The sequence below is a fragment of the Cellulomonas sp. URHE0023 genome (assembly GCF_000688475.1).
Classification (GTDB): domain Bacteria; phylum Actinomycetota; class Actinomycetes; order Actinomycetales; family Cellulomonadaceae; genus Cellulomonas.
Genome location: NZ_JIAN01000007.1, coordinates 172146 through 287488 on the forward strand (window position 1 = coordinate 172146; position 115343 = coordinate 287488).

The window sequence follows — 115343 nt, forward strand, 5'->3', positions numbered from 1 at the left end:
CGCGCCGCACGGGTTCCGCCAGTTGTCCAGAGTGAACCCGCGCCACACGAGGTTCGTCTTGCCCGCGCTGTTGAACGAGAACACGACCGTGTACGCCACGGGGACCAGCAGGAACAGGATCCCCAGCGCGGCGAACGTCGGCACGATCGAGTCGCCGATCCGTCGCCGCAGCGGCTTGCGGTGAACGTCCCGGGTGGTCGTCGGAGGCGGTTCGCGCGGCACCAACGACGTGGTCGCCGAGGCGGTCGACGTCGCCGTCACAGCAGCTCCTCGGTCCCTGCGCGCCTGATGTAGACCGTCACGATCAGCATGATCGCCGCCATCAGGACCACCGAGAGCGTCGCCGCCGTCGGGTAGTCGAGCACCTTGAAGAACCGGGCGTCGATGACCTGACCGATCATGGTGGTGTTCGTGTTGTTGCCCAGCAGGGCCGCGTTGACGTAGTCGCCGACGGCCGGGATGAACGTGAGCAACGTGCCCGCGACGACACCGGGCAGCGAGAGGGGCCACGTCACGGTGCGGAACGTCGTGACCGGTGAGGCGTACAGGTCGGCGCCCGCCTCGAGCATGCGGACGTCCAGGCGCTCCAGGCCCGCGAAGATCGGCAGGACCATGAAGGGCAGGAAGTTGTAGGTCAGGCCGCAGACGACCGCGAAGGGGGTCGCGGTCAGCCGGGCGCCCTCCGGGAGCAGGTTGAGCCAGTGCAGGATCGCGACGACGAGCGAGTCGTCGGCGAGGATCTGCTTCCAGGCGATCGTGCGCAGGATGAAGCTCGTGAAGAACGGTGCCACGACCAGGACGAGCAGCATCCCCTGCAACAGCGTGCGCCCGCGGGCACGGATCGCGATCGCGTAGGCCATCGGGTAGCCGATGACCAACGCAGCGACCGTGGCCAGGAGCGCGAACCAGAACGACCGCAGGATCACCGGCCAGAACTGGGCGATCGCCTGGGGATAGTTCTGCCAGTGCAGAGCCGGCTGGTACTGCCCGATGTCGCCACCGGGCACGGGGACGTAGAGCGACGTCGCGAGCAGCGCACCGACCGGGACGACGAACAGGAGGACGAGGTAGATGAGCCCGGGGCCGAGCAGCACCCAGTGCGCTCGCGACCGTTTCAGGGACCGCGGCGCGGCTCCTGTCGCCGCCCCGCCCTCGCCGAGCGCCGCGGTGATGCTCACGGCTCGTCGTCCAGGTCGACCGTGCCCTCGTCGGGTGCGTCGGCGCCGTCCAGCGCGAAGGTGAAGTCGACCGACCAGGCGAGACGGACCTCGGCACCGGTAGCCACCGTCGAGCCGCCCAGGAGGTTCTGGGCGAACACGCCGAACGTGCCGAGACCGCGGACCTCGACCTGGTACTGCGTGCTCACACCCATGAACGAGACGTCCGTGACCGTCCCCGGCCCGAGCACGTTCTCCGCTGGCGTCGGCTCCTGGTCGCCGACCAGGATGCGGAGCTTCTCCGGACGGACGCCGACCAGCACGCCGCCGCTGGACCGGACCGATCGCACCTCGGGCACGAGGATGCGCGTGCCCGAGACGTCGACGGCGAGCAGCCCGGACTTCGTGACCCGGTCGACCACGGTGCCCGGGACCAAGTTCGACTGGCCCAGGAAGTTCGCGACGAACGCGGTCCGCGGAAGCTCGTACAGCTCCGCGGGAGTGCCCATCTGCTCGATCCGCCCGCGGTTCATCACGGCGACGGTGTCGGCCATCGTCATGGCCTCCTCCTGGTCGTGCGTGACGTGGATGAACGTCAGTCCCACCTCGGTCTGGATCCGCTTGAGCTCGAGCTGCATCTGACGACGGAGCTTGAGGTCCAGGGCACCGAGCGGCTCGTCCAGGAGCAGTACGGAGGGGCGGTTGACCAGGGCACGAGCCAGTGCGACGCGTTGCTGCTGCCCACCCGAGAGCTGTCCAGGCTTGCGGTCTGCGAGGTGCCCGAGCTCGACGAGATCGAGCCCGTCGGCGACGCGACGCGCGATCTCGCTCTTGCCCGAACGGCGCAGGCCGAACGCGACGTTGTCCCCGACGCTGAGGTGCGGGAAGAGCGCATAGCTCTGGAAGACCGTGTTCACGGGCCGCTGGTGCGCCCGCGTCCCCGTGACGTCGCTGCCACCGATCGCGATCGTGCCAGAGGTCGGCTGCTCGAGTCCCGCCACCATGCGCAGCGTGGTGGTCTTGCCACAGCCGGACGGGCCGAGCAGAGCGAAGAACGAGCCCGAGGGGACGGTCAGACTGAGGTTGTCGACCGCCACGAAGTCGCCGAACGACTTGGTGACGTCGGTGAGCTCCAAGTCCGCCCCGGAGTCTGCCTGGTCCCCGACCGGCGCCGCCGAGCCGGCAGTGCCTGCCGTGCTCGTCATGCGCCGATCACGGTGAGGAACTCGCCGTTGTAGCGCGACTCCTCGGCCGGGTCGAGTGTGCGAAAGACGCTGACCGTGCTGAGGATCTCCGCAGTCGGGAAGATCATCGGGTTCTCCGCGAGGTCGGGGTCGATCGCGGCCATCGCCTCCTGGGCACCCTGGACCGGGGTGATGTAGTTGACCCACGCGGCGACCTCGGCGGCCACCTCCGGGTCGTAGTAGTAGTCCATGAGCTGCTCGGCGTTGGTGCGGGCGGGCGAGCCGATCGGCACCATCAGGTTGTCGCTCCAGAGCGTGCCGCCCGCGTCGGGGATCGCGAACTCGAAGCGGTCGTCGGCCTCGTAGTTGAGCGACGTGATGTCCCCGGACCAGCCGATGACGGCGATCGCGTCACCCGTGTTGAGGTCCTGCGTGTACGAGTTGCCCAGCACCTTGCGGATGTGACCCGAGTCGATCTTCTGCCGCAGGATCTCCAACGACGAGTAGAAGTCGTCGTCGCTCCAGTCCCCCGCCGGGTCGACGCCCTGGCTGAGCATGATCAGGCCCATGGTGTCGCGCATCTCCGAGAGCACCTCGACCCGGCCGGCGAGCTCCGGCTTCCACAGGTCATCGACCGAGTGCAGGCCGCCCGGAACCTTCGACTTGTCCCAGGCGAGCCCGGCGAAGCCCGACTGCCACGTCAGCGAGTGCTTACGGCCGAGGTCGAAGTCGACGTTGGCCAACGTGGGCAGGATGTTCGCGGAGTTCGGCATCGCCGCCTTGTCGAGCTCCTGGGTGTACCCGAGCCGGATCATCCTCGCGGCCATCCAGTCGGTGAGGGTGACGATGTCGTAGCCGATGTCCTGCCCGTTCTTCAGCTGTCCGTTGACCTTGCCGTAGAACGTGTCGTTGTCCTCGATGTCCTCCGCGTAGTTCACCGAGATGCCGGTCTTGGCCTCGAAGGCCTCGAGCGTGGGGTACTGCGTGGCGTCGTCGTTCTGGTCGAGGTACTGGGTCCAGTTGGCCCAGCGGACCAGCATGTCGCTGGAGGAGTCGTCCTGGGCCGCCTTCGCCGTCGGCGACGCCGCCCCGCCCGTGCCGCAGGCGGCGAGCAGCGCCGCCGCCCCCGCGGCGCCGGCCGTACCCAGCAGGAACGACCGCCGCGAGAGATCGGTCGACCGCTCCCGTCCCCGGTGCGTCGCGTGGGCGAGGAGTGCCCGGACGCGCGGGTCGGTCGGTACGGGTCGACGACGCATGGCGGTCATGGGGCTCCTCGTTACGGCGGTACCACGAACACGGTCGACGGATCCTCGCAAACAGACGGGCGTCCAGCAAGGAATTCGTTGCGAAAGCACCCGGCCGCAACGAAAATGTTGCATGCCGGAAGCATTCACCTGCCGGATCAGTGCCCTTACGCCTCGAAGGCGGACATCACGTGCTTGATCCGCGTGTAGTCCTCGAACCCGTACATCGACAGGTCCTTGCCGTAGCCGGACTGCTTGAAGCCGCCGTGCGGCATCTCCGCGACGAACGGGATGTGCGTGTTGATCCACACCACCCCGAAGTCGAGGGCGCGGGACAGCCGCAGCGCGCGGCCGTGGTTCGCGGTCCACACCGAGCTCGCGAGGCCGTACCGCACGCCGTTGGCCAGTGCGATCGCCTCGTCCTCGTCGGTGAACGTCTGCACCGTGATGACCGGTCCGAAGATCTCGTCCTGGATGGCCTCGTCGTCCTGGCGGAGCCCCGACACGACCGTCGCCTCGACGAAGTAGCCCGCGCCACCCACCCTGTTCCCGCCGGCGACGACCGAGGCGTGGTCGGGCAGCCGGTCGAGGAAGCCGGTGACGCGCTCGAGCTGGACCGCGTTGTTCACCGGGCCGAACGCGACGTCGGCGTCGTCCGGCATCCCGGTCTTCTGACCGCGGGCTGCCTCGGCGAGCGCGGCCACGAAGTCGTCATGGACGGACGCGTGCACCAGGACCCGGGTGGCGGCCGTGCAGTCCTGACCCGCGTTGTAGTACCCCGCGCCGGCGATGCCCTCCGCCGCGGCGGCGATGTCCGCATCGGCGAACACGATGACCGGTGCCTTCCCACCGAGCTCGAGGTGCACGCGCTTGAGCCCGGCCGAGGCAGCCTCCGCGACCTGCGAGCCGGCACGGATCGACCCCGTGATCGCCACCATGTCCGGCCGGGCGTGCGCGACGAGCGCGCGACCGGTCGTGCGGTCCCCGCAGATCACGTTCAGCACACCGGGCGGCAGGACCTCGGCGGCGACCTCGCCCAGCAGCAGGGTCGACGCGGGCGTCGTGTCCGACGGCTTCAGGACGACCGTGTTGCCGGCCGCGAGCGCGGGCGCGATCTTCCAGATCGCCATCATCAGCGGGTAGTTCCACGGCGTGACCTGGCCGACCACCCCGACGGGCTCGCGGCGGACCCAGGAGGTGTGACCCGCCATGTACTCCCCTGCGCTGAGCCCGTCGAGCACGCGGGCAGCGCCGGCGAAGAAGCGCAGCTGGTCGACGCACGGCGGGACCTCGTCCGTCGCGGTGAGGTGCAGGGGCTTGCCCGTGTTCCGCGACTCGACCGCGACGAACTCGGCGGCACGGGACTCGACGGCGTCGGCGAGCCGCAGCAGTGCGAGCTGCCGCTCGGCGGGCGTCGTGCGGCCCCAGGTCGTGAACGCCTGCGACGCCGAGGCGTACGCCGCATCGACGTCGGCCGACCCGCTGAGCGGCGCACGGGCGTACTCGCGACCGGTCGACGGGTCGACCACCGCGGTCGTTCGGCCGTCCGTGGCCGGCTTGCGTTCACCCCCGACGACGTTCAACAGCTCGATGGTCTGGTCGGGGGCCTGGCTCACGGTGACTCCTTCGAGGGCGCGCGTACGTCGGTCGTCGCACCGTACGCCGCCGCCCTCGGTTGCGGCAGGGTGGACGGAGCATCCGGCCGATCGAGGCGCGCAAGTCCTCGGAATCAGAAGTTTTTTCGGCCTGTCACAACGAATTCCTTGCATCGTGGGCCGCGGCCGACCACGATCGGCGCGTGAGGACACGCAGACCGGCACAGGGCAGGCCGATCCTCGACGACGTCTCCAAGGCGATCGTCGAGCAGCTCCAGGAGGACGGCAGGCGGCCGTACGCGACGATCGGCAAGGCCATCGGCCTGTCCGAGGCGGCGGTCCGACAGCGCGTCCAGCGGCTCACCGACTCGGGAGTCATGCAGATCGTCGCCGTGACCGACCCGCTCCAGGTCGGCTTCACGCGGCAGGCGATGATCGGCCTGCGCTGCGAGGGAGACCTCGACGTCGTCGCGGACGCCCTGGCCGACCTGCAGGAGGTCGACTACGTGGTGGTCACGGCCGGCGGCTTCGACCTGCTGTGCGAGGTCGTGTGCGAGGACGACGACCACCTGCTCGAGGTCCTCAACCAGAAGATCCGCTCGCTCCCGGGTGTGCGGACCACCGAGACGTTCGTGTACCTGAAGCTGCGCAAGCAGCTCTACAACTGGGGGACCAGATGAGTACGACCCGGACGGGCACGAACCGGTCGCAGGCAGCCCGCGACCACCTCTGGGGCCACTTCACCCGGCAGAGCGCGTGGGAGGACGGCGTCCCGACGATCGTGCGCGGCGAGGGCCACCACATCTACGACGACGCCGGGCGGCAGTACATCGACGGCCTGTCGGGGCTCTTCGTCGTGCAGGCCGGGCACGGTCGCACCGAGCTCGCCGAGGCCGCACGCGTCCAGGCCGAGAAGCTGGCGTTCTTCCCGCTCTGGTCCTACGCCCACCCCGAGGCGATCGACCTCGCCGAGCGTCTCGCGGCCTACGCCCCGGGCGACCTGAACCACGTGTTCTTCACCACGGGCGGCGGCGAGGCCGTCGAGACCGCCTGGAAGCTGGCCAAGAACTACTTCAAGCTCACGGGCAAGCCCAACAAGTACAAGGTCATCTCGCGCTCGATCGCCTACCACGGCACCACGCACGGGGCGTTATCGATCACTGGCCTGCCGACGCTCAAGGCGCCGTTCGAGCCGTTGGTCCCCGGTGCGCACAAGGTGCCCAACACCAACGAGTACCGCGCACCTGACCACCTGCGCGACGACCCGAAGGCGTTCGGTCGGTGGGCGGCGGACCGCATCGGCGAGGCCATCGAGTTCGAAGGGGCGGACACCGTGGCCGCCGTCTTCCTCGAGCCGGTGCAGAACGCGGGCGGGTGCTTCCCGCCGCCTCCGGGCTACTTCGAGCGCGTGCGCGAGATCTGCGACGAGCACGACGTGCTCCTGGTCTCCGACGAGGTGATCTGCGCGTTCGGCCGGATCGGCTCGATCTTCGCGTGCGACGACTTCGGCTACGTCCCGGACATGATCACGTGCGCCAAGGGCATGACCTCCGGCTACTCCCCGATCGGCGCACTGATCGCCTCGGACAAGCTCTACGAGCCGTTCGCCACCGGCAGCGCCTCGTTCGCGCACGGCTACACGTTCGGTGGCCACCCGGTCTCTGCGGCGGTCGCCAACGCGAACCTCGACCTCTTCGAACGCGAAGGCATCACCACCCATGTCAAGGAGAGCGCCCCGGCGTTCCGGCAGACGCTGGAGAAGCTGCTCGACCTCCCGATCGTCGGCGACGTGCGCGGCGAAGGCTTCTTCTACGGGATCGAGCTCGTCAAGGACAAGACGACGCGGGAGACGTTCGACGACGACGAGAGCGAGCGTCTGCTGCGCGGGTTCCTGTCCGGTGCGCTGTTCGAGGCCGGCCTGTACTGCCGCGCCGACGACCGCGGAGACCCGGTCATCCAGCTCGCTCCCCCGCTCACGTGCGGCCAGCAGCAGTTCGATGAGATCGAGCAGATCCTGCGCGGTGTGCTGACCGAGGCGTGGACGCACCTGTGACGGCTCACGCGACCCCTCCCGCGTCCCTGTGGTTCGACCAGGTGGCGGCCGACGAGCCCGAGGCCTCGGTTCGCCGCGACCCGCTCGACGGTGACGAGACAGCCGACGTCGTGATCGTCGGCGCAGGGCTGACCGGGCTGTGGACGGCCTACTACCTGCTCGAGCAGGACCCAGCGCTGGACGTGCTGATCGTCGAGGCCGAGGTTGCCGGGTTCGGGGCGAGCGGGCGCAACGGCGGCTGGTGCTCCGCACTGTTCCCCGTCTCCGCCGACGAGCTGGCCCGTCGCCACGGGCATGACGCGGCCCTGGACATGCGCGCGGCGATGCGGGACACCGTCGTCGAGGTGGGCGGCGTCGCCGCGGCCGAGCAGATCGACTGCGGGTTCGCGTTCGGGGGCACGGTCACGCTCGCGCGCAACCGTCCGCAGCTCGAGCGCATCGCCTCGGACGTCGGCGCGGATGCCCGCTGGGGTGACGAGTCGCACCTGCTGGGTCCCGACGAGGTCGAGGACCACGTGCGGGCCCAGGGTGTGATCGGCGGCTCGTTCACCCCGGACTGCGCCCGGATCCAGCCGCTGCGGCTGGTCCGTGGACTCGTGGACGTGCTTGTCTCCCGCGGTGCCCGGTTGGTCGAGGGAACCCGCGCGCTGCGCCTGTCTCCGCGCGCCGTCGTCACGGACCACGGAACCGTCCGCGCCCGCTGGGTCATCCGCGCGACCGAGGCCTGGACGTCACAGCTGCCGGGCTCGGGTCGCGACGTCGCTCCCGTGTACTCCCACATGATCGCGACCGAACCGCTGCCGCCCGAGGTCTGGTCGCAGATCGGGTTGGACCGCGCCCAGACGTTCGGCGACGCGCGACACCTGATCGTCTACGGCCAGCGCACGACGGACGACCGGCTGGCCTTCGGCGGCCGCGGCGCGCCGTACCACCTGCGCTCGTCGATCCGGCCCTCCTACGACCAGCTCACGTCGACCGCCGAGCACCTCGAGCGCGAGCTGGTCGAGCTCTTCCCGGTGCTCGACCACGCCGTGATCACCCACCGGTGGGGCGGCCCGCTCGGCGTGACCCGCGACTGGAGCCCGTCGGTCGGGCTCGATGCCGAGACCGGGATCGGCTGGGCCGGCGGATACGTCGGCGACGGCGTCGCGACCACGAACCTTGCTGGCCGGACGCTCGCCGACCTGGTCACGGGCACCGAGTCGCCGATCGTCCGCCTGCCGTGGGTGGGTCACCGCTCTCCCCGGTGGGAGCCCGAACCGCTGCGCTGGGCGGGGATCACGGCAGCCCGCCGCGCCGCGGCCTGGGCGGACCGCACCGAGCTCCGGTCCGGTCACTCGAGCCGGGTCGAAGCCGTTCTCCACAAGGTGCTCGGGGGCTGACCCCGCCTCTCGGCGCTCAGGACCGGGCGAGGAGCTCGTGGGCGCGGCGGCGTGCCCACGTCTCGGCATCGAGCACGGCGTCCAGCGAGAGGTCGTCCGCTCCTGCGTGCTCACCCAGCACCCGCTGCACGGTGCTCACGATGTCGAGGAAGCCGATCCGCCCGGTCAGGAACGCCTCGACGCACTCTTCGTTCGCCGCGTTGTACACGGCCGGGTGCGTCGGGCTCGTGGCCACCGCGGCCCTCGCGAGCGCGACCGCACCGAAGACCTCCTCGTCGAGCGGCTCGAACGTCCACGCCGTCGCCTGCGTCCAGTCGCAGCCGGGTGCCACGTCGGGCACCCGGTCGGGCCAGCTGAGGCCCAGGGCGATCGGCAGACGCATGTCGGGCGGGGACGCCTGGGCGAGCGTGGATCCGTCGACGAACTCGACCATCGAGTGGACGACCGACTGCGGGTGCACGACCACCGTGATGTCCTCGACGGGGACGTCGAAGAGCAGGTGGGCCTCGATCAGCTCGAGGCCCTTGTTCATGAGGGTGGCCGAGTTGATCGTCACGACCGGCCCCATCGACCAGGTCGGGTGCGCGAGCGCCTGCTGCGGCGTGACGGTCTTGACGTCGTCGTGGGCCCAGCCGCGGAACGGTCCCCCGGACGCGGTCAGCACGAGCCTGCGGACCTCCGGGCGGGTGCCGCCGCGCAGGGCCTGGGCGATCGCGGAGTGCTCGGAGTCCACCGGGACGATCTGGTCGGGCCGCTGTCGCGCCGCCTGGACGAGCCGCCCGCCGACGACGAGCGACTCCTTGTTGGCGAGCGCCAGCGTGCTGCCGGCGCCGAGAGCTGCCAGCGTCGGGCCGAGGCCGACGCTCCCGGTGACGCCGTTCAGCACGACGTCCGCTCCGCGGCCTGCGAGCTCGGTCGACGCGCGCGGCCCGACGAGCACCTCGACGCCGGGGAGCGCCTCGCGCAGCGCGGGACCTGCGGCCTCGTCGGCGACAGCGATGGTCGACACGCCCAGCCGCCGGGCCTGGTCGACGAGCAGTCCGACGTCTCGTCCTCCCGCGCTCAGTCCGGTGACCGTGAACCGGTCGGGGTTGCGGGTGATGACGTCGACGGCCTGGGTGCCGATCGACCCGGTGGACCCCAGCAGGATGACGGTTCGCGTGCTCACGGACCCATCATCGCGGGAAGTGGCAGGATCGCCGCATGCCAGGTCCAGCATCTGCCCAGGGGGCAGCCACCCGCCTGCTCGTGCTCGGTTGCGTGCGCATCTTCCAGCCCGTGCACGGCTACTTCCTGCGCCGCGAGCTGGTGAGCTGGGAGGTCGACCGGTGGGCGCACGTGCACCCCGGGTCCATCTACAACGCGCTCAAGTCGCTCAGCCGTTCGGGCCTGCTCGAGGAGGTGGGGGTGGTCACCGACGGGCCTCGACCGCCCCGCACGACCTACCGGCTCACGGAGGCCGGCGAGTCCGAGTTCCTTGGCCTGGTGCGTGCCGGGCTGCTCACGACGGATGACCCGACGCTGCTCCTCACGGCCGTGAACATGGCGTTCGCCCTCACCCGCGACGAGGTGGTCCAGGCGATCGAGACGAGGGTCCGCATGCTCGAGGACTCGCTGACGTCGCTGGCCGCGCAGATGCAAGAGATCCTCGAGGCCAAGGACACGCCGGACACCGCGACCGAGGTGAGCCGCCTGATGAGCGCCCGGGACCGCGGCGAGCTGGAGTGGGCGCGCGGCTACCTGGAGCGGCTGCGGAGCGGCGCTTACGCGTTCCAGGGCGAGCCCCCGCTGTGGAACCCGACGCCCGAGCAGCTCGAGGTCGCCCGCGCGGCAGGCGTCGGCCCGTGGGTCGTCTACGCGATGGCGAACGAGGACACGTAATAGTCAAGCTTGACGAGTAATAGTCCAGGTTGAATACTGGGTTCACCACGCGAAGGAGAACCCGCCATGATCCATGCCCGAGGACTAGCCCGTACCTACACGACCCGTCGAGGGGACGTGGACGCCGTTCGCGGCGTCGACCTCGACGTCGAGGCCGGCGAGATCGTCGGCTTCCTCGGCCCGAACGGGGCCGGAAAGACCACGACCCTGCGCATGCTGACCACGCTGCTGCGCCCCACGCGCGGGGAGGCGACGGTCGCCGGAGCCGACCTGCGCCGGGACCCTGCGACCGTCCGGCGCCGTATCGGCTACGTCGCGCAGTCGGGCTCCACCGCGAGCGAGGCACGAGCCGGCGAGGAGGTCGTGGACCACGCCCTGCTCTACGGCCTCGAGCGATCGGTCGCGGTGACCCGCGGCCAGGAGCTCTTCGGGCAGCTCGAGCTCGACGGGCTCTGGGACCGCAAGGCAGGGTCGCTGTCCGGAGGCCAGCGCCGACGCCTCGACATCGCCCTGGGGCTCATCCACACGCCCCGGCTCGTGTTCCTCGACGAGCCGACCACCGGCCTCGACCCCCAGGCCCGCGCCAACCTGTGGACCCACGTGCGCGGCCTGCGAGACACCCGCGGCAGCACCGTGTTCCTTACCACGCACTATCTCGACGAGGCCGATGCGCTGTGCGACCGGATCCTCGTGATCGACGCGGGGCAGATCGTCGCGCAGGGCAGCCCCGAGGAGCTCAAGCAGCGGGTCAGCGGTGACGCGATCGTCCTCACCGCGACACAGCCGTCCGACGTGGCCCGCATCGCTGCCGTCGCCGCCAGGCTGCCCGGTTCGAGCGAGGCCGTCGTCGACGGCTCGGTCGTCGAGGTGCGTGTCCCGCAGGGCCGCACGCAGCTCGCCGGCCTCTTGCGTGCACTCGACGCCGACGGCCTCGAGGTCGACGGCGTCGAGCTGCGTCGCCCAACCCTCGACGACGTCTTCCTCACCCTCACCGGGCGTTCGCTCCGGGACGGCGAGCAGAGCCGTGACAGCGCCGACACCACCGACGGAGAAGCAGCATGACCACCACCGAAAGCCCCGTGTTCCTCGACGAGCAGGCCGGCCGCTCGACCTTCCTGCGAGACAGCTCGACCGTGTTCCGCCGAGCCATGCGGATCTCCTTGCGGAACCCGGTGTGGTCCGTGATGGGCCTGCTGCAGCCCGTGCTGTACCTGTGCCTGTTCGGTCCGCTGCTCGAACCGATCGCCGGACAGCTCGGAGCCACGAACGCTTACCAGATGTTCGTCCCCGGCCTGCTCGTGCAGCTGGGCATGTTCGGAGCCCTGTTCGTCGGCTTCGGCCTGATCGGCGAATGGCGGGACGGCGTCATCGAGGCCGAACGCGTGAGCCCGGCTCCCCGTGCGGCACTCGTACTCGGCCGCGTCACCCGTGACGTGATCGTCGTCTTCATCCAGGGCGTCGTGCTGTGCTCGGTGGCGTTCCTGTTCGGGCTCGAGGCGCCGTTCTGGGGCGTCGTGCTCGGCATCGTCACCGGAGCCCTCCTGGCTGCCGCCTTCGCGTCCGCGTCCTACGCGATCGCGCTCACGCTAAAGAGCGAGGACGCGCTGGCTCCCCTCATGAACGGCATCGCCCTGCCGCTCTTGCTGTTGTCCGGGATCCTGCTGCCCATCACCGCAGCGACGGCACCGGCCTGGTTGAACACCCTCTCGAACCTCAACCCGGTCAAGCACGTGGTCTCGGGCATCCGCGCCCAGTTCAACGGGGACTTCGGTACGCCGACGGCGATCTGGGGCGTCGTGACGACGATCGCTCTTGCGGCGATAGGCATGTGGTTCGGAGCGAGGACCTTCAAGCGCGAGGACGGCTGAGCGACCGCAAGGCCGCGGACAACCAGCTCGGCGCGAGGACCTTCAAGCGCGAGGACGGCTGAGCGACCACAAGGCCGCGGACAACCAGCTCGGAACGAGAACCTTGACGCGCGAGGACGACTGAGCGACCGCAGACATGCCGAAGGCCACGCCCCTCTCACGGGGCGCGGCCTTCGGTTCGTCACTCGACGCCGAGCAGCACCTCGACGGCACGCGCCAGGAACGCGTCGACCGGCGCCTCGGCGTAGGCGTTGCGGCCCTTGCGGTGCCGGAACGTCGCCGCGCGCACCTCGGCTGCCGCAAGCGGCGCCCCGGTGTCGAAGTAGGCGACCAGCCGGCGGCACAGCTCGTCGACGTCAGCGGGCTCGTAGCCCTGCTGGCGACGCTCCGGCGGGGCGAACCGATCCCCGTCGGGGCGACCGAGCCGACCGTAGAGCGTCCGAGCCTGCTCGCTGAGCTTGGCCATCCACGCCTGCTGCCCCTGCGTCGCCACGAACTCGGCACGCGACCGGGCGACGAAGGCCGCCTCGAGCCGATCCAGCGCCGCGTCGACCGCAGCCGTCACGTAGCCGCCGCGCACCATGTCGAACGCGACGCCGCGCACGTCCTTGCTGGACAGCGCAGACGCCGGCCCCTGCTCGTACACCGCCCTCGCGTGCGCGAAGAAGTCGTCGACCTCGTCGGGGTCGTAGCCCTGCTTCAGACCCGTCACGGTCCGGAACATGCCGTCGCTCACTCGTCCTCCTCTGCTGCGAGCTGGCCGCAGGCACCGTCGATCTCACTGCCGCGCGTGTCCCGGACGGTGGTCGGGATCCCGTGCGCCCGCAAGCGTGCCACGAACTCCTGCTCGACCGCCGGATCGCTCGCCGTCCACTTGGAACCCGGGACGGGGTTGAGCGGGATCGGGTTGCAGTGCACCCAGCCCCGGCCACGCTGGTTGAGCAGCTCGCCGAGGAGGTCCGCGCGCCACGCCTGGTCGTTGATGTCGCGCATCATCGCGTACTCGATCGAGACGCGTCGGCCCGTCGCCACGAAGTACCGGTGCGCCGAGTCGATGGCCTCGGCCACCGACCACCGCGTGTTGACCGGCACGAGCTCGCTCCGGAGCTCGTCGTCGGGTGCGTGCAGGGACAGCGCGAGCGTCACCGGGATCCCCTCGCCGGCCAGCTTGTTCATCGCCGGGACCATGCCCACCGTGGAGACCGTGACGTTGCGCGCGGACATGCCGAGGCCGTCAGGCGTGGGCGCGACGAGCCGCCGCACCGTCTCCATCACCGACTTGTAGTTGGCCAGCGGCTCGCCCATCCCCATGAAGACGACGTTCGTCAGCCGGGTCGGGCCGCCCGGCACCTCGCCGTCGGCGAGCATGCGGCCGGCGGCGCGGACCTGCTCCACGATCTCGGCGGTCGACAGGTTGCGCGTCAGACCCATCTGGCCGGTCGCGCAGAACGCGCACGCGAGGCCGCACCCGGCCTGGCTCGAGATGCACAGCGTGGTGCGGTTCTTGTACCGCATCAGCACGGACTCGACCTTGGCACCATCGAAGAGGTGCCAGAGCGTCTTGACGGTCGTGCCCTGGTCCGCCGTCATGGTCTTGTGGGCCGTCAGCAGGCGCGGAAAGAGACCTTCGACCAGCTTGTCGCGTGTCGCCTTCGGCAGGTCCGTCATCGTCGCGGGGTCGTTCGAGAGGTGCGTGAAGTAATGCGTCGCCAGCTGCTTGGCGCGGAACGGCTTCTCCCCCAGCTCCGTGACGGCCTCTACCCGCTGCTCGGGCGTGAGGTCGACGAAGTGCTTGGGTGGCTTGCCCCTCGGTCCACGGCTGGGCGAGGACAGGTCGAGGCGGACGGGTGTACCGCTCATGGGTACCCCCTCTCGGGTCGGGCCGACGGCTGGGGAGCCGCGCGAACGAGAAGAAGAAGCGTGTCGGGTCAGGCGGGTTGCAGGACCGACAGGACGAGGTAGACCGCGGGGACGGTCAGAAGCATGGAGTCGAGACGGTCGAGCAGGCCACCGTGACCCGGGATGAGCCGGCCCATGTCCTTGAGCTCCAGGTCGCGCTTGAGCAGCGACTCGCTGAGGTCCCCGAGGGTTGCGGTCACGACCGTGGCAAGGCCGACGAACACGCCGACCAGGGGCTTGCCGCCGAACGCGACCTGGACGCCGACCACACCGACCACGCACGCGAGCACGACCGAGCCGAGCAGACCCTCCCAGGTCTTCTTCGGGCTGACCGATGGGGCAAGCGGGTGCTTGCCCAGCAGGACACCGACCGTGTACCCACCGGTGTCGTTCGCCACGCAGAGCAGGATGAAGAGCATGACGCGCGAGGGTCCGTCGGGCTCGGCGAGCATGAGCATGACGAACCCGGCCAGGAAGGGCAGGTACGCGGCCGCGAACGCTCCGGCGGTCACGTCCCGCAGCGCCGACTGGCCGCTGCCGTCGAGCACACGCCAGACGACGACGCCCCCGACGGTGAGCATGAAGGAGACGAACAGCGCCTCGGGACCGGCCGTGTACGCCGAGACGAGGATGCCGACCGCACCGACCAGCAGAGGGAGCAACGGCAGGTGGATGTCGCGACGCGTGAACGCCTGAGCAAGCTCCCACAGCGCAGCGCACACCGCGACGATCGCCAGGACGCCGAACGCTTCCTTGCGGATGAACAGCGACGCCACCACGACGACGAGCAGGCCGACGCCGACGACGATCGCGACCGGCAGGTCACGACCCGAGCGCGGCGTACGGGTGCTGGCGATGGCTGTGTCCGTCATCAGACCTCGAGCAGCTCGTTCTCCTTGGACGAGAGGAGCTGGTCGATGAGGTCGACGTGCTTCTTGGTCAACGCCTCGAGCTCCTTCTCGGCCCGGCCGACCTCGTCCTCGCCGGCCTCGCCGTCCTTGACGATCCGGTCGAGCTCCTCCTTGGCGCGTCGACGGATGTTCCGGATGGAGATGCGGGCGTCCTCGGCCTTCGTCCTGGCCAGCTTCACGAAGTCCTTGCGACGCTCCTGCGTGAGCGCAGGCAGCACGACACGGATGACGTTGCCGTCGTTGGTCGGGTTGACCCCGAGGTCCGAGTCGCGCAGCGCCTTCTCGATCGCCACGCTCGACGACTTGTCGAACGGCGAGACCAGGATCGTGCGCGCCTCGGTCACGTTGAACGACGCGAGCTGCTGCAACGGAGTCGGGCTGCCGTAGTAGTCGACGAAGATCTTGGAGAACATCGCGGCGTTCGCGCGGCCCGTGCGGATCGTCGAGAAGTCTTCCTTGGCGACCTCGACGGCCTTGTCCATCTTCTCTTCAGCCTCGAAGAGGGTCTCGTCGATCACCGGAGCTCCTTCGTGCGTCTCGTGTTGTGCGAACCATCGACCATGCCAGATCAGCTGGCCGTGATCAGCGTGCCGATCTTCTCACCCTGCAGCGCCCGGGTGACGTTTCCGACCTCTTCCAGTCCGAACACGCGCATGCGGACGTCGTTGTCACGGCACAGGCTCAGGGCCGAGCCGTCCATGACTCCCAGGTCGTTGACGAGGGCGTCCGTGTAGGTCAGGTGCTCGAGCTTGACGGCGGTCGGGTCCGTGCGCGGGTCCGCCGAGTAGACGCCGTCCACGCCGTTCTTGCCCATGAGCACCTCGTGGCAGTGCGTCTCGAGGGCGCGCTGCACGCTCACCGTGTCGGTCGAGAAGTACGGCATGCCGGCACCGGCGCCGAAGATCACGACGCGGCCCTTCTCGAGGTGCCTGATGGCCCGCAAGGGGATGTACGGCTCGGCCACCTGACCCATCGTGATCGCCGTCTGCACCCGGGTGCTCACGCCGGCCTGCTCCAGGAAGTCCTGCAGCGCCAGGCAGTTCATCACCGTGCCGAGCATGCCCATGTAGTCGGCCCGCGCACGGTCCAGACCTCTCTGGGACAGCTCCGCGCCACGGAAGAAGTTGCCGCCGCCGACGACGATGGCCACCTGGACCCCGGCGCGCACCGCGATCGCGATCTCTCCTGCGACGCGCTGCACGACGTCCGCCGCGAGGCCGATGTCGCCGCCGCCGAACGTCTCGCCCGACAGCTTGAGCAGGACCCGACGCTCCGGCTCGGCCCCGCGTGCGGTGCTCGGGCTGTGGCTCACGTCGCCTCCTGAAGAGTGTCCTGTACTGGCCGTTCCTGGCTGCGGCGGTGGCCCCGACCCAACCGGATCGGGGCCACCGCCGTGCTCACAGGTGTCAGGCTCCCACGCGGTAGCGCACGAAGCCCGTCAGCGTGCCGCCGGCCTCGGTGAGGACCTGCGCGACCGTCTTCTTGTTGTCCTTGGCGAACGCCTGCTCGAGCAGGACGTTCTCCTTGAAGAACCCGTTGAGGCGTCCCTCGATGATCTTCGGCAGTGCAGCCTCGGGCTTGCCCTCGTTGCGTGCCGTCTCCTCGGCGATGTGGCGCTCGTTCGCGACGACGTCAGCCGACACCTCCTCACGCGTGAGGTAGGTCGGCGAGAACGCCGCGATGTGGGTCGCGATGTCGCGTGCCACACCGGCGCCGGCCGCGTCGGTCGCCACGAGGACGCCGACCTGCGGGGGCAGGTCCTTGCTGACCTTGTGCAGGTAGAGCTCGACGTGCTCGCCGGCCACGCGGGCCAGGCGACGCACGACGACGCGCTCACCGAGGGTGGCCGCCGTCTCGTCGACGATGGTCTGCACGCTGGAACCGTCGACCTCGGTGGCCAGGAGCGCCTCCGCGTCACGGGCCGGGTTGTCGACGGCGGCCGCGAGGACGCGGTCTGCCAGCGCCACGAAGTTCGGGCTCTTGGCGACGAAGTCCGTCTCGGAGTTGATCTCGACGAGCACGCCCGTCTGACCCTCCCCGTCGGCCGTCGGGCCCACGTGAGCGACGACGAGGCCGTCCGAGGCCGCGCGCCCCTCACGCTTGCCGACGCCCTTGAGGCCCTTGACCCGGATGAGCTCGAGCGCCTTGTCGGAGTCGCCCTCAGCCTCCTCGAGCGCCTTCTTGACGTCCATCATTCCGGCACCGGTCTTCTCGCGCAGCGCCTTGATGTCTGCGAGCGAGTAGTTCGCCATCAGTCGTGTCCGTTCTGCTTGTGTCGTGATGATCGTGCGGGCGGATCCGGCCGCGTCGCCGCGGCCGGATCGGACTCACTTGGAGTCGGCGTCACCCTCGGCGGCAGCCTCTTCGGCGATCTCCTCGGCAACGGCCTCGGCGACGACCTCCTCAGCGACCTCAACGGCAACCTCGGCCTCGACGCCCTCGGCGACGAGCTCCTCGGCGATGGCCTCGACGACGACGGCCTCCTCGAGGGCGATCTCCTCGGCGACGGCCTCGGCGATCTCCTCGACGACCTCGGCAGCGGCGGCCTCTTCAGCAGGCGCGGCGGCGGCATCGGCGGCCAGACCTGCCTCGGCGCCGGCGAGCAGCTCACGCTCCCACTCGGCCAGCGGCTCGGCGTCTGCGTCGGCGCCCTCGGCGGCCGCGGTGCGACCCGAGTGGCGCTTGAGCAGACCGTCGGCCGCGGCGTCGGCGATCACGCGGGTCAGCAGCTGCACGGCGCGGATCGCGTCGTCGTTGCCCGGGATCGGGTAGTCGACGACGTCCGGGTCGCAGTTCGTGTCGAGGATCGCGACGACCGGGATGCCGAGCTTGCGCGCCTCGTTGACTGCGAGGTGCTCCTTGTTCGTGTCCACGATCCACACGGCCGAGGGGACCTTGGCCATGTCACGGATGCCGCCGAGCGTCTTCGCGAGCTTGTCCTTCTCGCGGCGCAGGACGAGCAGCTCCTTCTTCGTGAGGTTCGAGCCCGCCACGTCGTCGAAGTCGATCTGCTCCAGCTCCTTGAGGCGCTGGAGGCGCTTGTGCACGGTGCTGAAGTTGGTGAGCATGCCGCCGAGCCAACGCTGGTTGACGTAGGGCATGCCGACCCGCGCGGCCTGGTCGGCGACCGGCTCCTGCGCCTGCTTCTTCGTGCCGACGAACAGGATGGTGCCGCCGTGCGCGACGGTCTCGCTGACGAACTCGTACGCGCGGTCGATGTAGGACAGCGACTGCTGCAGGTCGACGATGTAGATGCCATTGCGCTCGGTGAAGATGAAGCGCTTCATCTTGGGGTTCCAGCGGCGGGTCTGGTGCCCGAAGTGGACACCGCTCTCGAGCAGCTGGCGCATGGTCACGACGGCCATGGCACGTCCTTCCGGCGCGCACCGCGAGGTGCACGCGTCAACGGCGGACCCGCGAGGGATCCGCATCTCGGTTGTCGGCTCCGACCACCTGGTCGTCGCCCCTGGCGTCATGTCGCTCCCGCCCCGGACGACTGCATCGTGGGTGACCACGTGTGCACACGCCGGACCGCTGCGGAGATCGACCCCGTCCTGGTGCTCGCCGGCCCGGAAGCCGAAGGCTTCGAAGGCACGGGCAGGCTCCCGGATCGGGAAGATGACGCGCGTAGTCGACCGGTACGGACCGGTCGCACCACGAGTTTAGCCGATCGGAGCACCAGGTCCGAACCGACGTGCCGAGCGCTCGGCAGCCACCGACGCCGGCGGGCGCCCTCGCGGGGCGCGGCGCGTTCGAGGAGGCCAGCACGCGACGCCGCAGGTGACCAGCCGCGGCGTGGCCGGAGCTGGGAACGGGGGCGTTCGAGTGCCGAGCAGACCCCAGCCCGTCCTTCGCCATGGAGCCGACGACGCACTCTGCGGCCGCTGCTCGACGTCGGACGCTGGGCACATGCCCCCTTCGGTTCCAGCTCGCCATCTCACGCCGAGGACGTTCACCAGTGCCGTCCTGGGCGCGCTGGCCGCCCTCCTCGCGGCCGTGGCGCTGGCCGTCGCCGCACCTTCCGCGTCCGGCGGACCGCTGAGTGTGCCGACCGGCACCAGCTACGGCCTGCCCCTGGAGGGCGCGCCCGATGTCGCGCGAGCGTTCGAGCGGCCGGCGAACGCGTTCTCCGCGGGACATCGGGGAGTCGACCTCCGCTCGGTCGAGGGTGCGACCGTGCTGGCCCCCGCCGACGGGATCGTCACGTTCGCGGGTCAGGTCGCGGGCCGCGGCGTCGTCACGCTGGCCCACCCTGACGGTCGGCGGTCGAGTCTCGAGCCGGTCAGCCCCGCGGTCGCCGTCGGGGCCCGCATCGTGCGTGGGCAGCCGGTCGGAGCCCTCCAGACGGCCGGCTCGCACTGCGCACCGGCGGTCTGCCTGCACTGGGGTGTCCGAGTCGACACGACCTATGAGGACCCGTTGGCGATGCTCCCCGGCGCGGGTCCGGTCGTCCTGCTGTCATCGAGGATGACGCAGTCGCCGGACCACAGCTCGGTCAGGCGCGCTCGGCGTCCAGGAGTCGCGTGCGCAGGCGGACCATCGCCGCCGTGTGCATCTGGGAGATCCGCGACTCGGTGACGCCGAGAACGCGTCCGATCTCTGCGAGGGTCATGCCCTCGTAGTAGTAGAGGACGACGACGATGCGCTCGCGCTCGCCGAGACACTCGATGGCACGCGCCAGCAGGAACTTCGTCTCGGCAGCCTCGAGCGAGCCGGCGGGGTCCTGCGAACGCTCGTCGCCGAGGGTGTCCCCCAACGAGACGCCGCCCGGACGGTCGTCGCCTCCCCCGAGCAGCTCGTCGAGCGCGGCGACGTTGACCGTGGAGAGCTGCGAGTAGATCGCGCGGAGGTCCTCGACCGGCATCTCGAGGTGCACGGCGACCTCGGCCTCGCTCGGGGTGCGGTGCAGCTTGGCCTCGAGCTCGGCATAGGCGCGGTCGACCGAGCGAGCCTTGGTCCGGACCGAGCGCGGGACCCAGTCCATCGCACGGAGCTCGTCGATGATGGCGCCACGGATGCGCGAAGACGCGTAGGACTCGAACTTCACGGCGCGGTCCGTCTGGTACTTCTCGATGGCGTCGATCAGCCCGAACATGCCGTACGACACGAGGTCGGCCTGCTCGACGGTGCTCGGCAGGCGCATGCCCACGCGGCCTGCGACGGCGTTCACCAGCGGCGCGTAGTGCAGGATCAGGCGCTCACGTGCCTGCGGGACGGCCGTCGCCTTGTACTCGTCCCACAACGCCTCGATCTCCTCGGCGGACGTGCTCGGAGCAGACGCGCCACGCTGGGTGGGGACCTCGACGATCGCCTCCACCACGGAGGCGTGGGGCTGCGGGATGACTCCCTCGGGAGCCGTGCTCGTCGGTCGCGTATGGACGTGGTACGCGATGTCCAGCTGGGTGCTCATTGTCGACTCCGTCGTGTTTGTCATGCTCGTGGGTGCGCCTGCTGGAACGCCGATCGCAGACGCTCGGCGGAGACATGGATGTAGCGCTGCGTCGTCGCGAGACTCGAGTGACCGAGGATCTCCTGGACGCTGCGCAGATCGGACCCGCCTTCGAGAAGGTGGGTCGCTGCGGTATGACGCAATCCGTGGGGTGCGACGTCATCGACGCCGGCGAGGGCTGCGGCCTGGTGGACGACCGCGCGCGCTTGGCGCTGGTCGAGACGTCCACCACGACGGCCGAGGAAGACGGCCTTGGGTGAACTGGGCTGGGCGAGCTGCGGGCGACCACGCTCAAGCCAGGCGCGCAGAGCAAGCTCCGCGGGACGTCCAAACGGTACCACACGTTCCTTGTCGCCCTTGCCGACGACGCGGATGGTGCGCTCGGACGGGTCGGCGTCGGCCAGGTCGGCAGCGACGACCTCCCCGACGCGCGCACCCGTGGCGTAGAGCATCTCGAGGAGCGCCCAGTCACGCAGGTGGATCGCGTCGTCGTCCTCGGCGCGCTCGCCGGCGGAGTCGAGAAGCTGCGTGACGGGCTCCACGCGAAGCACGGTCGGGAGCGGAGCAGCAGCGCGCGCGGTGGCCAGGCGGGCAGCCGGATCGGTCGCGATGAGTTCGTTCCGAGCGGCCCAGGCGAAGAAGGTCCGCAAGGCTGCACCGCGGCGCGCGAGCGTGGAACGGCTCCGCTGCGCGGTCGCCATCGAGGCGAGCCAGCCGCGAAGAGCGGCCAGATCAATGTCGGACAGGGAGATTGCGCCGTGCCGCGAGGCATATCCGAGGAACAGGTCCACATCGCCCAGATAAGCGCGCACAGAATGCTCTGAGAGACCTCGCTGAGCGGTCAGGTGGTCGGAGAAGGCAGCAAGGAGCGTCACCCGACTGGGCGTCCCTGCGGTGATCTCGACCACGTCCATGTCCTCTACGGTGACGGCAAAGGGCCCGGGGAACAAGCGTGGCTTTCACACCTACGGCCTAACGCTGGGCGATTCCGGGGTCAATGTCCGTTTCGCCGAGCAACTATTGAAGCCGTGTCCCTTTTTTTCACCCGCCATCGCACTCACCCTGCAAACTGAAAGTGCCCACATCGGCGCGTCGGCTGGACGGAAACCTCTCACGAGTCGGACAACCGGGCCAGAAGCCATGACCCGCCCCGCCGGACGGCCCATCCGTCGAGCTCCAGCATGCCTAGAGCGGCGCCCGCTTCCGTCGTCGAGACGCCCGCGGCGGAGGCTACTCGCTCGAGCTCGATCGCCGTCCTGTGCGGCAGCGCGTCCAGGACACGCCGCGCAAGGGGGTCGAGGTGGTCCGTGGCCCGCTGCGCCCCGGCGTGAGCCGCGAGCTCCGCCGGTGTGAGCATCGAGCCGGCCAGCCCGGCAAGCTCGCTCACGTCGTCGGCGTCCGTGACGCACACCGCGACGCCTTCGCGGAGCAGCCGGTGACAGCCTGCCGAGGCCACCGACGTGACGGGTCCCGGCACAGCACCCACCGGGCGCAGCAACCTCGCGGCATGGTGCGCGGTGCTCATCGCCCCCGACCGCCACGCCGCCTCGACCACCACCGTCGCGCGGGACGCTGCCGCGATCATCCGGTTGCGCTGCAGGAAGCGGCTCTTGGTCGGAAGGCTTCCCGGCGGCACCTCGGACACGAGCGTGCCGCCACCGGAGACCACCGCCTCCAGCAGGCGGGCGTTGCCGGCCGGATACGCGCGGTCCACGCCACCGGCGAGGACGACCAGGGTCGGTCCGCCGCGTGCGACGGCGCCGCGGTGCGCCGCCGCGTCGATCCCGTAGGCGCCGCCCGAGACGGTGCACACGTCACGGCTGGTCAGGCCGTCGGCGATGTCGAACGCGATGCGCTCGCCGTACGTCGTCGACGCCCTCGAACCGACCACCGAGACGGACCGCTCGAGGGTCCGCCGGAGGTCCGGTGCGCCCCGGACCCACAGGCAGAACGGCGCCTCGGACCCGAGACCTGCCAACCCTGTGGGCCACCGCGGGTCGGTCGGCACGAGCAGCACACCCCCGAGCCGGTCGAGCCGGGTCTGGCTGCGTTCCGGGTCGACGTCGGGCAGTCGTGCCGACCACCGCAACACAGCACGGGCGATCCTGGCGCGCACCGCGGGAGCAAGTGGGCCGCACTGCGCCTCGAGCTCGCGCCACCGAGCCTCGGTGCGACCACCGATGGTCGCGCGTACCCATGCCAAGGCAGCCGACGCGCCCAGCTGCTCGACGAGCGTCCCCGCCACGACGTCCCCCGGTTCCACCAGGGCACTCCAGGTCACTCGTGCCAGCAGATCCGCAGCCGCGTGGCTCATGCGCCGTTCCCCCGGGTCCGCAGCAGCAGGGCTTGCCCGACCTCCGAGCGTCCTGGGGCGTCGCGCCCCTCGAGGTCGGCGAGCGTCCACGCGACCCGAAGCACGCGGTCGACGCCACGCAGGCTCAACGTGCCACGATCGAGGGCTCGATCCAGGTCGCCCATCAGCGATCGGTCCGGCCCCAACCGGTCCCGGAGCCAGCCACCGGGCACCTCGCCGTTGGTCCGCCACGGTGTTGCGACAAGCCGGTGCGCCTGGGCCTCGCGTGCCGCCAGGACTCGCGCTGCGACCTGCGCAGTCGATTCCCCGGCGGCAGACCCGGAGCGCGCCGGCCCGAGCTCCACCTGGAGGTCCACCCGATCCAGCAGCGGACCGGACAGCTTCCCGAAGTAGCGGCGGCGCTGCTCGCTGCGACATGTGCAGGCCAGGCCTTTGCCCACGGCCTGGCCGCACGGGCACGGGTTCGCGGCGAGCACGAGCTGAAATCGTGCCGGGTAGCGCGCCGTGCCCGCAGCGCGGTGCAGGACGAGCTCCCCGTGCTCTAGAGGCTGCCGCAGCGTCTGCAGGACCGCCGTGCTGAACTCTGGTGCCTCGTCGAGGAACAGGACGCCGCGGTGCGCCCGTGAGGCTGCCCCAGGGCGCGGAACACCCGACCCGCCACCGATCACGCTCGCGGGCGTCGCGGTGTGGTGCGGGTCCTCGAACGGCGGGCGCCGCAGCAGTCCTTCCCTCGGGTCGAACGCGCCCGCGACGGAGTGCACGGCGGTCACCTCGACGGCGTCAGCCTCGGACAGGTCGGGCAGGAGTCCGGGCAGACGTGCGGCCAGCATCGTCTTTCCCGTGCCGGGCGGTCCGACCAGGAGCAGATGATGGCTGCCCGCCGCAGCGACCTCGAGGCAGGCTCGGGCATCGTCCTGCCCCATCACGTCCGCGAGGTCGAGCGTCGCCGGCCGCATCCGATCTTGCACCGGCTCGGGATCCACCGCGGGCAAGGTGGGCACCGCGACCTCGGCTCCGTAGCTCGCGGCGACCTCGGCCAGGCTGCGCGCGCCGACCACCTCTGCACCCGGGACCAGACGCGCCTCCGCGACGTTCGCCTCGGCGACGACCACCCGGCAGCGCCCCGCGGCCACAGCGGCGGCGACGGCGGGGAGAACGCCCCGAACCGGTCGTACCCGACCGTCGAGCCCGAGCTCACCCAGGTGCACGGTCCCGTGCGGGCCGGCGCCACCGATGGTCTCCGCGCCGGCAAGGGTGGCGACGGCGATGGCCAGGTCGAAGCTGGAGCCTGACTTGGGCAGCGTGGCCGGCGAGAGGTTGACCGTGATCCGCCTGTTCGGCCACGCCATGCCCGACGACGTCACGGCGGCACGCACCCGGTCCCTGGACTCCGTGAGCGACGCGTCCGGAAGGCCCACGAGCGTGAACGCCGGCAGCGACGGCGCCAGGTGCGCCTCGACGTCGACCACGTGCCCCGTGAGGCCGACGAGGGCGACGCCCAGGGTTCGGCCCAGCACCATCTAGACCACCCCGACGAGGTGCTCGACCTGAGCGGCCCTGCCACGGATCAGGAGCACCGCGATGACGTCGACCCGGATCGACCGGGGATGCACGTCGTGGGCCGCCAGCCAGCCCGCCGCGAGCCGACGTACCCGTGCGAGCTTGACGGCGGTCACCGCCTCCGCGGGATGCCCGTAGAGGGTGGACCTGCGCGTCTTGACCTCCACGACCACGAGCTCGTCGCCGTCGAGCGCGACCAGGTCGAGCTCACCGTCCCGGCACCGCCAGTTGCGTTCGAGAACCTGCCATCCGCGGCTGAGCACGTGCGCCTCCGCGACGTCCTCGCCGTACCGCCCCACTGCGTCCTTCGCGCGCACCGGACCACCTCCGGGTACGACGCTGCCAGGCAGGGAACGGGGTGGACGCGCTGGTGCCGACGAGGCGCTACGCGATGGGCTGTGGTCGGGTCAGCGGGCGAAGCCGGCGCTGCCGCCGAGGTCGAGCTCTGCCTTGGCGAGCTCCTCCACGTTGACGTCCTTGAACGTCACGACGCGGACGGACTTCACGAACCGCGCTGAGCGGTAGACGTCCCACACCCAGGCGTCGGCCAGCGACAGCTCGAAGTAGACCTCCCCGGCCGCCGAGCGCACCTGCAGGTCGACCTGGTTGGCCAGGTAGAACCGACGCTCGGTCTCGACGACGTAGGAGAAGAGCCCCACGACGTCGCGGTACTCGCGGTAGAGCGCGAGCTCCATGTCGGTCTCGTAGTTCTCCAGGTCCTCGGCACTCACGCGCCCATCATCCCCCATCGGAACGCACCCGCCCGCCCGGCGGCTCAGGTGTCGTCGACTCCCGGGAGCCGCCAGGACCGTCGGTGCAGCACGCTCGGGCCGAGCTCGCGCAGTGCAGCCATGTGCTCCGGCGAGGCGTATCCCTTGTTCTCGTCCCACCGGTAGTGCGGGTGATCCGCGGACAGAACGACCATCATCGCGTCGCGCTCGCACTTGGCCAGCACGCTCGCGGCGGCCACGCTGGCGCACGAACGATCGGCCTTGATCCGCATGTGGACGCGCGGGGCCGCGGCGAGCGGCTCGTCGTCGAGCGTGAACAGGTCACCCTGTGCCGGACGGCTGAGCCAGTCGTGCGACCCGTCGAGGAGGACCACGTCGACCGGTCCGACCTCCCGCGCCACGCTCTCCAGTGCGCGCGTGCCGGCCAGTCTGAGCGCAGCAATGATCCCGATCGCGTCGATCTCCTCTGCGCTCGCGTGCCCGACGGCCCGCGCCACGCCCCATCGCCGCAGGGCCGGCAGGAGCGCGATGCGAGCCGCGGGCGCGAGAAGCTTGGAGTCCGCGACGCCCTTGGGTGCGGACCGGGTCGCCACGTCCACGACGACTACGCCGACGCTCACGGGTCCGGCCAGCGACCCGCGACCCACCTCGTCCATGCCGGCGAGCAGGCGGGCGCCGTTGCGTAGCAGGAGACGTTCATGGCGCAGGTGCGGAGCCGGGCGCACCGGTGCGGTGCGGGCCGGTTCGGTGGTGGCCGGTGACGTGCGGGCCGGTTGGCTGGCGACCGGTGAGGTGCCTACCGGTTCGGCCGTAACCGGTGCGGTAGCGGCCTGCAAGGTGCCGGACGGCGTCGGGCGCGCCGTCGCCGGGTTCTCGGCCGTCGTCGTCACGACGCGTCGGGCACGTCCGAGAACGTGCTGCTCGGGTTGCGCAGGAGGCCGAACCGCTCCAGCGGCCACACCGTGACGAACGCCGTGCCGACGACGTTCGAGACCGGCACAGCACCCCCGCCGGGGTTGCCCATGTGGGCTCGTGAGTCGGCGGAGTTCTGCCGGTTGTCACCCATGACCCAGATGCTGTTCGCAGGCACTGTGACGTCGAACTGCACCTCGCTGGGTATCGCCCCGACGGCCAGGTACGGCTCGTCCAGCGGAACGCCGTTCACCGTGATCGGCTCGCCCGGTCCAGCGCACGCGACCCGGTCACCGGGAAGCCCGATCAGCCTCTTGACGAGGTGCTCGTTCGCGTCGGCCGGGTACAGCCCGACGAACGTCAGGGCACTGTTGATGCCCGAGCGGAGGGGACCCGGGTCGGGCACGGCCGCGTTGTTGAGCCAGCCACCGGGGTCCTTGAACACCACGATGTCGCCCCGCCGAAGGTCGAACGGACCAGGCGTCAGCTTGCTCACGAGGATCCGGTCGTGCTCGATCAGCGTGTCGTGCATCGACTGGCTCGGGATGAAGAACGCCTGGACCAGGAAGGTCTTGACGAGCAGCGAGAGGACGATCGCGCTGACGAGGATGATGACCGTCTCGCGCAGGAGCGACCCGGCCCCACCGCTGCGACCCGCAGCAGCGTGGCGACGGCTCACGGTCGACGTGGGCGCGACCGGCGCGATGTCGCTGAACGGCGCGACCGGGACGACGGGCGTCGCGGGGCCCAGGATCGGCGTACCGCCGAGGGGTGCTGCCTGGCCCGGCCAGGCGGCTGGTCCAGCCTCCGGGTCGAGCTCGTCGGCGGTTGGGTCGGTCACCGACACACTCTCGCACGTGCCGATGAGTTCCGCGTACAGCGCCCGGTCGGGCAAGACGAACGGGCGGCCACCTGTCGGTGACCGCCCGTCGACATGCTGCGGGAACGCTGTGTCTCAGGCCTTCTTGGCCGGGACGAAGTCGCGCTTCTCCTTGATCTTCGCCTTCTTGCCGCGAAGGTTGCGCAGGTAGTACAGCTTGGCGCGACGGACGTCACCGCGGGTGACGACCTCGATCGACTCCAGGCTCGGAGAGTGCACGGGGAACGTGCGCTCCACGCCGACCTGGAAGCTGACCTTGCGCACAGTGAACGTCTCGCGGACGCCGCTGCCCTGACGTGCGATCACGACGCCCTGGAACGCCTGGATGCGGGAGCGCGTGCCCTCGACGACCTTGACGTTGACCTTCAGGGTGTCACCGGCGCGGAAGTCCGGGATGTCGGAGCGCAGCGACGCTGCGTCGACGGAGTCAAGCGTGTGCATGTGATGTCACTTCCTCGCCCTGCCACAGGTCAGGAGCGTCGTCGGGACGACTCGGGCCGCCCGCAAGGGCAGGCACGGCGTCCGTGGGCTCTGGGTCGTGCGCGCCGAGATCTCCAGAAGAGCTCTCGTGGTTGGCCGTGGATCGTCTCCCCTGTGGCAGAGACGCGACCTGCGCGCACCAACGGGCTAGTCTGCCACACCGGCGGGACGGTCAGGTAATCGGCGCTCGCGCAAGGTGTCCGTCGACCGGCCGCCAGCCGAGCTCCGCGAGCACCCGCAGGTCGTGCACGTCGAGCTGGTCGAGCGGCAGGGCCGAGACGAGGTCGGGCCGGCGGTCCGCGGTGCGCGCGATCGCGGTGTCACGCCGCCAGCGCGCGATCTTGGCGTGGTGCCCGGAGAGCAGGACGTCGGGAACCTCGAGGCCTGCCCACTGCGGGGGCTTGGTGTACACCGGGTACTCGAGCAGGCCGGCCGCACCGTGCGACTCCTCGACGAGCGACTCAGGGTTGCCGACGACCCCCGGGAGCAGCCGCCCGACGGCCTCGACGACGACCAGGGCCGCCACCTCGCCGCCGTTGAGCACGTAGTCGCCGATCGAGAACTCCGTCACCGTGACGTCGTCGCGGGTCGCGTAGTGAGCGGCCACCCGCGCGTCGATGCCCTCGTACCTGCCGCACGCGAGCACCAGGTGCGCCTCGGTCGCCAGCGCCTCGGCGGTCCGCTGCGTGAACGGCTCCCCCGACGGCGTCGGCACCAGGAGGTGGGCACCTGGCGTCAGCACGGAGTCGAGAGCTGTGCCCCAGACGTCCGGCCGCATCACCATCCCTGCGCCGCCACCGAACGGCGTGTCGTCGACGGTCCGGTGCCGGTCCGTGGTCCAGTCGCGCAGATCGTGGACCCGCAGGTCCAGCAGGCCCGACGTCCGTGCCTTGCCCACGAGCGAGAGCTCCAGCGGGCTGAGGTACTCCGGGAAGATCGAGACGACGTCGATGCGCACGTCAGTCGTCGACCGCGTCGTCGGCCGGTCCGACCGTCTCGTCGGAGACGACGAGGTTCGCAGCGTCCGACGCGAGGAGCCCGCCCGGGGGGTCCAGCACCACGCGGCCACCCGCCACGTCCACCACGGGCACGATCACCTTGACGAACGGGACCAGGGTGCGTGTCCCGTCGAGCTCGCGCAGGACGAGCATGTCGTGCGCCGGCAGGTGCTCGAGGCCGATGATCTCGCCGAGCGGCGTGCCGTCGACGTGCTCTGCCCGCAGCCCCGCCAGCTCGTGCGGGTACCAGGCGTCGTCCTCCTCGGACGCGTCCTCCTCGACGACGAGCTCGGTCCCCCGCATCGCCTCGGCCGTCGTGCGGTCGGTGATCTGGGCGAACGTCACGTACCAGCGGTCCTGCTGCGTTCGCGTGCTCACCACGGTCAACGGACCCCGCGCGGCCGGTTCGGTGCGCAGCTCGGCCCCGATGCCGAACCGGTCCTGCGGGTTGTCGGTGCGCAGGTCGAGCGCGACCTCACCGCGCAGGCCGTGGGCGCGGCCGATCCGCGCGACGGTCAACAGCATGGGAAGCCTTTCGGAGGAGGTCGGAAGAACGAGCGAAGGCCCGGTCCCCAGGCTAGGGGACCGGGCCTTGCGCGATGGTGCTGGAGGCTCAGCGCCGATCGACGTCCACGACGTCGACCCGCACGGTTCCGTCCGGGGAGAGCGCACCGACGACGGTGCGCAGCGCGCGAGCGGTGCGACCGCCGCGACCGATGACCCGACCGAGGTCGTCCGGGTGCACACGCACCTCGAGCAGGTCACCCCGACGCAGCGTCGAGGCGTTGACCCGCACGTCGTCCGGGTGGTCGACGATGCCGCGCACCAGGTGCTCGAGCGCCTCCGCGAGCATCAGGCCTGCTCGTCCTCGGCCGGAGCCTCGGCGGCGGCAGCCTTGTCGGCAGCCTTCTTCTCGGACGCCTTGGCCTTGGCCTTCTCGGCGTCGAGACCGACGGCCTCGATGGCGGCCTTCGGGTCGACCTTGTCGGCCTTGGTCCGCAGCGTGCCCTCCTGGCCGGGCAGGTTCTTGAACTTCTGCCAGTCACCCGTGATCTTGAGGAGCACGGCGACCTGCTCGGACGGCTGTGCGCCGACGCCGAGCCAGTACTGCGCGCGCTCCGAGTTGATCTCGATGAGCGACGGCTCCTCGGTGGGGTGGTACTTGCCGATCTCCTCGATCACGCGACCGTCGCGCTTGGTGCGCGAGTCCGCGACGACGACGCGGTAGTACGGCTGACGGATCTTGCCGAAACGCTTGAGACGAATCTTGGTGGCCACGGTGTGGTCTTCTCCTGAGGTCTGCTGAGGTGACGTTCCCGCGCATGGCCCGTGGGGTTGGGCGCGCCGGTTCGGTCGGGGACACGGTGAACGCAGGTAGAGGGGCTGCAGACGCCGGGTACAGCCGACCATTGTGCCAGATGCGAGGGGTCTCCCCCAACCACGTGGGCGATCGCACACGCGGCGTCACGCCTGCGCGACGACGGCCCCCCGGAGCACCACGACGCGTGGGTGCTCCAGCACCCCGATGTGCTCGCGCGGGTCGGCGTCGTAGACGACCACATCGGCACTCTCGCCCTCGGCGATGCCGGGGACACCGAGCCATTCTCGCGTCCGCCAGCTCGCGGCGGCCACGACCTCGCGGGCCGGCAGCCCGGCACGGACCAGCTCCGCCGCCTCGTCGGCGATCCGGCCGTGACTGAGCGTCCCACCCGCGTCGGTACCGACGAGGACAGGGACCTGGGCCTCGTGCAGGTCGCGCACGAGCTGGTAGCGACGCGCGTGGAGCGCGCGCATCCGTGCCGCGAACCGGGGGTAGCGCTCGTCCCCCTGCGCGGCGATCGCCTCGAACTGCGCGATCTGGAGCAGGGTCGCGGTGACCGGGATGCCCAGCGCCGCGATGCGGTCGATCTGGTCCGGCGTGGCACCCGTGGCGTGCTCGAGGCAGTCCACGCCGGCGTCGAGCAGCGCGTCCAGCGACTCGGTCGCGAACGTGTGCGCCGTGACCCGTGCACCGACGGAGTGCGCTCCGGCGACCGCCGCAGCCAGGACGTCGGCCGGCCACAGAGGCGTCAGGTCACCGTCGGGACCGAGGTCACGGTCGATCCAGTCCGCCACGAGCTTGACCCAGCCGTCACCACGGGCGGCCTCCTCCAGCACGGCCCCTGGCAGGTCGTCCGTCGATCCGAGCTCGCGGCCGTAGTGGCGCAGGTACCGCTTGGGCAACGCCAGGTGCCGGCCGGCGCGGATCAGCCGGGGCAGGTCGTCGCGGTCGCGCACCCATGCTGTGTCCGCCGGGGAGCCCGCGTCGCGCACCAGCAGCACGCCCGAGTCGCGGTCGGCGAGCGCCTGCAGCTCAGCCGTCGCGGCATCGACCGCGCCGTCTGCTGCGAGCCCGATGTGGCAGTGCACGTCGACGAGGCCGGGCAGGACCCAGCCGTCCAGGACGGCCGTCGGCTCGACGCTCGGGCGCTCGAAGGTCAGCCGACCGCCGACGACCCAGGCCTCCCCGGCTTCGCGCTCGTCGTCGAGGACGACGGTGCCGCGCAGGTGCAGGACCATCGGCTGCGCTGTCACTCGGCTCGGCGACCACCGAGGAACTTGTCGAAGTCCTTGGGCAGTGCCAGGTCCGCCGGGTCCACATCCACGAGCGACTTCGGCGCGGGCACACCGAACGACGATCCCGGAGCTGCTGCCGGACGGCTGGTGATCCCGCGCTCCTGCTCGGCACGCTTGGCCGGGTTGCCCGACTTGGCCTTGACCCGACGGACCGGCGCAGCGGTGCGTCCCTTGGACTTCTTGCCGCCCATGCCCGGAAGGTTGCCCATGCTGCCCGGCATCCCCGGGGGCATGCCGCCGCCCTTGGCCATCTGCCGCATCATCTTCTGCGCACCGTCGAAGCGCTCGATCAGCTGGTTGACGTCGCTGGGCTGCGTTCCCGAACCGCGGGCGATGCGCGCGCGACGAGAGCCGTTGATGATCTTGGGTGTGCGGCGCTCGGCGGGCGTCATCGAGAAGATGATCGCCTCGATGCGGTCCACCTCGCGCTCGTCGAAGTTGTCCAGCGCCTCTCGCATCTGCCCCATGCCCGGGAGCATGCCCATCATCTTCTTGAGGGGTCCGGCCTTGCGCAGCTGCTGCATCTGGCTCAGGAAGTCCTCGAGCGTGAGGTCCTGGCCCGCGGTGAGCTTGCCGGCGAGCGCCTCGGCCTCCCCCGCGTCGAACGCCTTCTCGGCCTGCTCGATGAGCGTGAGCACGTCGCCCATGTCGAGGATGCGCGACGCCATGCGGTCGGGGTGGAACACCTCGAAGTCGGTGAGCTTCTCACCGGTGGACGCGTACAGGATCGGCCGGCCGGTGACGCTCGCGACGGACAGCGCCGCACCACCGCGGGCGTCACCGTCGAGCTTGGACAGGACCACACCGGTGAACCCGACGCCGTCCTGGAACGCCTGCGCCGTGGTGACGGCGTCCTGACCGATCATCGCGTCGATCACGAACAGGATCTCGTCCGGGTCGAGCGCGTCGCGGATGTCGGAGGCCTGCTTCATCAGGTCGGCATCGACGCCGAGGCGTCCGGCCGTGTCGACGATGAGGACGTCGTGCAGCTTCGACTTCGCCGTCGCCAGGCCCTCACGGGCGACCGCGACCGGGTCGGCGTCGGCGGGTAGCACGTCCTCGTGCCCCTGGTTGCCCTTGTGCGGCGCGAACACCGGGACACCCGCACGCTCACCGACCACCTGAAGCTGGGTCACCGCGTTCGGGCGCTGGAGGTCGGCTGCGACCAGGAGCGGCGTGTGGCCCTGCGACTTCAGGTGCAGCGCGAGCTTTCCGGCAAGGGTCGTCTTGCCCGCACCTTGCAGACCCGCGAGCAGGATCACGGTCGGCGGGTTCTTCGCCAGGTTGAGCGAGCGGGTCTCGCCGCCGAGGATCGCGACGAGCTCCTCGTTGACGATCTTGACGACCTGCTGAGCCGGGTTCAGCGCTCCCGAGACCTCGGCGGACAGTGCGCGCTCGCGCACGGCGCCCGTGAAGGAGCGGACCACGGGGACTGCGACGTCGGCGTCGAGCAGGGCGCGACGGATCTCGCGCACCGTGGCGTCGATGTCCGCCTCGGACAGACGGCCCTTGGTGCGCAGGTTCTTGAAGGTCGACGTCAGTCGGTCGGACAGGGTGGCGAACACCTGGCGATCCTCACACTTCGGGGTTCTTAGGGCCGTCCTAGCGTACCCGCCAGCACGCGGGCAGCCCGCGCGGTGAGGTCGTCGACGAGCGTCGCGCGCCAGGTGCTCCACGCGAGCGGTCCCGCTGCGCCGGCATCCGCCTCCGTGAGCGCACGCAGCAGGACGAGCATGTCGGGGCGGTGGTCGACCGCATCGAGCAGGCGTGCCATCGTCGCCGGGTCGTCAGGGTCCGCCGTCGTCGCCAGCTCGGAGAGGGTCAGGTGCTCCCGCACGAGACGCGTGACGTCGGCGACCGTCCGGTCGTCGAAACCCATGCGCGCCACGATCGGGCCGGCCAGGCGGCCGCCCTCGACCGAGTGGTCCCCCGCGCCGGCCCGTTTGCCGATGTCGTGCAGCAGCGCGGCGACGAGCAACGTGTCGCCGTCCTCGACGACCCGCTTGTCGCGGCTCGCCCGCGCGACGGTCTCGATGAGGTGGCGGTCGACCGTGTGCCGGTGGATCTGCGAGCGCTGCGGCCGGTTGCGCACGCCCGCCCACTCCGGGATCCACGTGGTCACGACCCCTGCCAGGTCGAGCGCCTCCCAGATCGGTACCTGGGCCGGGCCGGAGCCGAGCAGCTGGAGCAGGTGGGTGCGCGCCGCCCTGGGCCACGGCGTCGGCAGCGGCGGCGTGGACGTGAGGCTGGCGACCGTCACGGGCGACAGGCTCAGGCCCGTCCGCGCCGCCGTCGCAGCCGCCCGCAGCGAGAGCAGCGGGTCCTCGGCCGGGCGCGCATCGACCGCCAGCACGATCTCGCCGTCGTGCTCGACCAGGTCCTCCGCGATCGAGCGGAGCCTCGGTGCGGTGCGCCGTCCACGCACCAGCCTCGCGCTCCTGGCCGGGCGCTGCAGCGCCTGCCGGGCGTTGCGCACGGTGGTGTCCAGGGCGTAGGAGATCACCCGTCCGGCCTCGGCGATGCTCGCCAGGAGGTCGTCCCGGTCATCGAACCCGACCAGGGCGGCCACCTCGTCCTGGTCCGCGAGCAGCAGACGGTTGGTGTGCCGCCGCGTGACCACCTGAACGGTGTCGCGCACGTCGAGCAGGTGCGCGTAGGCGGTGTCGACCGCACCGTGCGGTCGGTCGGTGAGCCACGTGGCGGCCAGCGCGCTGAGCACCACCGCGTCGCGGATGCCGCCGCGCGCCTCCTTGAGCTCCGGCTCGATGAGGTAGGCGACCTCACCGTGCCGGTCGGCGCGCTGACGGGTCGAGCTCAGGAGCTCGGGAAGCCTGCGCCGTGCTGCGGAGCGCCAGTCCTCCAGGAGCGCGGACTTGGCGCGAGCGATGACCACCGCGTCGCCGGCGACCGGCTGCAGGTCGAGCAGGCCCACGGCGGCCGGCAGGTCCTTGGACGCCACCTGACGGCACTGCGCGAGAGAGCGGACCGAGTGGTCGAGGTCCAGACCCGCATCCCAGATCGGGTACCAGATGCGCTGCGAGAGCGCGGCCAGCTCGTCGGGCGAGTGCCCCCGCCCCTCGTGCACGAGAAGGAGGTCGAGATCGCTCACCGGGCTGGCGTCGCCGCGCCCGATGCTGCCCACGGCTCCCAGGGCTATACCGGCGACGTCCTCTCCTTCGGTGGCCGCGGCCCACTGCTCGCCGAGCCTGCGCACGACGAGGTCGGCGATCGCCCGGCGGCGTCCGACACCGTCAGAACCTGGTCCCGAGAGTGTCGCGGCGAGGTCGAGCCGTTCTGCGCGGAGGTCCCGCACCCCGTGCGGGGGGTGCGGGACCTCGGGCGACTCGCTCCCGGCCGCGCCCCCCGCGGGCGGCCGTTCGTGTGTCATGTGCTGCAGCTGTTCGTCCTGCTGGGGGCTCGGGTGCTAGAGCGCATCGTCGCCGTGCTCACCGGTGCGAACACGAGCGACGTCCTCGACGGGGACGACCCAGACCTTGCCGTCACCGATCTTGCCGGTCTGGGCGGCGCGGATGATCACCTCGGTGACACCCGCCACGTCCTCGTCGGTGACCAGGACGTCGATCTTCACCTTGGGCACGAGGTCGACCGTGTACTCGGCGCCTCGGTAGACCTCGGTGTGGCCCTTCTGACGGCCGTAGCCGCTCGCCTCGCTCACCGTCAGCCCTCGGACTCCGGCGGCCTCGAGGGCCGACTTCACGTCATCGAGCCGATGCGGCTGGATCACAGCCGTGACGAGCTTGGTCATCAGTTCACCTCCGTTAGGACCCGGGTTCCGCCCAGGGTCTCGTACGCCGTCTCACCGTGCACTGCCAGGTCGATGCCGTTGACCTCGTCCTCTTCGCTCAGCCGCAGACCGGTGATCGCCTTCAGGACCAGGCCGATGACCATGGTCAGGACGAAGGAGAACACGACCGCGAACAGCGCCACGACCGCCTGCGAGGCCAGCTGCGTCCAACCGCCGCCGTAGAACAGGCCGTCCTTCGCTCCGTCCGGGTACCAGGCGCCCTGGTTCGTCGTCGCGAAGAGGCCGATCAGCAGCGTCCCCGTGAGACCGCCCACCAGGTGCACGCCCACCACGTCGAGCGCGTCGTCGTAGCCGAACTTGAACTTCAGTCCCACCGCCAGGGCGCAGACGACACCGGCGATCGCACCGATGGCGATCGCGCCGTACGTGTCCACCGCCGCCGCAGCCGGCGTGATGGCGACCAGACCGGCCACGATGCCCGACGCGGCACCCAGGGACGTCGCGTGGCCGTCGCGGATCTTCTCCACGATGAGCCAGGTGAGCATCGCGAGGCAGGTCGCGACGAACGTGTTGACCCAGGCACGACCGGAGACGCTGTCCGCGCCGCCCTCGGAGCCCGCGTTGAAGCCGAACCAGCCGATCCACAGGAGGCCGGCGCCGAGCATGGTGTACGGAAGGTTGTGCGGCCGGATGGGCTCCCTGGGCCAGCCCTTGCGCTTGCCGAGGAGGAGCACGAGCGCGAGGCCCGCAATACCGGCGTTGATGTGGACGACCGTGCCACCGGCGAAGTCGATGGGCGCCGAGAGCCACCCGGCGACCTTTCCGACGGGGCTGAGGAAGCCGCCGCCCCACACCATGTGCGCGAGCGGGAAGTACACCAGCGTCACCCAGACCACCGTGAAGGCGACCCACGTGCCGAACTTGATGCGGTCGGCGATCGCGCCGGAGATGAGTGCGACCGTGATGACGGCGAACGTGGCCTGGAAGCCGACGGCGACCAGTGCGGGGACGCCCATGAACCCCAGGAGGCTCAGGTCGTCGGTGAGGCCGCCGAGCCCGAAGTAGGTGGTCGGGCTGCTGACGAACTGCCCCAGACCGGTGGTGTTCGGGCCGAACGCCATGGAGTAGCCGTACAGCACCCAGACGAACCCGACGGTCCCGACAGCGATGAAGTTCAGCATCAGCATGTTCAGGACCGACTTGCTGCGAACCATGCCACCGTAGAAGAACGCCAGACCGGGGACCGTCATCATGAGAACGATCGCGGCTGACGTCAACATCCAAGCGGTGTTGCCCTCGTTCAGTTCGAAGGCCTCAGAAACCAAGGTGGAGCCCATTCCGCGTCTCTCCCTCCGCCGACCTGGCGGCCGGACGGGACAACAGTCGGGGAGATCCGTTTCCTTCGTTCACCAGGCGCGTTACGCCCGTGTGACAAGCGCCGATCCCGCGTAAACGTTCGATTTCGTGGTGAGCAGCCGTCCAGGTCGTCGGACGGCCCGCCTGCGCGCTCAGTCGGGCCGCAGCGTGCTCACCCCTCGAGCAGACCGTCCACGAACGACTCCGCATCGAACGGTGCGAGGTCGTCGGCCCCTTCGCCCAGGCCGACCAGCTTGACCGGGACGCCCAGCTCACGCTGGACCGCCACGACGATCCCGCCCTTCGCGGTCCCGTCGAGCTTGGTCAGCACGATCCCCGTGACCCCGGCGACCTCACCGAAGACACGCGCCTGGTTCAGGCCGTTCTGCCCCGTGGTCGCGTCGAGCACGAGAAGCACCTCGGACAAGGGCGCCTCACGGGTGATGACGCGCGTGATCTTGCCCAGCTCGTCCATCAGGCCGGCCTTGTTCTGCAGCCGTCCGGCCGTGTCGACGAGCACGACGTCGACACCCTCGGTACGTCCGGTGCGGACCGCGTCGAACGCGACGGCCGCGGGGTCGGCGCCGTCCCGGTCCGAGCGCACGGTGTGGACCCCCACACGGGAGCCCCAGGTCTGCAGCTGGTCCGCGGCCGCAGCCCGGAAGGTGTCCGCGGCGCCAAGCACGACCGTGCGCCCCTCGGCGACGAGCACGCGCGCGAGCTTGCCGACGGTCGTCGTCTTGCCGGTCCCGTTGACTCCCACCACGAGCACCACCGCGGGCACCGTCGAACCGTCGTCGCCCGTGGTCGGTGCGGTGTTCAGCGATCGGTCCAGCGTCGGGTCCACGAGTGCGATGAGCTGCTCGCGCAGCAGCGCCCTCACCTGCGCCGGGTCCTTGAGCCCGTCGACCCGCACGCGCGTGCGCAGCGCCTCGATCAGGTCACCGCTGGGGCCCGCGCCCACGTCCGCGAGCAGGAGGGTCTCCTCCAGCTCTTCCCAGTCGTCCTCTGTCAGGTGGTCACGCGAGAGGACCGCGAGCAGGCGCGAACCGAGCGGCGACCCGGAGCGGGCCAGGCGCGAACGCAACCGGGCGAGGCGTCCCGCGACCGGCTCAGGCACGTCCAGGACGGGCGCGAGGGCGGCCTCGTCGGGGAAGACCTCGGTGTCGACGTCGGCAGGCTCGGCGACGACCGGGTCGGCCTCAACTGCGGGTTCGGCGGGCGCCGGGGCCCGCTCGACCGGGGCCTTGTCCTCGAGGTCGGGCCGGCGTCGCCGCACCAGGGTCGTCGCGAGGACGACGAGCAGGGCGATCGGGATGCCGGCGGCGAGAAGGGGCGCGAGGCTGTCGGGGTTCACCGGGACAGTCTGTACGGCCTCGGCGTCAGGAAGCGAGTCTGCGCAGGTGTCAGCGGCGGCGACCGGCGAGCACGCCTGTCGCCCGTGCCTTCGCGTCGTGGAGCGAGGCGGTCACGTCGTCGACGTGGAGGTACGGGTCGCCGTCCTCGGCCGTCACGGTGAGGAACTCGGCGAGCGAGACGTCCACCGGCTCGGCCGTCGCCGCAGCGCTGACGTCCGCGTCGGGGTGGTCGCGGCCAGTCAGACCCGCCCGCAGCGCGCTCAGCGGCGACTCCTGCCGGTCGCGCCGGGCGCTGACCACGCTGGCAGCCAGCAGGAGCCCTCCCGCGACGAGCAGGGCGACGAAGATCGCGACGAGGATCGGCATGGCACCCATTCTCCGCGGGTCCCGTCGAGCGGGAAGCCGCGAACGCGCCCTCGCTCGACAACCGCACACAATCTCCACAAGCCCGAGGGCGCCTGCCCGCCGGCTCGCGTGAGTCGCGGGCAACCCCCGCCTACGGGCCTAGACGGCCACGTCCTCGCGCATGCGCTGGCTGATGACGGTGGTCACACCGTCGCCGCGCATGGTGACGCCGTACAGGGCGTCAGCGATCTCCATCGTGCGCTTCTGGTGCGTGACGACGATGAGCTGCGAGTCCTCCTGCAGCTCGCGGAAGATCTCGAGCAGCCGACCCAGGTTGGCGTCGTCGAGCGCCGCCTCGACCTCGTCCATGACGTAGAACGGGCTGGGTCGCGCCTTGAAGATCGCGACGAGGAGCGCCACCGCGGTCAGCGACCGCTCGCCACCCGACAGCAACGACAGCCGCTTGACCTTCTTGCCGGCAGGGCGGGCCTCGACCTCGATGCCGGTGGTCAGCATGTTGTCGGGGTCGGTCAGGACCAGCCGGCCCTCGCCCCCGGGGAAGAGCCGCGGGAAGACCACGTCGAACGCTGCCGCCGTGTCGCGGTACGCGTCCGCGAACACCTGCTCCACGCGCTCGTCGATCTCCTTGACGATCTCGAGCAGGTCGGAGCGCGACTTCTTGAGGTCCGCAAGCTGCTCGACCAGGAACTGGTGGCGCTCCTCGAGCGCAGCGAACTCCTCGAGGGCGAGCGGGTTGACCCGTCCGAGCAGCGACAGCGCTCGCTCGGCTGCGCGCAGCCGCTTCTCCTGCTGCTCGCGGACGTACGGCACCGCTCTGGGCTCGTCGGAGTCCGGGTCCGGCGCGGGCATGACGGGGACGTCCCGGTGCGGGCCGTACTCCTCGATCAGCACCGCCGGATCCAGCCCCAGGTCGTCGACCGCGCGCGCCTGGAGCGCCTCGATCCGCAGTCGCTGCTGCGTGCGGGCCATCTCGTCGCGGTGCGCGACATCCGTGAGCTGTGCGAGCTCGGCGGCCTTGACGTCCACCTCGGCGCGCGTCGCAGACACGGCCCGGTCACGGTCGCCGCGAGCGGTCTCGGCCGCGTCGCGTTCGGAAGACGCACGGCGCAGCGACTCCTCGAGCACCGCGAGAGCACGTTGGGCCCCGTCGCGCACCGCCTCCGCGACCCCGGCCTGCCGGGCGCGCGACCGCTCGCGTTCCGCGGCACGCTCCCGGGCCACCCGCTCGGCCTGCGCGGCGCGCTCGAGCGACTCGGCCCGACCCGACAGCGCGCGTGCGCGTTCCTCGCCGGTCCGCAGGGTCAGACGCGCCTCGGTCTCGCGGGCACGCGCACCGGAGGCCAGCTCGGCCAACCGGTCGCGCTTGGCGCTGCCCTCCATGATCGCGGCCTCGCTCTCGGCGGGCTCCACCTCCGCTGCGGCGAGCCGCTGCGTCAGCTCCGCGAGCTCGGCGGTGTCCGCCTCGAGCGTGTTCGACGCGCTGTCGAGCGAGGTCTGCAGGCGAGCGGCCTCCGCGTTCGCGGCACGAGCGGTCGAGCCCAGGTGCCCGAGCTGCTCGGCGACGGCCGCGAGGGCCGCATCGGACTCGTTGAGCCGGTCGAGCGTGCTCTCGTGCGCCTCGCGTGCGGCGGCCAGCGCCTCGGTCGCGCCGGTCAGCTCGAACCGCAGCCGCTCCCCTGCAGCGGTCGCCTCGGCAGCTCCCGCCCGTGCCTGCTCCAGGGCCGACTGCAGGTGCAGCGCGCTCGGTGCAGTCGCCGAGCCACCGGAGGCGCGGTGCTGAGACAGGACGTCGCCGGCCCGGGTGGCGACGACCAGGTCGGGACGGGTCGCGACGATGGCGCGAGCGGCCGCGAGGTCGTCGACCACCACGACGTCGGCCAGCAGCGTCTCGACGGAAGCGCGCACGTGCGCCGGCGCGCGCACCAGGTCCACCGCGCGCTCGGCTCCGGCCGGGACGTCGGCAACCGGTGACGCGGCGGCCTCCGCAGGACCGCTGACCAGCAACGTCGCGCGTCCCGCGTCCTCCGTACGGAGGTAGCGGATGGCGTCGACGGCCGCGTCCACGGAGTCCACCGCGACGGCGTCGGCGAGCGCGCCCAGGGCCGCCACGATCGCTTCCTCATCCTTCGGTTCGACCGCGAGCAGCGCGGCGACCGAGCCGACAAGACCCGGCTGACCTTCCGCGGCAAGGAGCGCCCCGACGCCGTCCTTGCGCGTCAGGCTGAGCTCGAGCGTCTCCGCGCGCGACTCGAGGGCGACTCGCTCCCGGTCGGCCGCGCTGCGCTGCTCCTGCAGTGCGGCGAGTCGTTCGGTTGCCTTCTCGAGTGCGTCGACCGCCGTCTCGTGCTCGGCGTCCAGCCCTTCCTCGCCCTCCTCGACACCCGCGACCTGGGACTCGAGGACCGCGAACTGGGTCGTCGCCTCCTGCCCGCGCAGCTCTGCCGCAGCGAGCGACTCACGCAGTCGGCCGATCTCGGCCTGGGTGGCCTCGACGCGGCTGCGGCGGGCGGCGACCTGGCCGGCGAGGCGGGCGACGCCCTCGCGGCGGTCGGCGGCTCCCCGGAGCGCGGTCGCGACCTCCTTCTCGGCCGCCGTGGCCTCGGCCTCGGCCTGCTGGCGTGCCGTGACGGCTGCCTCCAGGCCGACGCGGGCGATCTCGACCTCCGAGGCCAGCTCGGCCTCGGCGGAGCGGACGCGCTCGGCCTGGGCTGCGAGGTCGTCCGGGTCAGCGCCCCCGGAGCGTTCCGGGCCCGCACTGCCGAGCAGGCGCACCCGGTCCGCGGCGAGCGACGCGGTGCCGCGCAGACGCTCCCGCAAGGACGACAGCCGGTACCAGACCTCGCTCGCCTCACTGAGCGCGGGAGCGGCCTCGGCAGCCTCGCGCTCGAGCGTCGCGAGGCGTGCACGGACACCGGCGAGAGCCTGCTCGACCTCCTCGCGACGCACGCGCAGCGCGCTCTCGTCGGCGATCTCCTGCTCGAGCGTGGACGTGAGCTGTGCCAGGTCGTCCGCGAGCAGACGGGCACGGGCGTCGCGCAGGTCCGCCTGCACGGTCTGGGCCTTGCGTGCCACCTCGGCCTGCCGGCCGAGCGGACCGAGCTGTCGGCGGATCTCCCCCGTCAGGTCGCCCAGCCGCGTCAGGTTGGCCTGCATGGCCTCGAGCTTGCGGAGCGCCTTCTCCTTGCGCTTGCGGTGCTTGAGCACGCCCGCAGCCTCTTCGATGAAGCCGCGGCGCTCCTCGGGCGTGGCCCGCAGCACCGCGTCGAGCTGTCCCTGGCCGACGATCACGTGCATCTCTCGGCCCAGACCCGAGTCGGACAGCAGGTCCTGGATGTCCAGGAGCCGGCACCCCTGGCCGTTGATCGCGTACTCCGAGCCACCGTTGCGGAAGAGCGTGCGTGAGATCGTCACCTCGGAGTACTCGATGGGCAGGGCCCCGTCGGCGTTGTCGATCGTCAGCGACACCTCGGCGCGCCCGAGCGGCGGGCGACCGGTGGTGCCGGCGAAGATGACGTCCTCCATCTTGCCGCCGCGCAGCGACTTGGCGCCCTGCTCCCCCATGACCCAGGCCAATGCGTCGACGACGTTCGACTTGCCCGAGCCGTTGGGCCCGACCACGCAGGTGACGCCCGGCTCGAAGTTCAGGGTCGTCGCCGAGGCGAACGACTTGAACCCCCGCAGGGTGAGGGTCTTGAGGTGCACGCCCAGAGCCTAGACGGCAAGGGCTACGGGGACCCGTAGGCGCAGCAGTGGCTCAGAGGGTCGGGAACCAGAGTGCGACCTCACGCGCGGCGGACTCGGGCGAGTCGGAGCCGTGCACGAGGTTCTGGATGACCTTCAGGCCCCAGTCGCGCGCCAGGTCGCCGCGGATCGTGCCGGGTGCGGCCACGGTCGGGTCGGTGGCACCGGCCAGGGAGCGGAAGCCCTCGATCGCGCGGTGACCCTCGACGACGACGGCGAGCAGCGGGCCCGAGCGCATGAACTCGACGAGCGGGGTCAGGAACGGCTTGCCCGCGTGCTCCGCATAGTGCTCGGCGAGCAGCTCCTCGGACGCCTCGCGCAGCTCGACGGCGACCAGCGTGTAGCCCTTGGCCTCGATGCGGCGCAGGATCTCGCCGGTCAGCCCGCGCCGGACACCGTCCGGCTTCACGAGGACGAGGGTGCGCTGCGTGGTGGGTGCGTCAGTCATGGCCGTCACCCTAACCGTGCCGGGCACGACGGAGGCGTCAGGGGCCGAGCTCGCCGGGGTGAGCGGCGTCATACTCCGCGCGCTCGCGGTCGATGCGCCCGCCGAGGCTGAGGGCCACCCACCACAGGATCACGAAGACCGCACCGACGACGAACATCATCGGCACCCAGATCCCACCCGCGAGCACGAGCACCTGGCCGACCCAGCCCGCGGCGTAGCCACCCGGCCGCGAGACGAACCCCGACATCAGGATCAGCACCACGGACAGACCGCCCCCGACCAGCCAGACCGTCCCGCTGGGAGCGACCCGAAGGCCGTACGCCACGAGCGTCGCGAAGAACACCACGACGGCCTCGAGGACGAGGATCGTCTGCGTGAACTGTGGCTTCGCGGGGCGCTTGCGTCGTACGGCCTGACCGGCACCGGCGGTGGAGCTCATGGTGCCAGGCTACCGGCGGGCGGGAGCGTCGATCCCCTGCACCGGCTCGCTGTGCGGGTTCGGGACGTCCGGGTGGACGGGGCCCGAGAGCTCGTCGAGCACCACCGCACCGTCGATCGTCTCGAGCACGACGCCCGAGCCGTCGGCGGCGAGCGCCTCGCCGCGGGCGACCATGCCGGCCACCTCGGACAGCTTGACCTCGCGCAGGAAGAGCGCGAGCACGAAGCCGACCAGGACCACCGGCACGAGGTACCAGAACGACGGTGCGAGTGCGTTGGTGAACGCGTCGATGACACCGGTCTTGAACGGCTCGGGCAGCGCCTGGACCGCCTCCGGCGTCAGGCCGGTCGCCTCGCCACCGGCCCCGGCCGGAGCACCCGCGAAGACCTCGGTCAGGTTGTCCGCGAGCCTCGTCGTGAACAGCGTGCTGAACAGCGCCGTGCCGACCGCAGCACCGATCTCGCGGAAGAAGTTGTTGCTGCTGGTCGCGGTGCCGATCTCGTGCGGGTCCACCGAGTTCTGCACGGCGAGCACGATCGTCTGCATCACGAGCCCCATGCCCGCACCGACGACGAAGATCATCGCGCCGAACAGGACCATCGACATGTCACCGGTGATCTGCGTGAGCCACGCGATGCCCGCCGCCGTGATGGCGAGGCCCGCGACCGGGAACTTCTTGTAGCGGCCGGTCTTGGTGATCGCGACACCGGAGCCGATGGCCGTGATCATCACGCCGAGCATCATCGGGAGCATGAGGAAACCGGACTCGGTCACTCCCGCGCCGGTGGACATCTGCAGGAACGTGGGCAGGAAGGCGACCGCCGAGAACATGCCCATGCCGAGGATCAGGCCGATCACCGTGGCGATGGTGAACGTCGGGTTGCGGAAGAGGCGCAACGGCAGCAGCGGCTCCTGCGCGCGCAGCTCGACAAAGATGAAGGCCGCGATGGAGACCAGCGTGCCGGCGACCAGCGCCAGCAGCCCCGGGTCGGACCAGTCGTAGCCGCGGTTGCCGGTCCAGCTGTCCCAGCTGGTCAGCAGGACCAGGCTCGAGGTGCCGACGACGATGAAGAAGATGCCGGCGACGTCGAGCTTCTTGCCGGAGCGGTGCGTGGGCAGCTTGAGCGTGAACCACGCGACGAGGAACGCAGCCACGCCGATCGGGATGTTGATCCAGAAGCACCAGCGCCAGTCGGCGTGCTGCGTGAAGAGGCCGCCGAGCAGCGGGCCGATGACCGCCGAGATGCCGAACAGCGCACCCATCGGACCCATGTACTTGCCGCGCTCCTTGGCGGGCACGATGTCCGCGATGATCGCCTGCGACAGGATCATCAGCCCGCCGCCGCCGAGGCCCTGCACGAACCGCCAGAACACGAGCTGGCCGAACGTGTCGGCGAAGCCTGCGCCCGCGGACGCGAAGGTGAAGAGCCCGATGGCGATGAGGAACGGCCAGCGGCGTCCCCACAGGTCGCCGAACTTGCCGTAGAGCGGCATGACGATGGCGATCGCGAGGATGTACGCGGTCACGACCCAGCCCTGGTGCTCGACGCCGTTCAGCTCGCCGACGATCGTGGGCATCGCCGTGCCGACGATCGACTGGTCGAGCGACGACAGGAACATGCTCGCCATGAGCGCGCCGAAGATCAGCCAGACGGTGCGGGGGGTCAGGACGATCAGCGGCGTGTCGGTAGCCGGTGTGCCGGGAGCGGCGATTGCCATGCGGGGGAACCTCTTCTTTTGGTGCGTTCGGGCAACTGAGTTCGCGGAGGACCGCGGTGGTCGATAGGAGGGGCGGTCAGTCGGAGACGATCGCGCGCAGCTCGGCGACCACCGTGTCGAGGTGGTCTCCGACCGGAACATCGGCAGACGACGCCTCGGTTCGCAGGAAAGTCGCGTGCAGGAGGAACATCAGGGTTGCCGCGACGGTCTCGCCGGAGTAGCCCGCTGATGTCGAGGCCCGGGTCATGCGGCCGTCGACGATCGTCGCGAGCTGGCCCTTGTGCTTCTCGAGCCAGGCCAGGTGGCGCGCGATCAGCCGCGGCTCCTGGGCCGCCAGCTCGAACGCGCGCGCCATCCGACCGTGGTCGAGGTGCGGGTCGCCGAGGAACGACGCCGCCAGCACCTGAAGGTCCTCGAGGAGGTGGCCCGTGGGACCGCCCGCCATGAACTCGTCGACGGCGGCCGACTCGAGCGGCCACGGCGTGTGGCCCAGGACCGCGTCGTCCTTCGTCTCGAAGTAGTTGAAGAACGTGCGGACCGAGACCCCGGCCTCGTCGCAGATCGCCTCGACCGTGATGGCGTCGAGGCCGTGCTCGGCGACGAGGCGATGGGTCGCGTCGATCAGCGCCTCGCGGCGCGCGCGCTTCTGGCGCTCCCGCAGCCCGGGGCCACCGGGGTCGACGCCTGCACTGTTCTGCATGGGGTGCAACATTACATGGTGTGCAACATTTTTCCGCACGCCAGGGCGTGCGCTCCCTCACAGCACGTGAACCCGAAGGGGTCAGACCTCGCCGAAACCGCCCGCGACCGCCTCGACGAACGCCTCGACGGCACTAGCCGCCTGCGGTCCCTCGGCCTCGACCCGGAGCTCGTGGCCCTCGGTCGCCCCGAGCTTCATCAGCGCCAGGACGCTCGCCCCGTTCGCACCGTCGACCAGGACCTTCGCGTCGTACCCGGCGAGCATGCGAGCCAGGACGGCCGCGGGCCGCGCGTGCAGACCCAGCGGGTTCCGGACGGTGACCGTGGCGCGCACGACCCCGTCCTGCGCGACCTCGGCGGCGGCAGCGGGCTCGGGTCCGGCCCCGAACATGTCACCCGCGGCCTCTGCTGACGCGTGCACCGTGGCCAGGTCGGCTCCCCCGTGAGCCGTCACGGCCGCGGCGACCGCACCTTCGACGAAGGGGGCGTCGGCGAGCCGGACACGCGACGCCACGTCGGCGTCGGCAAGCTCCAGGACCGACTCGGCCGTGAGCACCGCCGAGCCGAGGTCGGTGAGGACGACCGCGGAACCACCGTCCGCGGTCGCGGTCGCCACCGCGGACTCGATCGCGTCGAAGCTCGTTCCGAGCCCCCCGTCGTCCCCCCCGCCCGCAGCGAGCAGGCGCACCCCCGGCGCCATCTGACCGGCGAGCTCGGCCGCGCCCTCGGCGAGTGCGCGAGAGTGCGACACGAGGATCAGCGCGACACGTACCTCGCTGCCCTGGCTCACTCGGCCGCCTGGGCGGCCGCCCGCAGGATGAGCTCGGTGGACCGCGCCCCAGGGTCCATGTGGTGCTGCGAGCGCTCCCCCAGGTAGCTCGCGCGGCCCTTCGTGGCGATCAGCTCGACCGTGGCCTCGGCGCCCGCACCCGCGGCCGCTGCCGCCGCCTCGAGCACGGCAGCCGGCGTGGCGCCCGCGTCGGCGGCGGCGACGGCCGCCTCGACCGCGGGCGCCCAGGCGTCGACCATCGTCTTCTCGCCGGTGCGCGCCTTGCCTCGCGCGACGATCCCCTCGAGGGCGGCCTCGAGCAGGGCCACCACGCCGTGACTGTCGAGCTCCGGCAGCCCGGTCGCCTTCGCCGCGCGCAGGTACGCGGTGCCGTAGAGCGGACCGGCCGCGCCGCCGACCGTGGACATGAGCGTGGTCGCCACGAGCTTGAGCACCTCGCCGATGTCGGCAGGCTGCGTCTCGAGCGCGTCGAGCTTGGCGGTGACGGCCGTGAAGCCACGGAAGAGGTTCTCGCCGTGGTCACCGTCCCCGATCTGCCGGTCGAGCTCGATCAGCTCGGACCGGTGCTCGGTGACCGTCTGCGCCGACAGGCGCACCCATCCGATCGCCCACGCGACGTCCAACGTCATGCCCCACGCTCCCATCGACAGTTCCCGAAGCCGAGACGCCCTGAACAGTGTGCGTGGCGGGACGAGCACCTCACCTGCTCACCAGCGCAGTGCGGTGGTGTGCACCGGAGCGTCCCACAGGGCGGTCAGCTCGGCATCCAGCCGGAGCACGGTCACCGACGCGCCCTGCATCTCCAGCGACGTCACGTAGTTGCCGACGAGCGAGCGGGACACCTCGACCCCACGCTCCTCCAGCAACGCGCGAGCCCGACGATAGACGACGTAGAGCTCGGAGGCAGGTGTTCCGCCCATGCCGTTGACGAACAGGAGAACACTCTCTCCGGAGGCCAGCCCGAGGTCCTCGACGACGGGCGTGAGCAGCATCTCCGTGATCTCGTCCGCACCGGCGAGCGGGATGCGGCGCCTGCCCGGCTCGCCGTGGATCCCGATGCCGATCTCGATCTCGTCCTCCGGAAGGTCGAAGCTCGGCTTGCCGGCGTGCGGGACCGTGCACGCGGTCAGCGCGACGCCCATCGATCGGACGTTCGCGATGACCTTCTCCGCCACCGCGGTGACGGCGTCGAGGTCGTCGCCGCGCTCGGCCGCGGCGCCGGCGATCTTCTCGACCGCGACGGTGCCCGCGACCCCGCGGCGACCTGCGGTCCACAACGAGTCCTCGACCGCGACGTCGTCGTTGACGACGACGCTGCGGACCGTGACGCCCTCGGCGTCGGCCAGCTCTGCCGCGGTCTCGAAGTTCAGCACGTCGCCCGTGTAGTTCTTGACGATCGCCAGCACCCCGGCGCCGCCGTCCGCCGCGTGCAGCGCAGGTGCGATCTGGTCGGGCGTCGGAGAGGTGAACACCGCGCCCGGCACGGCCGCGTCCAGCATCCCGACACCCACGAAGCCCCCGTGCAGCGGTTCGTGACCGCTCCCACCGCCGCTGACCAGACCGACCTTGCCGGCCACGGCCCCGCCGGCCCGCGTGACGAACCACGGGTCGCTCTGCACGGAGATCACGTCGGCGTGCGCCGCCGCGAAACCCTCGAGCGACTCCGCCACGACGGTCTGCGGGTCGTTGATGAGCTTCTTCACTGCAGCCATCCCTTCGTTCGGGTGCCCACGGCGAGCAGCCCGCGCACTTGCGTCTCAGGACTCCTTTGTCCGGACATGCTCACCCTGATGTGCGGGTCAAAGGGTCGTCAAGGCGAGAACGTGCGCGGGCACTGCACGTTCGTGCAGTGCACTCGGAGGCGTGCTGCCAGGTCAGAGACGTCCGAGCAGCCGCCGGGCCTCCGCCACGAGCAGGATCGAACCCGTCACCAGGACGCCCGCACCGCGCTCCGCCTCGCTCTCCGCCCGGGTCACGGCCAGGTCCAGGGCATCGCTGAGACGCTCGGCCACATGGACGCGGTCCTCGCCGAAGACGTCGATCGCGACCTCGGCGAGGTCCTCGACCTCGAGCGACCGAACGTTCGACGCACGCGTGACCACGATCTCCGCGAGCATCGGCTCGAGCAGCGACAGCATGCCCTCCGGGTCCTTGTCAGCCATCACCCCGACGACGCCGACCAGGCGCTGGAACTCGAAGGCCTCCTCGATCGCGGGGACGAGCGCCTCGACGCCCGCCGGGTTGTGCGCGCCGTCGACGATGATCGTCGGGCTCGAGCGCACCACCTCGAGCCTGCCCGGGGAGTCGACGTCGGCGAACGCGACCTCGACGATCCCGGGGTCCAGCGCGCGACCACCGGTGAGGAGCGCCTCCGTGGCGGTCAGTGCCAGCAGGGCGTTGTGCGCCTGGAACTCGCCGTGCAGCGGAAGGAAGATCTCCGTGTAGGTGCCGCCGAGGCCCTGCAGCGCGATGAGCTGACCGCCGACCGCGACCTGCCGGTCCACGACCTGGATGTCGACACCCTCACGCACCACCCGGGCACCGCGCTCGGCGGCGGCCGCCAGCACGACGCCCTCGACGTCCTCCTGCTGCTCGGCCAGCACGAGGGTGGCGCCGTCCTTGATGATCCCCGCCTTGACCGACGCGATGTCGAGCAGCGTGTCGCCCAGGTAGCGCTCGTGGTCCATCGCGATCGGAGTGATGATCGCGACCTCGCCGTCCGCCACGTTCGTCGAGTCCCACGAGCCGCCCATGCCGACCTCGATCACCGCGACGTCCACCGGGGCGTCCGCGAACGCCGCGAACGCCATGACCGTGAACACCTCGAAGAACGACAGCCGCGGCTTGCCCTCCTCCGCCGAGCGCTGGTCGACCAGGTGCACGTACGGCGCGACGTCCTGCCACACCTCCACGAAGCGCTCGTCGCTGATGGGCTCGCCGTCGATCACGATCCGCTCGTTGACGCGCGACAGGTGCGGGCTGGTGAAGCGACCGGTGCGCAGACCGTGCTCACGCACCAGGCGCTCGACCATGCGCGCCGTGGACGTCTTGCCGTTGGTGCCCGTCAGGTGCACCACGCGGTAGGCCTTCTGCGGGTCGCCCAGCAGCTCCATGACCGCGAGAGTGCGGTCGAACGACGGGTCGATCTCGTGCTCGGGCGCCCGCGCGAGGATCGCCTGGTAGACCTCCTCGGCGGCCTCGCGGGCCTCCTTCTCGGCCTGGCGGCGCACGTGGTCGGCTCCGGACGCGCTCACGCCTCGTACCCCCCGCCCTCGACGGCCGCCACGGTGACCCGTAGCTCCGGCGACGCGTCGGCGAGCTCGATCGACACCGCGAGAGTCTCCCGGGCGATCGTGTCGCGGTGCGTCTCGACGGCTGCCAGGTGCTCGGACGGGACGTCGATGGTGAGCATGATCCGGTCACCGACCTGCAGCCCGGCCGCCTTGCGGGCGTCCTGGACGGCGCGCACCACGTCGCGGGCGTACCCCTCGGCACGCAGCGCGTCGTCGAGCGCGAGATCGAGCACGACGAACCCGCCACCCGGGAGGACCGCGGCGGCACCGCCGCCCTCACCGACGACGGTGGTGAGCTCGTACTCCGTGGGCTCGAGCGCGACGTCACCGACGACGACCGTGCCGTCCACGACCCGCCAGCTCCCGGCTCGCGCGGCCTGGATCACCGACTGCACGCCGCGGCCGAGCCGAGGACCGGCCGCGCGTGCGTTGACCGCCAGCCTCTGCGTGATGCCGAACCGCTCGGCCGTGCCGGCGTCCGCGGTGACGAGGTCGACGGTCTTGACGTTCAGCTCGGCCGCGAGCAGGTCGACGTACGGCACCAGCGCGTCCGCGTCGTCGACCGCGACGGTCAGCGTTCGCAGCGGCTGCCGCACCCGCACGCCCGCCGCCTTGCGCAGGCCGAGCGCCGTGGACGTCACAGCGCGGACCTGGTCCATGGCCGCGACGAGCGAGTCGTCCGAGGCACCAGCCGTCGGCCAGTCGGCCAGGTGCACGCTGCGGCCGCCGGTCAACCCGCGCCAGACCTCCTCGGTGACCAGCGGAGCAAGCGGCGCCATGACCCTGGTGAGCACCTCGAGCGAGGTCCACAGCGTGTCGAACGCGTCCGCGTCCTCGGCCCAGAACCGGTCGCGCTGCGTGCGGACGTACCAGTTGGTCAGCAGATCCAGGTGCTCACGCACCGACTCGCACGCAGCCGAGATGTCGTAGGCGTCCATCTGCGCCGTGACGGCGGCGACGAGGTCGTCGGTGCGCGACAGGACGTAGCGGTCCATCGGTGCCAGGCCCGCCACGCGCTCCGCGGAGACCGCCGTCGCCGTGTAGCCGGCGCCGCCGTTCGCGGCACCCGAGTACAGCGAGAAGAAGTAGTACGTGCTCCACAGCGGAAGCAGCACCTGGCGCACCCCGTCGCGGATGCCCTCCTCGCCGACGATGAGGTTGCCGCCGCGCAGGATCGAGCTCGACATGAGGAACCAGCGCACCGCGTCCGAGCCGTAGACGTCCCACATCTCCACCGGGTCCGGGAAGTTGCGCAGGCTCTTCGACGCCTTGCGGCCGTCGTCGCCCAGCACGATGCCGTGGCACATGACGTTGCGGAACGCCGGCCGGTCGAAGATCGCCGTGGCCAGCACGTGCAGCGTGTAGAACCAGCCGCGGGTCTGGCCGATGTACTCGACGATGAAGTCGCCCGGGTAGTGGTGCTCGAACCAGTCGGCGTTCTCGAACGGGTAGTGCACCTGCGCGAACGGCATCGAGCCCGAGTCGAACCACACGTCGAGCACGTCCGGGATGCGACGCATCGTCGAGGCACCGGTCGGGTCGTCCGGGTTCGGGCGCGTCAGCTCGTCGATGAACGGGCGGTGCAGGTCGGGCTCGCCCGCCTCGTTCGTCGGAACCCTGCCGAAGTCCGCCTGCAGCTCCTCGAGCGAGCCGTAGACGTCGACACGGGGGTACGCGGGGTCGTCGGAGACCCACACCGGGATAGGCGTGCCCCAGTAGCGGTTGCGGCTGATCGACCAGTCGCGCGCGTTGGACAGCCACTTGCCGAACTGGCCGTCCTGGATGTGGTCCGGAGTCCAGCTGATCTCCTGGTTGAGCTCGACCATCCGGTCGCGGAACTGCGTCACGCGCACGAACCAGCTGGAGACCGCCTTGTAGATCAGGGGGTTCCGGCAGCGCCAGCAGTGCGGGTAGGAGTGCTCGTACGTCTCGTGCCGCACGACGACGGAACGGTCCGACTCAGGCGTGCGCGAGAGCGGGCCCGCACCGGCCTTGAGGTCCGCGGTGATCGTCTTGTTCGCGTCGAAGACCTGCACGCCGACGTAGTCCGGGACCTCGGACGTGAAACGGCCACGCGAGTCGACGGGAACCACGGGGGCGATCCCGGCGGCCTCGCAGACGGCCATGTCGTCCTCGCCGAACGCCGGCGCCAGGTGCACGATGCCCGAGCCGTCCTCGGTGGTGACGAAGTCGCCGACCAGGACCTGGTGCGCGTTCTCGTGACCCGCGAAGTAGTCGAAGGGCGGCGTGTACCGGCGGCCGGCGAGGTCGCGGCCCTTCACGGTGGCGACGACGGTCGCCTCACCGAGCTCCTTGGCGTACGCGCCCACCCGTGCGGCCGCAAGCACGACCCGCTCTCCTGCCAGGGCAGAGTCCGGTCCCGGCTCGACCGTCACGTAGTCGACGTCCGGGCCGACCGCGATCGCCAGGTTGCTGGGCAGCGTCCACGGGGTCGTGGTCCAGATGAGCGCGAGCTCACCGGTCTCGAGCCGCAGACCGACCGTCAGCGCCGGGTCCTGGCGGGACTGGTAGACGTCGTCGTCCATGCGCAGCTCATGGTTCGACAGCGGGGTCTCGTCGCGCCAGCAGTACGGCAGGACCCGGTAGCCCTCGTAGGCCAGCCCCTTGTCGTAGAGGCGCTTGAACGCCCAGATCACCGACTCCATGAACGTCGTGTCGAGCGTCTTGTAGTCGTGGTCGAAGTCGACCCAGCGCGCCTGACGAGTGACGTACTCGCGCCACTCGCCCGTGTACCGCAGGACGGATTCGCGGCACGCCTGGTTGAACGCCGCCAGACCCATCTCCTCGATCTGGGCGGTGTCCGTGATGCCCAGGAGCCGCTGCGCCTCGAGCTCGGCGGGCAGGCCGTGCGTGTCCCAGCCGAACCGGCGCTCCACATGCTTGCCGCGCATCGTCTGGTACCGCGGCACGACGTCCTTGGCGTAGCCGGTCAGCAGGTGGCCGTAGTGCGGCAGGCCGTTGGCGAAGGGCGGTCCGTCGTAGAAGACGTACTCGTTGCTGCCGTTCTCGCCCGCCGGGCGTGCGTCGACGGACGCCTGGAAGGTGCCGTCGGCGTCCCAGTAGGCCAGGACGTCCTTCTCCAGGGACGGCAGGTCCGGGGAGGCAGGTACGGGTGTGGACGGGCGGTGCAGCGGGTAGGCCACCGTGCGGATCTCCTGTGGTGCGTCACTCTCGGCTGCGAGGACGATCGGACCCGGACCGGCCGGGCTCTACCGCGGTACCACCTCGCTTGCCGGCCTCCCGGTGGGGACGTCGACCACTTCATGAGGGCTGTGACGGGCCTACCCGTCCGGTTCTACTGAGGCCTGAAACAGCCTGTTCTTCCGGAGGCTCGCCGGTGATGGCCGGGTCGATGCCTGTGAGTCACAGGGTAGCCCAGCGGCGCGGGCTCGGCTCGCGGCTCAGCGCTGCGCGTCGGACGACGTCCGGTCGCTGCTGAACCTGCGCGGCTTGCCGGTGCCCATACCCGACACCTGCTGGTGGGTGGTCAGTGCGACGGGACGCGTCAGCCAGCGCGCGATCGCGTCCGCGGCACCCTGCGAGTCGCCGCTGAGCGCCACAGTCTCCAGGTGGACGGCGCCGTCGACGTCCTGGTGCAGGTGGAAGACCGCCAAGCCGTAGGCCTGGAGAAGCTGCGTCGCATCGATCGAGCTGTGCTCGGTTCCGTCGGCGGCGACGAACACGACCGGTGCCCGCCCCTCCAGCCCGACGAGCACGGTCCCGCGCGCGTCGCGCACGAGCGACGCGTGGTCCCCCGTGCGGTAGCGCAGCAGCGGCAGGTACGGGTTCTCGTCGACCGTCACGACGATCTCGCCGCGGGTCCCGTCGGGGACGGGCCGGCCCGCGGCGTCCAGGATCTCGACCCACACGCGGCGGCCGACGACGACGTGCCCTGAACCGTCGGCTGAGGCGGCCACGGGCCCGGTCTCCGTGAGTCCGTAGACGTCGAGCACGGGGCAGCCCCACCGCCGCTCGACGGCCGACCGGACGCTCGCCGGCAGGTCCGTCGCGCCGTTCACCACGGCGACCGGGTGCAGGTCCAGGCCCAGCTCGAGCAGCCTGAGCAGCGGGAGCGTCGACGTGCTGACCACCTGCGGGTCCAGCTCCGACAGGAACCGGTCACGGTCCGCCTCGTCGCGCCAGGCCGACGCGTCGAGGTTGATCCGCGCCATCAGCGGCGCGTCCGCCCCGGTCACGCGGCGGAACGCCGTCATCGCCGACGCGTACGTGAACGCGGTGCGCTGGTCGACGACATTCACGAGACCGAGCCGTCCGTCCACCGGCTCCCAGCGGACACCCTCGGTGGCGAGCAGCGCCTGCACGAGCAGCAGGTCCGCCGCCAGCGTCACGGGATGCAACGGGACCACGAGCGCCGCGCCCGTGCTGCCCGAGCTCGAACCCTCCAGGACGCGCGTCAGGTCGACGTCGACCGGCACGAAGGAGGCGACGTCCCGCACCAGGTCCTCCCGGCTGGTCGTCGGGAGGTCGGCGAGCGGCGTGCTGGGGCCGCTCGTGCCGTCTCGCGCAGCCCGTCGGTACCGCGGAACCGTCGCGTGCACGCGCGCGACCAGGGCGGCGACCCAGTCGTGGTCGTCCGCAGGGCCGGAGAAGCGGGCGGCCGCCTCCTCGAGCCCTACCTGGTCGTCGGCCGTGAGCCGGTCACCCGTCGCGTGCACCCACACCGGGGCGCGCGGATGGGCGCGCAGCGCGGCGACCCGGGCGAGGCCCGCGCCGTCGAGCGTCGGCCAGCGGGCCTGGTCGGTGAGCACCGCGGCGCCCATCGGTGCGTACTCGGTGAGCGCAGGATCGGGCAGCGTGGGATCGAGCAGCATCGGGTCGGGCCGGGTGGGCTCGGGCTGCGCCTGCGGGTCAGGAGGGGACATAGTGGGCGGCCGCCTCCTTCGCCCTGGCCTCCGCGAGCGCCTTGGCCAAGGCCTCCGCGCGTGCGGCCTCCTGAGCCATGGCCGTCAGGAGCTCGCGCTGGTACGCCGTGCTGACCGCGAGCCACCGATCGTTCGCGACGCTCGGCGACTCCCCCGCCGGCAGCACCCCGGCAGCACCCAGGAACGCCCGCGCCAGCTCCTCACGCGCGCTGTCGTCCTCGACCCACCTCCCGACCGGCCGCAGCCCGGAGAGCTGACGCGGGATCGTCGCGACGAGCCCGAGCATCCAGGCGCTCAGACCGCCTCGGGCCTGAGCGGCCTCCTGGATCCCGGGATCGGAACGGACGGCCGGGTCCAGGACGAGCCAGCACACGAGCGCGACGAGCGCCCGGCGTTCCGCCACGGAGGCGTCGGACATGCCGGGCCCGTGCTCCAGGTCGCGGTCGAGGTTGGCCAGCGACGCGGCGTCGAGCACCGCCCCGTCGAGCTCGACGGCCAGGTCCGCGACGACCGCCCCGACCGAGACCTGGGGATCGGTCAGGTCCGGCGACGCGTTCGAGATGCGGTGCCGGACGGCGGCGAGCTGTGGGCCCGTCAGGTCATCCGCCATGGGCACGCCCCCAGGTCCGACGCGAGAAGTCACGGGCGAACGGAACCAGGTCGTCGTCGGTCGAGACCACGTAGACGTCGTAGTCACCCGCCAGGTGCTGCACGGTCGGCAGCGACTGGGGCCAGAGCCGCAGGACCAGGCTCCCGCCCGCTGCACTCTCCAGCGACCGTGCGGCGGTGTCGTCGAGCTCGGACCCGTCCTTCGTCGACCGCCGGAACATCGTGTCCACTCCCTCGTCGGAGATCACCGCGATGTGGGTCGGTCCGGGCGCGGTCGGCGCGGCCCCTTCCCAGCCGAGATGCGTGCGTGCCAGCAGGTCGACAGGGAACGCTGTGCTCCCGCCGATGTGGGCGACGACGGCACGCAGGACCTCCTCGGCGTCACCCGTGAACCCGTCCGTGCCGACGAGCTGGCCGGGGCCGCTCCACGTCGTCGCCTGGACGCGGGCGCCGGCACGCAGCGCCGACAGGGCCAGGACGGCGCCGGCGAGCGCGATCGGCGCGGCTGTCCGCTGCGGATCCGGCATGGACCCCGACGAGTCCAGGTACAGGTCGAGGTCAACGGGACGGGGAGCAGGTCGCGACGACTCGTCCTCGAGCATCTCGCGGCGCACCGTCGTGACGCCGGGGACGAGGACGGGCGACGCCGTCACGGTGCCGGCCCAGTCGATGTCCCCGAGGTCGTCGCCGAGCTCCCACGGCGTCAGCCCGCCGAGCAGCTCGTCCGCGACGACCGGCGGCTCGCGGACCGGGAACGGCACGAGATACGGCGAGGCGTGCTCGCGGTACCAGGCCATCGCGACGGACTCCAGGCTGGTCGGGCGTCCGATCGCCACGAGGACGGCATGGAGCTCGGCCGGCGACAGCGCCCGGTCCTGACCCCCGCTGTCGGCCGAGCGGCCATCGGGGGCCTCGTCGGCGGGCGCCCGCTGCTCGATGTCTCCCACGACCCGAGGGTCGAGTGCGGGGTGCACCGCGGGCGCTCCGAGCGAGGTGTCGCTCGCCGCCCCCGGGGGCAGCGTGCCGTCGCCGCTGCGGTCACCGGCGCACCCGACGGTGAGGACGTCACCGTCTCCGGCGGTCGGCGCGCCCGGTTGGTCTGCCTGCTCCAGAGCGGCGGCGTCGAGCAGCGAGCGCACGAGGACCGCGAACCCTGCGGCCCCCGCGACGGGATCCCTCGCGTACGCCCGGATGTGGCGCGCGCACAGCATCGCCTCACCCTCGGGTGCCGGGGCCTCACCCGTCAGGAAGCCCCGGGGCAGCGCCCACAGGATCTCGTAGGTACGCATCACCAGCAGGCCCAGGGGCGAGTCCTTCGGCGGTTCGCCGAGCGCCTTGGTGATCGCCGCCATGTCGACGCCCGCCTGCCGTTGCAGACGGTCGTTGATCAGCATGTCGCTCCAGAGGTTGGACACGAGGCCCACCAGGTTGTCGCGGCTTCCGAGGCCGACCTTGATGCGCGCCGCGATGCGGACGGAGCCCAGGGGGTCGCCGGGTGCGAGCAGGTGGTGCCCGAGCTCGTGAGCCAGCACAGCGACGGGGTGGTCCTCGACGCCGTGCCGGAGGACCTCGGGCAGGTCGATGTGCACCTCGACCTCGTCGACCCGGAACCAGGCGAAGGAGCCCTCATGGCAGGGGCGGTCGTGCAGGACGGGAGCGTGCAGCCGTGTGGTGGGCCCCCAGGCCGCCAGTGCCAGCGGCCACGCGGCGAGCCACCGGGTGCCGAGGTCGGCCAGGACGGCTGGGTCGTCGACCTTCGCTGCGTGTGCGCCGCTCACGACGCCACCCGCACCACGTCGAGCAGGTACGAGTGGCGTCGGCTGACCGCCAGGACGCCCGTGCCGAGCGGTGCGGAACCGGTCACCCGGTCCGTCCACGGCACCGGCAAGACGTCCTGCGTACGCGCCGAAGCGATGTCGATCGGTTCGTCCAGCCGCACCACCGCCGCGCCGTGCACGTCCGCGACGACCGCCCAGCCGCACCCGTCGGCGGTCACCGCGCAGCCCGTCGGACCGCCGGGGACCACGCGCGGTCGGGCCAACCAGGGCCCACCGAACCCGCGGAAACCGCCTATGCGACGCACGACACCGGGCTCGACCGGGCGCTGCGGCCACCACCACGGGTCGGCCGCGTGCCGGCGGAGCACCCCGGCGACGTCTGTGCCGTCCGGCAGCCGCAGCACTGCGCGGGCGGCCACATCGGGCAGCGTCGCCGCGGCAGCGAGGGCCGCCGCTCGGTAGCGGGCGGCGCCCGACCGCCAGGTCGCCACGAGCACGACGGCACGGACCCCGTCCTCGTCGGCTCCGGTCGGCGGCACCGCCGCGAGCAGGTCGGCGAACAGCGCGGGGTCGCCGCTGCGGGCGACCGTCCGCGCGGCCGCGCACACGGCGTCGACCGTCGCGCCCGGCTGGTCGGTGAGCAACCCACCCAATCGGGGGATGACGCTCAGGAGGACGGACCGCTCCGGGTCGTCCGCGTGCCACCGCCCCCGCACCACGACGTCGACCACGCGCTGAAGCAGCGCACGTCCCAGCTCCGGCACGAGCTCCGTGCCGGGTTCCGTCCGTACCGCGGCCGCAACCTCCACGATCGCGGCGCGCAGCACGATCGGGTCACCGTCCTGCGCTGCGGCACTGCGGAGCAACGCGTCCACGAACGGCCGGTCGCGCGCCAGCCAGCGTCCGATCTGGGAGTCCGGGTCGACGACGCCGCTCACGTTCCGCTCCACCGCAGCCAGGTCAGGTACGACGAGTACCGCTGGTGCGCGTACTTCAGTGCGAGCGCGTCCTCGAACAGGCTGCCGTGCAGCTTGGTGGCGTCCTGCCAGCCCGCGAGCACGCCCTCGATCCGCGCGAGGCGTCGACGCACCTCGACCTCGGTCAGACCGTCCAGCCCTCGGGCCAGCTCAGCCAGGACGTCGCCGACGGGGTCGACGGTGTCGAGGCCCTCCGCGTCGTACTGGTGGCACGCCGTGTCGAACAGGTCGCGGATCCAGGACACCCGGTCGCTGCGCAGCGACTCTCGTCCGGGGTCGTCGAACGCCGCGGCCTGCAGGTCCGGCTGCAGCTTGTCGTGCAGGACGAACGGCAGCACGGCGCGCAGGTCGTCGAGCGTCACCTCCGGGTTGCCACGGAAGTAGGCCATGGCCTTGGCGTAGGCGACGAGCGACTGCAGGGCGCGCACCGACAGGCCGTTGAGCGTCTGGGCGCCGATGTCTGCCCGCTGGTCGCGCCCCGTCGCCAGGGCCGCCAACCGGTGCGGGTCCTCGCCGGCAAGGCGTGCGGTGTCCTTGGTGCGGTACTCGAGCTGGCGGGCGGCGTGCTCGAGCAGCTCGAGCTGGGCCGCGAAGTACTCGAGCCGACGCCGGACGGGCACCGGGATCGGCACGGCGATGACCTCGCGGTGCAGCCGCTCGTGCTCGTCGTCGTCGAAGACGATCGACCGCGGGACGTTCTCCTCGGGCCTCAGGCCGCGCTCGGTGCGCTCGACGAGGTCGCCGACGAACCGCGAGTTGAAGGACAGCGCCTTCACGACGACGTCGATCCGGTCCCGGAGCGCGTCGACGACCTGGAACGTCCCGCCTCCCGCGTCGTCGTTCGCCGTGAGGTACCAGGCGGCTGCGCCCGTCTCGAAGACCTGGTCGAACACCTCGACGTACCCGTCGGCCAGGACGGTCAGCAGGGCCGACTGCGTGCGGGTCGGGATGCGGTTGTACTCGTCGACGATCTTCACGCGACGCCCGAGCCAGGAACGCCACGCGACGTCGATGTCCTCGAGCTTCTCGGCGGCGACGAGGTCACGCGGCAACGGCGTACCGAACATGTCCTGCACCGTGAGCTGCGGATGTCCGTGCTGCATGGCCCGGCGGACGTCGCGCACCGGGTACCCGGCGAGGACGCCCATGAGGATCGCGCTCGCCGTCTTGCCACGGCCCGGGCCGCCGACGAGCAGGCACCGGCCACGCACCGCGAACGTGAGCAGGGGCAGCAGCACGAACGACGAGTACGACTGGTCCGTCGGCAGCTCGACCTCGGCCCGCGAGTCGCCCAGCCGGAAGCGCGTCCGGGGCTTGCTGAGGTCGTGGAACTCCACGTCGTAGTGCGGACTGATGATGGCGTGGTTGACCATCCAGAAGTACGCCTGCCGGAGCTTCTCGTCGAGGGGTGCCTGCGTCGACGTCGCGGCGCCGGGCGGCCCGGCGAAGAGCTGGTCCACGTCGAGTGCGAGTGGTTGCGCGGCCGCCCCCGGCGAGTGGGCCCGCGTCGGCGCGGCGGAGACCTGGCTCAGGGGGTTCGGCAGGGCGGTGCTCACGGCTAGGGAGTCTGGCACGGCGCCGCCGTCACGCGCCGGTCCACGACACGTGTGCGTTGCGCTCCACGGCAGGGTCAGCGAGGCGACGCGGCTCGGCGAGCAGCGGCTCGACGAGGGCGACGGCCGCGGCGAACCGTTCGGCTCGGCTCCCGCGCAGCTCGACCCACGGCGACGGCTGCTGGTCGAGGAGTCCCCGGAACCGCTCCTGCATGGCGTGCCGCAGGTGCTCACCGTCACGGGTGTCGTCGTGCTCGTACGGGATCTCGTCGCCCGTGAGCAGGTACAGGTCGGGCACCCGGGAGGCGGCGATCGCCGCGACGGTCGGCGACCAGGTCCCCACGTGGCGCTCGTGGAAGACCGCCGTCACGAGCACGTCGGTGTCGGCGACCAGCAACGGGACCGGTGTCAGCGTGGCCGCCGCGTCCTCGCGCCGTGCCTGCTCGCGAGCGACCAGCTCGAAGTCGGCGGTGTGCCACGGCGCACTGGGGCCTCCGGGCCGCAGGTGGGTCCACTCGCGGCCGAACTCGGGGATCGTCGGGAGCCCGAAGTGCGACGTCAGGTCGTTCGCGAGCGTCGTCGTCCCCGTGGACTCGGCGCCCAGGACGACGACCCGTCGCACGAACCAGCTGCGCACCGCGGCCGGCAGCGCCCACCAGTACCTCGCCGGGTCCGCCCGGACGGCGCGGGCGCTCACGGGGGTCTGGTGCCGGCCGGGGTCCACCTGGACCCACGTCGCGCCGAGGCGCCGCGCGAGCTCGCCGCCGTACTCGTCTGAGGTCAGGACGGCGTCGACCGGAGCGTCCAGGAGGTCCCGGATCACTCCGACGTGCACCTCCCAGGCGTGGTCGCTGGCGTAGTCGACCGGCTCGTCGTCCATCCCGGCGACGACGTGCGCTCCCGGCAGCTCCGCGCGCAGCCACCCCGCCCGCACCTCCGGGGTCAACGACTCCTGCGACGACCCGAGGACCTGCACGGTCACCCGGTCGCACCGGGCGAGCGCGGACCGGACGAGCGCCAGGTGCCCGGCGTGCAGGGGGTAGAACTTCCCGATCACGAGGCCGTGCCGGAAGCGCGTCACGCGACGACCTCCTGGAGAGGAACGACCGGCACCATCAGGCGGGCGCGCCACCGGCGCAGCCCTGAGATGCACAGCCCGATGAACAGCACGTACAGCACCGCCGTGAGGCGCAGCCCCTGGCTCAGGTAGAGACCGACGAGCAGGACGTCGGTGACGATCCAGACCGCCCAGGTGCCCAGCCACTTGCGGTTGAGCATGAACTGCGCGACGAGGCTCAGCGCCGTGGTCAGGGAGTCCCAGAACGGCGCGGCCGACGCGCCCGCGACCGCGCCGAGCAGCAGGGTCAGGCCACCGGTGAGGACGGCCGCGGCGGTCGCGCCGACGAGCCAGGCACGACGCGGTGTGCGCCGGACCTCGAGCACGCCGTGGTCCCGGCCGCCGTGCAGCCACGAGTACCAGCCGTGCACGGCGAGGACGAGGTACACCACCTGGAGCGCCGCGTTCGCGTACAGCCCCGCCGAGGCGAACAGGACGAGGAACAGGCACGTGTTGAGGATGCCGACCGGGAAGTTCGCCCAGTGCTCGCGGGTCGCCAGCCAGACGCACGCGGCTCCCGTGACGAACCCCAGAATCTCGACCCAGCCCACGGCCGACACCCTAAGGCGCTAGCGACCCGACGCGAGGGACGGGCGGCTCGGCCGACCACGGGAACACGATCCACCGGTCGGTGCGACGCCACACGTAGTCGGGCTCGACGATCGAGCGGGGCTTGGAGTACAGCACCGCGGTCCTGGCCTCCTCGCAGTGCGACGCCATGATCCTCTGGACGAGCGCGAGCGTCTCGCCGGTGTCCGCGACGTCGTCGACGACGAGCGCCTTGAGCCCTGCCATCGCGGCGGTGTCCAGGAGCGGCGGCAGGACGACCGGGTCGGGCAGCCGCTCGTCGACACCCGTGTAGAACTCGACGTTCAGCGTCCCGACCGCCTTGGTGCCCAGCGCGTAGGCGATCGCACCTCCGGGTGGCAGACCACCGCGGGCCACGGCGATGACGATGTCGGGTTCGAAGCCGTCATCGACGACAGCCTGCGCGAGCTCGCGTGCCGCCGTGCCGAAGAGCTCCCAGCTGAGCACCTCACGTACCGTCTCCGAAGTCGCCATGCGGGCAGCGTAGGTGCCCGACGTTGCCGCAGGGTTGCGTGCAGACTCGTGCCCGTGACCACACCCCTGTGCCTCCTCGACCTCGACGGCACCTTGATGGACTCCGCTCCGGGGATCACCGCCTCGGCGGCACAGGCCTACCGTGCCCTGGGTCTGGAGACTCCGAGCGACGCCGTGCTGCGCTCGTTCGTCGGGCCGCCCATCACGGGGAGCTTCGTGGCGCACGGCGTGCCCGAGGCACGGGCCACCGAGGCCGTGCGCGCCTACCGCGAGGAGTTCGTCACGCGCATGATCGCGGACAACGCGGTGTTCGACGGCATCTTCGACGTCCTGCACGACCTGCGGGGCGCCGGCGTCCTGCTCGCCGTCGCGACCTCGAAGCCCGTCGTCTACGCGCGCCCGATCTGCGACGCGTTCGACCTCACCGATCGGGTGGACGCGATCTTCGGCGCACCGCTCGACGAGACGCCGTCGAGCAAGGCCGATGTCGTCGCTGCCGCGCTCGCCGAGTTCCCGGACGCCGGTCCGGTGCTGATGGTCGGGGACCGCGAGCACGACGTGCTCGGTGCGCGCGCCTGCGGGGTCGAGACCGTCGGGGTGACGTGGGGCTACGCGGCGCAGGGTGAGCTCGAGGCGGCCGGGGCGGTCGAGCTCGTGGACGACGTCCGTGACCTGGCGGCCGTCGTCATGCGACGCCTCGGTACCCGCTGACTACCCGTACGCATCTCCCCCGGCGCGCTTGACGTTGACGCGGCGTCAACTCGTACCGTGGACGGCATGGAAGCAGCAATCCAGGAGATCGCCCGCCTCACGGGCACCACGAGCCGCACGCTTCGGCACTACGACGCCATCGGCCTGCTCACCCCGAGCCGCACCGCACCCGGTGGGACTCGCTGGTACGACGACGACTCGCTCGTCCGCCTGCAGCGGATCCTGCTACTGCGCGACCTCGGGCTGGGCCTGCCCGACATCGCCCGGGTGCTCGACAGCGAGCACGACGAGACGGCGGCACTGCGCCGCCACCTGGACTGGCTGCGCACCGAGCAGCACCGCCTCGACCGCAGGATCGCCGCGGTGGAGGCGACGCTGACCGCACGAGAGAAAGGACGTCCGATCATGGCGGACGAGATGTTCGACGGGTTCGACCACACGCAGCACAAGGACGAGGTCACGCAGCGCTGGGGCGCCGAGGCGTACGCCACGGGCGACACCTGGTGGCGCGGGATGTCGCAGGAGGAGCGCACCGCCTGGAAGGCGGCGACGGCCGCGCTCGCATCCGAGTGGGCGGCTGCCGCGTCGGCCGGCCACGACCCGGCGGGCGAGCTCGCGCAGGACCTCGCCCGCCGCCACGTCGCATGGCTCGGCAGCATCCCCGGTACGCCGGGGTACGGCGGGCCTCCGGTTCGGGACTACGTGCTCGGGCTCGGTGACATGTACGTGGCGGACGAGCGGTTCTCCGAGAACTACGGGGGTGTCGACGGTGCGACGTTCGTGCGGGACGCCCTGCACGAGTACGCCGCCCGGCACCTCTGAGCGGTCGACCGCCGCCGCCCGCATCTCGTCAGCGCGGGCGGCGGTGGCTCACCCCGCGGGCGAGTGCTCCAGCGAGCGCTGCCAGTCGGCGTGCAGGTCGGCGAAGCGGCCGCCGCCGGCCACCAGGTCCGCCGGCGACCCGTCCTCCACGACCCGCCCGCCGTCCACCACCAGGACCCGGTCGACGCCCATCACGGTGGAGAGCCGGTGCGCGATGACCACGGAGGTCCGATCGGCCAGGAGCGTCTGCAACGCCTCCTGGACCTGCGCCTCCCCCGGCACGTCGAGCGAGCTGGTCGCCTCGTCGAGGATGAGCAGCGCCGGGTCCGCCAGGAACGCCCGGGCGAAGGAGACGAGCTGTCGCTGCCCGGCGGAGAGGCGAACGCCCCGCTTGTCGGCCTCGGTGTCGTACCCGTCGGGCATCGAGCGGATGAGGTCGTGCACCCCGACGGCGCGGGCCGCCGCCTCGATCTCCTCGCGCGTGGCGCCCGGCTTGCCGAGGGCGATGTTCGCACCGATCGTGCCCGAGAAGAGGTAGGCCTCCTGGGTCACCATGACGACGGCCCGCCGCAGGTCCACCGGGTCGATCGCGCGCAGGTCGACGTCGTCGAGCAGGACCGCGCCGGACCTCACGTCGTAGAACCGTGCCAGGAGCTTCGCGATGGTCGACTTGCCCGCTCCTGTCTCCCCGACGAGCGCGACCGACTGGCCGGCGGGCAGGTGCAGGTCGACCCGCGGCAGCACGGTCGGCCCCGCCCCGTACCCGAACTCGACGCGGTCGAAGCGCACGTCGCCGCGCGCGTGCACGAGCCGTCGAGGGTGCGCAGGCTCGGGCACCGTGGGCTCCTCGGCCAGCAGGTCGGCCAGCTTCTCGAGCGCCGCCGTGGCCGACTGCAAGGAGTTGTAGAACATGCCGATCTGCGACAGCGGCGCGAAGAAGCGGCGGGCGTAGAGCACCGACGCGACGAGCACGCCCACCTCCATGCCCCCGTCCAGGGTCCGCAGACCGCCGACGAGCAGGACGGTGGCCACGGTGACGTTGCCGATCAGGGTCAGGCCTGTGTCGAAGACGCCGTTGAGCCGGATCGCCGCTGCCGTCGTGGCGCGATAGTCCTCGGCGAGGTCGCCGTAGACGGCCTCGACCTCACGTTCGCGCCGGAACGCCTGCACCGCACGGATCCCCGTCATGGTCTCCACGAACCGCACGATGAGCCGTGCGACCGCAGTCCGGTTCTTGCGGTACTGGACCTGCGAGCGCACCTGGAACCAGCGGGTCAGCAGGACACCGGGCACGACCGCCAGCAGGAGCACGAGGCCGCTGCGCCAGTCGAGCAGCGCGAGCGAGAACGCAGTGAGGACCATGGCGAGCACACCCGTCGCGAGCGTGGTCACGCCGCCGTCCAGCAGCTCACGCAGCGACTCCACGTCCGATGTCTGCCGGGAGATGATCCGCCCGGAGGTGTACTGCTCGTGGAACTGCAGGCTCAGGCGCTGCGTGTGGCGGAACACCCGGCGCCGAAGGTCGAGCAGCATCGTCTGGCTGACCCGCGCCGACGCCCGCACGGTCGCGGCGGTCAGCACACCGCCCAGCAGGGCGGCCAGCAGGTAGGTGCTCGAGGCCAGCACGAGCGGAACCGCATCGCCGCTCTGCATCGCCGGCAGCGCGCGGTCGATCCCGTATGCCACCAGCGCGGGTCCGGCGACTGCGGCGAGCTGCGAGCCGACGACCAGCGCTGCGGTCCACCACGCGGATCGCCGGACCGGGCGGAGCAGGGACGAGAGCAGCGCGAGCGAGCGGCGCCGCAGCCGGCGGGACTCGGTGCGCGTCGGGTCGTCGTCGCGGGACTCGGTGTCCTCGCTCATCCGCGCACCCCCTCGAGCTCGTCGGTGCCGACCGCCGACAGCGCGGTCAGCACGTACCGGTAGTGCGGATGGGTCGCCAGCAGCTCCGCGTGCCGGCCGATGCCGGTGATGCGGCCGTCCTCGAGCACCGCGACCCGGTCGGCGAGCGCAACTGTCGAGGGCCGGTGCGCGACCACGAGTGTCGTGGTGCCCGCGAGCATCGCCCGCAGCCCGGCGGTCACGGCGGCCTCGGTGGTGACGTCGAGCGCGGACAACGGGTCGTCGAGCACCAGGACGCGTGGCCGTACCGCGATCGCCCGCGCCAGCGCGATGCGCTGCCTCTGGCCGCCGGACAGGCTGAGCCCCTCCTCGCCGATCACGGTGTCGAGGCCGTCGGGCAGATCGTGCACGAACCCAGCCCGTGAGACGTCGAGGGCCTCCTGCAGGAGGGCGTCGGCCGCCGGGCCGACCAGGTCGGTGCCGAGCAGCACGTTCTCGCGCACCGAGGCGGAGAACAGGATGGGGTCCTCGAACGCGACCGATACCGCGCTGCGCAGCTCGTCACGCGTGAGGTCACGGACGTCGACGCCGTCGATCCGGACCGATCCCGCGGTCACGTCGTACAGGCGCGGGACGAGCTGGAGCAACGTCGTCTTCCCGCTCCCGGTGAGGCCGACGAGCGCCAAGGTCTCCCCCGGTTCGAGGCGCAGGTCCACACCGTCCAGGACCGCCGCACCCGTCGCTCCTGGATGGGCGAAGCCGACCCCGACCAGCTCGACCACCGAGCCGCCCCCGCCCACGGCCGGCAACGACACGGGCCGAACCGGGTCCTGGACGGTCGAGCCGGTCTCGATGACCTGCATGTACCGGTCGGTCGCCGCCCGCGCGTCCAGCGTCATCGCGAGCAGCATGCCGAGGCGCTCGACCGGGTTGTTCACGACCGCCGCCGTCGCGAAGAACGCCACGAGCGCCCCGACGCTGAGGTGGCCGTCGGCGGCCAGCGTGACGCCGATCGCGAGGGAGACCGCCAGCACGGCCTCTGGTATCGCCCCGAGCGCGAACGACACCCGTGAGAGCGTCCGGGCCTTGTGCACCTCGGTGGTGCGAAGCTCGTCGGCCTGTCGTGCGAAGTCGTCGAGCGCATCCTGGCCGCGTCCGAACGCCTTGAGGACGCGGATGCCATGGACCGACTCCTCGACCGTCGTCGCGAGGTCGCCCGCCTGGTCCCGCGCGCGCCGGGCCACCACCTTGTAGTCCTCCCGGAACCGGAATCCGAGCCAGATCACGGGCACCGCACCGGCGACGTACACCGCGCCGAGCACGGGGCTGGTCCAGATCATCAGCACCACGCCGACCAGGACGGTGGTTGCGCTGACCAGCAGCATGACCAGCCCGAAGACGGTCCACCGCCGGATGGTCGACAGGTCCGACATGATCCGGGACAGCAGCTGGCCCCCGGGCCAGCGGTCGTGGAACTCGACGGGCAGGTCCAGCAGGTGCCGGAACAGGTCCGTGCGCATGACCCGCTCGACTCCCGTCCCCGGCGTGAGGATCAGCGCCCGCCTGCACCAGACGAGGAACGCCTCGAGGATGCCCAGGGCCAGCACGACGACCGCGCCGAGCACCACGCCACGCGTCGACCCGTCGCCGAGCAGCGGTCCGTTCACGATGGCGCGGAGCACCTGCGGGACCGCGAGCGCGAGCAGGCTGGCGCCGAGAGCCGTCAGACCGCCCAGAGCGATGCGCGGCAGTGCGGGCCGCGCCCATCGGCGCAGCTGCAGGAGCACGCGCGTGGTGGACGGAGGGGGTGGGACATCAGGCACCAGGTAACCCTACGGATCTGGTCGACTTTTTCTCGGAGGGGTATCGCCCCTCGAACGCTACGCGGTCGTGCGCGCCGTCTTCGTGTTGCTGGCCTGTGCGCGGGGGCGTACCACGAGCAGGTCGACGTTGACGTGCGGCGGACGCGAGAGCGTCCACGCGATCGCGTCCGCCACGTCGTCGGCCACCAGCGGCTGGTAGCCGTCGTAGACCGCGGCCGCACGTTGCGCGTCGCCGTCGAACCGGACCAGCGCGAACTCGTCCGTCGCTACCGCGCCGGGTGCGATCTCCAGGACCCGGATCGGCTCGCCGACGATCTCCCAGCGCAGGGTCGTGGCGAGCATCCGCTCCGCGGCCTTGGCGCCGGTGTACCCGGCACCGCCCTCGTAGGGTCCGTAGGCGGCGGTCGACGTCACGACGACCACGTCTCCCCCACCGTCGGCCCGCAGCTGTGGCAGCACGGCCTGCGTGACGCGCAGCGTGCCGAGCACGTTCAGCTCGTACATCCGCCGCCACTGGTCGATGTCGGCCCTCTCCACGGGGTCAAGGCCGAACGCACCGCCCGCGTTGTTGACGAGCGCGTCGAGCGGTCCCCCCGCCGCCACGTACTCACCGAGCCGGGCCACGTCCGCGTCGTCGGTCACGTCGGCGACGACCGTGTCCGCCCCGGTCTCCAGGGCGAGCGCCTCCAGCCGGTCCGCGCGGCGGGCCGTCGCGACGACGTCCCAGCCCTCCGCACGCAGCCGTCGGACGGTGGCGGCTCCGATGCCGGACGACGCGCCCGTCACCAGGGCGCGACGGGGTCGGGGCGTGCCTGTGCTCATGCGGTGGTGCTCCTCAGCAGTGGGTGGGGGCGAGCGGCAGTTCAGGGAGGTCAGAGGGTCGCGGCGACCTCGTCGAGCGCCTCTTCGAGCAGGCCGAGGCCGGTCGCCGCCTCCTGCGCGGTGACGACGCAGGGCGGGACGACGTGCACGCGGTTGTCGGCGAGGAAGGGAAGCAGACCCCGGGAGAGCGCGGCCGCCTTGACCTTGCCCACCACGGCGGGCTCGACGGGCTGGTGGGTGTCCTTGTCGCGGACCAGCTCGACGGCCCAGAACACGCCCAGGCCCCGCACCTCGCCGACGATCGGGTTGCGCTCGGCGAGCGCCGCCAGACCCGGGCCGATCACGTCGGAGCCGATCGCGGCCGCGTGCTCGACGATGCCCTCGTCGGCCATCGCGTCCAGGGTCGCGACGATGGACGCCATCGCCAGGGGGTGGCCCGAGTAGGTCAGGCCGCCGGGGAACACCGCGTCGTCGAAGGTCTTGGCGATCGGGTCGCTGATGATGACGCCACCCGCCGGGACGTAGCCGGAGTTGACGCCCTTGGCGAAGGTGATGAGGTCCGGGCGCACGTCGAAGCCGTCGAACGCGAACCAGCGTCCGGTGCGGCCGAACCCGCACATGACCTCGTCGAGGATCAGGAGGATCCCGTACCGGTCCGCGATGGCGCGCACACCCGCGAGGTACCCCGGCGGCGGCACGAGCACGCCGGCCGTGCCGGGGATCGTCTCGAGGAGGATCGCCGCCACGCTCCCCGGCCCCTCTGCCTGGATCACGCGCTCGAGGTGGTGCAGTGCGCGCTCCGACTCCTGCTCCGGGGTGCTCGCCCAGAACTCCGAGCGGTACAGGAACGGGCCGAAGTGGTGCACGTGGCCGCGGGCGTACTCGTTGGGCACACGGCGCCAGTCCCCCGTCGCGACGACGGCCGCACCGGTGTTGCCGTGGTACGAGCGGTACGCGGACACCACCTTGTCCCGGCCGGTGTGCAGGCGGGCCATGCGGATCGCGTTCTCGTTCGCGTCGGCGCCACCGTTGGTGAAGAAGACGCTCGAGAAGCCCGCCGGAGCGTGCGACAGGATGCGCTCGGCCGCCTGCCCGCGCGTGAGGTTGGCGGTGGCCGGAGCGATCGTCGTCAGCGTGGCCGCCTGCTCCTGGATCGCTGCCACGACACGCGGGTGCTGGTGACCGATGTTGACGTTGACCAGCTGGCTCGAGAAGTCGAGGTAACGGCGGCCGTCGTGGTCCCACACCGTCGAACCGAGCCCGCCCGCGATCACCAGCGGGTCGAGGTGCGCCTGCGCGGACCACGAGTGGAACACGTGGTCGCGGTCGAGCCGGAGCGCCGTGGCGCCGTCCTGCGAAGTCATCTTCGTCGCGCTCCTTCGTCGTGCCGCGGGCGGTGGCCGTTCTCGTGCGACCACCGCCCGCGAGCCTGCCCTACTTTCCGCCGGCCTCGAGTGTGACGTCCGTCGGCGTGAAGTCCGTGCCGGTGACGTCCACGCCCTCGTCCTTCAGCGCCGCCAGCGCCTTCTCCACGTACTCGTTCGTGTAGGAGTCGTCGCTCGGCTCCGCGGTGATGACCGTGGCGCCCTGGTCGTTCTTGGTGTTCAGGGCGATGTCGACGGTCTGCTTCCAGGCGTCCTCGTCGATGATCCCGATGCCGTCCGGTGACGGCCAGATGAGCTTGTTGATCTCGTTGGTCTGCCACAGCTGGTGGCTGTTGCCCAGCTGCGAGCCCTGGGCCACCACGATGTCCCGCGCCTTCTCCGGGTTGTCGCGTGCGTAGATCCACCCCTTGAGGCTCGCCTTGATGAACTTCTCGGTGTTCGCCTGGTACTCCTCGTCGGAGGCCAGCTTCTCCGAGTTCGCCCAGATGGCGTCCTGGAGCATCGCCGTGCCCTCGTCGTTCCAGTCGATCGCGTTGAAGTCGTCGGCCGTGTACAGCTCGCCGGTCGCGGGGTTGGTCGACTCGAGGAGCTGCGCGTACTCGTTGTAGGTCATCGCCTGGGCGGCGTCGATCTCGTTGCCCAGCAGCGCGTTCATGTCGAACTGCTGCTGCACAAGGGTGACGTCGGTGGCCGGGTCCAGGTCGGCCTTGGTGATGCCTGCGAAGAGCTCGAACTCGTTGCCGTAGCCCCAGTTGCCCACCTTCTTGCCCTTGAGGTCCGCGGCCGTGGTGATGCCCGCGTCCTTGAACGAGACCTGCAGCGTGCCGGACTTCTGGAAGATCTGGGCGACGTCCGTGATCTCGGCACCCTGCTCACGTGACGCGAGCGCCTTCGGAACCCACGCGATCGCGTAGTCGACCGAGCCGTCGGCGAGGACCGACTGCGGCACGATGTCGACGCCGCCCTCGACGATCTCCACGTCCAGGCCCTCGTCGGCGTAGTAGCCCTGGTCGAGCGCCGCGTAGTAGCCGGCGAACTGGGCCTGCGTGAACCACTGCAGCTGGAGCTTGATCGGCGTCAGCGGGTCGACGGACATGTCCGAGGTGGACTCGGGGGTGTCGCCGTCGTCGCTGCTGCCGCATCCGGCCAGAGCGAGCGCTCCCGCGACCGTCAACGCTGCCACGCTCCACGCCGTACGTCTGGTGTCTCTCATCGTCATCCCTCTCGTTGGCTGACTCGGACAGGTGCTGGGATCGGCCGGCCTGGCCTCACTGACAGGCGGGACGTGTGTGGGTGCGAGCATCAGCCCCCGGTGCGACGCGCCGCCGCGCGCTCGAGCGCGAGGGTCGCCAGGTAGAAGACGAGCCCGAGCAGGATCGCGCCGAGCACGAAGGCCCATGCCCGCGCGTAGGCGCTGTTGGACGCGGCCGACGTGATGCGTGAGCCGAGCCCGTTCTGCAGGCCTCCGAAGTACTCCGCCACGACGGCCGCGATCACACCGGTCGACGACGCGATGCGCAGACCGGTGAAGAAGTACGGCAGCGCCCCGGGAATGGTCACGGTGCGCGAGATCTGCCTCGGCGTCGCTGCGTACGCGCGCAGCAGGTCGCGGTGCACGGGCTGGACCTGGCGCAGGCCGCGCAACGTGTTGACGAAGATCGGCGCGAACACGACGACCGAGACCACGAGCCTGCGCGGTGTCGTCGACGTGGTGCCGAACATCGTGTTGAGCGCGGGCGCGAGCGCCACGATCGGCATGACCGAGAGCGCCGCCGCGGTGGGTGACATGAGGGAGTCCACCATGCCGCTGCGGGCGGCGAGGATCGCCGCGAGCACGGCGGCCGTGCCTCCGACGAGGAGACCGACCAGGACGTTCAGGCCCGTGGCGAGCGCAGCCGACCACACCAGCGGGACCACCTGACGCAGCTGGTCGACGATCGCGGTCGGGCTGGGCAGGAGGTAGGGCTTGATCCCGGTGGCGACGACGAACCCCTGCCAGAGCACGAGTGCGACCAGCCCGAGCAGCACGGGAGCGAACCAGCGCACAGCAGACCGACGACGACCGGCGCTCGCCTGCGTGCTCATCGTCTGCTCCCACCCGGCGCTGTCGTCGTCATCGCAGGTCCACGCCTCGGGCCGTCCCCGTCGGGATGGCGCCGCTGCCGTGCAGCGCCTCACGCACCGCCGTTACCGCCGCGAAGAACGAGGAGTCCTCCCGCAGCCCTTCGGTGCGTTCGCCGGCGATCCGCACCGGCACCACGGCCGTGATCCGCCCGGGCCGTGGCGACATGACCACGACCCGCTCGGAGAGGAACACCGCCTCGGGGATCGAGTGCGTGACGAACACGACGGCCGCACCGCTCTCCGCACAGATCCGCACGAGCTCGGTCTGCATCCGCTCGCGCGTCATCTCGTCGAGCGCACCGAACGGCTCGTCCATGAGCAGCAGGCTCGGCCGCTCGGCCAGCGCTCGGGCGATGGCGACGCGCTGCTGCATCCCTCCCGACAGCTGGTGCGGGAAGTGTCCTGCGAACTCCTCGAGACCCACGAGCGTGAGCAGCTCGGCCGCCCGGGCGGCACGCTCCTTCTTCCCGACGCCGTGCAGCTCCAGCGGCAGCTCGACGTTGCCCGCGACGTCCCGCCACGGTAGGAGCCCCGCCTGCTGGAACGCGATGCCGTAGTCCTGCGCCTCCCGGGCCGCCTGTGCCGACTTGCCGAACACGCGGAGCTCGCCGGTGCTCGGCTGGTCCAGGTCGCCGATGAGCCGCAGGAGCGTCGACTTCCCGCAGCCCGACGGACCGATCAGGGAGACGAACTCGCCCGCGGCGACGGTCAGGTCGATCCCGTCGAGCGCGGTGACCTCGCCGGACCGGGACGAGAAGGTCTTGCCGATGCCGCGCGCGACGACCGCAGCCGCTGCACCGGGCGCGGCCATGGAGTGCGTCGTGGTTCCTGCGTCCGTGCTCATGAGACCTCCGCGTGGCGGTAGCGACCGAGTCCTAGGCCGAGCAGCGACACCAGCCCGGCGGCGACCAGGCCGAGGACTGCGGCACCCACGATGGCGCCCCACGGCTTGGCGGGGTCGCCGCTGGCCGACTGTGCGTAGCTGATGATCATGCGGCCGATGCCGCCCTTGGTCCCCGTCGAGACCTCCGCGACGATCGCACCGACCACTGCGGTCGCGGCGCCGAGCCGCAACGCGGGCAGCAGGTAGGGCACGCTCGCCGGGAGGCGCAGCCCGAGCAGGGTCCGGCTCCAACCGGCCGCGAGCGCGCGGAACAGCTCGACCTGCGCGGCCGGGGGCGACTGCAGGCCACGCAGCGCACCGACCGCGACCGGGAAGAACGCCAGGTAGGACGCGATGAGCGCCACCGACATCCACCGCTGCCACTCGAACGAGCCGATGTGGATCCGGCCGCCCCAGCCGACCACGAGCGGCGCGAGCGCGATGAGGGGCACCGTCTGGCTGAGCACGACCCACGGCAGGAGCGCCGACTCGGCGACCGTCCACCGCTGCATCAGGAGGGCGACGAGGAAACCGCCGACGGAGCCCAGCACCCAGCCCGCGAGCGCGACCCGGAACGTGAACCAGCAGGCCTGCAGCATCGCGCTCAGCACGGTCGGGGACCCGACGGCCGAGGTCTCGGGCTCGAGCATCCGCTGCCCGATCGTCCACACGTGCGGCATCGCGACGTCGTCGGTGCGCGGCAGCACGCTCGCACCGAGGACGTGACCGCCGGTGTCCGGCACGACGAGCTTGACGAGCTCCCACAGCACGGCGAGCAGGACCACGGCGAGCAGTCCGACGGCGACCCGTCGGCCGCGGCCCGAGCGGGCACGCTGCGGCGCGGCCGGGGTCCCGACCGGCGCGCTCGTGCTCGTCGCGAGGTCCGTCATCCGGTCGCGACGACGGACGTCGCCATCCCCGGGATGACGCGTTCGCCGTACTGGCGGAGCGTCTCCTCCTTGTTGTCGTGCTGGAGGTACCCCGCGAACTGCGTGACCCCCAGCGCACGCAGGGCCTCCAGCTTCTCGACGTGCTCCGACGCGCTGCCCAGGATGCAGAACCGCTCGACGATGTCGTCGGGCACGAACGCGGCGTGCGTGTTGCCGGCGCGGCCGTGCTCGTTGTAGTCGTAGCCGTCACGGCCGGCGATGTAGTCCGTGAGCGCCTTGGGGATGGTCGAGTCGGCGCCGTACCTTGCGACGATGTCCGCCACGTGGTTGCCGACCATCCCACCGAACCAGCGGCACTGCTCGCGCATGTGCTCGCGGTCGTCGCCGACGTACATCGGGGCGGCGATGCAGAACTGGATCGCGTCGGGGTCCCGGCCGGCCTGCTCGGCCGCGTCGCGCACGACCTTGATGGTCCACGCGGCGATGTCCGGGTCGGCGAGCTGCAGGATGAACCCGTCACCCACCTCCCCCGTGAGCTTGAGTGCGAGCGGTCCGTACGCGGCCACCCAGATGTCGAGGGCCGACCCGCTGGACCACGGGAACTGGACCTTCGCACCGTTGACGTCGACGGCCCGGCTGTTGGCGAGCTCGCGGATGACGTGGATGGAGTCGCGCAGCGTCGCGAGGTTCGACGGCCTGCCGTGCAGCGTGCGCACGGCGGAGTCGCCGCGGCCGATGCCGCAGACGGTCCGGTTGCCGTACATCTCGTTGAGCGTCGCGAACAGGCTCGCGATCACCGTCCAGTCGCGGGTCGCCGGGTTGGTGACCATGGGCCCGACCATGACCTTGCGGGTGGCCGCGAGGATCGCCGAGTAGATGACGAAAGGCTCCTGCCAGAGCAGGTGCGAGTCGAACGTCCACACGTGGCTGAACCCGTACGTCTCTGCCTGGCGCGCCAGCTCGACCGTGCGCGAGGCCGGCGGGTTCGTCTGCAGCACGACGCCGAAGTCCATGGGCGACCTTTCTCTGGAACGGGTGCGAGCGGTCAGAGCTGGTTCAGAGCAGGTACTGCGTCAGTCCGCGTCGCACGTACTGACCGTGCCCGGCGCGGCCGTGGTAGCCGGTCTCGTCCACCACCACGGACCCGCGGGAGACCACGACGTCCACGTGCCCGTCGATCTCGTACCCCTCCCACGCGGAGTGGTCCATGTTCATGTGGTGGGTCTTGCCGACGCCGATCGACGTGTGCCCGTTCGGGTCGTAGACCACGACGTCCGCATCTGCCCCCGGGGCGACGACGCCCTTCTTCCCGTAGAGCCCGAACATCCGCGCGGGCGTGGTGGACGTGAGCTCGACCCACCGCTCCAGCGTGATCTCGCCCGTCACCACCCCCTGATACATGAGGTCCATCCGGTGCTCGATCGAGCCGATCCCGTTCGGGATGGCCCGGAAGTCGCCCACACCGAGGTCCTTCTGACCCTTCATGCAGAACGGACAGTGGTCGGTGGAGACCATCTGCAGGTCGTTGGTGCGCAGCGCCTGCCACATGTGCCGCTGGTGACCCTCGGCCCGGGAGCGCAGCGGCGTCGAGCACACCCACTTGGCACCCTCGAACCCCGGAGCGCCCAGCTGCTCCTCGAGCGACAGGTAGAGGTACTGCGGACACGTCTCACCGAAGACGTTCTTGCCGTTGTCGCGCGCCCACGCCAGCTGCGCGACCGCCTGCTTGGCGCTCACGTGCACGACGTAGAGCGGGGCGCCCGTGACGTCGGCCAGCATGATCGCGCGGTGCGTGGCCTCCTCCTCGAGCTGCCAGGCACGCGCGATGCCGTGGTAGTACGGGTCGGTCTTGCCGGACTCGACGAGCTGCGCCGCGAGCACGTCGATCGCCGGCCCGTTCTCGGCATGCATCATGGTCAGCAGCCCGAGGTCAGCGGCCTTCTGCATGGCCCGCAGGATCTGCGCGTCATCCGAGTAGAAGACGCCCGGGTAGGCCATGAAGAGCTTGTAGCTGGTGATCCCCTCGGCGACCAGGCCCTCCATCGCCTTCAGCGCGTCGTCGTCGACCCCACCGATGATCTGGTGGAAGCCGTAGTCGATCGCGCAGTTCCCGGCCGCCTTCTCGTGCCAGGCCGCCAGGCCGTCCATGACGCGCTCACCCGTGCGCTGGACCGCGAAGTCGATGATCGTCGTCGTCCCACCCCAGGCTGCCGCCCGGGTCCCGGACTCGAACGTGTCGCTCGCGTTGGTGCCGCCGAACGGAAGCTCCATGTGGGTGTGCGCGTCGATCCCGCCGGGGATCACGTACTTGCCGGTCGCGTCGATCACCCGGTCCACGTTCGCGGCGAGGTCGAAGCCGAGCAGCGTCGAGCCCGGGTTGAGCACCGCCGCGATCGTCTCGCCGTCGATGAGCACGTCCGCCGGCGTGCGCCCCGTCGCGCCGACCAGCGTCCCACCCGTGATGAGCGTCTTCATGGTTCGGTGTCCTCTCAGGTCAGGGAGCGACGATCGGGCCGTACGCCTCGGGCCGACGGTCGCGGAAGAACTGCCACCGCTCGCGCACGATCCGCACCTGGTCCAGGTCGAGGTCACGGATCAGCAGCTGGTTCTCGGTCGACGACCCGACCTCGCCGACGTAGTTGCCGTCGGGCCCGACCGCGTAGGACGACCCGTAGAAGTTCACGGCCTCGTCGCCGTACTCGTTGTCCTCGAGGCCCACCCGGTTGTTGGCGACGACGAAGTAGCCGTTGGCCACCGCAGCGGCCGGCTGCTCGATCTCCCAGAGCTTGTTGGAGATTCCGGGCGCCGTCGCGTTCGGGTTGAACACGATCTCCGCGCCGTTCAGCGCGAGCACCCGCCACCCCTCAGGGAAGTGCCGGTCGTAGCAGATGTTCACGCCGATCTTCCCGACGGCCGTCTCGAACACCGGGTACCCGAGGTTGCCCGGCCGGAAGTAGAACTTCTCCCAGAACTTGGGCAGGTTCGGGATGTGGTGCTTGCGGTACTTGCCGAGGTACGTGCCGTCCGCGTCGATCACCGCGGCGGTGTTGTACAGAACACCGGGCTGCTCCTCCTCGTAGACCGGGAGCACGATGACGATGCCCAGCTCCTTGGCCAGGGCCGAGAAGCGCTCCGTCGTCGGACCGGGCACGGTCTCGGCGTAGCTGTAGTACCCGGTGTCCTGCGTGATGCCGAAGTACGGGCCGTAGAACAGCTCCTGGAACGCGATCACCTGCGCGCCCTGGGATGCGGCCTCCCGGGTCCAGGCCTCGTGCAGGGCGGTCATCGACTCCTTGTCGCCCGTCCAGGTGGCCTGGGTGAACGCGACACGCACGACTGTCATGGAGCTCCTCCGGTCTTCGTTCCGCCGACGGTGGCCCCCGGCAGCGGGTGCCGAGGGCTCCCTCGCCTGGAATGTGACTGTCGGGGTTGAACATTTCTGTGGCGTTACCGCGAGTTTCATCTGCGCGAACGCTCGTGTCGAGCGTGTAAACATTTTGAGGGTCGGGCGAATCGGGCGCCTGCGGGGCCCCAGGAGGACCCCGAGAGGCCCTCGTCGGCGTGCATCCTGACCCGCATGGACCTCGCAGCACACGTCGACGACCGCAGCCCACGCGGCATCGCGGCCACCGTTGCGCGGCTCGTCCGAGGCGGTGACCTGCGGCCCGGCGACCGGTTGCCCACCGTGCGGGTCCTGTCCGCCGAGCTGGGCGTGAGCCCCGCGACCGTCAGCGGAGCGTGGCAGGCGCTCGCGGCGGTCGGCATCGTGACGTCGCGCGGCCGGGCCGGCACCGTCGTCCTGCCGCCCCCCGCGAGCTGGCTCCCGCCGCGGTACCGGGACCTCGCCGGTGGCGCACCTGCGCGCCTCGACCTGTCCAGCGGGACGCCGGACCCGGAGCTGCTCCCGCTCCTCGGCCCGGCTCTGGCGCGCGTAGCGGTGCAGATGCCCTCGGCCGACTCCGGTGCCTACCTCTCCTCACCCGTCGTGCCCGCGCTCGAGGCGCTGCTGCGCGAGTCGTGGCCGTTCGCCCCGCAACGCATCACCGTGGTCGACGGTGCGCTTGACGCCATCAGCCGCACGCTCGAACGGGTGGCCGGCTACGGCTCACGCGTGGCCGTGGAGAACCCCGGGTTCCCACCGCTGTTCGACCTGCTGGACCAGCTCGGCCTCGAGCGGGTCCCCGTCACGCTGGACCGCCAGGGCATGCGTCCGGCCGAGCTGCAGGACGCCCTGCAGAGCGGCGCCAAGGTCGTCGTCGTGCAGCCCCGCGCCCAGAACCCGACCGCGGTCAGCATGACGGCTACCCGGGCACGCGAGCTCGCCGGCGTGCTCCGCCGGCACGAAGCCATCGTCATCGAGGACGACCACTCGGGTGAGATCGCGTCCGCCCGCGACGTCAGCCTCGGCGTCTTCCTGCCCGATCGCGTGGTCCACGTCCGCTCGTACAGCAAGTCGCACGGTCCCGACCTGCGTATCGCCGCGGTGGGCGGACCCGCCACCGTGCTGGACGCCCTGGTGGCCCGCCGGATGCTGGGCCCAGGCTGGACGAGCAGACTCCTCCAGCACGTCCTGGTCGACCTCCTCACCGACTCGACCGCGGTCGAGTCGGTCGCCAACGCTCGTCGGGTCTACTTCGCCCGCCGTCGCACCCTGCGCGAAGCACTGACCACGCACGGCGTCGTCGTCGACCCGGGCGACGGCATCAACCTGTGGCTGCCTGTCCACGACGAACGCACGGCGCTGCTGCGGTTGGAGGCAGCGGGGATCCGCGTCGCACCGGGGGCGCCGTTCCGTGCCGACCTCACGCCGAGCGACCATGTCCGCGTCACGGTCGGGCTCGTGGACCGGGAGATCGACGACGTCGCACGAACGCTCGCCCTGGCGGGCGCTAGCTGACCCCGGCCCGGTCCGGCACCGTCTCCGGTGGCGAGGCGGGCACGTCGCGGACCAGGACGACGAGCGCCGCGAGGACGGCGACGTGCAGGGCGGTTGCCAGCAGCACGGGGATGGCCAGCATCTCGGCCTGCGCGAGGACGAGCATCACGGACGCGCCGCCGAGTGCGGCCAGAGCGCGGGCGTTGCGGGTCCTGCGGTACTCCGCCGCGGCCGCGAGCACGATCGCCCCGGTCGTCACGACGAGCGCGAGCCGGTAGTACGGGAACCACTGCGTGTCCGTGACCACCCGGGTCCAGACCAGCACGGCGACCGCGACGGTCGCCGCATCCGTGACTGCGCGGCACACCATCCAGGTGAGGACGCTCGCGACCACGATGAGTGCGCCCTGGGTCGCCCGGACCTCCCAGGTGACCGACGCCGGACTGCCCCACAGGAGCAGGACCGGGCTGATGATCGAGCCGGTCCACGTCATGTCGAGCATCCGGAAGGTGCCGCTCAGCGCGAACGGTGCCCAGACCAGCACCGTGCCCGCCAGCCAGACCACCGCACCACGCACGCGGCCCCTCCAGGTGGGCAGGGCGAGCAGCAGCACGGGCACCGCCAGCACGGCCCACGTCTCGAGCGCGCACCCTGCGACGAGCAGGAGCGCCGTGGCCACGTCTCGCCCGCGTCTCCCGGTCCCGGCAGCGATCAGCCACAGCGCCGGGACCCAGAGGTAGGTCGGGTGCTGGTAGGCGATCAGCGTGGGGATCTGCCAGGGCACGAGAAGCAGGACGGCGGCACCGACTGCGGCGACGAACAACCCACGGGGCGGTCGGTGGCGTGCTGCCCAGATGCTTGCCGCGTACAGCGCGGGAGCGAGCGCGACCACGGCGGCGACGAGGAACCCGACAGTCGTGGAGGCGCGCAGGACGTGAAGCAGGAAGGCCAGCCCGCCGGCCCACACGAGCGCGAGCGGACCCGTCTGCACGGTGGGGTCGCTGTAGGCGAGGCCCGGGTGCCCGGACAGGATCGCCCGCCCGGCGTGCACGAAGAGGCCGTAGTCCCCGTAGAGGTGGGAAGGGTCGCTCCACGCGTCGCCGTCGGGCTGCCGAGCCATGTCAGGCTCGAGCGGGATCACCGCCGAGGCCGCCGCGACGACGACCGCCGCCAGCAGGGCCCACAGCCAGGAGGGCGATTCCCGCACCGAAGCCGAGAGCCACGCCCGCGCACGGAGGGCTCTCGATGACATGGCCACGATTCTCGCCCACCGTGACCGGTGCTCGCGTCACGCAGGCCCCGTGGCGGGACGCGTGCCCGCAGGTGGGAGCACCAGCGGGGTTGCGCGACCGGGTGGCGATCGGCCTACTCTGTGCGCGGAACCCGGCCGGGTCTGGCACGGGTCGCGCCGCCCGGCTGTGGGCGGCCCTCCGGAGGCGCGACGTGCGCCCCACCCCCGTCGCCCACGCGTGCGCACGCGACCGCGCGCACCAGCAGAGACACCGGAGACCCATGCCCGCCGACCGGCGCGTCCTCGTCACAGCCACCGCACTCGCGCTCGGCCTGGCGGCGTGCTCAGCCCAGAGCACGCCCGAACGGACGGCCACACCGACCCCGACGGCGTACGCGCCAGTGTCTCTCGACAACTGCGGTACCAAGGTCACGCTCGTCGGACCGCACACCAAGGTCGTGACGATCAAGTCGACGAGCACCGAGATGCTGCTCGCGCTCGGCCTGCAGGACGTCATGATCGGGACGGCGTTCGCGGACGGCCCGGTGCCGGACGAGTACAAGGCGGCCTACGACGCGATCCCCGTCATCTCGGACAAGGTCCCCGGGCAGGAGGCACTGCTCGCGCTCGAGCCGGACTTCGTCTACGGCGGGTGGGAGTCCAACTTCTCGGCCGACGGTGCGGGCGACCGCGCGGCCCTGCAGGACCTCGGCATCGACACGTACGTCTCCCCCGCGGCGTGCAAGGAGCCGGACTACATGCCCGACCCGCTGACGTTCGACGACGTCGACGACGAGATTCGCGAGGTGGCCACGATCTTCGGCGTCCCGGACCGCGCGGAGGCCCTGATCGCCGACGAGAGGGCCACGCTCTCGAGCGTGACGAAGCCCGCCGAGAAGACCACCGCCCTCTGGTACAGCTCCGGCTCGGACACCCCGTACGTCGGCGCCGGCATCGGCGCGCCGCAGATGATGATGGACGCCGCGGGCCTGACCAACATCTTCGCGGACGTGCACGACACGTGGACGCCTGCCGGCTGGGAGAGCATCGTCGCGGCAGACCCGAGTGTCATCGTGCTGGTCGACGCGTCCTGGAACACCGCCGCCTCGAAGATCCAGCTGCTCGAGGCCAACCCCGCCACAGCCCAGCTCAGCGCCGTCCAGAACCACCGGTACCTGACCATCCCGTTCGCCGCGTCCGAGGCCGGCGTCCGCAACGCCGAGGCCGTGAAGTCACTGGACGACCAGCTGGCGGCCCTCCCGAAGTGAGTGAACGACGCCGGGCAGCCCCGCTCCCCCTGCTTGTCTCCGTAGGGATCCTCGCCGTCGTCGCGACCGTCCTGGTCGCCGTCACGATCGGCCCGGCGGACCTGCAGGTCGCCGAGGTCGCGCGCAGCGTCGCGGCCCACCTCGGCTTCGCGGTCGCTGACGTGCCGAAGCTGCATGACGCCATCGTGTGGGACCTGCGCCTGCCCCGGGTGCTCACGGCCGCGGCGGTCGGCGCCGGTCTGGCCCTGGCCGGAGCCGTCATGCAGAGCCTCACGCGCAACCCGCTGGCCGACCCGTACCTGCTGGGCCTGTCCTCGGGTGCGTCGCTCGGCGCGGTGGCGGTGCTCGTGCTCGGCGTGAGCCTGCTCCTACCGGTCGCCGCGTTCGCGGGCGCGATCCTGGCGCTCCTCGCGACCCTGACGCTGGCGCGCACAGGCGGCACCCTCACTCCGGGCCGGACCGTGCTGGCGGGGCTCGCCGTCTCGCAGTTCGCCGCCGCGGGCACGTCGTTCGTCATCTTCTGGACGGCGACGGGCGACTCCTACCGCGAGATCCTCAACTGGCTGCTGGGCTCGCTCGCGGGCTCGACGTGGGCCGACGTCGCGATCGCGGGCACTGCGGTCGTCGTCATCGGCGCGGTCCTCCTCATGAGCTCCACGAGGCTCGACTCGTTCACGTTCGGGGACACGTCGGCGGCCTCGCTCGGCATCGACGTGAACCGCACGCGATGGACCTTGATGATCGTCGTCGCGCTGCTCACGGGCGCGATGGTGGCCGTGAGCGGGGCCATCGGGTTCGTCGGCCTGATCCTGCCGCACGCAGTCTCGTCGCTGACCGGCCCGGCGCACCGACGGCTGCTCCCCGTCGCCGGCCTGGCAGGCGCCGTGTTCCTCGTCTGGGCAGACACGATCGCGCGGACCGTGTTCGACCCGCGCGAGCTCCCCGTCGGCATCGTCACCGCGCTCGTCGGCGTGCCCGTGTTCGCGTTCCTCCTGCGCCGCGGGAAGGGGTCGGCATGGACCTGACCCTGCAGGGTGTGGGCACGCGGCTCGGCGGACGGTGGGTGGTCGACGGCGTCGACGCGACCCCGCCCGCGGGTGCGCTCACCGGTCTCCTCGGACCCAACGGTGCGGGGAAGACGACGCTCCTGCGCATGATCGCGGGCCTGGTCGGGCCGGAGGCCGGCGCGGTGCTGGTCGAGAACGAGAACGTCGAGGCGATCCCGCGCCGAAGACGCGCGCAGCGGATCGCCTTGTTGGAGCAGGAGTCGACGAGCTCGGTCCCCCTGACCGTGCGCGAGGTGGTCGGGCTCGGCCGCATCCCGTACCGCACGATCTGGGGGAACGACCCGGACGACGCCGCCGTGGACCGCGCGCTGCGCAGCGCACGCGCCGAGCACCTGGCGGACCGCGCCTGGTGGTCCCTCTCGGGCGGTGAGCGGCAGCGCGTCCAGATCGCCCGTGCGCTCGCGCAGGAGCCCGACCTCCTGCTCCTCGACGAGCCGACCAACCACCTGGACGTGAGTGCGCAGCTCGGCCTGCTCGCCTTCGTCCGGGACCTGGGCACCACCACGGTCGCGGCACTGCACGATCTGAACCTCGCAGCCGCGTTCTGCGAGCACGTGCTGGTGCTCAAGGACGGCCACCTCGCCGCAGCAGGGCACCCGCGCGTGGTCCTGACCCCCGACCTCCTGCGGGACGTCTACGCGGTGGAGGCCGACGTGCTCACCAACCCCCGGACCGGGCGCCCGGTCATCGCCTTCCACGAACCGGAGCACCCATGAAGATCACCGTCCTGTCCGGTGGCGTCGGTGGCGCGCGCTTCACGCGCGGGCTGCTGGCCCTCGTCGGCGACGAGCACCCCGTCACGGTCGTCGCGAACACCGGTGACGACATGTGGTTGCACGGTGTGCGCGTGTGCCCCGACCTGGACACGCTGATGTACACGCTCGGCGGCGCCGTGCACGAGGACCAGGGCTGGGGCCGACGGGACGAGTCGAAGCGTGTGAGCGACGACCTCGCTGCCTACGGACTCGGCTGGGACTGGTTCACGCTGGGGGACCTGGACCTGGCCACCCACCTCGCGCGCACCGAGCTGCTCCGATCGGGGATGCCCCTCTCGCAGGTCACGGCCCGGCTCGCCGACCGATGGCGACCCGGGGTCACGCTCCTGCCGATGACCGACGACGAGGTCGAGACGCACGTGGTCCTCGACGACGGGCGTGAGATCCACTTCGAGGAGTGGTGGGTGCGGCACCGAGCGGCGGTCCCGGCGAGGCGGTTCGTGCAGACGAACCTGGCCGTCTCCTCCCCTGCGCCCGGCGTGCTGGAGGCGCTGCGGGACGCCGACGTCGTCGCGATCCCGCCAAGCAACCCGGTGGTCTCGGTGGGCACGATCCTGGCGGTCCCCGGCGTCCGCGACGCGTTGGCCACCACGGACGCGCCTGTCGTCGGTGTGAGCCCGGTGGTCGGCGGCGCTCCCGTGCGCGGGATGGCCGACGCCTGCCTGGCCGCCATCGGCGTCGAGACCAGCGCCCTGGGCGTCGCCGAGCACTACGGCCGGCGTGCCGAGGGCGGGATCCTGGACGCCTGGCTCGTCGACGAGGTGGACGCACCGGCCGCCGCCCGGCTGCGCGACGCAGGCTGGGCGTCGCGAGCGGTCCCCACCCTCATGACCGACGTGCCGACCACCGCACGCATCGCCGCGGCCGCCCTAGACCTCGTCGACCGACAGCCCTGACAGGACCTTCGCGGTCCGCCGACCGACACCGAGGCGTGCTACGGCCGCCAGGTCGGACGGCACGTCGACGTCTCGCCGCACGGTGGACCCGAGCGGGACGTCGAGCCGCACGTGCCCGGACGCCTCGTGCAGGGCCGCCGAGCCGGGCCCGAACTGCGGCGTGCACGCGACGAGACCCGTGAGCAGCGTCGTACCGGTCCCGTCGGCATCCGAGACGAAGCCGAGCGGATGCCGCTGCGCGAGGTCGAGCGCCGCCCGCAGGTCGTCCGGCCGCAGCGCAGGCAGGTCCCCGAGCAGGACCGCGACCGGCAGCGACGCACGGGCAAGACCCGCGCGGATCGCGGCGTTGAGACCACCACCCGGGTCGTCGACCACGAAGGGTGCGGCGGCACGGATCTCGTCGTCGCTCGTCACGACCAGGACCCGCCTCACACCGGGCGTTGCCGCGGCCGACTCCATGGTGTCGAGCGCCATGGCCCGTGCGAGTGCGGCGCGTGCCCCCGGGTCCAGATAGCCCGCCAGCCGCGTCTTGCCCACGGCGGCCGGCTTCACGGGTACGACGACGACCCACTCCATGCGTCCACCTCCCGTCGGGGTTCTCACCGGGAGCACCCCCGCGAGAGGATGCTGCCATGACGCTCTGGCTCACCGGCGACCCGACCGCCGACCAGCTCCTGACCGACGACCCGTTCGCGCTGCTGCTCGGCATGCTGCTGGACCAGCAGGTCACAATGGAGTCGGCGTTCGCAGGCCCGGCCAAGATCGCCGACCGGATGGGTGGCCTCGACGTGCACCGCGTCGCGGAGGCGGACCCCACGGAGTTCGCCTCGTTGTGCGCCACACCGCCGGCGGTCCACCGCTACCCCGGCTCGATGGCGGGACGTATCCAGGGTGTCGCCGGAGCCCTCGTCGAGCAGTACGACGGCGACGTGACCCGACTGTGGACCGACGGTGACCCCGACGGCCCGACCGTGCTCAAGCGGCTCAAGGCCCTGCCCGGGTTCGGTGACCAGAAGGCGCGCATCTTCCTCGCCCTTCTGGGCAAGCAGATCGGCGTGCAGCCGGCGGGATGGGCACAGGCGGCGGGCGCGTACGGGGAGCCAGGCTCGCGCCGCTCGATCGCCGACGTCACCGACCCGACCTCGCTGGCGGAGGTCCGCGTGACCAAGCAGGCCGCCAAGGCCGCAGCGAAAGCGGCCGTCGGCTAGCAGCGGACCTGCGCGGCGAGCGTCGGGAGCCGGATCAGTCTTCCGTCAGCGCGTCCTTCCAGCCCTGCGCGTACGCCTCGGCGCTGCCCTGCGCGAACATGTCCTCGTCGCCGAGCCGCACGAGCGCCCGCGCACCAGGACCGTCGTCCGGGGTGACGAGGTCCCCGAGCCCGCGCACGACGGCCAGCGGCCGCCCCTCGGCCTTGCCCTTGACGAGCTCGCCCGCGGACGCGACCTCGTCCGCCACCGCAGCCTGCGTCATGATCAACGGGCGCCCGAACGTGTCGGCCTGACCCCGCAGATCGTCGAGCACGACGAGCCCCGCCGCCCCGATCGCGATGTCCGTGACTCCCTGCCTCCACGGACGACCGGCCGTGTCGGTGATGACGAGACCGATCGTCACGCCGAACCGGGCAGACAGGCCCGCACGGATCCGGCGCGCTGAGGCGTCCGGATCCACCGGGAGCAGCAGCACGGTCCCCTCGGGGGTGTTGCTCGCGTCCACACCGGCCGCGGCCATGACCAGTCCGAGGCGGTTCTCCACGATCCGGGTCACCCCGGTCGAGTGCTCGCGGGTCGCGACGACACGCACGGTCTCGTCGGTGATCGCCTGCTCACGGTCGTCGGCCGAGACCACCCGGCCCTCAGCCTTGGAGACGACCTTGGACGTGAGCACGAGGACGTCGCCGTCGACGGGCGGGTCGTCCGCCAGGAGGGCGGACAGGAGATCGACGAGGTCGTCGCCGGGCGCGATCTCGGGCAGCCCGTCGGGTGCCCAGACCTCCAGGCGGGCCGTCACCGGACCAGCTTGGGCAGCACGTCCGCCCCGAACGTCTCGATCCACTCCCGCTGGTTGCGACCCACGTTGTGCAGGTAGATGCGGTCGAAGCCGAGGTCGACGTACTTCTGGATCTCGGCCCGGTGCACGTCGGGGTCGGCGGAGATGACCATCCGGCCGTCGAAGTCCTCGGGGCGCACGAGCTTGGCCATCTGCTCGAAGTCGAACGGTGAGCGGATGTCGGCCTTCGGGAACTTCATGCCGCCGTTCGGCCACTCGTGCATCGCGTGCACCATGGCCAGCTCGTCGGTCTCGGCCCAGGACAGGTGCAGCTGCAGCACCTTGGGCAGCGTGGCCGGGTCCTTGCCGGCCTCGCGAGCACCCTCGTCGAACTTGCCGAAGAGCCCGCTGATCTTCTCCAGCGGAGCGCCGACCGTGATCAGGCCGTCGGCCAGCCGCCCGGCGCGCTTGGCGGTGACGGGCCCGGCGGTCGCGACGAGGATCTCGGGAGCCACCTCGGGCATGGTCCACAGCCGCGTCGACTCGAGCTTGTAGAACTGGCCGGCGTGCTTGACGTCCTTGCCCGCGATCGAGGCGGTGAAGAGCTTCCTGATGAGCTCGATCGCCTCGAACATGCGGTTGATGCGCTCGGGCGCCTCGGGCCAGTAGCCCGCGACGATGTGCTCGTTGAGCGCCTCCCCGGACCCCAGGCCGAGCCAGTGCCGGCCGGGGTACATGGCCGCGAGCGTCGCGGAGGCCTGCGCCACCATCGCGGGGTGCCAGCGGAAGGTCGGCGCCGTGACGCCAGGGCCGATGTCGCCCGTCGTCCGCTCCCCCAGGGCGGTCAGCACGTTCCAGACGAACGCCGCCTGACCCTGCGCCGGGACCCACGGCTGGTAGTGGTCCGCGGCCATCACGCCGGAGAACCCGTGGGCCTCCGCGTGCACCGACAGCGCGACCGCCTCGGTCGGGTGGAACTGCTCCAGCATCGCTGCGTACCCGACCGTGAGGCCGTCCGCGGTGACCGTCGACATACACACTCCTGATCGCCTGGGACCTCGCGGTGTGCTCCGCGACGAACTCCCCGACACACCCTAACGACGCACCCGGGCGAGATGATCCCGGCCGTGGCTACCGGCCGTGCTCGACGACGACGCAGCACCGGTCCGGCCTGGGCTCGAGCCGCGCACGCATCCGGTCGCCACCCACCTCGTCGGCGACCGCGCCGACGAGGCAGAGGTTCGCCCGGCAGATGAGCGCGGTCTGCGCCTGCGCCAGGGCGTGGAAGGGGCAGTTGTGCAGGTGGACCTCGTTGCCGTCGCGGCGCGGCTCGTACCCCTGTGCGGCGAGCACCTCGGCCGTCGCGTCCAGCGGGTCGACGTCGCGATCGGCGCCGGCCCGGCCCGCCGCCGCACCGTGAGCCGTGAACGCGCGCTCCACGGCGTCGAGCACCGGTCCGCCGGTCTGCGCCGACTCGGCGACCGCGTCGCTGAGCAGGCGCCCGGCGAGCTCGTAGGAGCGGTCCGGCAACGAGAACGACAGCTCCCGCGCGGCACGTCGGTAGAGGGTGGCCGGTCGGCCGGCCCCGGGCCCTGTGCGGCCCGTCAGGCGGGCGTGGCTCGTGCTGAGCAGGCCGTCGGACACGAGCCGCTCGAGATGGAACCGTGCGCGATGTCGTGGGACTCCGACGCCCTCGGCGGCCTGGTCACGGCTGACCGCCGCGGGCTGTGCGACGACGAACCGGTACAGCGCGAGCCGCACCGGGTCCGCGAGCGCGCCGATGCTCTCCGCGTCGGACGACGTCTGTGCTCCCACACCCTTGACGGTACCGAGGCCGGTTTCTAAAGTGCAAGGAGATCTACGATAGAAAACAGCGACCCGGAGGTCGTCATGGCTGGAACCGTCGTCATCGGAGCCGGGCTCGCCGCGGCGCACGTCGTCGCCACTCTGCGCGAGGAGGGAGACACCGCACCGATCACCCTCGTGGGTGACGAGGTCGACCGCCCCTACGAGCGGCCTCCGCTGTCCAAGGGGTACCTCCAGGGCAGCGCCTCGCGCGAGTCGGTGTTCGTGCACGCGCCCGACTGGTACGTCACCCACGACGTCACCACCCGGTTCGGCACCACCGCCACCCGGATCGACCGCTCCGCGCGCACCGTCGCCCTGTCGGACGGCACCACGCTCGGGTACGACCACCTGGTGCTCACCACCGGGTCGAGCCCCCGGGTCCTCGACGTCCCCGGCTCCTCGCTGCGCGGGGTCCACACGCTCCGCCGCCTGTCGGACAGCGACGACCTGCGCGACGAGCTCGCCCGGCCCCAACGTCTGGTCGTGGCCGGCGGCGGATGGATCGGCCTCGAGGTCGCCGCCGCAGCGCGGCTCGCCGGACTGACCGTCACCGTGCTCGAGTTCGCCGCGCAGCCCTTGCTCCGGGTGCTCGGACCGGAGGTGGCGGCAGTCTTCGCCGAGCTGCATCGAGCCCACGGCGTCGATCTGCGCACCGGTGTCGGAGTCGACGGCTTCGAAGGTTCGGCCGGGCGCGTCACCGGCGTCCGGGTCGGCGGGGAGGTCGTTCCTGCCGACATCGTGCTCGTCGGTGTCGGTGCAGCACCCAACGTCGAGCTCGCAGCTGCTGCGGGTCTCGCGGCGGACTCCCGGGGGGTCCTGGTGGACGCGCACCTGCGTACCGCCGACCCAGCCGTTCTCGCGGCGGGCGACGTCGCGAACGCCCACAACACGTCCCTGGGCCACAGCCTGCGCGTCGAGCACTGGGACAACGCGATCCGGCAGGGCGCCCTTGCAGCACGGTCGATCCTGGGCCGCGGCGACGAGTACGACTGGCAGCCGTACTTCTACACCGACCAGTACGACCTCGGCATGGAGTACGTCGGGTACGCCGACTCGGACGACCCGGTCGTCCTGCGTGGCGACCCCGCGAGCGGGGAGTTCCTCGCCTTCTGGCTGCGCGACGAGCGGGTACGCGCGGCGATGAACGTCAACATCTGGGACGTCAACGACCGGCTGCGCGAGCTCATCGGCCGCCGAGTGGACCCGGCGCGGCTGTCGAGCCAGGACGTTCCACTGGAGGATCTCTAGCCTGCGCCCCAGGGCGGCAAGTCCTTCTGGAGCAGCCACGGGTCCAGCAGCGCCGCCACGGGCCGATCGGACTCGAGCTCCGCGCAGACGACGAACTCCTTGGTGCTCACGGTGCCGTGCCGGTACCGCGCCGTCCAGGTGCGCACGAGCCGGAAGAACGTCTCGTCCCCGAGCGAGGTCCGCAACGCATGCAGCGCCAGGGCGCCACGCTTGTACAACCGGTCGTCGAACATCGCGTCCGGCCCGGGGTCCCCGATGACGAGGTCCTGAGGAAGCCCGGCGAGCCGAGTGTGCGCCGCGCGAGCCTGCTCCTGGGCAGTCCGACCGCCCGAGGCCTCGGACCAGAGCCACTCGGCGTAGCACGCGAAGCCCTCGTGCAGCCAGATGTCCCGCCAGAGACCCACGGTCAGGCTGTTGCCGAACCACTGGTGCGCGAGCTCGTGCGCCACGAGCCGCTCCGACCCTCGCCGGCCGTCCATGTGGTTGGCACCGAAGACCGACAGGCCCTGGGCCTCGAGCGGGATCTCCAGGTCGTCGTCCGTGACCACCACGGTGTACGCGGCGAACGGGTACGGCCCGAAGAGCTCCTCGAAGAGCGCGATCATCTCGGTCTGCCGTCCGAGGTCGTGCTCGGCGGCCTCCCGAAGCCGGGCCGGCACGAGGACCTCCTCGCGCGGACCGGTCGGGACCCGCAGGTAACGCCCGATCTGAAGGGTCGCCAGGTACGGCGCCATCGGCTCGGTCTGCTCGTACTCCCACCGCACGCGCCCCGCACGGGGCGAGCGCGACACCAGCCGCCCGTTCGCGACGACCTCGTACCCGGCCTCGACCGTCACCGTGAACCGGTAGGCCGCCTTGTCCGCGGGGCTGTCGTGGCAGGGGAACCAGCTCGGCGCGCCGTCCGGCTGACCCGCGACGATCACCCCGTCGGTGAGCTCCTCCCAGCCGACCTCGCCCCACGGCCCGCGAACGGGTGCCGGCTGTCCGGAGTACCGCACGTCGATGACGAGCTGAGTCCCGGCTGCCATCTCGTGCTTGAGCTTCAGCACGAGCAGACCGCCGCGGTGCGTCCAGCGGTCGGGGCGCGACCCGTCGACGAGGACCTGGGTCACCCGCAGCCGGTGCTGCAGCTCGAGCGACACGCGGACCGTCGCGCGGACGGCGGTGGCGTAGACCTGGGCGCGACCCTCGAGCCGGTTGGTCGCCACCCGGTAGTCGAGCTCGAGCTCGTAGCGGTCGACGTCGAGGTCGCCGTCGGGGCGCCCGGGCAGGTACGGGTCTGCGGCGGGTGCCGTCACGCGGGCACCGGTGCGACGGGGTTGCCGGTCCAGAGCGAGCCGGCCGGGATCGCGTCCCCGCGAAGCACCAGCGACGCAGGTCCGACGCTCGCGCCGTCGTCGATGGAGGCCGCCGGCAGCACCACGCCGTGCGGTCCGAGACTCGCCCCGTGCCCGAGCACCACGGTGTCCATGCTCATCACCCGATCATGGAACAGGTGGGTCTGCAGGACGCAGCCGCGATTGACCGTGGACGCGTCCCCGAGCGTGACCAGGTCGGCCTCGGGCAGCCAGTACGTCTCGCACCAGACGCCGCGGCCGATCCGGGCTCCCAGGGTCCGCATCCAGACGGTGAGCGCGGGCGAGCCGACCGTGGCCGGCCCCAGCCATGGAACGGCGACCGACTCGAGGAACGTGTCCGCGAGCTCGTTGCGCCAGATGAACGAGCTCCACAGCGGGTGGTCTCCGGCACGGAGCCTCCCGACGAGGAGCCACTTGGCCGCGGTGGCCAGCGCGCACGCGACGGCCGCGGCACCGAGCACGACCAGCCACGAGACCGCCGCAGCGCCCGCGAGTCCCCACGACCCGACCGCCGCCTGCAGGAGCAGCAGGACGAGCACCCCGAGCCCGAACGTGCAGATGACGGGCACGATCCGGCAGAGCTCGACGACCGCCCGCGCCACGCGCAGGTGCGTCGGCGGTTCGAACGTGCGCGAGTCATCGCCTTCTCCCGCGACACGCCGCAGCCTGACGGGCGGTGAGCCGAGCCACGACGTGCCGGCGCGCGCTCGCTCCGGCGTCGCCGACAGGACGGCGACCAGCCCTCGCTTGGGAACGGCACGCCCGGGGGCGATCATCCCCGAGTTGCCCAGGAACGCACGCTTGCCCACCTTGCTCCGCTCGACACGCAACCAGCCGCGGCCCAGCTCGTAGGACCCGATCAGGGTGTCGTCGGCAAGGAACGCCCCGTCGCCGACGCTGGTCAGGGACGGGATCATGAGCGCAGTCGACGCCTCGACGTCCTTGCCGATGTCGGCACCGAGCGCGCGGAGCCAGAGCGGCGTCGCAGTGCTCGAGTACAGCGGGAAGAGGGTCGTGCGCGCGTCGTCCATGAGGCGTTGCGTGGCCCAGACCTGCCACCCGTGCCGGCTGCGCACCGCGTGGTACCCCTCGCGGAGCCCGATACCGAGCAGGCGCACGGAGACGAGCGTGACCACCAGGAGGACGAGTCCCATGGTCAGAGCACCCAGAGGCACGGCCCGCAGGGCGTCGCCGACCGCCTCGCGCCAGCTCTGCGAGTCCCTGACCGAGTACCCGACGACCAGCAGCCCGCACAGCGCGGCGACCACCGGAAGCGCGGCGAGCACCGAGGCCGTGACCCCGTAGACCGCGACCCACCGACGCCCGCGGGGGGCACGCTCGGCGGGCCACTGCCCCGGCGCCGGCCCGTCGAACACGGCCGGCGAACCCGTCCACAGCTCGCCAGGCGGTACGGACTGCAGCACTGCCGAGCCTGGTGCGATCTCGGCACCCTGGCCGATCCGGGTCCCCGGTCCGAGGGTGGACCGGGTGCCGACGGTCGCGCGCTTGTCGATCCGGATCCGGCCGACCTTGAGGATGTCGCCGTCGAGCCAGTGCCCGCGCAGGTCCACCTCGGGCTCGACCGAGCAGCCGTTGCCGAGCCGCAGCATGCCCGTGACCGGTGGGGGCGTGTGCAGGTCGACGTCCTTGCCGACCGTCGCGCCCAGGGCACGCGCGTACGCCGCGGTCCACGGGGCGCAGGAGAGGTTCTCGGAACCGGCGGCGGCTGCCCACGACTCGGTGAACCAGATCCGCAGGTGGACCGAGCCTCCACGGGCGTACCAGCCCGGGCGGAGGTCACGGAGCAGAGCGCGGGCGAGAAGGACCGTGGTGCCCATCCGACCGAGCGGGCTGATGAGGACGAGCCAGCCCAGCGCGACCCACCACCAGACTCCGGCCACGACGGGAACCCAGGTGGCGCCCGTCGTCGCACGCAGGACCGCGTCCGCTGCCAGCAGCCACGTCAGCCAGCGCAGACCGACCAGCAGCGACAGCGGGAAGGCGAGCAGGGTCTGGAGGACCTGGGTCCGCAGCGGGGTCGGGCGCACGATGCGCCGGTCCACCGCGCTCACCGGCTCGAACTCGTCCAGGGTCCGGGCGAGGTCGCCGATGCGCGGGTTCTCGTAGACGTCCGCGACGGTGACCGTCGGGAACCTCTCCCGCAGTGCCGAGACGAGCTGTGCGGCGACGAGGCTGCCGCCGCCCGAGTCGAAGAAGTCGTCCCGCGGACCCGAGACGGCGACCCCGAGCGCTGCCGTCCAACGCTGAGCGACCCACTGGGCGGTCTCCGAGAGGCCCACCGCGGGCGGCGCGTCCGCGTCGGCGTCCGCGAGCGGCCAGGGCAGGGCGTCGCGGTCGACCTTGCCGGACCCCCGCGTCGGGATCTGCTCCACGGGTGCGAGCAGCGGCACGAGCGCCGCGGGCAGGGTGCCGCGCAGGGCATCGCGGCACGCGGGCAGGTCGATGTCGACGCCCTGCTCCGCGACGAGGTAGCCGACGAGGACGGCCGTGCCGGCCGGCGTCCGACGTACCGCGGCCGCCGCGCTCGCGACCCCGGGCAGTGCCAGCAGCGCGGCATCCACCTCACCGAGCTCGATGCGTCGCCCACCCACCTTGACCTGGTCGTCGGCGCGCCCCTGGAACAGCAACCCTTCGGCCTCGAACCGGACCAGGTCGCCGCTGCGGTACGCGCGCTCCCAGCCGAGCGTCTCCACACCCGCGTACTTCTCGGCGTCCTTCGCCTCGTCGAGGTACCGGGCCAGTCCGACGCCGCCGATGATCAGCTCGCCGACCTCGCCCTCGGCGACGTGCATGCCGTCCGGTCCGACGACCGCCAGATCCCACCCGTCGAGCGCGTGCCCGATCCGGACAGGTCCGTCACCGGTGAGCAGCGCGCCGCACGCGACGACCGTGGCCTCGGTCGGGCCGTACGTGTTCCAGACCTCGCGCCCCTCACCGACGAGCCGGGCCGCCAGCTCCGGAGGGCACGCCTCGCCGCCGAAGATGAGCAGCCGGACCCCTGCCAGCACCTCGGGTCTCCACAGGCCCGCCAGGGTCGGGACCGTGGAGATCACCGTGATCCGCTGCGCGACGAGCCACGGGCCGAGGTCCATGCCGGTGCGGACGAGGGCGCGCGGTGCGGGGACCAGGCACGCGCCGTGAGCCCAGGCGAGCCACATCTCCTCGCAGCTCGCGTCGAAGGCCACCGACAGGCCGGCCAGCACCCGGTCACCGGGACCGAGCGGGGCGTGCTGCAGGAACAGGCGCGCCTCGGCGTCGACGAACGCCGCGGCCGACCGGTGCGTGACCGCGACGCCCTTGGGTGCGCCCGTGGAGCCGGACGTGAAGATGATCCACGCGTCGTCGGTGGTGCTCGGGGGCCGGGGAGCCGCGGACCGCCTGGTGAGCACCGCCAGGTCGCCCTCGGTCAGCACCCGCGCGACGCCCGCCTCGCCGAAGACCGCCCGAGCGCGCTCGTCCGGGTCGTCCACGTCCACCGGGACGTATGCGGCGCCGGCCGCGAGGATGCCCAGGATCGCCGTGTAGAGCTCGGCCGTGCCCGACGGGACGCGCACTCCCACGCGGTCCCCTGGCCCGATGCCGACCGCCGCCAGCCCGTGTGCGGCCACCTGCACGGCGTCCCAGAGCTCACGGTAGGTGAGGCTCACGCTGCCGTCGTCGAGCGCGGGGCTGTCGGCGTGCGCGTCGACCGTGGCACGCAGCACGTCGAGCAGGGTGCGGGGGTCGGCGGCCAGCCCGGACCGGAGGAACCCCTCGGTCGTCATCGCCACCCCGTGTCTTCCTCGCGCGTGCATGTCCCCCGATCATGGACCCCACGACCCGGCGAAGCGCGATAATGCCATCCACCTGCGACATCGGCGTCGTCGTTCATCCACTGGTCACCGAGCGTTCACGCACCCCGATGGACGCGGAACCGCCGTGGCCCGGGATCTGGGAAGATATGGCCCCATGAGCCCTGAGTCCCCCCTGCGCATCACGGCCCCGCGACACGTCCCGGACAAGGTCTCGCTCGACGGGGTCGAGGAGCGGTGGGACGGCGTGTGGACAGAGCAGGGTCTGCACACGTTCGACCGCACGGCCACGCGCGAGCAGGTGTTCTCGATCGACACCCCGCCGCCGACCGTCTCCGGCTCGCTGCACATCGGCCACGTGTTCTCCTACACGCACACCGACGTCGTCGCCCGGTTCCAGCGCATGCGGGGCCGCGAGGTGTTCTACCCGATGGGCTGGGACGACAACGGCCTGCCCACCGAGCGCCGCGTGCAGAACTACTACGGCGTGCGCTGCGACCCGTCGCTGCAGTACGACCCGACGTTCGAGCCGCCGTTCGACGGTGACGTGCCCAAGGGCTCCCAGCAGGTCCCGGTGAGCCGCCGCAACTTCGTCGAGCTGTGCGAGAGGCTCACGGTCGACGACGAGCGCAAGTTCGAGGCCGTCTGGCGTCGCCTCGGCCTGTCGGTCGACTGGGGCATGACCTACCAGACCGTCTCGGCGGAGTCCCGCGCGGTGGCCCAGCAGGCGTTCCTGCGCAACCTGGCGCGGGGCGAGGCCTACCAGGCGGAAGCGCCGGGCCTGTGGGACGTCACGTTCCAGACGGCGGTCGCCCAGGCCGAGCTCGAGGCGCGCGACTACCCCGGCGCGTTCCACCGGGTCGCGTTCCATCCGTCGAGCGGAGCCGCTGACGGCCCCGTCTACATCGAGACCACGCGTCCGGAGCTGCTCCCGGCGTGCGTCGCCCTCATCGCCCACCCCGACGACGAGCGGTACCAGCACCTCTTCGGCACGACGGTGCGCTCCCCCTTGTTCGACGTCGAGCTGCCCGTGCTCGCGCACCCCGGCGCCGAGCCGGACAAGGGCGCCGGCATCGCGATGTGCTGCACGTTCGGTGACCTCACCGACGTCCAGTGGTGGCGCGAGCTGCAGCTGCCCACGCGCTCGATCATGGGCCGCGACGGCCGCATCCTTCGGGACACCCCGGACTGGATCACGTCCGACGCGGGCCGCGCCACCTACGAGGAGCTCGCCGGCAAGACGACGTTCTCCGCGCGAGAGGCCGTCGTGTCCGGCCTGCGCACGTCCGGTGACCTGGACGGCGAGCCGGTGAAGACGGAGCGCAAGGCGAACTTCTACGAGAAGGGCGACAAGCCTCTCGAGATCGTCACGAGCCGGCAGTGGTACATCCGCAACGGCGGTCGCGACGAGTCCCTGCGCGACGCGCTGCTCGCCCGTGGTGCCGAGCTCGGGTTCAACCCCGAGTTCATGCGCGTGCGCTACGAGAACTGGGTCGGCGGGCTGAACGGCGACTGGCTGGTCTCGCGACAGCGGTTCTTCGGCGTCCCGTTCCCGGTCTGGTACGCCCTCGACGCCGACGGCGAGCCCGTCTACGACACCCCGCTGCTGCCGACCGAGGACCAGCTGCCGATCGACCCGTCGTCCGACGTGCCCGCGGGATACTCGGCCGACCAGCGCGGCGTTCCCGGTGGGTTCGTCGGTGACCCCGACATCATGGACACCTGGGCGACCAGCAGCCTGACCCCGCAGATCGTCGGTGGCTGGCGCACGGACCCCGACCTCTTCGCGCGCGTGTTCCCGATGGACCTGCGCCCCCAGGGCCAGGACATCATCCGCACGTGGCTGTTCTCGACGGTCGTCCGCAGCCACCTCGAGCACGGTTCGCTGCCCTGGTCGTCGGCTGCGATCAGCGGCTGGATCCTCGACCCCGACCGCAAGAAGATGTCGAAGTCGGTCGGGAACGTCGTCACCCCGCTCGGGCTGCTCGAGGAGCACGGTTCCGACGCGGTCAGGTACTGGGCGGCATCTGCTCGCCTCGGTACGGACGCCGCGTTCGAGGTCGGGCAGATGAAGATCGGCCGTCGCCTGGCGATCAAGGTGCTCAACGCCTCGAAGTTCGCCCTGTCGTTCGGCGGGTCCGACGAGCCGTTGTCGCTGGATCCTGCCGACGTGACGGTCGAGATCGACCGCGCGATGCTCGCCGGGCTCGCCGACGTCGTCGAGAAGGCCACCGCCGCCCTGGTCTCCTACGACCACACGCGGGCCCTCGAGCTCTCCGAGACCTTCTTCTGGACGTTCTGCGACGACTATCTCGAGCTGGTCAAGGACCGTGCGTACTCGGAGGGCGAGGGCGCGCAGTCAGCCCGGACCGCCCTGGCGATCGCGCTCGACACCATGCTCCGGCTGTTCGCGCCTGTGCTCCCGTTCGCGACCGAAGAGGTGTGGTCGTGGTGGCGCGAGGGTTCGGTGCACCGCGCCCCGTGGCCCGACGCCACTCCCCTGCGCTCGGCTTCTGGCTCCGCGGACGCGAGCGTCGTCGCTGCGGCCGGCTCCGCCCTGGCGGCGCTGCGCAAGGTCAAGTCCGAGGCCAAGGTCTCGATGCGCACCGAGGTCGCCGCCGTCACGCTCGCCGTGCCCGCAGCGATGCTGGCAGGCGTCACGGCCGCCCTCGACGACGTCCGGTCCGCGGGCCGCGTCACGGGCAGCCTCGACGTCGTCGACGGCGATGCCGACGCCGTCGTCGCGTCGAACGCCGAGCTGGTCCCTCCGCAGCCCGTCGCCTGACCGGCACCTCCGCACAGATGGCCGCCGGTGGGCCATCTGTGCGGAGGTGATGCCGGGCTAGAGGACCGAACGGAGCCGGCCCTGGTCGGCCGACTGGGTCGGCACGGACTCGCTCGGCGTGGAGCCGTCAGACCAGCGCAGGACCGCGCCGATGCCGTCGACCAGGTCCACCGACCCGTTCTCGGCGAACGTCAGGCCCGCGTCCTGGCCGATCGCCGCTCGCACGAGCGCGACGTCGGCGGGAAGCTGTCGTGCGCCGTCCGCCACACCGATGGCTGCCAGGTCCCCCTGCGACGACGCCAGCTGCAGAGGCTCGTCGCCCACCCACAGCTGTCGCTCCGAGAGCCCCTGCGAGAGCGAGTCGACGTGCAGCACGAGCTCGGAGACCTGACCGCGGCGCAGCACCTCGATGACGTCGTCCAACGCGGTCACCGCACCGCCACCACGGCCTTGGGCCTGCCGGAACCGGTCGAGGACGGCATCGCGACGGCGATGACGGAATGCCGTCAGGACCTCGGCGACGCGCCCGTCGAACACGTCGTGGTTGGCACCCTCGCCGCGCGCTCCGCCGGGTACGTCCACGAGCGACTCGGTCACGTGCTGTGCCACGGCCTCGCGCACGAGCGCGACCGCCCGGACGTCCCCGGTGAGCAGCACCACGTCGGGGCTGCGCTCGGACACCCGCTTGTCGAGCAGGTGCGCCACCGCCTCGGCGTTGCGCTGCCACGAGTCCTCGGCACGCGTCTGGCTGCGCCGGTCGAGGCCTCCTTCGCGGGTCTTGTGCACGTCGTCGTGTCCGCCCTCGACGGTCTCGACCTCAGGACCCCCAGCCGTGCGCACGCTCCCGCCCGTGGCCCACGTGAGGTCCGCACCATTGCGGTCCACCGCAACCAGCAGGTAGCTGACGGTCTGGTCGGCCGCACGGATCACAGGGAGGAGGGCAGGGACCGGGCCGAACACGGCGTGTGCTTGGGCGGGCGGCTCAGCCAGCACCCGGTCGACGACCACCGAGTCGGCATCCGAGACGATCACGCGGCCGTGAGGACCCCGCACGCCCGTCGGGGTGGCGACCAGGTCACCGATCTCGTCGAGCACGGGTGCGGGTGCTCCGTCGCGCTCCAGCTGACGCCGGACGGCCTTCCACCGGTCGGCCGCCTCGGCCTCCCCGGCCGCGTCGGCGCGGGTCACGTCCAGGTACACGGTCGTGAACGGTGACGGGCGTCCGAGCAGCGGTTTGAGCCAGTGCAGGTTCATGGGCAGATCCTCCGGGATCGACGCTCCCCGGCGAGCGTTTCGGTTCCCCCCGTACGTACCGCCGGAGCTGACCTTGCCTACCTTCCGCCACCTACGGGTCCAGCGCTACTCCGAACGAGGAACAGGTGCACCGGAACGGCCTCAGGATCGGGTCGCGTGGTCCTGCGCGATCTCCTCGTGGTGCCGGATGACCTCCTCGACGATGAACGCGAGGAACTTCTCGGCGAAGATCGGGTCGAGGTCGGCCTCGTGCGCCAGGTGCCGGAGCCGGGCGACCTGCTGCTCCTCACGGCCCGGGTCGGACGGAGGCATACCGCTGGTGGCCTTGAGCACGCCGACCTGCTGGGTCGCCTTGAAACGCTCGGCGAGCAGGTAGACGAGCGCAGCGTCGATGTTGTCGATGCTGCCGCGCAGCCGCGCCAGGTCCGCAGGGATGGGGACAGGAAGGTCGCTCACGAACGCGATCCTAGGTCCCCGTGGGGGACGCTCAGGCGCTCTTCTCGCGCGGCGGCCGCTTCTCGCGCGGGGTCTCGCGGGGCACCAGCGTCGGGTTCACGTTGTCCAGCACGACGTCGCGCGTGATCTCCACGCGTGCGACGTCGTCACGGCTGGGGACCTCGAACATGACCTGCTGGAGGACCTCTTCCATGATCGCTCGCAGACCACGCGCGCCCGTACCGCGCAGGAGTGCCTGGTCGGCGATCGCAGCCACGGCGCCGTCGTCGAACTCGAGCTCGACACCGTCGATCTGGAACATCCGCTGGTACTGCTTGACCAGGGCGTTCTTCGGCTCGGTCAGGATCCGGACGAGCGCCTCCTGGTCGAGTCGCGCAACCGCGGCGACCACCGGCAGGCGACCGATGAACTCGGGGATCAGGCCGTACTTCTGCAGGTCCTCGGGGCGGACCTCGGAGAACAGGTCACCCTCGTCGACGGACTCCAGCAGGGGTGCACCGAAGCCGACGACCCGCTTGCGGGCGCGTGCCGCGATGATGTCGTCGAGACCCGAGAAGGCCCCCGCCACGATGAACAGCACGTTCGTGGTGTCGATCTGGATGAACTCCTGGTGCGGGTGCTTGCGGCCGCCCTGCGGCGGGACCGAGGCCGTGGTGCCCTCGATGATCTTCAGCAGCGCCTGCTGGACGCCCTCACCGGAGACGTCGCGCGTGATCGACGGGTTCTCGCTCTTGCGGGCGATCTTGTCGATCTCGTCGATGTAGATGATGCCCGACTCGGCCTTCTTGACGTCGTAGTCGGCGGCCTGGATGAGCTTGAGCAGGATGTTCTCGACGTCCTCGCCGACGTAGCCGGCCTCCGTCAGTGCCGTGGCGTCCGCGATGGCGAACGGGACGTTGAGCATGCGGGCCAGCGTCTGCGCGAGGTACGTCTTGCCGGTGCCCGTGGGGCCCACGAGCAGGATGTTCGACTTCGCGATCTCGATCTGGTCGTCGGCCGACCGACCGGCCTCGCCGGCCTGGACGCGCTTGTAGTGGTTGTACACCGCCACCGACAGCGCTCGCTTGGCCGACTCCTGGCCGATGATGTACTGCTCGAGGAACTCGAAGATCTCCTTGGGCTTGGGCAGCTCGACCAGCCCGACCTCGGTGGCCTCCGCCAGCTCTTCCTCGATGATCTCGTTGCACAGCTCGATGCACTCGTCGCAGATGTAGACCCCAGGGCCCGCGATCAGCTTCTTGACCTGCTTCTGGGACTTGCCGCAGAACGAGCACTTCAGGAGATCGGCCCCGTCTCCGATGCGAGCCACGTCGATCCCCTTCCTCGTTTCGCAGCCGCCCGGCGGGCGATGCGTCATTGCTGCGCGACCCCGTGGGGCCGCGTTCCCCCATTGCACACCACACCGGCCGCGATGTCAGCCGAACACACGGGGCGTGATGCTCCGGGTTGGGAAACTCCCCCGGATGGTCCGCGGACCGGGCCGCACGGGTGCGGCCCGGTCCCGGACAGTGGTCCTACCTACTACTTCGGCTGAACTGTCGTCGCGATGACACCTTTTCGGCTCTCGAGTACCTGGTCGACGATCCCGTACTCCTGCGCCTGCTGCGCCGTGAGGATCTTGTCGCGCTCGATGTCCTTGCGCACGAGCTCGATGTCACGCCCGGTGTGGTGGGCGATCGTGAGCTCGAGCCACTCGCGCATGCGGATCAGCTCGTTGGCGTGGATCTCGATGTCCGACGCCTGCGCGTACCCGCCGCCCTCCATCGCTGGCTGGTGGATCAGCACGCGCGCGTTCGGCAGGGCGAGACGCTTGCCGGGCGAGCCGGCCGCGAGCAGCACGGCAGCCGCCGAGGCGGCCTGGCCCAGGCAGACCGTCTGGATGTGCGGCTTGATGTACTGCATCGTGTCGTAGATCGCCGTGAGCGCGGTGAACGAGCCGCCCGGGGAGTTGATGTACAGGATGATGTCGCGGTCCGGGTCGGTGCTCTCCAGGACCAGGAGCTGGGCCATGACGTCGTCGGCCGACGCGTCGTCCACCTGCACGCCGAGGAAGATGATGCGGTCCTCGAACAGCTTGGTGTACGGGTCCTGACGCTTGAACCCGTAGGCGGTGCGCTCCTCGAACTGAGGAAGCACGTACCGCGCTGCGGGCGACGACGGCGCGAGCCCGCCGGGACCGGCAAGCATGCCCGCGCGGGCCATGAACTGGGATTCCATGCTCACGAGATTCTCCTCAAGATGGTGATGGCAGCGGCTCTGGAGGACCGGCTCAGTTGGTGCCGCCGCCACCCGCGACCGAGTTCGCCTGCTCGACCACGTGGTCGATGAAGCCGTACTCGAGCGCCTCGGGCGCGGTGAACCAGCGGTCGCGGTCGGCGTCGCTGTTGATCTGCTCGACGCTCTTGCCGGTCTGCGCGGCGGTCAGCTCGGCCAGCACCGTCTTCATGTGCAGGATCAGCTGGGCGTTGATGCGGACGTCGGTGGCCGTGCCGCCGATACCGCCGGAGGGCTGGTGCATCATCACGCGGGCGTGCGGCGTGGCGTAGCGCTTGCCCTGCGCACCGGACGAGAGCAGGAACTGGCCCATCGAGGCCGCCATGCCCATCGCGATGGTCGCGACGTCAGGCTGGATGAACTGCATCGTGTCGTAGATCGCCATGCCCGCCGTGATCGAGCCTCCGGGCGAGTTGATGTACAGCCAGATGTCCTTGTCGGGGTCCTCGGCCGCCAGCAGCAGCATCTGCGCGCAGATGGCGTTGGCGTTGTCGTCCCGGACCTCCGAGCCCAGCCAGATGATGCGCTCACGCAGGAGCCGGTTGTAGATGGAGTCATTGAGGCCGAATGCCGGGGACTCAGCCCGGGCCAGCGTCGGCACGTACTCGTTCACGAAGGCTCCCTCGTCTGACGGTGACATCTGTCCTGCCTCGCCGGCGGTCCGGGAAAGGGACCCGTCCCACCTGTGCGATGCAGTGACCCTAACGCGCAGCGAGACCCCTCCATGTCCCCGCCGCGGACGTTTTCGCTGACGGCAGAGCCAGGCGCCCGAACGCGCGCGCTCGTCCCAGCGCAGGGGAACCGGCTCATGGCCCGCTCCGGGCGGCCCGCACGCGCGAGGGCCCCGCACCGACGAGCTCGGTGCGGGGCCCTCGGGCAGGCGTGCTGATCAGGCCTTGGCGTCCTCGGTGAACGCGGAGATGTCGCTGGCGGCGTCCGGCTCGGCCTCGGACTCGACGTCCGCGAGGACGGCGGTCTGCTGGGCGAGCTCCTCGGCTGCGTCTTCCTCGTCGGTGCCGATGAAGTCGCTCAGGTCCACCGCGTTACCCGCGGAGTCCTTGACCTCGACACGACGCAGGGCGACCGCGAGGGCCTTCGAGCGCGCGACCTCCGCGACCATGGTGCCGATCTGGCCCTGCTGGTCGATGGTCTGGATGAACGTGTTCGGGTCCATGCCGTACTGACGCGACGCGCTCACGAGGTAGTCCAGCAGCTCGGGCTGGCTGACCTTGATCTCGAGGTTCTCCGCGAGGGTGTCCAGGAGGATCTGGTTGCGCAGCGCGGTCGTCGCCTGCTCGCCGACCTCGGTGCGGTGCTCGTCGTCCTCGAGGCGCCCCTCACCCTCGAGGTGACGGTGCACCTCGGCCTCGACGACGCCCTGCGGGACCGGGATCTCGGTACCCGCGAGCAGCTGCTCGAGCAGCAGGTCACGAGCCTGGACGGCCTGGTTGGACACCTTCGTCTTCGACGCCTGCTCGCGCAGGTCCGCCGTCAGCTCCTCGAGCGTGTCGAACTCGCTCGCGAGCTGCGCGAAGTCATCGTCGGCCTCGGGCAGCTGGCGCTCCTTGACGGTGGTCGCCGTGACGGTCACCAGGGCGGTCTCGCCCTCGTGCTCGCCACCCGCGAGGCTCGTCTCGAACGTCGTGGTCTCGCCGGCGGACAGGCCGGTGAGCGCCTCGTCGAGACCCTCGAGCATGTTGCCCGAGCCGATCTCGTAGCTGACGCCGCTGACCTGGTCGACCTCCTCGTCGCCGATCTTGGCGACCAGGTCCAGGACGACGAAGTCGGTCGCGGCGGCCGGACGGTCGATGCCCACGAGCGTGCCGAAGCGCTCGCGCAGAGCGTCCAGGCGACCCGTGACGTCCTCGTCGGAGACCTCGACGTCGTCGACCGTGATCGCGATGCCGTCGAACGCGGGGACCGTGATCTCGGGGCGGACCTCGACCTCGGCGGTGAAGTGCAGCTCGCCCTCCTCGCCGGCGGGCAGGCCGGGGACCTGGGTGACCTCGACCTCGGGCTGACCCAGCGGGCGCAGCTTGTTCTCGCGGACAGCCTCGGCGTAGAAGCCGGAGAGGCCCTCGTTGATCGCGTGCTCGAGGACCGCGGGACGGCCGATGCGCTGGTCGATGATGCGCGGCGGAACCTTGCCCTTGCGGAAACCCGGGACCACGACGTCCTGCGCGATGTGCTCGTAGGCGTGCGCGATGCTCGGCTTGAGCTCGTCGTACGTCACCTCGACGGTCAACTTGACCTTGGTCGGGTCCAGGGTCTCGACGGCGCTCTTCACTTCGATGGTCTCCAACTGATCGGGTCCGGCGCCGGTGACTCCGGCGATCTCCGTGGTTCTGCGTTGATGCAGGCCGCGCGCAGGCCCTACCGAGGGCGCGCGCTGGCGACCCTCAATCTTACGTCACGGCACGGGGTGGCCCAAAGCCAGCTCCTCGACCACGGCGGTAGTCCGCGCGAGGCCGTCGTGACGTGCGTACTCGTCCGCCAGCTCGGCGGCCCGGCGGCGGTACGAGGGGTCGCCGAGAACCGTGAGCACGCCCGCGCGAACTGCGCCGGGCGACGTCGCGTCGCTGCCGTGGCGCGCCTTGAGGACCACGCCGACGCCGGACCTCTCGACGCGTGCACCCACCTCGGCCCTGTCCTCCGTCCGCCCGGCGACGACCACCGGCACCCCTGCGGCGAGCGCCTGCTGGACACCTCCGAACGCGCCGTCGGTGACCAGGACGTCGACCATCGGCAGCAGCCGGTCGAACGGCATGAACCGCTCCGCACGCATGTTGTCGGGCATCGCCGCCGACGGGGGCGCGGTCGCGACGACGAGGACGTCCTCGAACTGCAGGCCTTCGGCCGCCGGCCAGACGAGTCTCTGGGCGTCCGTCGCAACGGCGCCCTGGGTGACCAGGACCACCGGCCGGGCGAGACGACGGGCCGCGACGACGTCGCCCCACCACGCAGGCGCGTCGACGTGGCGGACCTCCGCGGGCAGAAGCGGACCCACCAGCTCCGCGTTCTCGGGGAGGTCGCCTCGCGGATGCTCGAAGGACGGCACCGAGGCGTGCAGCACCTTGGTCGCGAACGTCTGGGCCCAGTCGAGGAAGAGCCCTGCAGGAACCTCCAGACCCGCGTCCCGCACCTGGCCCTGCGCCGCGTGCTGCGCCTTGCGAAGGATCACGTTCCGCACGAGGGCCGCGAGCGCGAGGCGCAGCGCACGCCGGACGCGACCCGCCGTCGGGTGCGGGCCCTGCCCGAACGGGACCAGGTCCCGGTGGGAGCGCGCGAACGGGCTCACCGTGAAGAGCACGGACGGGGTGTCGTGCACCCGGGCGGCGATCGCGCCGGCGATGAACGCGTCGTCCATCACGATGACGTCTGGCGGCTCGGCCGCGATGATCCCCTCGATGTCCTTCAGGTACCCGGGTACCTGGTCCACCACCAGGTTCAGGACCTCCCACCGGAGCCGCCGGATGCCCCGCCTCGGCGCGCTGCGGTCAGCCGTCCGCGCCCCGGTGCCCTCGACGTCGCGACCGTCCACCATCGGCGCCGCCTGGGCACCGAGCTCCGAGATGGACCCTGCGAACGCACGGCCCGTATAGACGACGACCTCGTGCCCACCCTCGACGAGCGCGCGGGTCAGCGGGAGCGCGGGCCGCACGCGGCCCGCGACAGGGGTGAGCGCGATCAGGATCCTGCTCATCGTCGGGTCTCCCGTGGGGGTCAGCAACGTACCCACGTGAGGGGAGCCTGTCGCACCTGGTGATACGCAGGCACCACATTTCCGCGCACCCGGTCGCGCCACGCCCACGCGCTTCACCCACGGCGATTGGTCCGATTAGTACGCTTCCGACGCCCTTGACGTGCCGGAACGCCGGGACGCCGCTGCCCGGATGACCACACCGAAGGACGTCTCTATGCCGCCGAAGCTCCGGACCGCGCTGATCTGGGCGACGGCGGTCTTCCTCGTGTACGCCGTCGTCACGAGCCCTGACCGTTCCGCCGACGTCGTCCGAGCACTGTGGGACGTGGTCACGGACGCGTTCGCGAGCTTCGCGATGTTCTTCCAGAACCTCACCTCATGACGGGCGTCTGACCCGTGGCCGGCCCGAGCCAGACCGTGTCGCACCCGACGTTCGAGCGCTACCTGGTCCCCGAGGAGCACGTGGTGCTGGCCGTGCGGCTGCACTGGGCCAAGGTCATCGAACCCGTCCTGACGGCCGTGGCCGTGTTCGTCGCCATCGGGTGGCTCGTCGGCCCTGCGGCGCAGGCGTTCGGGGACGGCGCCGAGCTGCTCTGGTGGATCTGGATCGCCGTGCTGGTCCGATCCGCCTGGCTCCTGGCGAGCTGGCGAGCGGAGTGGTTCGTCACGACCGACCGGCGGATGCTGCTGGTCTTCGGGCTGCTGACCCGCAAGGTCGCGATGATGCCGCTGGGCAAGGTCACCGACATGAACTACAAGCGCTCACCGCTCGGCCTGCTCCTCGGCTACGGCGAGTTCGTGCTGGAGTCGGCCGGCCAGGACCAGGCGATGCGCTCGATCCGGTACGTCCGGCATCCCGACGACACCTACCGGGCGATCTGCGCGGTGATCTTCGCGCCGCAGAACGCCGAGCCCCAGCACCGTCCGGCATCGCCGGCTCGCCCACCCGTCGCGCCGCCGCCGTCGTACCTGCCGACGTGGCCGCCTGCACCGTCCTCCAGGCCGTCCGACGATGTGACGCAGCTCATCCCCGCGCGGCGGATCGGCCCCGTCGACGCCGACGACGACGTCGGTCCGGGCTGGGACGTGTCCGAGACGCCGTCCCGGTACATCGACCTTCGCACAGACCAGAGCGACGGGGCCTGAAGCCCTGTTTCTCGGTCGGGATGGCGGGATTCGAACCCACGACCTTCCGCTCCCAAAGCGGACGCGCTACCAACCTGCGCCACATCCCGGCGCACCCGACCAGGCCCGGAGGCCTGAGGGTGCACGTTGCGTCCTCACACACCCGGTACCCTAGGTGCCGCGGTCCGGACTGCTCACGCAGAGTCCAGACCAGTGCGGACGTAGCTCAATGGTAGAGCCCCAGTCTTCCAAACTGGCTACGCGGGTTCGATTCCCGTCGTCCGCTCCATCGGTCCCGTTCCAGCCGTGGTCGTCCTCGCGCCTGGCCAGGGCCGCGACACCTGCTCAGGCGACGATCCGCCGCGTGGTCTCCAGCTGCTCGTTGAGGACCCCGCTGATCGTGGTCTGGGTCTCGTTGATGCGGGCCACCACGTGCTCGATCTCGGCCAGCGAGCCCACGACCGCGTCGACCTGACCCTGGATGGCCCCGACGCGTGCGTCCACGTCACTCGTCGCGACGGCGGTGGCGTTGGCCAGGTCCTTGACCTCGTTGGCGACGACGGCGAACCCCTTGCCCGCCTCGCCGGCGCGCGCAGCCTCGATCGTCGCGTTCAGCGCGAGCAGGTTGGTCTGCGCGGCGATGCTCCGGATGACCTTGACCACCTCGCCGATCTCCGCGCTGGCGGCGCCGAGGAGCGCGACCTTCGTGTTGGCGTCCTCGGTCAGCGCACGGCCCTCGTTGGCGACCGCCGTCGCGGCGACGACGTTGTCCTCGACCTGCTCGATCAGGGTGACCAGCTGCCCCCCGGCGCTCGTGAGGCGCTCCCCCGACGCGAAGCGGGCCAGTGCGTGCGCGAGCAGGAACGCCGTGCTGCGCAGCGCGTCGGCGCGCGCGTCCGAGAGCGAGAGCCGCGTCGTCGTGAAGAAGTCCATGGTGCCGATCACGGCGCCGTCCACGATGATCGGCAGGCACACGCCGGAGTGCACCCCTGCTCGACCGGCGGCGGGGGCCCGGACGCAGTCGGTCATCTCGGCCAGGTCCGGCACGAAGACCAGGTCGCGGGAGCGCCAGGCGCGTCCGGACAGCCCGACCCCTTCGCGGAAGGACGCGGCGAGCGTCACCTGGCGGAACTCGGCGCCGGCGCTGCCCGACTCCTGGACGAAGTGCAGCGCGTCGTCGGCGGGGTCGACGGCCCAGTACGAGCCGTACTCCCAGCCGAAGCCCTCCCGGACGGTGTCGAGTGCGGCGCTGTACGCGGCCTCGTAGGTGGCGGCCGTCGTGATCGCACGCAGCACCTTGTTCACGGCAGCCAGGTCACGGGCCGCAGCCTCCTGCGCTTCGGCGACCGCGCCCCGGGCCAGCGCCTGCGAGACGAGCACGCCGATGCTGCGCAACGTCGCGCGTCGCAGCGTCGAGACCTCGCGCTGCGAGGTCGACATGAAGTCCATCGTCGCGACGACACGCCCGTTGACGATGATCGGGAAGCACACGGCCGAGCGGACACCCACCTTGCGCGCGACAGGTGCGCGCACGCAGTCCGTGACGGCACCGAGGTCATCGACGACCACGAGGTCGCGGCTCTTCCACGCTCTGCCCGAGAGCCCGACGCCCTCGTCGAACGTCGCCTCGGCCGTCACGCGTCGGAACTCGGCGCTGACGTCGCCCGAGTCCTGCGCGAACTGCAGGACGCCGGGCGCGCCGATCGTCCAGTAGGAGCCGTAGCTCCAGCCGAAGCGCGAGCGGACGAGGTCGAGGACGCTCGCCACCTTCGCCGCGCTCGTCCCGGCTGCGTCCAGCGCCTTCACCACGGCGGTGATCGCGTCGATGTTCGCTGCGCCCTCGTCGTCGGGCAGGGCTGGCGTGGTGATCGGGGCTCCGCGGCGAAACATGGTGGACTCCTGCGCTTCGAGGCAGCGATCGGACCGGTGCCTTTCCCCCACCTGATCGGCTGGGTGCACCGAGGCCTGAGCATTCGCACGCTCCGTTCCGGTGACGTTGCCCGCCTGCATCCGCGTTCGGCGGCCGTGTGGCGTCCGTCCGGTCGATATCCAGCTGTGGGAGACGTCAGGCCGGAACGAGCGCACGGACCCCGGTCGACGCCCGCACCGCCCGTGCGGCCGCGCCGAGCCCTCCTGCGAGGACGCAGGCGGCGACGACGACGGCCGCAAGCGACGCGGCGCCACCGATTCCCAGTGCGGCGCGCGCTCCGAGCGTGTCCGTCAGCCACCCGACGAGCGGGGCGCCCACCATCGACGCGACGGAGCCGACGAGCCCCTGGACAGCAAGGACCCGGCCACGCACGTGACCCGGCGCCAACAGCTGGACGGTCGTCGACACCGCTGTGTCGTAGACGATGCAGCAGGCAGCCACCCCGAGCATGGCTCCGGCGAACACCCAGGTCGTGGGGGCGGCGCCGGAGCCGCCCTGGAGCAGCGCAGCGGTCGCCGCGGCGCCCAGCAGCACCGGCATGCGTAGTCGAGGCAGCCGAGCCGCCACGGCAGCACCGACGAGGGCACCGATCGAGAAGCATGTGAACAGGCGTCCGTACAGGCTGGGCCCACCGTGGAAGGTCTGCTCGGCCATCGCTGCCATCGTCACCTGGAAGTGACGGCCCACCGCACCGGTGACCATGCCCGTGGCAAGGACGACGACGAGCTGCCTGCTCGCCAGCACGTGCCGGATGCCGTCTCGTACGCGGCTCGACCCCCGCTCGGCCCTCTCCATCGGGTGGAGGAGGTCTGTCCGCAGCCGCAGGATCGTGAGTGCGACGACCGTGAACGACACCGCGTCGATCGCGAAGACCGCCCACGGGCCCGGCCCTGCGAGCACCACCGACCCCGCTCCCAGGCCCAGCACCCAGCCGGTGGAGTGCGTCACAGAGCCGAGGGCGATCCCGTTCGACATGTTGTCCCGGCCGAGGACCTGGGCCAGCAGCCTGCCGAAGCAGGGTCCGTCCAGCACTCCGAGGACGCCGGTGAGGACTGCGAACACATACAGGTGCCACAGCCGGGCGTGGCCGCCCGCAGTCATCGTCGCCAGCACGCCGGCGAGCACCGCATAGGCACCTTGCGTGAACGGCAGGACGCGGCGCGCGTCGAGCCTGTCCGCGAGCGCCCCACCCACCAGACCGAGGACGAGGGTGGGCGCCTGCTTGACCGCGATGAGTGCGCCGAGCGCGGCGGCCGACCCCGTCATGTCGAAGACGAGCCACCCCAGTGCGGCGGTCGACATCCACGAGCCGACGTTGGAGACCAGGTCCGCGAACGCCCACCGTCGGTAGTTCGGCAGAGCCAGCGACCGCAGCGCGACGGGAAGACGAACGGTGCGGCGCAGGGTGCGGGCAGGCGGAGGCTCGGGCGCGCCGGGGTGGGGGTTCACGAGCCAGCCATCGGCTGTCGACTCCGAGAACTGACCAGCGAGGTGTGCTGCCTCCGTCACACCGGGCCATGGCGCGCCCGCGAGACACTGTCTCGCAGCCGTGGAGGCTCGCGCTGCGCTGGCGTGGGCAGCGGTGCGGTCGCCGTCCGCCCCGCGCTGTAGTTGGCTGGTCACACTTGCCGGCGTCGACCAGGGATCCGCGATGACCTCAGCCAGAGCACTGCGCGGTGCGGCCGTGCTCGTCGGCCTCGCCGCAGCCCTCGCCGCCTGCTCGTCGGGAGGGTCGGACGGGACGCCGTCCGGTGGGTCCCCGGGCGTGGACACCTCGCTGGCGGACATCCAGGAGGCAGGGGTCCTCGTCGTCGCGACGGAAGGGACCTACCGCCCGTTCTCGTTCCACGCCGGCGGCTCCGGCGATCTGACGGGCTTCGACGTCGAGATCGCCCAGGCGGTCGGCGAGAAGCTCGGCGTCGAGGTCGACTTCCAGGAGACGCAGTGGGACGCGATCTTCGCCGGGCTGGACGCGGGCCGCTTCGACATGATCGCGAACCAGGTGACCCTGACCCCGGAGCGCGAGGCCAAGTACACGTTCTCCCAGCCGTACACGGTCTCGACCGGCGTGCTGGTCGTGCGGGCCGACAACACGGACATCTCCTCGTTCGAGGACCTCGACGGGAAGACGTCGGCGCAGTCGCTGACGAGCGTCTGGTACACCCTCGCGGAGGATCACGGTGCGACCGTCGAAGCGGTGGAGGGCTGGGCGCAGGCCGTCGCGCTGGTCGAGCAGCAGCGCGTGGACGCGACGATCAACGACAAGCTGACCTACCTCGACTACGCCACGACGGAGGACGCCTCGGGCGTGAAGGTGGTCGCGGAGACCGACGACACGTCGCAGAGCGCCTTCCCGTTCGCCAAGGGCAGCACGTCACTGGCAGCGGCCGTGGACGACGCCCTCGATGCGCTCAGGGCTGACGGCACGCTGGCGGAGATCTCGACGAAGTACTTCGGTGCCGACGTCACGCAGTGATCCCGCCCGTCGCGCGCGGCGGTGCTGATGGACGAGACCTCCGTGGAGCTGTTCGTCAGCTCCCTGCGGCCGCTGATCGTGGCGGCGGTCACCGCCACCATCCCGCTCGCGGTCATCTCGTTCGTCTTGGGTCTCGTGCTCGCCCTGGTGCTCGCGCTCATGCGGCTGTCGAGCCGGCCGTGGGTCTCGGGTGTGGCTCGCGTCTACATCTCGGTGATCCGCGGCACACCCCTGCTGGTCCAGCTGTTCGTGATCTTCTACGGCCTGCCGTCGATCGGTGTGGTCATCTCTCCGTGGCCGTGCGCGATCCTCGCGTTCACGCTCAACGTCGGCGGTTACGCCGCGGAGGTCATCCGTGCGGCCATCCTGTCGGTGCCCAAGGGCCAGTGGGAGGCGGCGTACATGATCGGCATGTCCCGCTCCACGGCGCTGAAGCGGATCATCCTGCCGCAGGCCGCGCGCGTGTCCGTGCCGCCGCTGTCCAACACGTTCATCAGCCTGGTCAAGGACACCTCCCTGGCGTCGCTCATCCTGGTCACGGAGCTGTTCCGTGAGGCGCAGCGGATCGCGGCCTTCAGCCAGGAGTTCATGCTGCTGTACGTCGAGGCCGCGCTCATCTACTGGCTGATCTGCCTGGTGCTGTCGTCGGGCCAGGGCCGGCTGGAGACGCGATTGGACAGGTATGTCGCCCACTGAACCCACGGTCCCCGCGGGCGCCCCGCTGCTCGACGTCGTCGGGCTCCGCAAGAGCTTCGGCTCGAACGAGGTGCTGCGCTCGGTGGACCTGTCGGTCGCCGCGGGCCAGGTGCTCGCCATCATCGGGCCGTCGGGTTCGGGCAAGACGACGGCTCTGCGGTGCCTGAACGGGCTCGAGGTGGCCGACGGCGGGACGATCACCATCGAGGGCGCGTCGACCGTGGACTTCGGCGTCCCACCGTCCAAGGCCCAGCTGTCCGCGCTGCGGGACGAGTCCGCGATGGTGTTCCAGCACTACAACCTCTTCCCCCACAAGACGGCTCTCCAGAACATCGTCGAGGGACCGCGGATCGTGCAACGCCGGCCCGAGGCGGAGGTTCGGGCCGAGGCGCTCGAGCTGCTGGAGCGAGTGGGCCTGTCCGACAAGCGCGACACTTACCCGTTCGAGCTGTCCGGCGGGCAGCAGCAGCGGGTCGGCATCGTCAGGGCTCTCGCGCTGCGCCCTCGCCTGCTCCTGTTCGACGAGCCGACCTCGGCCCTGGACCCGGAGCTCGTCGGCGACGTGCTCACGCTCATCAAGGAGCTCGCGGTGGAGGGGTGGACCATGGTGATCGTGACCCACGAGCTGCAGTTCGCCCGCGAGGTCGCCCACGAGGTGGCGTTCATCGACGCGGGCACCGTCGTCGAGCGCGGGCACCCCGACCAGCTGCTGCGCGATCCGCAGCACGAGCGGACCCAGCAGTTCCTACGCCGGCTCCTGCACCCGTTCTGACCACGCACCGCGGGTGCCGACGGGGATGCCCGGATCACCTGCGAGCGTTCGTCGCCGGCCGGCGGAGCGGGATCGGAACCGCTCGCGGGACTCAACCAGCGGCGTGGGCGCTCAGTCCGTGATGGACGCGTGGAACGTGTACCGGTCCCCCCTGTAGGCCTGGTCGGTGAGCTCGATGGGTACGTTGTGCTGGTTGAAGGTCAGCTGCGTGGCGAAGAGGATCGGGACGGCCCCGTCGATCTCCAGCAGCTTCCGCTCCTCGTCTGTGGGGTTGCGCGCCTCGACGGAGTAGTCCGCGTAGCGCGGCACCTGCGGCGGGTCCGCCGCCCGCAGCAGCCCGTACAGAGATGCCTCGGCGAAGTCGGCCTCGACCAGCGTCGGCGCGAGGTCCAGCGGTAGGCGGTTGTGCTCGACCGCCACTGCCAGATCGTTGAGGTAGCGAACCCGGCGCATCTCGAACAGCGCGGTGCCCGGAGCCGCACGTAGGGCTTCAGCTTCCTTCACGGTCGCCGGGCGGGTCGTGGTCTCCAGCACTCGGCTGCGCATCCGCAGTCCCCGGGCGGCGGCAAGGTCGGCGAAGCCCTGGACGTGGTCCCGGCCGAGGCGTCCGGCGCCCTCCAGGGCCCCCGGCGCGACGGCCCATCCTCGCGCGGGCAACGAGACGAGCACGCCCTGGGACTTGAGCTCGTTCAGCGCCTTGCGCACCGTGACGCGGGAGACGCCGAAGCGCTCCACGAGGCGCCGTTCCGAGGGAAGCCGGGCCCCACCCGCCGTGGCGTCGCGCTCGAGCTCGGCCCGGATCTCGTCGGCCAGTCGCTCGTACAGGGGGCGCTCGTCGGCTCCGAACAGAGCGTGATCCCGCTCAAGTGACATGACCAGCAGAATACCAGTCGCCGCTGGGTCCAGTTTAATACCAGTTACATACTGTTGACAGTCCAGTGCGTGACCGCTTACGGTCCGGGAACACGATCCAAGGAGACATCGATGAGCACGCAGACGAGTGCGGCGCTGGACTCGTGCCAGACCGGTACGGAGATCGCGCAGCAGCCCCGCGTGTGGCGGGAGATCTCCGCCCTTGTCACCGAGCGACGCGAGGCACTCGACCGCTTCCTGGCCGACGCGACGGCCGACCCCCGATCGGTCATCCTTCTGGCGGGCGCGGGGACGTCATCGTTCATCGGGGAGCTTGTCGCCTCGGAGGTGGCGCGGTACGCCGGGCGGACCACGACGGCGGTCCCCACGACGGACATCGTGGCCGCGCCGGCCACCGCCGTCCCCTCCGATCGGCCGGTCCTCCTGGTGTCCTTCGCCCGCAGCGGCGACAGCCCCGAGTCCGTGGCGGCCGTCCAGCTCGCCGACCGGGTCGCTGGCGCGGTCCGGCACCTCGTCATCACCTGCAACGCCGACGGAGCGCTGGCGCGACACTGCGCGGGCCGCTCCGACTCGTTCGTCCTGACGCTGCCAGCGGTGGCCAACGACGAAGGCTTCGCGATGACGTCGTCGTTCACCGGGATGGCGCTGGGCACGCTGCTCGTTTTCGGCTCGACCGTGGACGCCACCGTGCTCGCCGCCGCAGGCGACGCGGTCCGTGCTGTCGTCGAGGAGGCGGTCGGCCCGGTCGTCGCGCTGCACCCGCGCCGGGTGGTGCACCTGGGGTCAGGGGCTCTCCAGGGCCTCGCTCACGAGGGCGCTCTCAAGTGCCTGGAACTCACCGCGGGCCGGATCCTCGCCCTGGCAGACTCGCCGATGGCCTTCCGGCACGGACCCAAGTCGGCGCTCGACGCCACCACGGTCGCGATGGTCTACCTCTCGAACGACCCCTACACCCGGCGGTACGACCTCGATCTCGCCCGCGAGCTCTGGACCGGCCTCGGTCTCGACAGGGTGGTCGTCATCGAGGGCACGGGCGACGTCGACCTACCTGTCGCCACCTGGACGGTGCCGGGCGTCGCCGGCCTGCCCGACGCCGAGTGGGGACTACCGGCGGCCCTCTTCGCCCAGACCTTCGCGCTGACCGCATCGCTCGCCGAAGGGCTGAGCCCGGACAACCCCTTTCCCGGCGGCGAGGTCAACCGCGTCGTCCAAGGCGTGGTCATCCATCCGTACACCGGTCTCAAGGGAGAGTGACATGTATCTCGGCGTCGACGGTGGGGGCACCAAGACAGCGTTCTGCCTGCTCGACGACGACGGTGTGGTCGTCGCGGAGAGCCGTCAGGCGAGCATGTACTACTTCACCGACGGCATCGAGCTCGTCGAGAAGGTGCTGCGAGCAGGCGTCGCGGAGGTGTGCGAGACCGCCAGGACCTCCGTCGGCACCTTGACCTCGTCCTTCGTCGGCATCCCGTGCTACGGCGAGGTCAGCGCCGACCTGCCCGAGCTGGACGCCATCCTCGGGCGTGCGCTCGGAGACGGACTCCACGCCTGCGGCAACGACATGGTCTGCGGCTGGGCCGGCTCGCTCGGCGGTGGAGACGGGATCAACGTCGTCTCCGGGACCGGGTCCATCGCCTACGGCGAGCGGGGCGGCGCCAGCTGGCGTGCCGGCGGGTGGGGCGAGCTGTTCGGCGACGAGGGGTCCGGCTACTGGGTCGCCATCCAAGGGCTGAACGCCTTCACGCGCATGAGCGACGGCCGGCTGCCCCCAGGCCCACTCGTCGACGCGGTCCGGCAGGCGCTCGACCTCACGACCGACCTCGACGTGGTCGACATCGCGCTGAACCGGTGGCACGGCGACCGCGCCAAGATCGCTGCGGTGAGCCACGCCGTCGCGCGGGCTTCGCACGACGGTGACGCGACGGCGACCGAGATCTTGCGGACCGCCGGACGCGAGCTCGCTCTGCTGGTCGACGTCGTGGCCGACGCCCTCGGCTTCGACGCGGAGGACGCGATCCCGGTCTCCTACTCGGGCGGCATGTTCACCGCTCCGCTGGTCCTCGAGTCCTTCACCGAGCACGTGCGCACCGCACCCCGCTCGTACGAGGTCCGCCTCCCCCTCCTGCCGCCGCACGTCGGTGCCGCCGTCTACGCGGCGCGCCTGGCGGGGCGTCAGTTCGACGCAGAGCAGCTTCGGCGCCTCCAGTCCCCCGCCCCCACCTCGGAAGGTCTCCCCTCATGAGCTCCAACGGCAACATGGCCCTGCTCCGACGTGGCACCACCAGCTGGATCCCCTACGCGGCTCTCCTCGTCCTGTTCTGGGGGGTCTGGGGCGCGTTCTCGAGCCAGCCGACAGTGAGATACGGCTATCCCGACGAGATGATCTACATCGTCTGGGCCTTCACGATGCTCATCCCGGCGTACTTCTCGATGCGCGGACGGACCTTCGACCGCAGCGGCGTCGCGATGAGGTACGGCCTGCTCATCGGCCTCACCGGAGCCGGCGGGCAGCTGTTGCTGTTCAAGGCGCTGACCATGGGGCCCGCCTACATCATCTTCCCGATCATCGCCCTGTCGCCGGCAATCACCGTCCTCATGGCGGTGCTCATCCTGCGCGAGCGCATCAACCGCCTCACCGCTCTCGGCATCGCGATGGCACTCGTCGCCATCGTCGCCTTCTCGATCTCCTCGGGAGACTCCGAGGTCGCGGCGGGACCGTACATCCTCCTGGCGGTGCTGATCTGCATCGCGTGGGGCGTCCAGGCCTACTTCATGCGCAAGGCAGCCACGGTCGGGGTCAACGACGCCACGACCTTTGCCTGGATGACGATCAGCGGCCTGGCTCTGGTACCGGTGGCCATCCTCATGATGGGCGGGCTGCCTGGCGGGTACCCGTGGCAGGCGCCGGCGTTGACCGCGGCCACCCAGGTCCTCAACGCAGCAGGGGCGCTCTTCCTCGTCATGGCCCTGAGCCGTGGGAAGGCGTCGATCGTGGCGCCGGTCACCAACGCCCTCGCCCCGGTGCTCACGATCATCCTGTCGCTGCTCATCTACCAGACCTTGCCGTCCGCGTTCCAGACGCTCGGGATCGTCCTCGCACTCGCCGGCTCGACCGTCATGGTCTACGCGGACGAGAAGCGCGGCGAGGAGCTCACCACCGGCGCGGTGACGAACGACGTCGCCGCGTCGCCCGCTCGAACCGTGGACGTCACGCCTGAGGCCTGATGATGACGACAGCCCGTCGCAGTACGGGCGAGGTCGCGTCGGTACCCCGCTGCCACCCGGAACGACGGCAGTGCTTGCGTTCGAGCGCGCTCGAAGATGCAGGGTGTCGCCATGACGGAACTACGGCTGGCACTGGGCACCATCCCGCTGGGCACCACGGTGGAGGAGCGGGACTCCTTCCGGATCCTCGATCGGTTCGTCGAGCTGGGTGGCACCCGGGTCGACACGGCCGACAACTATCCGTTCTGGCAGGACGGGTGCACGGGTGACGAGAGCGAGGCGACGATCGGCCGCTGGCTCGCGGCACGCAGGAACCGGGACGCCGTGGTTCTCTCGACCAAGGTCGGCGCGCGTCCCCGCACCCCGGGCGACCGGACGCTCGACGACGTCGAGGGCCTGTCGGCGAGCGCGATCCGGTCTGCGGCGGAGGGCAGCCTGCGACGGCTGCAGACCGACCGGGTCGACGTGTTCTGGGCGCACGTCGAGGACCGGAGCGTCCCTCTCGAGGAGACTGTCACGGCGTTCGGCGCGCTCGTCGCGGACGGCACGGTGCGCGTCCTCGGCGCGAGCAACCACGCCATGTGGCGCCTCGAACGCGCCCGCCGGATCGCGCGCGACCTGGGCGTCGCACCGTTCACGCACGTGCAGCTGCGCCACACCTACCTGCAGCCACGACCGGGCGTGGCGCTGCCGGAGGGCGGTCACACGCTCGCGACGGGCGAGACGTTCGACTACCTGGCGGCCGAGGGTGACCTGACGCTGTGGGCGTACAACACGTTGATGTTCGGGGCGTACACGCGGCCCGACAAGCCGCTGCAGCGGATCTTCGAGCACCCCGGCACGACGGCCCGGCTCGCCGTGCTGAACGAGGTCGCGGACGAGCTCGGCGTCTCCGCGAACCAGGTCGTCCTCGCCTGGCTCGTCGCGCACGGGGTCGTCCCGATCGTCGGCGCGACACGAGTCGAGCAGGTCGAGGAGGCCGTCGCCGGCGCGAGGCTGTCGCTCGACGCCGCCGTC

At 71.3% G+C, this 115343-nt stretch carries 105 protein-coding genes and 2 tRNA genes (2 of these 107 cut by a window edge); 27 read left to right on the plus strand and 80 right to left on the minus strand.

The features are described from left to right. The 5 genes from N553_RS0113850 to N553_RS0113870 form a co-directional block, all read right to left on the minus strand. Positions 1-171 carry the start of an ABC transporter permease gene (locus N553_RS0113850; protein ID WP_028047022.1) on the minus strand. Its footprint begins 627 nt before the window's first position, so only the first 171 of its 798 coding nucleotides appear in the window; its start codon is at positions 169-171; the stop codon falls past the left edge of the window. An 86-nt stretch (positions 172-257) separates the two neighbouring features. Continuing rightward, positions 258-1172 carry an ABC transporter permease gene (locus N553_RS0113855; RefSeq protein ID WP_051640218.1) on the minus strand — a complete coding sequence of 305 codons (915 nt, stop codon included), beginning with the start codon at positions 1170-1172 and terminating at the stop codon, positions 258-260. A gap of 2 nt (positions 1173-1174) precedes the next feature. After that, a complete protein-coding gene (locus tag N553_RS0113860) occupies positions 1175-2362 on the minus strand; it encodes an ABC transporter ATP-binding protein (RefSeq protein WP_034622495.1) in 1188 nt (395 codons plus the stop codon). Next, on the minus strand, positions 2359-3606 hold the full coding sequence (locus N553_RS0113865; protein ID WP_231505282.1) for a PotD/PotF family extracellular solute-binding protein: 1248 nt from the start codon (positions 3604-3606) through the stop codon (positions 2359-2361). Before N553_RS0113865 ends, N553_RS0113860 begins: the two co-directional genes overlap by 4 nt. A gap of 146 nt (positions 3607-3752) precedes the next feature. Further along, complete coding sequence (locus N553_RS0113870) at positions 3753-5201, minus strand: gamma-aminobutyraldehyde dehydrogenase (RefSeq protein WP_369796717.1); 1449 nt, start codon at positions 5199-5201, stop codon at positions 3753-3755. Between the two features lie 182 nt (positions 5202-5383). On the opposite strand from N553_RS0113870, the gene N553_RS0113875 reads away from it, so the two are divergent. From N553_RS0113875 to N553_RS0113885, 3 genes are read left to right on the plus strand one after another with little or no spacing between them, the layout of a single operon-like run. Beyond that, complete coding sequence (locus tag N553_RS0113875; RefSeq protein ID WP_028047027.1) at positions 5384-5860, plus strand: Lrp/AsnC family transcriptional regulator; 477 nt, start codon at positions 5384-5386, stop codon at positions 5858-5860. Further along, positions 5857-7233 (plus strand): aspartate aminotransferase family protein, encoded by a 1377-nt coding sequence (locus tag N553_RS0113880; RefSeq protein WP_028047028.1) that lies wholly within the window; start codon positions 5857-5859, stop codon positions 7231-7233. Before N553_RS0113875 ends, N553_RS0113880 begins: the two co-directional genes overlap by 4 nt. Further along, positions 7230-8615 carry an FAD-binding oxidoreductase gene (locus tag N553_RS0113885; RefSeq protein ID WP_081844604.1) on the plus strand — a complete coding sequence of 462 codons (1386 nt, stop codon included), beginning with the start codon at positions 7230-7232 and terminating at the stop codon, positions 8613-8615. Before N553_RS0113880 ends, N553_RS0113885 begins: the two co-directional genes overlap by 4 nt. Before the next feature lie 16 nt (positions 8616-8631). Here the strand turns inward: N553_RS0113885 and dxr are convergent, their stop codons facing one another. After that, positions 8632-9834, minus strand: coding sequence for a 1-deoxy-D-xylulose-5-phosphate reductoisomerase (gene dxr, locus N553_RS0113890; protein WP_051640177.1), 1203 nt, complete (start codon positions 9832-9834; stop codon positions 8632-8634). Here dxr and N553_RS25115 point away from each other — a divergent pair. The 3 genes from N553_RS25115 to N553_RS0113905 all read left to right on the plus strand — a co-directional run bounded on the left by N553_RS25115 (position 9819) and on the right by N553_RS0113905 (position 12364). Then, positions 9819-10496, plus strand: coding sequence for a PadR family transcriptional regulator (locus N553_RS25115; RefSeq protein ID WP_156043845.1), 678 nt, complete (start codon positions 9819-9821; stop codon positions 10494-10496). The two genes, dxr and N553_RS25115, sit on opposite strands and share 16 nt — an antisense overlap. A 66-nt stretch (positions 10497-10562) precedes the next feature. After that, positions 10563-11558, plus strand: a complete 996-nt coding sequence (locus N553_RS0113900; protein WP_028047031.1) for a daunorubicin resistance protein DrrA family ABC transporter ATP-binding protein — start codon at positions 10563-10565, stop codon at positions 11556-11558. Next, positions 11555-12364 carry an ABC transporter permease gene (locus N553_RS0113905; protein WP_051640179.1) on the plus strand — a complete coding sequence of 270 codons (810 nt, stop codon included), beginning with the start codon at positions 11555-11557 and terminating at the stop codon, positions 12362-12364. The genes N553_RS0113900 and N553_RS0113905 overlap by 4 nt, the downstream gene beginning before the upstream one ends. A gap of 181 nt (positions 12365-12545) precedes the next feature. Here N553_RS0113905 and N553_RS0113910 read toward each other — a convergent pair whose 3' ends face one another. From N553_RS0113910 to rpsB, 7 genes are all read right to left on the minus strand, one after another. Continuing rightward, entirely contained in the window at positions 12546-13100 is a 555-nt protein-coding gene (locus N553_RS0113910; RefSeq protein WP_028047033.1) for a DivIVA domain-containing protein, read from the minus strand. After that, positions 13097-14224, minus strand: coding sequence for a 23S rRNA (adenine(2503)-C(2))-methyltransferase RlmN (rlmN, locus tag N553_RS0113915; RefSeq protein WP_028047034.1), 1128 nt, complete (start codon positions 14222-14224; stop codon positions 13097-13099). The genes N553_RS0113910 and rlmN overlap by 4 nt, the downstream gene beginning before the upstream one ends. Before the next feature lie 68 nt (positions 14225-14292). Next, positions 14293-15135, minus strand: coding sequence for a phosphatidate cytidylyltransferase (locus N553_RS0113920; protein WP_028047035.1), 843 nt, complete (start codon positions 15133-15135; stop codon positions 14293-14295). Continuing rightward, on the minus strand, positions 15135-15692 hold the full coding sequence (gene frr, locus N553_RS0113925) for a ribosome recycling factor (RefSeq protein ID WP_028047036.1): 558 nt from the start codon (positions 15690-15692) through the stop codon (positions 15135-15137). The genes N553_RS0113920 and frr overlap by 1 nt, the downstream gene beginning before the upstream one ends. A gap of 50 nt (positions 15693-15742) precedes the next feature. Then, positions 15743-16486 (minus strand): UMP kinase, encoded by a 744-nt coding sequence (gene pyrH / locus N553_RS0113930; RefSeq protein WP_028047037.1) that lies wholly within the window; start codon positions 16484-16486, stop codon positions 15743-15745. 94 nt (positions 16487-16580) lie between these two features. Then, positions 16581-17426, minus strand: coding sequence for a translation elongation factor Ts (gene tsf, locus N553_RS0113935; RefSeq protein WP_028047038.1), 846 nt, complete (start codon positions 17424-17426; stop codon positions 16581-16583). A 75-nt stretch (positions 17427-17501) separates the two neighbouring features. Next, the gene (gene rpsB / locus N553_RS0113940; protein WP_028047039.1) at positions 17502-18539 is read right to left on the minus strand and encodes a 30S ribosomal protein S2; all 1038 of its coding nucleotides are present in this window, start codon (positions 18537-18539) and stop codon (positions 17502-17504) included. 544 nt (positions 18540-19083) lie between these two features. Here rpsB and N553_RS0113945 point away from each other — a divergent pair. Further along, positions 19084-19752, plus strand: a complete 669-nt coding sequence (locus tag N553_RS0113945; RefSeq protein ID WP_028047040.1) for a M23 family metallopeptidase — start codon at positions 19084-19086, stop codon at positions 19750-19752. Here N553_RS0113945 and whiG read toward each other — a convergent pair. The 38 genes from whiG to N553_RS0114135 all read right to left on the minus strand — a co-directional run bounded on the left by whiG (position 19670) and on the right by N553_RS0114135 (position 61089). Next, positions 19670-20515 (minus strand): RNA polymerase sigma factor WhiG, encoded by an 846-nt coding sequence (gene whiG / locus N553_RS0113950; protein WP_369796719.1) that lies wholly within the window; start codon positions 20513-20515, stop codon positions 19670-19672. The two genes, N553_RS0113945 and whiG, sit on opposite strands and share 83 nt — an antisense overlap. An 89-nt stretch (positions 20516-20604) precedes the next feature. Beyond that, positions 20605-21537, minus strand: coding sequence for a tyrosine recombinase XerC (locus N553_RS0113955; protein WP_051640180.1), 933 nt, complete (start codon positions 21535-21537; stop codon positions 20605-20607). A gap of 197 nt (positions 21538-21734) precedes the next feature. Beyond that, positions 21735-22937, minus strand: coding sequence for a DNA-processing protein DprA (gene dprA / locus N553_RS0113960; protein ID WP_034622506.1), 1203 nt, complete (start codon positions 22935-22937; stop codon positions 21735-21737). Then, positions 22934-24457 carry a YifB family Mg chelatase-like AAA ATPase gene (locus tag N553_RS0113965; RefSeq protein ID WP_028047044.1) on the minus strand — a complete coding sequence of 508 codons (1524 nt, stop codon included), beginning with the start codon at positions 24455-24457 and terminating at the stop codon, positions 22934-22936. The genes dprA and N553_RS0113965 overlap by 4 nt, the downstream gene beginning before the upstream one ends. Beyond that, positions 24458-24814, minus strand: a complete 357-nt coding sequence (locus tag N553_RS0113970; protein WP_028047045.1) for a YraN family protein — start codon at positions 24812-24814, stop codon at positions 24458-24460. It abuts the gene before it with no gap. Between the two features lie 90 nt (positions 24815-24904). Next, positions 24905-25228 carry a DUF2469 domain-containing protein gene (locus N553_RS0113975; protein WP_028047046.1) on the minus strand — a complete coding sequence of 108 codons (324 nt, stop codon included), beginning with the start codon at positions 25226-25228 and terminating at the stop codon, positions 24905-24907. 44 nt (positions 25229-25272) lie between these two features. After that, on the minus strand, positions 25273-25953 hold the full coding sequence (locus N553_RS22790; protein ID WP_034622660.1) for a ribonuclease HII: 681 nt from the start codon (positions 25951-25953) through the stop codon (positions 25273-25275). A 161-nt stretch (positions 25954-26114) separates the two neighbouring features. Continuing rightward, a complete protein-coding gene (lepB, locus tag N553_RS22795; protein ID WP_369796718.1) occupies positions 26115-26981 on the minus strand; it encodes a signal peptidase I in 867 nt (288 codons plus the stop codon). 114 nt (positions 26982-27095) lie between these two features. Then, the gene (gene rplS / locus N553_RS0113990; protein ID WP_028047047.1) at positions 27096-27461 is read right to left on the minus strand and encodes a 50S ribosomal protein L19; all 366 of its coding nucleotides are present in this window, start codon (positions 27459-27461) and stop codon (positions 27096-27098) included. A gap of 211 nt (positions 27462-27672) precedes the next feature. Beyond that, the gene (gene trmD, locus N553_RS0113995) at positions 27673-28458 is read right to left on the minus strand and encodes a tRNA (guanosine(37)-N1)-methyltransferase TrmD (protein WP_028047048.1); all 786 of its coding nucleotides are present in this window, start codon (positions 28456-28458) and stop codon (positions 27673-27675) included. 1 nt (position 28459) lies between these two features. Then, a complete protein-coding gene (gene rimM, locus N553_RS0114000; protein ID WP_028047049.1) occupies positions 28460-29023 on the minus strand; it encodes a ribosome maturation factor RimM in 564 nt (187 codons plus the stop codon). Positions 29024-29111: 88 nt separating this feature from the next. Further along, positions 29112-29351, minus strand: a complete 240-nt coding sequence (locus N553_RS0114005) for an RNA-binding protein (RefSeq protein ID WP_028047050.1) — start codon at positions 29349-29351, stop codon at positions 29112-29114. After that, positions 29351-29776, minus strand: a complete 426-nt coding sequence (rpsP, locus tag N553_RS0114010; RefSeq protein ID WP_028047051.1) for a 30S ribosomal protein S16 — start codon at positions 29774-29776, stop codon at positions 29351-29353. Before rpsP ends, N553_RS0114005 begins: the two co-directional genes overlap by 1 nt. Positions 29777-29962: 186 nt before the next feature. Beyond that, positions 29963-31057, minus strand: coding sequence for an amidohydrolase family protein (locus N553_RS0114015; protein WP_028047052.1), 1095 nt, complete (start codon positions 31055-31057; stop codon positions 29963-29965). Positions 31058-31068: 11 nt separating this feature from the next. After that, entirely contained in the window at positions 31069-32679 is a 1611-nt protein-coding gene (gene ffh, locus N553_RS0114020; protein ID WP_028047053.1) for a signal recognition particle protein, read from the minus strand. Between the two features lie 26 nt (positions 32680-32705). After that, on the minus strand, positions 32706-34502 hold the full coding sequence (locus N553_RS0114025; RefSeq protein WP_028047054.1) for a [protein-PII] uridylyltransferase: 1797 nt from the start codon (positions 34500-34502) through the stop codon (positions 32706-32708). A 36-nt stretch (positions 34503-34538) separates the two neighbouring features. Continuing rightward, a complete protein-coding gene (locus N553_RS0114030) occupies positions 34539-34880 on the minus strand; it encodes a P-II family nitrogen regulator (protein WP_028047055.1) in 342 nt (113 codons plus the stop codon). Beyond that, positions 34880-36217 (minus strand): ammonium transporter, encoded by a 1338-nt coding sequence (locus N553_RS0114035; protein ID WP_034622510.1) that lies wholly within the window; start codon positions 36215-36217, stop codon positions 34880-34882. Before N553_RS0114035 ends, N553_RS0114030 begins: the two co-directional genes overlap by 1 nt. A 191-nt stretch (positions 36218-36408) precedes the next feature. Continuing rightward, positions 36409-37593, minus strand: a complete 1185-nt coding sequence (ftsY, locus tag N553_RS0114040; protein ID WP_028047057.1) for a signal recognition particle-docking protein FtsY — start codon at positions 37591-37593, stop codon at positions 36409-36411. 49 nt (positions 37594-37642) lie between these two features. Beyond that, positions 37643-37960: a hypothetical protein gene (locus N553_RS0114045; RefSeq protein WP_028047058.1), complete on the minus strand. Its 318-nt coding sequence runs from the start codon at positions 37958-37960 to the stop codon at positions 37643-37645. 138 nt (positions 37961-38098) lie between these two features. Continuing rightward, on the minus strand, positions 38099-41662 hold the full coding sequence (smc, locus tag N553_RS0114050; RefSeq protein ID WP_028047059.1) for a chromosome segregation protein SMC: 3564 nt from the start codon (positions 41660-41662) through the stop codon (positions 38099-38101). A 52-nt stretch (positions 41663-41714) separates the two neighbouring features. Then, entirely contained in the window at positions 41715-42149 is a 435-nt protein-coding gene (gene ndk, locus N553_RS0114055) for a nucleoside-diphosphate kinase (RefSeq protein WP_028047060.1), read from the minus strand. A 37-nt stretch (positions 42150-42186) separates the two neighbouring features. After that, the gene (locus N553_RS0114060; protein WP_028047061.1) at positions 42187-42588 is read right to left on the minus strand and encodes a DUF4233 domain-containing protein; all 402 of its coding nucleotides are present in this window, start codon (positions 42586-42588) and stop codon (positions 42187-42189) included. Positions 42589-42597: 9 nt separating this feature from the next. Further along, positions 42598-44307 carry an MDR family MFS transporter gene (locus tag N553_RS0114065; protein WP_028047062.1) on the minus strand — a complete coding sequence of 570 codons (1710 nt, stop codon included), beginning with the start codon at positions 44305-44307 and terminating at the stop codon, positions 42598-42600. A gap of 76 nt (positions 44308-44383) precedes the next feature. Next, entirely contained in the window at positions 44384-45007 is a 624-nt protein-coding gene (locus N553_RS22800; protein WP_034622511.1) for a TetR/AcrR family transcriptional regulator, read from the minus strand. Positions 45008-45088: 81 nt separating this feature from the next. Then, positions 45089-45796 (minus strand): dihydroxyacetone kinase phosphoryl donor subunit DhaM, encoded by a 708-nt coding sequence (dhaM, locus tag N553_RS0114075; RefSeq protein ID WP_028047063.1) that lies wholly within the window; start codon positions 45794-45796, stop codon positions 45089-45091. After that, positions 45793-46425, minus strand: coding sequence for a dihydroxyacetone kinase subunit DhaL (dhaL, locus tag N553_RS0114080; protein ID WP_028047064.1), 633 nt, complete (start codon positions 46423-46425; stop codon positions 45793-45795). The genes dhaM and dhaL overlap by 4 nt, the downstream gene beginning before the upstream one ends. Before the next feature lie 78 nt (positions 46426-46503). Next, positions 46504-47499 (minus strand): dihydroxyacetone kinase subunit DhaK, encoded by a 996-nt coding sequence (gene dhaK / locus N553_RS0114085; RefSeq protein WP_028047065.1) that lies wholly within the window; start codon positions 47497-47499, stop codon positions 46504-46506. A gap of 171 nt (positions 47500-47670) precedes the next feature. Next, complete coding sequence (locus N553_RS0114090; RefSeq protein WP_028047066.1) at positions 47671-49050, minus strand: folylpolyglutamate synthase/dihydrofolate synthase family protein; 1380 nt, start codon at positions 49048-49050, stop codon at positions 47671-47673. Next, on the minus strand, positions 49047-52253 hold the full coding sequence (ileS, locus tag N553_RS0114095) for an isoleucine--tRNA ligase (protein ID WP_028047067.1): 3207 nt from the start codon (positions 52251-52253) through the stop codon (positions 49047-49049). The genes N553_RS0114090 and ileS overlap by 4 nt, the downstream gene beginning before the upstream one ends. Positions 52254-52511: 258 nt before the next feature. Then, complete coding sequence (locus N553_RS22805; protein WP_051640182.1) at positions 52512-53993, minus strand: AMP-binding protein; 1482 nt, start codon at positions 53991-53993, stop codon at positions 52512-52514. Next, on the minus strand, positions 53980-54603 hold the full coding sequence (locus N553_RS0114105) for a hypothetical protein (RefSeq protein WP_028047068.1): 624 nt from the start codon (positions 54601-54603) through the stop codon (positions 53980-53982). The genes N553_RS22805 and N553_RS0114105 overlap by 14 nt, the downstream gene beginning before the upstream one ends. Beyond that, complete coding sequence (locus N553_RS0114110) at positions 54593-56380, minus strand: hypothetical protein (protein ID WP_051640183.1); 1788 nt, start codon at positions 56378-56380, stop codon at positions 54593-54595. The genes N553_RS0114105 and N553_RS0114110 overlap by 11 nt, the downstream gene beginning before the upstream one ends. Continuing rightward, on the minus strand, positions 56377-57318 hold the full coding sequence (locus N553_RS24370; protein WP_156043847.1) for a hypothetical protein: 942 nt from the start codon (positions 57316-57318) through the stop codon (positions 56377-56379). Before N553_RS24370 ends, N553_RS0114110 begins: the two co-directional genes overlap by 4 nt. Continuing rightward, entirely contained in the window at positions 57315-58913 is a 1599-nt protein-coding gene (locus tag N553_RS0114120; RefSeq protein WP_028047070.1) for an AAA family ATPase, read from the minus strand. The genes N553_RS24370 and N553_RS0114120 overlap by 4 nt, the downstream gene beginning before the upstream one ends. 28 nt (positions 58914-58941) lie before the next feature. Beyond that, positions 58942-59991 (minus strand): AAA family ATPase, encoded by a 1050-nt coding sequence (locus N553_RS0114125; protein WP_028047071.1) that lies wholly within the window; start codon positions 59989-59991, stop codon positions 58942-58944. After that, positions 59988-60578: a nicotinamide riboside transporter PnuC gene (gene pnuC / locus N553_RS22815; protein ID WP_081844652.1), complete on the minus strand. Its 591-nt coding sequence runs from the start codon at positions 60576-60578 to the stop codon at positions 59988-59990. The genes N553_RS0114125 and pnuC overlap by 4 nt, the downstream gene beginning before the upstream one ends. Before the next feature lie 10 nt (positions 60579-60588). Further along, the gene (locus tag N553_RS0114135) at positions 60589-61089 is read right to left on the minus strand and encodes a phosphoribosyltransferase (protein WP_028047072.1); all 501 of its coding nucleotides are present in this window, start codon (positions 61087-61089) and stop codon (positions 60589-60591) included. A 54-nt stretch (positions 61090-61143) separates the two neighbouring features. On the opposite strand from N553_RS0114135, the gene N553_RS0114140 reads away from it, so the two are divergent. Together N553_RS0114140 and N553_RS0114145 are read left to right on the plus strand one after the other, a co-directional pair. After that, positions 61144-61800, plus strand: a complete 657-nt coding sequence (locus N553_RS0114140) for an HAD hydrolase-like protein (RefSeq protein ID WP_034622677.1) — start codon at positions 61144-61146, stop codon at positions 61798-61800. Positions 61801-61866: 66 nt separating this feature from the next. Further along, positions 61867-62622: a MerR family transcriptional regulator gene (locus tag N553_RS0114145; RefSeq protein ID WP_197030087.1), complete on the plus strand. Its 756-nt coding sequence runs from the start codon at positions 61867-61869 to the stop codon at positions 62620-62622. 48 nt (positions 62623-62670) lie between these two features. On the opposite strand, the gene N553_RS0114150 is transcribed toward N553_RS0114145, so the two are convergent. The 11 genes from N553_RS0114150 to N553_RS0114200 all read right to left on the minus strand — a co-directional run bounded on the left by N553_RS0114150 (position 62671) and on the right by N553_RS0114200 (position 75734). Next, a complete protein-coding gene (locus N553_RS0114150; RefSeq protein WP_028047075.1) occupies positions 62671-64485 on the minus strand; it encodes an ABC transporter ATP-binding protein in 1815 nt (604 codons plus the stop codon). Beyond that, positions 64482-66287, minus strand: coding sequence for an ABC transporter ATP-binding protein (locus tag N553_RS0114155; protein WP_231505284.1), 1806 nt, complete (start codon positions 66285-66287; stop codon positions 64482-64484). The genes N553_RS0114150 and N553_RS0114155 overlap by 4 nt, the downstream gene beginning before the upstream one ends. A gap of 57 nt (positions 66288-66344) precedes the next feature. Beyond that, complete coding sequence (locus N553_RS0114160; RefSeq protein WP_028047077.1) at positions 66345-67109, minus strand: SDR family oxidoreductase; 765 nt, start codon at positions 67107-67109, stop codon at positions 66345-66347. 50 nt (positions 67110-67159) lie between these two features. Further along, positions 67160-68473 carry an aspartate aminotransferase family protein gene (locus N553_RS0114165; protein WP_028047078.1) on the minus strand — a complete coding sequence of 438 codons (1314 nt, stop codon included), beginning with the start codon at positions 68471-68473 and terminating at the stop codon, positions 67160-67162. A 70-nt stretch (positions 68474-68543) separates the two neighbouring features. After that, a complete protein-coding gene (locus tag N553_RS0114170; RefSeq protein WP_028047079.1) occupies positions 68544-69707 on the minus strand; it encodes an ABC transporter substrate-binding protein in 1164 nt (387 codons plus the stop codon). 89 nt (positions 69708-69796) lie between these two features. Next, on the minus strand, positions 69797-70579 hold the full coding sequence (locus N553_RS0114175) for an ABC transporter permease (RefSeq protein WP_028047080.1): 783 nt from the start codon (positions 70577-70579) through the stop codon (positions 69797-69799). Positions 70580-70607: 28 nt separating this feature from the next. Then, entirely contained in the window at positions 70608-71462 is an 855-nt protein-coding gene (locus tag N553_RS22820; RefSeq protein WP_034622520.1) for an ABC transporter ATP-binding protein, read from the minus strand. Continuing rightward, positions 71459-72391, minus strand: a complete 933-nt coding sequence (locus N553_RS0114185) for an ABC transporter permease (RefSeq protein ID WP_028047081.1) — start codon at positions 72389-72391, stop codon at positions 71459-71461. Before N553_RS0114185 ends, N553_RS22820 begins: the two co-directional genes overlap by 4 nt. After that, positions 72388-73404, minus strand: a complete 1017-nt coding sequence (locus N553_RS0114190) for a TIGR03842 family LLM class F420-dependent oxidoreductase (protein WP_028047082.1) — start codon at positions 73402-73404, stop codon at positions 72388-72390. The genes N553_RS0114185 and N553_RS0114190 overlap by 4 nt, the downstream gene beginning before the upstream one ends. Positions 73405-73447: 43 nt before the next feature. Further along, positions 73448-74866 carry a dihydropyrimidinase gene (gene hydA, locus N553_RS0114195; protein ID WP_028047083.1) on the minus strand — a complete coding sequence of 473 codons (1419 nt, stop codon included), beginning with the start codon at positions 74864-74866 and terminating at the stop codon, positions 73448-73450. 19 nt (positions 74867-74885) lie between these two features. After that, positions 74886-75734 (minus strand): nitrilase-related carbon-nitrogen hydrolase, encoded by an 849-nt coding sequence (locus tag N553_RS0114200; RefSeq protein ID WP_028047084.1) that lies wholly within the window; start codon positions 75732-75734, stop codon positions 74886-74888. Between the two features lie 234 nt (positions 75735-75968). Between N553_RS0114200 and N553_RS0114205 the strand changes: the two genes are divergently transcribed. Next, a complete protein-coding gene (locus tag N553_RS0114205) occupies positions 75969-77288 on the plus strand; it encodes a PLP-dependent aminotransferase family protein (RefSeq protein WP_028047085.1) in 1320 nt (439 codons plus the stop codon). On the opposite strand, the gene N553_RS0114210 is transcribed toward N553_RS0114205, so the two are convergent. Next, positions 77281-78519 (minus strand): hypothetical protein, encoded by a 1239-nt coding sequence (locus tag N553_RS0114210; protein ID WP_156043848.1) that lies wholly within the window; start codon positions 78517-78519, stop codon positions 77281-77283. The two genes, N553_RS0114205 and N553_RS0114210, sit on opposite strands and share 8 nt — an antisense overlap. 260 nt (positions 78520-78779) lie before the next feature. On the opposite strand from N553_RS0114210, the gene N553_RS0114215 reads away from it, so the two are divergent. Genes N553_RS0114215 through cofD form a run of 4 tightly spaced genes read left to right on the plus strand, consistent with a single transcriptional unit; the run spans position 78780 to position 82505 of the window. Further along, on the plus strand, positions 78780-79766 hold the full coding sequence (locus N553_RS0114215; protein WP_028047087.1) for a putative F420-0 ABC transporter substrate-binding protein: 987 nt from the start codon (positions 78780-78782) through the stop codon (positions 79764-79766). Then, positions 79763-80791 (plus strand): putative F420-0 ABC transporter permease subunit, encoded by a 1029-nt coding sequence (locus tag N553_RS0114220; RefSeq protein ID WP_028047088.1) that lies wholly within the window; start codon positions 79763-79765, stop codon positions 80789-80791. Before N553_RS0114215 ends, N553_RS0114220 begins: the two co-directional genes overlap by 4 nt. After that, on the plus strand, positions 80782-81549 hold the full coding sequence (locus N553_RS0114225; RefSeq protein WP_028047089.1) for an ATP-binding cassette domain-containing protein: 768 nt from the start codon (positions 80782-80784) through the stop codon (positions 81547-81549). The genes N553_RS0114220 and N553_RS0114225 overlap by 10 nt, the downstream gene beginning before the upstream one ends. Beyond that, on the plus strand, positions 81546-82505 hold the full coding sequence (gene cofD, locus N553_RS0114230) for a 2-phospho-L-lactate transferase (RefSeq protein ID WP_028047090.1): 960 nt from the start codon (positions 81546-81548) through the stop codon (positions 82503-82505). The genes N553_RS0114225 and cofD overlap by 4 nt, the downstream gene beginning before the upstream one ends. Here cofD and cofC read toward each other — a convergent pair. Then, entirely contained in the window at positions 82479-83081 is a 603-nt protein-coding gene (gene cofC, locus N553_RS0114235; RefSeq protein ID WP_028047091.1) for a 2-phospho-L-lactate guanylyltransferase, read from the minus strand. The genes cofD and cofC overlap by 27 nt on opposite strands. Positions 83082-83137: 56 nt before the next feature. On the opposite strand from cofC, the gene N553_RS0114240 reads away from it, so the two are divergent. Beyond that, a complete protein-coding gene (locus N553_RS0114240) occupies positions 83138-83713 on the plus strand; it encodes an HhH-GPD-type base excision DNA repair protein (RefSeq protein WP_028047092.1) in 576 nt (191 codons plus the stop codon). 34 nt (positions 83714-83747) lie between these two features. On the opposite strand, the gene N553_RS0114245 is transcribed toward N553_RS0114240, so the two are convergent. From N553_RS0114245 to N553_RS0114255, 3 genes are all read right to left on the minus strand, one after another. After that, positions 83748-84512 (minus strand): coenzyme F420-0:L-glutamate ligase, encoded by a 765-nt coding sequence (locus N553_RS0114245; protein ID WP_028047093.1) that lies wholly within the window; start codon positions 84510-84512, stop codon positions 83748-83750. Further along, positions 84509-85525, minus strand: a complete 1017-nt coding sequence (locus N553_RS0114250; protein ID WP_028047094.1) for a TIGR03557 family F420-dependent LLM class oxidoreductase — start codon at positions 85523-85525, stop codon at positions 84509-84511. The genes N553_RS0114245 and N553_RS0114250 overlap by 4 nt, the downstream gene beginning before the upstream one ends. 97 nt (positions 85526-85622) lie before the next feature. Next, the gene (locus N553_RS0114255; protein ID WP_028047095.1) at positions 85623-86306 is read right to left on the minus strand and encodes a metalloregulator ArsR/SmtB family transcription factor; all 684 of its coding nucleotides are present in this window, start codon (positions 86304-86306) and stop codon (positions 85623-85625) included. A gap of 75 nt (positions 86307-86381) precedes the next feature. Between N553_RS0114255 and N553_RS0114260 the strand changes: the two genes are divergently transcribed. Continuing rightward, positions 86382-87587, plus strand: coding sequence for an NAD(P)/FAD-dependent oxidoreductase (locus tag N553_RS0114260; RefSeq protein ID WP_028047096.1), 1206 nt, complete (start codon positions 86382-86384; stop codon positions 87585-87587). On the opposite strand, the gene N553_RS0114265 is transcribed toward N553_RS0114260, so the two are convergent. Then, a complete protein-coding gene (locus N553_RS0114265) occupies positions 87584-88885 on the minus strand; it encodes a M1 family metallopeptidase (RefSeq protein ID WP_028047097.1) in 1302 nt (433 codons plus the stop codon). The two genes, N553_RS0114260 and N553_RS0114265, sit on opposite strands and share 4 nt — an antisense overlap. After that, complete coding sequence (locus tag N553_RS0114270) at positions 88882-92730, minus strand: Pls/PosA family non-ribosomal peptide synthetase (RefSeq protein ID WP_081844654.1); 3849 nt, start codon at positions 92728-92730, stop codon at positions 88882-88884. Before N553_RS0114270 ends, N553_RS0114265 begins: the two co-directional genes overlap by 4 nt. A gap of 184 nt (positions 92731-92914) precedes the next feature. On the opposite strand from N553_RS0114270, the gene valS reads away from it, so the two are divergent. After that, complete coding sequence (valS, locus tag N553_RS0114275; protein WP_028047099.1) at positions 92915-95542, plus strand: valine--tRNA ligase; 2628 nt, start codon at positions 92915-92917, stop codon at positions 95540-95542. 57 nt (positions 95543-95599) lie between these two features. Here valS and N553_RS0114280 read toward each other — a convergent pair whose 3' ends face one another. From N553_RS0114280 to N553_RS0114310, 7 genes are all read right to left on the minus strand, one after another. Continuing rightward, the gene (locus N553_RS0114280) at positions 95600-96796 is read right to left on the minus strand and encodes a hypothetical protein (protein WP_028047100.1); all 1197 of its coding nucleotides are present in this window, start codon (positions 96794-96796) and stop codon (positions 95600-95602) included. 141 nt (positions 96797-96937) lie between these two features. Beyond that, positions 96938-97252, minus strand: coding sequence for a chorismate mutase (locus tag N553_RS0114285; protein ID WP_028047101.1), 315 nt, complete (start codon positions 97250-97252; stop codon positions 96938-96940). A 31-nt stretch (positions 97253-97283) separates the two neighbouring features. Next, a complete protein-coding gene (gene clpX, locus N553_RS0114290; protein ID WP_028047102.1) occupies positions 97284-98561 on the minus strand; it encodes an ATP-dependent Clp protease ATP-binding subunit ClpX in 1278 nt (425 codons plus the stop codon). 212 nt (positions 98562-98773) lie between these two features. Further along, positions 98774-99475 (minus strand): ATP-dependent Clp protease proteolytic subunit, encoded by a 702-nt coding sequence (locus tag N553_RS0114295; protein ID WP_028047103.1) that lies wholly within the window; start codon positions 99473-99475, stop codon positions 98774-98776. 46 nt (positions 99476-99521) lie between these two features. After that, positions 99522-100139 carry an ATP-dependent Clp protease proteolytic subunit gene (locus N553_RS0114300; RefSeq protein ID WP_028047104.1) on the minus strand — a complete coding sequence of 206 codons (618 nt, stop codon included), beginning with the start codon at positions 100137-100139 and terminating at the stop codon, positions 99522-99524. A gap of 276 nt (positions 100140-100415) precedes the next feature. Further along, entirely contained in the window at positions 100416-101813 is a 1398-nt protein-coding gene (gene tig, locus N553_RS0114305; protein ID WP_034622681.1) for a trigger factor, read from the minus strand. Positions 101814-101936: 123 nt separating this feature from the next. Further along, a complete protein-coding gene (locus N553_RS0114310) occupies positions 101937-103229 on the minus strand; it encodes a glycosyltransferase (RefSeq protein WP_028047106.1) in 1293 nt (430 codons plus the stop codon). A gap of 190 nt (positions 103230-103419) precedes the next feature. On the opposite strand from N553_RS0114310, the gene N553_RS25120 reads away from it, so the two are divergent. Continuing rightward, a complete protein-coding gene (locus N553_RS25120; RefSeq protein ID WP_156043849.1) occupies positions 103420-103611 on the plus strand; it encodes a hypothetical protein in 192 nt (63 codons plus the stop codon). Between the two features lie 14 nt (positions 103612-103625). Further along, positions 103626-104375, plus strand: coding sequence for a PH domain-containing protein (locus N553_RS24375; protein ID WP_051640187.1), 750 nt, complete (start codon positions 103626-103628; stop codon positions 104373-104375). A gap of 15 nt (positions 104376-104390) precedes the next feature. On the opposite strand, the gene N553_RS0114325 is transcribed toward N553_RS24375, so the two are convergent. Next, positions 104391-104464: transfer RNA gene (locus tag N553_RS0114325), tRNA-Pro, on the minus strand. A 105-nt stretch (positions 104465-104569) separates the two neighbouring features. On the opposite strand from N553_RS0114325, the gene N553_RS0114330 reads away from it, so the two are divergent. Then, positions 104570-104643: transfer RNA gene (locus tag N553_RS0114330), tRNA-Gly, on the plus strand. A gap of 56 nt (positions 104644-104699) precedes the next feature. Here N553_RS0114330 and N553_RS25685 read toward each other — a convergent pair. Together N553_RS25685 and N553_RS22830 are read right to left on the minus strand one after the other, a co-directional pair. Beyond that, on the minus strand, positions 104700-106244 hold the full coding sequence (locus tag N553_RS25685; protein WP_028047107.1) for a GAF domain-containing protein: 1545 nt from the start codon (positions 106242-106244) through the stop codon (positions 104700-104702). Between the two features lie 175 nt (positions 106245-106419). Continuing rightward, positions 106420-107733, minus strand: coding sequence for an MFS transporter (locus N553_RS22830; RefSeq protein ID WP_156043850.1), 1314 nt, complete (start codon positions 107731-107733; stop codon positions 106420-106422). 202 nt (positions 107734-107935) lie between these two features. Between N553_RS22830 and N553_RS0114345 the strand changes: the two genes are divergently transcribed. Genes N553_RS0114345 through N553_RS0114355 form a run of 3 tightly spaced genes read left to right on the plus strand, consistent with a single transcriptional unit; the run spans position 107936 to position 110228 of the window. After that, positions 107936-108760 carry a transporter substrate-binding domain-containing protein gene (locus tag N553_RS0114345; RefSeq protein WP_028047108.1) on the plus strand — a complete coding sequence of 275 codons (825 nt, stop codon included), beginning with the start codon at positions 107936-107938 and terminating at the stop codon, positions 108758-108760. Between the two features lie 27 nt (positions 108761-108787). Then, the gene (locus tag N553_RS0114350; protein ID WP_028047109.1) at positions 108788-109456 is read left to right on the plus strand and encodes an amino acid ABC transporter permease; all 669 of its coding nucleotides are present in this window, start codon (positions 108788-108790) and stop codon (positions 109454-109456) included. Next, positions 109443-110228 (plus strand): amino acid ABC transporter ATP-binding protein, encoded by a 786-nt coding sequence (locus N553_RS0114355; RefSeq protein WP_028047110.1) that lies wholly within the window; start codon positions 109443-109445, stop codon positions 110226-110228. Before N553_RS0114350 ends, N553_RS0114355 begins: the two co-directional genes overlap by 14 nt. 111 nt (positions 110229-110339) lie before the next feature. Here N553_RS0114355 and N553_RS0114360 read toward each other — a convergent pair whose 3' ends face one another. Further along, positions 110340-111101 (minus strand): GntR family transcriptional regulator, encoded by a 762-nt coding sequence (locus N553_RS0114360; RefSeq protein WP_081844611.1) that lies wholly within the window; start codon positions 111099-111101, stop codon positions 110340-110342. 111 nt (positions 111102-111212) lie between these two features. Between N553_RS0114360 and N553_RS0114365 the strand changes: the two genes are divergently transcribed. The 4 genes from N553_RS0114365 to N553_RS0114380 form a co-directional block, all read left to right on the plus strand. Then, on the plus strand, positions 111213-112355 hold the full coding sequence (locus N553_RS0114365; RefSeq protein ID WP_028047112.1) for an SIS domain-containing protein: 1143 nt from the start codon (positions 111213-111215) through the stop codon (positions 112353-112355). 1 nt (position 112356) lies between these two features. Next, on the plus strand, positions 112357-113343 hold the full coding sequence (locus N553_RS0114370) for an N-acetylglucosamine kinase (protein WP_028047113.1): 987 nt from the start codon (positions 112357-112359) through the stop codon (positions 113341-113343). Next, positions 113340-114326: a DMT family transporter gene (locus N553_RS22835; RefSeq protein ID WP_197030089.1), complete on the plus strand. Its 987-nt coding sequence runs from the start codon at positions 113340-113342 to the stop codon at positions 114324-114326. The genes N553_RS0114370 and N553_RS22835 overlap by 4 nt, the downstream gene beginning before the upstream one ends. 111 nt (positions 114327-114437) lie before the next feature. After that, positions 114438-115343 carry the 5' portion of an aldo/keto reductase gene (locus N553_RS0114380; RefSeq protein WP_028047114.1) on the plus strand. Its footprint extends 27 nt past the window's final position, so 906 of the gene's 933 nt are visible here — the first part of the coding sequence; it begins with the start codon at positions 114438-114440; its stop codon lies off the right edge, out of view.

Coding starts and splice junctions, on each gene's coding strand:
- N553_RS0114225 (WP_028047089.1), top strand. CDS start 80,782: ATGGACCTGACCCTGCAGGGTGTGGGCACGCGGCTCGGCGGACGGTGG.
- N553_RS0114345 (WP_028047108.1), top strand. CDS start 107,936: ATGACCTCAGCCAGAGCACTGCGCGGTGCGGCCGTGCTCGTCGGCCTC.
- N553_RS0114150 (WP_028047075.1), bottom strand. CDS start 64,485: ATGAGCGAGGACACCGAGTCCCGCGACGACGACCCGACGCGCACCGAG.
- dhaL (WP_028047064.1), bottom strand. CDS start 46,425: ATGACGTTGGACGTCGCGTGGGCGATCGGATGGGTGCGCCTGTCGGCG.
- N553_RS0114045 (WP_028047058.1), bottom strand. CDS start 37,960: ATGCCGATCCTCGTCGCGATCTTCGTCGCCCTGCTCGTCGCGGGAGGG.
- N553_RS0114065 (WP_028047062.1), bottom strand. CDS start 44,307: ATGGCAATCGCCGCTCCCGGCACACCGGCTACCGACACGCCGCTGATC.
- N553_RS0114280 (WP_028047100.1), bottom strand. CDS start 96,796: ATGAACCTGCACTGGCTCAAACCGCTGCTCGGACGCCCGTCACCGTTC.
- N553_RS0113860 (WP_034622495.1), bottom strand. CDS start 2,362: ATGACGAGCACGGCAGGCACTGCCGGCTCGGCGGCGCCGGTCGGGGAC.
- N553_RS0114240 (WP_028047092.1), top strand. CDS start 83,138: ATGACGCTCTGGCTCACCGGCGACCCGACCGCCGACCAGCTCCTGACC.
- N553_RS0113905 (WP_051640179.1), top strand. CDS start 11,555: ATGACCACCACCGAAAGCCCCGTGTTCCTCGACGAGCAGGCCGGCCGC.
- N553_RS22800 (WP_034622511.1), bottom strand. CDS start 45,007: ATGCAGAACAGTGCAGGCGTCGACCCCGGTGGCCCCGGGCTGCGGGAG.
- hydA (WP_028047083.1), bottom strand. CDS start 74,866: ATGAAGACGCTCATCACGGGTGGGACGCTGGTCGGCGCGACGGGGCGC.
- N553_RS0114360 (WP_081844611.1), bottom strand. CDS start 111,101: ATGTCACTTGAGCGGGATCACGCTCTGTTCGGAGCCGACGAGCGCCCC.
- rlmN (WP_028047034.1), bottom strand. CDS start 14,224: ATGAGCGGTACACCCGTCCGCCTCGACCTGTCCTCGCCCAGCCGTGGA.
- N553_RS0113965 (WP_028047044.1), bottom strand. CDS start 24,457: ATGGTGCTGGGCCGAACCCTGGGCGTCGCCCTCGTCGGCCTCACGGGG.
- N553_RS0114035 (WP_034622510.1), bottom strand. CDS start 36,217: ATGGGCTCCACCTTGGTTTCTGAGGCCTTCGAACTGAACGAGGGCAAC.
- N553_RS0114310 (WP_028047106.1), bottom strand. CDS start 103,229: ATGAGCAGGATCCTGATCGCGCTCACCCCTGTCGCGGGCCGCGTGCGG.
- N553_RS25115 (WP_156043845.1), top strand. CDS start 9,819: ATGCCAGGTCCAGCATCTGCCCAGGGGGCAGCCACCCGCCTGCTCGTG.
- N553_RS0114005 (WP_028047050.1), bottom strand. CDS start 29,351: ATGCTCGCGGAGGCGCTCGAGCACCTGGTGCGCGGCATCGTCGACCAC.
- N553_RS0114190 (WP_028047082.1), bottom strand. CDS start 73,404: ATGGACTTCGGCGTCGTGCTGCAGACGAACCCGCCGGCCTCGCGCACG.
- valS (WP_028047099.1), top strand. CDS start 92,915: ATGAGCCCTGAGTCCCCCCTGCGCATCACGGCCCCGCGACACGTCCCG.
- ndk (WP_028047060.1), bottom strand. CDS start 42,149: ATGACTGACGCACCCACCACGCAGCGCACCCTCGTCCTCGTGAAGCCG.
- N553_RS0114205 (WP_028047085.1), top strand. CDS start 75,969: ATGGACCTCGCAGCACACGTCGACGACCGCAGCCCACGCGGCATCGCG.
- N553_RS0114250 (WP_028047094.1), bottom strand. CDS start 85,525: ATGTCGACGGTCACCGCGGACGGCCTCACGGTCGGGTACGCAGCGATG.
- N553_RS0114185 (WP_028047081.1), bottom strand. CDS start 72,391: ATGACGGACCTCGCGACGAGCACGAGCGCGCCGGTCGGGACCCCGGCC.
- N553_RS0114270 (WP_081844654.1), bottom strand. CDS start 92,730: ATGACGACCGAGGGGTTCCTCCGGTCCGGGCTGGCCGCCGACCCCCGC.
- N553_RS0114215 (WP_028047087.1), top strand. CDS start 78,780: ATGCCCGCCGACCGGCGCGTCCTCGTCACAGCCACCGCACTCGCGCTC.
- N553_RS22820 (WP_034622520.1), bottom strand. CDS start 71,462: ATGAGCACGGACGCAGGAACCACGACGCACTCCATGGCCGCGCCCGGT.
- rpsB (WP_028047039.1), bottom strand. CDS start 18,539: ATGGCCGTCGTGACCATGCGCCAGCTGCTCGAGAGCGGTGTCCACTTC.
- N553_RS0113880 (WP_028047028.1), top strand. CDS start 5,857: ATGAGTACGACCCGGACGGGCACGAACCGGTCGCAGGCAGCCCGCGAC.
- N553_RS0114160 (WP_028047077.1), bottom strand. CDS start 67,109: ATGAGCACAGGCACGCCCCGACCCCGTCGCGCCCTGGTGACGGGCGCG.
- N553_RS0113865 (WP_231505282.1), bottom strand. CDS start 3,606: ATGACCGCCATGCGTCGTCGACCCGTACCGACCGACCCGCGCGTCCGG.
- N553_RS0114145 (WP_197030087.1), top strand. CDS start 61,867: ATGGAAGCAGCAATCCAGGAGATCGCCCGCCTCACGGGCACCACGAGC.
- N553_RS0113955 (WP_051640180.1), bottom strand. CDS start 21,537: ATGGACGTGGTCGAGATCACCGCAGGGACGCCCAGTCGGGTGACGCTC.
- dxr (WP_051640177.1), bottom strand. CDS start 9,834: ATGCTGGACCTGGCATGCGGCGATCCTGCCACTTCCCGCGATGATGGG.
- N553_RS0113900 (WP_028047031.1), top strand. CDS start 10,563: ATGATCCATGCCCGAGGACTAGCCCGTACCTACACGACCCGTCGAGGG.
- N553_RS0114015 (WP_028047052.1), bottom strand. CDS start 31,057: ATGGTCCTGCACCTGCGCGGCACCGTCGTCCTCGACGACGAGCGCGAA.
- rplS (WP_028047047.1), bottom strand. CDS start 27,461: ATGCACACGCTTGACTCCGTCGACGCAGCGTCGCTGCGCTCCGACATC.
- N553_RS0114355 (WP_028047110.1), top strand. CDS start 109,443: ATGTCGCCCACTGAACCCACGGTCCCCGCGGGCGCCCCGCTGCTCGAC.
- N553_RS0114030 (WP_028047055.1), bottom strand. CDS start 34,880: ATGACCAAGCTCGTCACGGCTGTGATCCAGCCGCATCGGCTCGATGAC.
- N553_RS0114175 (WP_028047080.1), bottom strand. CDS start 70,579: ATGAGCACGCAGGCGAGCGCCGGTCGTCGTCGGTCTGCTGTGCGCTGG.
- N553_RS0114210 (WP_156043848.1), bottom strand. CDS start 78,519: ATGTCATCGAGAGCCCTCCGTGCGCGGGCGTGGCTCTCGGCTTCGGTG.
- tsf (WP_028047038.1), bottom strand. CDS start 17,426: ATGGCGAACTACTCGCTCGCAGACATCAAGGCGCTGCGCGAGAAGACC.
- N553_RS22805 (WP_051640182.1), bottom strand. CDS start 53,993: ATGTCCCCTCCTGACCCGCAGGCGCAGCCCGAGCCCACCCGGCCCGAC.
- N553_RS0113945 (WP_028047040.1), top strand. CDS start 19,084: ATGCCCCCTTCGGTTCCAGCTCGCCATCTCACGCCGAGGACGTTCACC.
- N553_RS0114170 (WP_028047079.1), bottom strand. CDS start 69,707: ATGAGAGACACCAGACGTACGGCGTGGAGCGTGGCAGCGTTGACGGTC.
- N553_RS0114200 (WP_028047084.1), bottom strand. CDS start 75,734: ATGACAGTCGTGCGTGTCGCGTTCACCCAGGCCACCTGGACGGGCGAC.
- dprA (WP_034622506.1), bottom strand. CDS start 22,937: ATGAGCCACGCGGCTGCGGATCTGCTGGCACGAGTGACCTGGAGTGCC.
- N553_RS25685 (WP_028047107.1), bottom strand. CDS start 106,244: ATGTTTCGCCGCGGAGCCCCGATCACCACGCCAGCCCTGCCCGACGAC.
- rimM (WP_028047049.1), bottom strand. CDS start 29,023: ATGCTGTTGACCGTCGCGCGGATCGGCCGCGCCCACGGCCTGCGCGGT.
- N553_RS25120 (WP_156043849.1), top strand. CDS start 103,420: ATGACCACACCGAAGGACGTCTCTATGCCGCCGAAGCTCCGGACCGCG.
- N553_RS0114370 (WP_028047113.1), top strand. CDS start 112,357: ATGTATCTCGGCGTCGACGGTGGGGGCACCAAGACAGCGTTCTGCCTG.
- N553_RS0114135 (WP_028047072.1), bottom strand. CDS start 61,089: ATGGCGACTTCGGAGACGGTACGTGAGGTGCTCAGCTGGGAGCTCTTC.
- N553_RS0114165 (WP_028047078.1), bottom strand. CDS start 68,473: ATGACTTCGCAGGACGGCGCCACGGCGCTCCGGCTCGACCGCGACCAC.
- N553_RS0114350 (WP_028047109.1), top strand. CDS start 108,788: ATGGACGAGACCTCCGTGGAGCTGTTCGTCAGCTCCCTGCGGCCGCTG.
- N553_RS0113920 (WP_028047035.1), bottom strand. CDS start 15,135: ATGACGGACACAGCCATCGCCAGCACCCGTACGCCGCGCTCGGGTCGT.
- N553_RS0114260 (WP_028047096.1), top strand. CDS start 86,382: ATGGCTGGAACCGTCGTCATCGGAGCCGGGCTCGCCGCGGCGCACGTC.
- N553_RS22835 (WP_197030089.1), top strand. CDS start 113,340: ATGAGCTCCAACGGCAACATGGCCCTGCTCCGACGTGGCACCACCAGC.
- N553_RS0114025 (WP_028047054.1), bottom strand. CDS start 34,502: ATGACACACGAACGGCCGCCCGCGGGGGGCGCGGCCGGGAGCGAGTCG.
- N553_RS0114365 (WP_028047112.1), top strand. CDS start 111,213: ATGAGCACGCAGACGAGTGCGGCGCTGGACTCGTGCCAGACCGGTACG.
- N553_RS0114105 (WP_028047068.1), bottom strand. CDS start 54,603: ATGGCGGATGACCTGACGGGCCCACAGCTCGCCGCCGTCCGGCACCGC.
- N553_RS0114060 (WP_028047061.1), bottom strand. CDS start 42,588: ATGAGCTCCACCGCCGGTGCCGGTCAGGCCGTACGACGCAAGCGCCCC.
- cofD (WP_028047090.1), top strand. CDS start 81,546: ATGAAGATCACCGTCCTGTCCGGTGGCGTCGGTGGCGCGCGCTTCACG.
- cofC (WP_028047091.1), bottom strand. CDS start 83,081: ATGGAGTGGGTCGTCGTCGTACCCGTGAAGCCGGCCGCCGTGGGCAAG.